The 115,343-nt window shown below is 47.4% G+C and carries 76 protein-coding genes, 3 tRNA genes and 2 pseudogenes (1 of these 81 running past the window's edge); 51 read left to right on the top strand and 30 right to left on the bottom strand.

The annotated features are described in order from the left end of the window. From DW947_RS14225 to DW947_RS14200, 6 genes are all read right to left on the bottom strand, one after another. A protein-coding gene (locus tag DW947_RS14225; protein ID WP_117963228.1) for a glycoside hydrolase family 2 TIM barrel-domain containing protein crosses the window boundary here: on the bottom strand, positions 1-488 show its start. The gene continues 2,164 nt to the left of window position 1, outside the view; the window shows 488 of its 2,652 coding nt (coding positions 1-488); its start codon is at positions 486-488; its stop codon lies beyond the left edge, outside the window. Between the two features lie 152 nt (positions 489-640). After that, on the bottom strand, positions 641-2,932 hold the full coding sequence (bglX, locus tag DW947_RS14220; protein WP_057258866.1) for a beta-glucosidase BglX: 2,292 nt from the start codon (positions 2,930-2,932) through the stop codon (positions 641-643). Positions 2,933-3,099: 167 nt separating this feature from the next. Beyond that, the gene (locus DW947_RS14215) at positions 3,100-5,937 is read right to left on the bottom strand and encodes a hypothetical protein (RefSeq protein ID WP_080545844.1); all 2,838 of its coding nucleotides are present in this window, start codon (positions 5,935-5,937) and stop codon (positions 3,100-3,102) included. Positions 5,938-6,058: 121 nt separating this feature from the next. Next, the gene (locus DW947_RS14210; protein ID WP_182012152.1) at positions 6,059-7,456 is read right to left on the bottom strand and encodes a DUF5723 family protein; all 1,398 of its coding nucleotides are present in this window, start codon (positions 7,454-7,456) and stop codon (positions 6,059-6,061) included. Between the two features lie 154 nt (positions 7,457-7,610). After that, positions 7,611-9,377: a S41 family peptidase gene (locus DW947_RS14205; RefSeq protein WP_117963224.1), complete on the bottom strand. Its 1,767-nt coding sequence runs from the start codon at positions 9,375-9,377 to the stop codon at positions 7,611-7,613. 22 nt (positions 9,378-9,399) lie between these two features. After that, positions 9,400-10,383, bottom strand: a complete 984-nt coding sequence (locus tag DW947_RS14200) for an adenosine kinase (RefSeq protein ID WP_117963222.1) — start codon at positions 10,381-10,383, stop codon at positions 9,400-9,402. Between the two features lie 81 nt (positions 10,384-10,464). Here DW947_RS14200 and DW947_RS14195 point away from each other — a divergent pair. From DW947_RS14195 to DW947_RS14185, 3 genes are all read left to right on the top strand, one after another. Next, positions 10,465-10,538 (top strand) — tRNA-Asn (locus tag DW947_RS14195). A gap of 21 nt (positions 10,539-10,559) precedes the next feature. Continuing rightward, positions 10,560-10,633, top strand: a tRNA-Asn gene (locus tag DW947_RS14190). 186 nt (positions 10,634-10,819) lie between these two features. Then, on the top strand, positions 10,820-11,425 hold the full coding sequence (locus DW947_RS14185) for an outer membrane beta-barrel protein (RefSeq protein WP_005830614.1): 606 nt from the start codon (positions 10,820-10,822) through the stop codon (positions 11,423-11,425). Position 11,426: 1 nt separating this feature from the next. Here the strand turns inward: DW947_RS14185 and DW947_RS14180 are convergent, their stop codons facing one another. The 4 genes from DW947_RS14180 to DW947_RS14165 form a co-directional block, all read right to left on the bottom strand. Continuing rightward, a complete protein-coding gene (locus tag DW947_RS14180; RefSeq protein ID WP_005830616.1) occupies positions 11,427-12,131 on the bottom strand; it encodes a ComF family protein in 705 nt (234 codons plus the stop codon). A gap of 31 nt (positions 12,132-12,162) precedes the next feature. Continuing rightward, positions 12,163-12,960 (bottom strand): inositol monophosphatase family protein, encoded by a 798-nt coding sequence (locus DW947_RS14175; protein ID WP_016272410.1) that lies wholly within the window; start codon positions 12,958-12,960, stop codon positions 12,163-12,165. A 9-nt stretch (positions 12,961-12,969) separates the two neighbouring features. Then, positions 12,970-13,437, bottom strand: coding sequence for a hypothetical protein (locus tag DW947_RS14170; protein ID WP_016272409.1), 468 nt, complete (start codon positions 13,435-13,437; stop codon positions 12,970-12,972). A gap of 241 nt (positions 13,438-13,678) precedes the next feature. After that, a complete protein-coding gene (locus DW947_RS14165) occupies positions 13,679-14,281 on the bottom strand; it encodes a DsbA family protein (protein ID WP_005830624.1) in 603 nt (200 codons plus the stop codon). Positions 14,282-14,585: 304 nt separating this feature from the next. Here DW947_RS14165 and DW947_RS14160 point away from each other — a divergent pair, with 304 nt between their 5' ends. The 3 genes from DW947_RS14160 (at position 14,586) to DW947_RS14150 (ending at position 18,477) form a co-directional block, all read left to right on the top strand. Then, entirely contained in the window at positions 14,586-15,698 is a 1,113-nt protein-coding gene (locus DW947_RS14160; RefSeq protein ID WP_005834454.1) for a CHAT domain-containing protein, read from the top strand. Positions 15,699-15,708: 10 nt separating this feature from the next. Further along, positions 15,709-17,778, top strand: a complete 2,070-nt coding sequence (locus tag DW947_RS14155; RefSeq protein WP_117703826.1) for an SEL1-like repeat protein — start codon at positions 15,709-15,711, stop codon at positions 17,776-17,778. A 219-nt stretch (positions 17,779-17,997) separates the two neighbouring features. Beyond that, entirely contained in the window at positions 17,998-18,477 is a 480-nt protein-coding gene (locus tag DW947_RS14150) for a DsbA family protein (protein WP_005830632.1), read from the top strand. 71 nt (positions 18,478-18,548) lie between these two features. Here the strand turns inward: DW947_RS14150 and DW947_RS14145 are convergent, their stop codons facing one another. Further along, complete coding sequence (locus tag DW947_RS14145; protein ID WP_005830635.1) at positions 18,549-19,040, bottom strand: 3'-5' exonuclease; 492 nt, start codon at positions 19,038-19,040, stop codon at positions 18,549-18,551. A 106-nt stretch (positions 19,041-19,146) separates the two neighbouring features. Between DW947_RS14145 and DW947_RS14140 the strand changes: the two genes are divergently transcribed. The 5 genes and pseudogenes from DW947_RS14140 (at position 19,147) to DW947_RS14120 (ending at position 29,192) form a co-directional block, all read left to right on the top strand. Further along, positions 19,147-19,686, top strand: coding sequence for an NUDIX domain-containing protein (locus DW947_RS14140; RefSeq protein ID WP_005834443.1), 540 nt, complete (start codon positions 19,147-19,149; stop codon positions 19,684-19,686). A gap of 104 nt (positions 19,687-19,790) precedes the next feature. Continuing rightward, on the top strand, positions 19,791-22,835 hold the full coding sequence (locus DW947_RS14135) for a tetratricopeptide repeat protein (protein ID WP_117963221.1): 3,045 nt from the start codon (positions 19,791-19,793) through the stop codon (positions 22,833-22,835). A 15-nt stretch (positions 22,836-22,850) separates the two neighbouring features. Continuing rightward, positions 22,851-24,482 carry a TonB-dependent receptor gene (locus DW947_RS14130; RefSeq protein ID WP_117963219.1) on the top strand — a complete coding sequence of 544 codons (1,632 nt, stop codon included), beginning with the start codon at positions 22,851-22,853 and terminating at the stop codon, positions 24,480-24,482. A gap of 145 nt (positions 24,483-24,627) precedes the next feature. Further along, positions 24,628-27,054, top strand: coding sequence for a type I DNA topoisomerase (topA, locus tag DW947_RS14125; protein WP_016272395.1), 2,427 nt, complete (start codon positions 24,628-24,630; stop codon positions 27,052-27,054). 232 nt (positions 27,055-27,286) lie between these two features. Continuing rightward, positions 27,287-29,192: pseudogene (locus tag DW947_RS14120) on the top strand (LruC domain-containing protein). Positions 29,193-29,299: 107 nt separating this feature from the next. Here the strand turns inward: DW947_RS14120 and argS are convergent. Continuing rightward, complete coding sequence (argS, locus tag DW947_RS14115; RefSeq protein WP_117963217.1) at positions 29,300-31,117, bottom strand: arginine--tRNA ligase; 1,818 nt, start codon at positions 31,115-31,117, stop codon at positions 29,300-29,302. 155 nt (positions 31,118-31,272) lie between these two features. After that, positions 31,273-31,539, bottom strand: coding sequence for an HU family DNA-binding protein (locus DW947_RS14110; protein ID WP_117878811.1), 267 nt, complete (start codon positions 31,537-31,539; stop codon positions 31,273-31,275). Positions 31,540-31,786: 247 nt separating this feature from the next. Between DW947_RS14110 and DW947_RS14105 the strand changes: the two genes are divergently transcribed. From DW947_RS14105 to DW947_RS14080, 6 genes and pseudogenes are all read left to right on the top strand, one after another. Then, positions 31,787-32,470, top strand: coding sequence for a rhomboid family intramembrane serine protease (locus DW947_RS14105; protein WP_165852461.1), 684 nt, complete (start codon positions 31,787-31,789; stop codon positions 32,468-32,470). Next, positions 32,451-33,341, top strand: coding sequence for a rhomboid family protein (locus DW947_RS14100; protein ID WP_025831509.1), 891 nt, complete (start codon positions 32,451-32,453; stop codon positions 33,339-33,341). Before DW947_RS14105 ends, DW947_RS14100 begins: the two co-directional genes overlap by 20 nt. Before the next feature lie 92 nt (positions 33,342-33,433). Next, the gene (locus tag DW947_RS14095) at positions 33,434-34,534 is read left to right on the top strand and encodes an endonuclease/exonuclease/phosphatase family protein (RefSeq protein ID WP_057256542.1); all 1,101 of its coding nucleotides are present in this window, start codon (positions 33,434-33,436) and stop codon (positions 34,532-34,534) included. Between the two features lie 35 nt (positions 34,535-34,569). Continuing rightward, the gene (locus DW947_RS14090) at positions 34,570-36,654 is read left to right on the top strand and encodes a M3 family metallopeptidase (RefSeq protein WP_057256543.1); all 2,085 of its coding nucleotides are present in this window, start codon (positions 34,570-34,572) and stop codon (positions 36,652-36,654) included. A gap of 83 nt (positions 36,655-36,737) precedes the next feature. Next, the gene (gene secDF, locus DW947_RS14085; RefSeq protein ID WP_057256544.1) at positions 36,738-39,737 is read left to right on the top strand and encodes a protein translocase subunit SecDF; all 3,000 of its coding nucleotides are present in this window, start codon (positions 36,738-36,740) and stop codon (positions 39,735-39,737) included. 112 nt (positions 39,738-39,849) lie between these two features. Beyond that, positions 39,850-40,030: pseudogene (locus DW947_RS14080) on the top strand (DDE transposase); the annotation flags it as partial. A gap of 166 nt (positions 40,031-40,196) precedes the next feature. Here the strand turns inward: DW947_RS14080 and DW947_RS14075 are convergent. Genes DW947_RS14075 through DW947_RS14060 form a run of 4 tightly spaced genes read right to left on the bottom strand, consistent with a single transcriptional unit; the run spans position 40,197 to position 47,131 of the window. Continuing rightward, positions 40,197-41,459, bottom strand: a complete 1,263-nt coding sequence (locus DW947_RS14075; protein ID WP_070101230.1) for a TolC family protein — start codon at positions 41,457-41,459, stop codon at positions 40,197-40,199. A 40-nt stretch (positions 41,460-41,499) separates the two neighbouring features. Next, positions 41,500-42,918 (bottom strand): DUF1593 domain-containing protein, encoded by a 1,419-nt coding sequence (locus tag DW947_RS14070; protein ID WP_057256547.1) that lies wholly within the window; start codon positions 42,916-42,918, stop codon positions 41,500-41,502. Beyond that, complete coding sequence (locus tag DW947_RS14065; RefSeq protein WP_057256548.1) at positions 42,915-46,070, bottom strand: efflux RND transporter permease subunit; 3,156 nt, start codon at positions 46,068-46,070, stop codon at positions 42,915-42,917. Before DW947_RS14065 ends, DW947_RS14070 begins: the two co-directional genes overlap by 4 nt. Next, entirely contained in the window at positions 46,070-47,131 is a 1,062-nt protein-coding gene (locus DW947_RS14060; protein WP_057256549.1) for an efflux RND transporter periplasmic adaptor subunit, read from the bottom strand. Before DW947_RS14060 ends, DW947_RS14065 begins: the two co-directional genes overlap by 1 nt. A 148-nt stretch (positions 47,132-47,279) precedes the next feature. Here DW947_RS14060 and DW947_RS14055 point away from each other — a divergent pair, with 148 nt between their 5' ends. Next, the gene (locus DW947_RS14055; RefSeq protein WP_005830672.1) at positions 47,280-48,161 is read left to right on the top strand and encodes a helix-turn-helix domain-containing protein; all 882 of its coding nucleotides are present in this window, start codon (positions 47,280-47,282) and stop codon (positions 48,159-48,161) included. 18 nt (positions 48,162-48,179) lie between these two features. Here the strand turns inward: DW947_RS14055 and DW947_RS14050 are convergent, their stop codons facing one another. Next, positions 48,180-49,892 carry a DUF6377 domain-containing protein gene (locus DW947_RS14050; protein ID WP_057256550.1) on the bottom strand — a complete coding sequence of 571 codons (1,713 nt, stop codon included), beginning with the start codon at positions 49,890-49,892 and terminating at the stop codon, positions 48,180-48,182. 777 nt (positions 49,893-50,669) lie between these two features. Between DW947_RS14050 and DW947_RS14045 the strand changes: the two genes are divergently transcribed. From DW947_RS14045 to DW947_RS14010, 8 genes are all read left to right on the top strand, one after another. Continuing rightward, positions 50,670-53,897, top strand: coding sequence for a SusC/RagA family TonB-linked outer membrane protein (locus DW947_RS14045; protein WP_005830680.1), 3,228 nt, complete (start codon positions 50,670-50,672; stop codon positions 53,895-53,897). Between the two features lie 31 nt (positions 53,898-53,928). Beyond that, entirely contained in the window at positions 53,929-55,701 is a 1,773-nt protein-coding gene (locus DW947_RS14040) for a RagB/SusD family nutrient uptake outer membrane protein (RefSeq protein ID WP_005830682.1), read from the top strand. A gap of 35 nt (positions 55,702-55,736) precedes the next feature. Further along, positions 55,737-56,891, top strand: coding sequence for a hypothetical protein (locus DW947_RS14035; RefSeq protein WP_057256551.1), 1,155 nt, complete (start codon positions 55,737-55,739; stop codon positions 56,889-56,891). 198 nt (positions 56,892-57,089) lie between these two features. Beyond that, positions 57,090-59,480, top strand: coding sequence for a glycoside hydrolase family 3 N-terminal domain-containing protein (locus DW947_RS14030; protein WP_057256552.1), 2,391 nt, complete (start codon positions 57,090-57,092; stop codon positions 59,478-59,480). A gap of 86 nt (positions 59,481-59,566) precedes the next feature. Then, positions 59,567-61,888 carry a beta-glucosidase BglX gene (gene bglX, locus DW947_RS14025; protein ID WP_057256553.1) on the top strand — a complete coding sequence of 774 codons (2,322 nt, stop codon included), beginning with the start codon at positions 59,567-59,569 and terminating at the stop codon, positions 61,886-61,888. A 25-nt stretch (positions 61,889-61,913) separates the two neighbouring features. After that, positions 61,914-63,326: a glycoside hydrolase family 5 protein gene (locus DW947_RS14020; RefSeq protein ID WP_057256554.1), complete on the top strand. Its 1,413-nt coding sequence runs from the start codon at positions 61,914-61,916 to the stop codon at positions 63,324-63,326. Between the two features lie 22 nt (positions 63,327-63,348). Next, positions 63,349-65,871 (top strand): beta-glucosidase, encoded by a 2,523-nt coding sequence (locus DW947_RS14015; protein WP_057256555.1) that lies wholly within the window; start codon positions 63,349-63,351, stop codon positions 65,869-65,871. 5 nt (positions 65,872-65,876) lie between these two features. Beyond that, positions 65,877-68,177, top strand: coding sequence for an alpha-L-rhamnosidase C-terminal domain-containing protein (locus DW947_RS14010; protein ID WP_070101232.1), 2,301 nt, complete (start codon positions 65,877-65,879; stop codon positions 68,175-68,177). A 246-nt stretch (positions 68,178-68,423) separates the two neighbouring features. On the opposite strand, the gene DW947_RS14005 is transcribed toward DW947_RS14010, so the two are convergent. Then, positions 68,424-68,495: transfer RNA gene (locus DW947_RS14005), tRNA-Arg, on the bottom strand. 165 nt (positions 68,496-68,660) lie between these two features. Between DW947_RS14005 and DW947_RS13995 the strand changes: the two genes are divergently transcribed. From DW947_RS13995 to DW947_RS13960, 8 genes are all read left to right on the top strand, one after another. Next, positions 68,661-70,508 carry a 2-oxoacid:acceptor oxidoreductase subunit alpha gene (locus tag DW947_RS13995; protein ID WP_057256557.1) on the top strand — a complete coding sequence of 616 codons (1,848 nt, stop codon included), beginning with the start codon at positions 68,661-68,663 and terminating at the stop codon, positions 70,506-70,508. Between the two features lie 99 nt (positions 70,509-70,607). Next, a complete protein-coding gene (locus DW947_RS13990; RefSeq protein ID WP_005830701.1) occupies positions 70,608-71,612 on the top strand; it encodes a 2-oxoacid:ferredoxin oxidoreductase subunit beta in 1,005 nt (334 codons plus the stop codon). A gap of 632 nt (positions 71,613-72,244) precedes the next feature. Then, positions 72,245-75,625: a SusC/RagA family TonB-linked outer membrane protein gene (locus tag DW947_RS13985; protein WP_374938690.1), complete on the top strand. Its 3,381-nt coding sequence runs from the start codon at positions 72,245-72,247 to the stop codon at positions 75,623-75,625. 31 nt (positions 75,626-75,656) lie between these two features. Then, a complete protein-coding gene (locus tag DW947_RS13980; protein ID WP_008662569.1) occupies positions 75,657-77,339 on the top strand; it encodes a SusD/RagB family nutrient-binding outer membrane lipoprotein in 1,683 nt (560 codons plus the stop codon). A 301-nt stretch (positions 77,340-77,640) separates the two neighbouring features. Next, positions 77,641-79,149 carry an amino acid adenylation domain-containing protein gene (locus tag DW947_RS13975; protein WP_008662567.1) on the top strand — a complete coding sequence of 503 codons (1,509 nt, stop codon included), beginning with the start codon at positions 77,641-77,643 and terminating at the stop codon, positions 79,147-79,149. Positions 79,150-79,157: 8 nt separating this feature from the next. Beyond that, positions 79,158-79,400: an acyl carrier protein gene (locus tag DW947_RS13970; protein WP_005830717.1), complete on the top strand. Its 243-nt coding sequence runs from the start codon at positions 79,158-79,160 to the stop codon at positions 79,398-79,400. Positions 79,401-79,403: 3 nt separating this feature from the next. Further along, positions 79,404-80,792 (top strand): MBOAT family O-acyltransferase, encoded by a 1,389-nt coding sequence (locus tag DW947_RS13965; protein ID WP_008662563.1) that lies wholly within the window; start codon positions 79,404-79,406, stop codon positions 80,790-80,792. Positions 80,793-80,804: 12 nt separating this feature from the next. After that, on the top strand, positions 80,805-81,893 hold the full coding sequence (locus tag DW947_RS13960) for a hypothetical protein (protein WP_005830721.1): 1,089 nt from the start codon (positions 80,805-80,807) through the stop codon (positions 81,891-81,893). On the opposite strand, the gene upp is transcribed toward DW947_RS13960, so the two are convergent. Further along, a complete protein-coding gene (upp, locus tag DW947_RS13955) occupies positions 81,836-82,495 on the bottom strand; it encodes a uracil phosphoribosyltransferase (RefSeq protein WP_005830723.1) in 660 nt (219 codons plus the stop codon). The two genes, DW947_RS13960 and upp, sit on opposite strands and share 58 nt — an antisense overlap. A gap of 293 nt (positions 82,496-82,788) precedes the next feature. Here upp and pckA point away from each other — a divergent pair, with 293 nt between their 5' ends. Both pckA and DW947_RS13945 read left to right on the top strand, forming a co-directional pair. Next, positions 82,789-84,396 carry a phosphoenolpyruvate carboxykinase (ATP) gene (gene pckA, locus DW947_RS13950; protein WP_008662559.1) on the top strand — a complete coding sequence of 536 codons (1,608 nt, stop codon included), beginning with the start codon at positions 82,789-82,791 and terminating at the stop codon, positions 84,394-84,396. A gap of 137 nt (positions 84,397-84,533) precedes the next feature. Continuing rightward, positions 84,534-85,181 carry a nitroreductase family protein gene (locus DW947_RS13945; protein ID WP_008662557.1) on the top strand — a complete coding sequence of 216 codons (648 nt, stop codon included), beginning with the start codon at positions 84,534-84,536 and terminating at the stop codon, positions 85,179-85,181. 91 nt (positions 85,182-85,272) lie between these two features. On the opposite strand, the gene typA is transcribed toward DW947_RS13945, so the two are convergent. Beyond that, entirely contained in the window at positions 85,273-87,072 is a 1,800-nt protein-coding gene (gene typA, locus DW947_RS13940) for a translational GTPase TypA (RefSeq protein ID WP_005830735.1), read from the bottom strand. Positions 87,073-87,230: 158 nt separating this feature from the next. Here typA and rpsO point away from each other — a divergent pair, with 158 nt between their 5' ends. The 6 genes from rpsO (at position 87,231) to DW947_RS13910 (ending at position 93,936) form a co-directional block, all read left to right on the top strand. Then, a complete protein-coding gene (rpsO, locus tag DW947_RS13935; RefSeq protein ID WP_016272369.1) occupies positions 87,231-87,500 on the top strand; it encodes a 30S ribosomal protein S15 in 270 nt (89 codons plus the stop codon). Between the two features lie 92 nt (positions 87,501-87,592). Beyond that, on the top strand, positions 87,593-88,480 hold the full coding sequence (locus tag DW947_RS13930; protein WP_119958546.1) for a helix-turn-helix domain-containing protein: 888 nt from the start codon (positions 87,593-87,595) through the stop codon (positions 88,478-88,480). A 13-nt stretch (positions 88,481-88,493) separates the two neighbouring features. Further along, on the top strand, positions 88,494-88,982 hold the full coding sequence (locus DW947_RS13925; protein ID WP_005834391.1) for a DUF4251 domain-containing protein: 489 nt from the start codon (positions 88,494-88,496) through the stop codon (positions 88,980-88,982). 143 nt (positions 88,983-89,125) lie between these two features. Then, positions 89,126-91,450 (top strand): outer membrane beta-barrel family protein, encoded by a 2,325-nt coding sequence (locus DW947_RS13920; RefSeq protein WP_119958545.1) that lies wholly within the window; start codon positions 89,126-89,128, stop codon positions 91,448-91,450. A 176-nt stretch (positions 91,451-91,626) separates the two neighbouring features. After that, the gene (locus DW947_RS13915) at positions 91,627-92,202 is read left to right on the top strand and encodes a helix-turn-helix domain-containing protein (RefSeq protein WP_005830747.1); all 576 of its coding nucleotides are present in this window, start codon (positions 91,627-91,629) and stop codon (positions 92,200-92,202) included. An 87-nt stretch (positions 92,203-92,289) separates the two neighbouring features. Further along, complete coding sequence (locus DW947_RS13910; RefSeq protein ID WP_009037622.1) at positions 92,290-93,936, top strand: AMP-binding protein; 1,647 nt, start codon at positions 92,290-92,292, stop codon at positions 93,934-93,936. Positions 93,937-94,041: 105 nt separating this feature from the next. Here DW947_RS13910 and DW947_RS13905 read toward each other — a convergent pair whose 3' ends face one another. Next, entirely contained in the window at positions 94,042-94,533 is a 492-nt protein-coding gene (locus tag DW947_RS13905) for an S-ribosylhomocysteine lyase (RefSeq protein WP_008662549.1), read from the bottom strand. A 24-nt stretch (positions 94,534-94,557) separates the two neighbouring features. Next, the gene (locus tag DW947_RS13900) at positions 94,558-95,262 is read right to left on the bottom strand and encodes a 5'-methylthioadenosine/adenosylhomocysteine nucleosidase (protein WP_005830756.1); all 705 of its coding nucleotides are present in this window, start codon (positions 95,260-95,262) and stop codon (positions 94,558-94,560) included. A 244-nt stretch (positions 95,263-95,506) separates the two neighbouring features. Here DW947_RS13900 and DW947_RS13895 point away from each other — a divergent pair, with 244 nt between their 5' ends. The 3 genes from DW947_RS13895 to DW947_RS13885 all read left to right on the top strand — a co-directional run bounded on the left by DW947_RS13895 (position 95,507) and on the right by DW947_RS13885 (position 100,277). Further along, on the top strand, positions 95,507-98,017 hold the full coding sequence (locus DW947_RS13895) for a YfhO family protein (RefSeq protein ID WP_117963208.1): 2,511 nt from the start codon (positions 95,507-95,509) through the stop codon (positions 98,015-98,017). 692 nt (positions 98,018-98,709) lie between these two features. Next, on the top strand, positions 98,710-99,042 hold the full coding sequence (gene rbfA / locus DW947_RS13890; protein ID WP_005834378.1) for a 30S ribosome-binding factor RbfA: 333 nt from the start codon (positions 98,710-98,712) through the stop codon (positions 99,040-99,042). Next, a complete protein-coding gene (locus tag DW947_RS13885) occupies positions 99,042-100,277 on the top strand; it encodes an FtsX-like permease family protein (RefSeq protein ID WP_005830763.1) in 1,236 nt (411 codons plus the stop codon). Before rbfA ends, DW947_RS13885 begins: the two co-directional genes overlap by 1 nt. 8 nt (positions 100,278-100,285) lie before the next feature. Here DW947_RS13885 and DW947_RS13880 read toward each other — a convergent pair whose 3' ends face one another. The 3 genes from DW947_RS13880 to aroQ all read right to left on the bottom strand — a co-directional run bounded on the left by DW947_RS13880 (position 100,286) and on the right by aroQ (position 102,931). Next, on the bottom strand, positions 100,286-100,915 hold the full coding sequence (locus DW947_RS13880) for an O-methyltransferase (RefSeq protein WP_005830764.1): 630 nt from the start codon (positions 100,913-100,915) through the stop codon (positions 100,286-100,288). Between the two features lie 118 nt (positions 100,916-101,033). Next, positions 101,034-102,491: a pyruvate kinase gene (pyk, locus tag DW947_RS13875; RefSeq protein ID WP_005830765.1), complete on the bottom strand. Its 1,458-nt coding sequence runs from the start codon at positions 102,489-102,491 to the stop codon at positions 101,034-101,036. Between the two features lie 20 nt (positions 102,492-102,511). Continuing rightward, the gene (aroQ, locus tag DW947_RS13870) at positions 102,512-102,931 is read right to left on the bottom strand and encodes a type II 3-dehydroquinate dehydratase (RefSeq protein ID WP_005834372.1); all 420 of its coding nucleotides are present in this window, start codon (positions 102,929-102,931) and stop codon (positions 102,512-102,514) included. Positions 102,932-103,049: 118 nt separating this feature from the next. Here aroQ and xerD point away from each other — a divergent pair, with 118 nt between their 5' ends. The 4 genes from xerD (at position 103,050) to DW947_RS13850 (ending at position 108,595) form a co-directional block, all read left to right on the top strand. Next, positions 103,050-104,003: a site-specific tyrosine recombinase XerD gene (gene xerD, locus DW947_RS13865; protein ID WP_005830767.1), complete on the top strand. Its 954-nt coding sequence runs from the start codon at positions 103,050-103,052 to the stop codon at positions 104,001-104,003. Between the two features lie 136 nt (positions 104,004-104,139). Continuing rightward, the gene (locus DW947_RS13860; RefSeq protein ID WP_005834370.1) at positions 104,140-105,834 is read left to right on the top strand and encodes a tetratricopeptide repeat protein; all 1,695 of its coding nucleotides are present in this window, start codon (positions 104,140-104,142) and stop codon (positions 105,832-105,834) included. Positions 105,835-105,945: 111 nt separating this feature from the next. Then, complete coding sequence (locus tag DW947_RS13855; protein WP_117878805.1) at positions 105,946-107,019, top strand: TlpA disulfide reductase family protein; 1,074 nt, start codon at positions 105,946-105,948, stop codon at positions 107,017-107,019. A 37-nt stretch (positions 107,020-107,056) separates the two neighbouring features. Next, positions 107,057-108,595: a YifB family Mg chelatase-like AAA ATPase gene (locus DW947_RS13850; RefSeq protein ID WP_005830774.1), complete on the top strand. Its 1,539-nt coding sequence runs from the start codon at positions 107,057-107,059 to the stop codon at positions 108,593-108,595. A 63-nt stretch (positions 108,596-108,658) separates the two neighbouring features. Here the strand turns inward: DW947_RS13850 and DW947_RS13845 are convergent, their stop codons facing one another. Then, on the bottom strand, positions 108,659-110,722 hold the full coding sequence (locus DW947_RS13845) for an acetate--CoA ligase family protein (RefSeq protein WP_117963206.1): 2,064 nt from the start codon (positions 110,720-110,722) through the stop codon (positions 108,659-108,661). 168 nt (positions 110,723-110,890) lie between these two features. Between DW947_RS13845 and DW947_RS13840 the strand changes: the two genes are divergently transcribed. Continuing rightward, on the top strand, positions 110,891-111,823 hold the full coding sequence (locus DW947_RS13840; RefSeq protein WP_117963204.1) for an acyltransferase family protein: 933 nt from the start codon (positions 110,891-110,893) through the stop codon (positions 111,821-111,823). On the opposite strand, the gene DW947_RS13835 is transcribed toward DW947_RS13840, so the two are convergent. The 3 genes from DW947_RS13835 to DW947_RS13825 form a co-directional block, all read right to left on the bottom strand. Continuing rightward, positions 111,810-112,829 (bottom strand): sensor histidine kinase, encoded by a 1,020-nt coding sequence (locus tag DW947_RS13835; RefSeq protein WP_117963202.1) that lies wholly within the window; start codon positions 112,827-112,829, stop codon positions 111,810-111,812. The two genes, DW947_RS13840 and DW947_RS13835, sit on opposite strands and share 14 nt — an antisense overlap. Before the next feature lie 10 nt (positions 112,830-112,839). Continuing rightward, positions 112,840-113,598 (bottom strand): LytR/AlgR family response regulator transcription factor, encoded by a 759-nt coding sequence (locus tag DW947_RS13830; protein WP_005834358.1) that lies wholly within the window; start codon positions 113,596-113,598, stop codon positions 112,840-112,842. A 65-nt stretch (positions 113,599-113,663) separates the two neighbouring features. Then, positions 113,664-114,572 (bottom strand): DUF6268 family outer membrane beta-barrel protein, encoded by a 909-nt coding sequence (locus tag DW947_RS13825; protein WP_005834356.1) that lies wholly within the window; start codon positions 114,570-114,572, stop codon positions 113,664-113,666. Positions 114,573-114,818: 246 nt separating this feature from the next. Here DW947_RS13825 and DW947_RS13815 point away from each other — a divergent pair, with 246 nt between their 5' ends. Beyond that, the gene (locus tag DW947_RS13815) at positions 114,819-115,259 is read left to right on the top strand and encodes a DUF6078 family protein (protein ID WP_005834355.1); all 441 of its coding nucleotides are present in this window, start codon (positions 114,819-114,821) and stop codon (positions 115,257-115,259) included. Positions 115,260-115,343 lie beyond the last annotated feature (84 nt).

Genomic DNA, 115,343 nt, shown 5'->3' with positions numbered 1-115,343 from the left:
ATGCCGCCAAAGATGGTGAAGTCGCCGGACAAAGGAGGTATCCGGTCGTTCTGATTATTGACGTGCACCATCAGCAGATTCGGGGCATCGGTCCTTACTTTATCCGTAATGTCTACGGTAAAGGCAGAGTAACCTCCTTTGTGGGTAGTGAGCAGCTCGCCGTTGAGGTACACATCTGCCAGAGAATTGACACCATCAAATTTCAGGTAAAGCTGTTTATCCCGCATCTGCGCGGCATCCGTACGGAACTCTTTCTTATACCAGGAAGAAGCCCTGCGGTAGTTACGGGTAGAATAGGCATCCGCATTCCAGGTATGCGGCAGATGTACCTGCTGCCAACCTTCTTCATGGCGTTGCACTTCCTGCAACCGATTGTCATCACATGCGGCATAATACCAGCCGTCATTAAAACTCTGAACCACCCGCCCAGCATTGACAACCGGGTACATGGTGGACAGACACAATATTAATAAAAATATTTTCTTCATGTTTTTCAATAGATCATATTATCTTACACAAGTCAAGCAAATACTGCAAGAATACTGCATATAGTTTGCAGTGAAAATGCAGACAATATGCAGCAACAATGCCATTTCAACGCAGTGGCTCGAATGCTGCATATTGCCGCCTTGGGAATCAGTTAGAGTAACTTGAACGCTGCTTTCTTTACATCCCGGCTACTTCTGCCAATCATCACCTCAAAGTCACCCGGCTCGCATACAAAATCAAGATTGTAGTTGTAGAACTTCAGCAATTCGGGAGTAATCTTGAAAGATACTTTTTTAGATTCGCCGGCTTTCAGGAAAATCTTTTCAAAGCCTTTCAACTCTTTCACCGGACGGGTTACACTTCCCACAAGGTCACGAATATAAAGCTGGACCACTTCGGCACCGTCTCTCTTGCCGGTATTGGTCACAGTCACGGTAGCAGTCAGTTCGCCCTTATCCGTCATGCTAGTCTTGTCCAAAGCCACGTCGCTATAAGAGAATGTTGTATAGCTCAAGCCGAAACCGAAGGGATAAAGCGGTTCATTGTCCATGTCTATATAGTTGCTGCGGAATTTCTGGAACCATGCACCGTCGGCAAGAGGGCGACCCGTGTTCTTGTGGTTGTAGAACAAAGGAATCTGTCCCACGCTCTTCGGGAAAGTCGTAGTCAGCTTTCCGCTCGGGTTCACATCACCAAACAGTACATCGCCGATGGCAAAACCTGCCTCACTGCCCGCAAACCATACATTCAGAATGGCCGGCACGTTTGCCTGCTCCCAGTTCAGTACCAGCGGACGACCGGTAAACAGCACCAGTACCACAGGTTTTCCCGTTTTCAATAATTCCTGTAACAGTATGCGTTGGGTGTCCGTCATTTCAAGATTCGTGCGGCAACTGCTCTCTCCACTCATTTCCGAAGACTCACCGAGCGCAGCCACAATAACATCCGATTTGGCAGCCACGGCAAGAGCCTCGTCCAGCAACTCCTTGTCCGAACGATTGTCACGGTGTAAAGAACGTCCGAACATAGTGGCACGTTTCTCATATTCGGCATCACTCATCAAATTACAGCCTTTCGCAGTCAGTATTTCGGCTTTACCGCCTGCTACCGCCTTCAAACCTTCAGCCAAAGAAGTAGCATTCTTCAATACGGCAGCCACACTCCAAGTACCCGGCATATTACTGCGGCTGTCTGCCAACGGACCTACCACAGCAATAGTGCCCTTCTTGGCCAGCGGAAGCACATTACCCTCGTTCTTCAGCAACACCAAGCTCTCCGAAGCAATCTTACGCGCAACGGCACGATGCTCTTTGGTAAAGATTTGCTTCTTGGCACGCTTCACATCACAGTATTTATAAGGATTATCGAACAAGCCTAACTTGTACTTAGCTTCCAAAATACGGCGACAAGCCGCATTAATAGCTTCTTCTGTCACTTTTCCTTCTGTCAATGACTTCTTGAGCGTACCTACAAATGCATCGCTCACCATATCCATATCGACACCAGCATTCAACGCCAACGCGGCAACAGTCTGCGTATCGCCCATGCCATGGTCGGTCATTTCTGTAATTCCGGTATAATCTGTCACTACAAAACCGTCAAACCCCCACTGCTTACGCAATACATCCGTCATCAACCACTTGTTTCCAGTAGCTGGAATACCATCGACCTCATTGAAAGAAGCCATCGCACTGCCCACACCGGCATCAACCGCCGCCTGATAGGGCAACATGTATTCATTGAACATGCGCTGATGACTCATATCTACTGTATTATAGTCACGTCCTGCCTCGCCGGCACCATACAAGGCAAAATGCTTTACACAAGCCATGATCTCATCATTACGGCTCATATCCTTTCCCTGATAACCACGTACCATGGCTTGCGCAATGGCTGCTCCCAGAAACGGGTCTTCACCGTTGCCCTCGGACACACGCCCCCAACGGGCATCACGGCAAATATCCACCATCGGACTGAATGTCCAGCAAATACCGTCGGCGCTGGACTCAATGGCTGCAATACGCGCCGATTCTTCAACCGCCTTCATATCCCATGTACACGATAATCCTAAAGGAATGGGAAACACCGTTTCATATCCATGAATAACATCCATACCAAATAAGAGAGGAATACCCAAACGACTTTCTTCAACCGCCTGCTTCTGTACATCGCGGATACGTTCCACGCCTTTCAGATTGAAAAGCCCGCCCACTTCACCGGCACGAATACGTTTGGCCACATTACTACTTTTAGCCTGACCGGTCGTAATCTCACCGGTAACCGGCAGATTCAACTGACCTATTTTCTCTTCCAGGGTCATCTTCTTCATTAAATCGTCGATGAAACGATCCATATCAACCGGAGATTTCTGTGCATACGTACTAACGGCAGTAAACACCAACAAGACTAAAAATAATTGTAACTTGAAAAGTAAATGCTTCATGTTTTTCATGCTTTTAATTGATAGAAATATTATTTTACTGCAAATAAAAGAAAAGCATGCGACAATCTCCACATCCCGTACTACAACAAAAGTACAACCATCACTAAAAAACAAAAGAGGAAGTACAATATTAGTACTTCCCCCATTAATATTTCACTGTAAAGCAGCTATTTAAAGTTTATAAGAAAATCAGTCAGACTTTCTTCCGGAAGCAGATTGAATTTCTTGCGCAACCGGTATCTTGCAGCATCAACCCCACGCGTGGAAATGTTGAGCAACTTCGCTATCTCCTTTGTCGGCATATTCAAGCGAAGCAATGCGCAAAAGCGCAAATCTCCTGAAGTTAAATCTGTATATTGAAGTTTCAGATTACGGAAGAAATTCTCGTGTATACGGTCAAAATTAGCCTGAAACATAGTCCAATTCTCTTCATCGGACACTATATTGCTATTAACTAAAGTGAGCAGCTTATCCAAGTTCTTACGGCTATACTGTCCTAACAACTTTTGCCGCTGTATCTCTTCTTTCAAGGAACTCAGAAATTCCTGATGGGCGATATTTGTCATTACCACACTGGACAACTCCTTGCTTTTAAAACGCAAATCGGCCTCAAGCTGTTCCTTTTCCAACTCAACAATCTTCTTCTCTTGCCGCTCGAGTTCTGCCTGATGGGCTACGCGCTGCCGTTCAATCACACGGTCTTTCTTTTTCTTCACGAAACGGTAGACCAGATATTGCAATAAAGCCAACAGACACAATCCTGCCAAGATATAACTTCCCACAGCCCAATAAGACAAATACCACGGACGCAAAATCTCAAAAGGAAGCTCTACCGATGCCAAAACTCTATCGGTATCATATATCTCTGCCTGAAAAACATAACTTCCATAGGAGAGCCGAGAATACTTCTTCTGCAAATAGCGTCCACCCGGCATCCATTGGTCAGAATATCCTTCCAACCGATACCTTACCTTATAAGTATAATTACTATAAACCGGATAACACAATGTAAAATTCACCGTATTAAACTCAGGCTCCACCTTGGCTCCCGGCTGCACGACCAATGTTTTCCGCTTACCACTGAATTCATCAATGACCCGCATTCCCGAAATCCATAAAGAGCGTCTGACCCGAGATTTATATAACGAGGAACTGTCCGTCTCAATACGGGCAATGGCATTGTTCAGGCAAAGATAGGAACAGCCATTCCTCACGTCATAAGCCACGCTTCCCCGTTCTTCCACCGTCAGACCGTCAAACAAAGAATATGGAATCCGGAGTTCGATATTGAAAGTATTTATCGCACACTTCACTAAATACACTATCCTATCACCCACAAACCAATAGTAATCTCCGTTCGCACGACTCACTGTCTTGATTCCCTTCAATTCCATCAATTGTTCATTCATTGTTTCATAGGGAACAATCGAATCAGTCATATCTTCGTAAGTATAGAAATATTCCCCATTAGAAAAAACTACCCGACCATTGATTTTGAACAAAGTAAAACTCCCACCTTTCACTTCTCCCAGGCCCTCATACTTCCGTACATCCTTTACCTGCTTCATATCCGGATCAATCCGAAAACGATACAAACCATTCCTTAAGTGTTTCGCCCAGATATTCCCTTGATGGTCCACCTCTATGTGACGGACCATATGACTGAATCCACGCAGAGACCGGATAAAACCATATGCTCCCGAAGTATCTTCCGTATATAGATTTAAAAGCGCATAAGTTCCTTCCAATAAAAAAGATTCTTCCTTCGATTCAATCTTTTCCATACACATCCCTCCCTTTACATCAGATACCAACTTTGACTTCAACCCCGATATAAGGAAAGTTCCTTTGTTATGCCCGCAAAAAATCTGTTTTCCCCATTCATCGACGAACCACGCTTGTTCTTCCAAACCCGGAACTAATTCAGTCTTTCCATCCTTAAGCCAATAAAGTCCCTGATTAGAAGCAATATAAGCTTCATTTTCCCTTACCAGAACATCATATACCATGCCTATTTTACGAAATGGAGGTTCATAATAATAGATTAAAGAATTGTTGTGTATATAGGCAATACCTTCATCCAAAGCTGTCCATATATTGTTGTCATCATCACAATATAATCTCAAAACAGTATTGTTCTGTAGTTTATTATCCGTATTGACCTTCCAAATCAGCTTTCCCTTTTTATCCAACGCATATATGCCATCGGATATTGTGCCAACAACGTAACAACTGTCCTTGGTTATCACCGCACGATTAATGGTATGCTTCCTGAATATATCATCACATTCGGTTTTCCATTTTTCTACCCTCCCATCTCGATAGAGGAGAAAACCTCCCTGATTACGAGTAAGCATTAAAACGGCATCATCATAAGGAAGCCCAGCCAAGACATCGCTATTCCCAAATACCTTTCTGGGAATAAGTTCTTCCATTTTCCTGCCGGAAAAGACACAAAGTCCACCATTTATTCTTTGAGAATAAAAAGTATTTCCAACCTGAAATAAGTTCAGCGGAAGGCTCTTCACCCGAATACCTTCCACAGAATTTCCATTATAAAAAAAGAGAGAACCAAACGATTGAAATACAATTTCCCCTTGAACGCAAACAATGTTCCAGATTTCGTCGTTATGAAAAGTAAAGTCCTTCACCTCATCTTTTAGCGAGTGATATTCAAGGGTATTATAAGGAGTATGAACAAAATAACCGAATTCTTCGTAAGAGCCTACATAAATTTTTCCATCTTCACTGATATATATAGCACGCACAATTCCTTTTGTCGGTAATTCATACAGCCGCCAAGCACTTCCATCAAATTCCAGCAGCCCACTGTTATTACCGAAATACATCACCCCTCTTTCGTCCTGAGCAATGGCCCAATTCTGAATACCGACATTATAATCCGACACCGAATAGCTCCTCACTATAGGAGAAAAAGGTATGGGTGAAGCTTGCAGCAAACTACTGAAAACCAAAGACAAGAAAAACGTTATTGCAATTCTCATGAGTACTGTTTATAGGTATTTACCAGCAAAGATAAAGCTTTTTGCGTTTTCGTAAAAACAAAATCGCAGATTATCCTCTTTTATAGAAAGATAATCCGCGATAATATCCAAATCCAATTTATTAATTTTCAGCAGTTTTCTGTTTTCCCAAAGGAATAGAAACACCCAAGTAAGCATTGACATTCTTCGTATTCTTACCAAAGAACATATAATCTGTTCCTGCAAAGAAGGAACCCAGTTTCAGTGCCAGACCGAAGGTTTTACCGGCTCCTTGAAGTACGGAATAGCTGGCAGCTACATTGAAAGCATTCGTCGGACGGATGCAGGCAGAGAAAGTCAGCTCATTCAAAGTTTTCGGTTTGGCAAAACGACCGGTATACAAGGCACCCACTACCAGCCAATCATTCAGTAAGGCATATTCAGCGCCAAGAACCATTGTAGAAGTCAATCCACGGGTACGGCTCTTCTCAGAAGCCTCCTCCGTCTTGAGCTGCAACATGTCATAGTTAAGAATCTCGCCGCTGTTCACAATATCCATGAACTCCTGCTGCGAGGCCGGGTCAAGAAGATCATAAGTCTGCTCTGTATTGGCTCGCGCTATACTGGTATTCGATTTAGACCATTTGATAAAGCCCAAATCAAGAACTGAAGCAGAAAGTGTCAATTTATCCAGTAACTTGTAAGATACTCCCAAATCAATAGCCCCACCATATCCGGCAAAACCAAAACTGCCAAAATCGATTTCATCGATATAATCACCATTCTCATTCTCGGGAAGTTCTAACAGCTTTGACGAGTTCTCCAAAGTTGCATCCACTTGAATGGAAGCTTTACTCGTCACTCCTGAAGAGCCGACAGAAGGAGTTTCCACATGAATCTGGTTGATGTTCAGCTTTAAGTTACCGATACCCAGCAGCATCTTCACCTTACCACCCACAGCCAGTCGGTCTGTGATATTCCTTGCAAAGCCAAGGCCGACTTCCGCATAGGAATTTATCTCAAGCTTCTGTCCATTAATGGTTTCGTTAATACCCAAATAGTCAGAAATATTGTCACCAAACTCCCGGCTGCTCATGTTATTCATAAACTGGAACATGGTTTTCGGTATGGCAGCACCGATATCATTACGTAACCCCACATTGACTGACCAGAAGTTCTTTCCTTTATACCACCCGGCAGACAGAATGTCGGTACTCAAATTCACATTCAAGTTATTGGTAGCATCCAGTCGGTTCATAAAGTCATTGCTCATGAAATAGTCGCTGTCATCACTGTTTTCAATAATGTCCATAATATCCCTATACCCCAGGGAACTGGAGTTGACGGTAGCATTCAGCGAACCTATCACGGGAATATTCAGATAACCGCGTCCCGGCATCAAGGCCGGATTGAGTTGCATACGCTGGTTACTTCCTTCCATAAAGTAGGAAGTGCGTAGGAACTGGGCTTGTCCGGAAAGAGAGAAACAAAGCAACAATACCACAGACAGCCATACTTTCAGAGAATTCAATTGTTTCATAACCTTGTCAATGTTTTCATTTTCACCTGCAAAAATATAAAACAAGTTAATACCTTACAAACAACTTAACCGGATAGTCGTGTATAAAAGGCTTATACAGAGACTATCCGGTATAAATTAAGGAGCAAATAAAAGAATCCTCTTAAGAGTGTCCTTATACTATTTCATCATAGACATGCTCATTTGCTCTCGTAGCGGTACTCAGAAAAACCGGGGCTGTCTCCTTTCTTTGTTGCAGAGACATTGACGTCACTGCCGGAGCACTCAACATTTCCTTGTATTTTTCCGGAGCAGTGAGTATCTTTACAGCCTCTTTCAAATCATCATCATCTTTCAACTGCTGGATAATGCTTCCACGCTGGAAATAATAACGCTTGATGATTTCTACCGCAATCATGCTCTTGATGTCCTTGGAGAAATGGTCAAGGTCACGGTCCAGATTATGCGACAATTTTTTCTCCAGCGCTTCAAACTCTTTCGAAGCATCAGTCAGATAGCCCTCAAATTCGGCCATCTCCTTCAGGTTCTTCAGCATCTTCTCTGTCTGCTGGTCGTATTTGAAGTCCGCCTTTTTCACCATCGCCTTGAAGTCCGCATAATCGGCATCTGTAATTTCAAACTTCTCTGCTGAAGGGATGGTAGGATGTTTCAGGCAATAGTCCGTGGCATAATTGAAAATAAGATTGTCATTGACAAGATAGAACAGAATGTTGGGCAGCTTCTCCTGCTTCACCGCAATGTCCGGAGTCACGCCTCCACCATCACGCACTTCACGTCCGGCAGCCGTATGGAACACGGTAGTAAGGCTGTCCGGAATACGTCCCACACTGCCGTCCTCATTCCGGTGCTTGTAGTCGATAGCCTGCACACAACGGCCGCTGGGAATATAATATTTGGAAGTCGTCAGCTTCATGGTACCACCGTATGGCAACGGACGGGTGGTCTGCACCAATCCCTTACCGAAAGTACGGTTACCGATAATGACCGCACGGTCAAGGTCCTGCAAAGAGCCCGCAAGGATTTCTGACGAAGAAGCCGTTCCGCCATTGACCAGAACAGCCAAAGGAATTTCCAAATCCAACGGCTCACGCAATGTCTTGTAGGTATTGCTGGCTTGCTTAATCTTACCCATTGTCGTCACAAGTGTTTTTCCGCGAGGCAGAAAGAAGTTGGCTATCTCTATAGATTCATCCAGCAAGCCACCTCCATTGTTCCGCAAGTCAATCACCAACGAAGTCATCCCCCGTTTCTTCAAGTCCAGAAAAGCCTGCTTGAACTCCTTGGAAGGATTCCCCGAGAAGGTGCTGAGATTGATATAACCTATATTATTATCCAGCACTGTATAATAAGGTATGAACGGCAATTGGATGGAACGGCGCACAATGTCGAAATCCAACGGTTTCTCTGTACCGGGACGTTGCACTTTCAGCTTGAAGCTGGTACCCACTTGTCCGCGAAGCATCTCGCTGACTTCTTGGTTGTTCTTTCCGGCAAGGTCTTTTCCGTCAATCTCCATCAAAATATCTCCGGCTTTCAGGCCTACATCGGCAGCAGGCATATTCTCATATGGCTCAGATATCATGGAACGTTTTAGTTTCGGATTCCAAGTAATCACAGAACCTATACCACCATAGGAATTCTTCAGCATCTGCTCCAATTCGCTTTGGTCATCTTCCGGATAATACTCCGTGTAGGGATCCAGCGAGTAGAGCATGGCATCAATGCCTTCACGGATAGTCTTGTTCGGATCAATCGTATCCACGTAGAACATATCCAACTCTTTCACAATGGAATTGAATATATCCAGATTCTTTGCTATTTGGAAACTACGGCTATCACCACTCTTAAACCCCCAAAAACAAACGGCTCCTGCTACAATCAGCAAGGTAATCATCCAGCGTATCTTTAAAATTCTTTTCATAATATGTCTATGTGATAATATGCTAATTAATTAATAAAATTTCTTCCTTGATTTTTTCCCATTGTGCTACCTGAAGCTCCGTACCCACCACTTGTATCACATCTTTGGAGAGAAGAGAACCTATCTTGCCACATTTCTCCAGCGAGTAACCACACGTCAGTCCATACAAGAAACCCGCCGCAAAATAGTCACCCGCTCCTGTAGTGTCCACCACTTTCTCTACCGGAGCCGCTTGTACCTGCACCATCTCTGTACCTTTACGAATCAGAGAACCACGGGCACCCACCTTTACAATGGCTATGCTACACATTTTGGCAATGATGTCCAATGCTTCCTCCGGTTCCTTACCCGTAAAAGCCTTTGCCTCTTCCTCATTGGCAAAAACAATATCCACATATTTGTTGACCAACAGAGAGAAAAATTCAAGGTCTCCTTCTACTATATTGTAGCTCGCCATGTCCAAACATACTTGTAAGCCGGCCTCTTTAGCCAGCTCAATGGCACGGAGAATCATATCATGGTCTTGCACCAGATACCCCTCTATAAATAGGTAAGCATATCCTTTGAACATATCCAGCGAAAGATCTTCCGCCTTCAATGTAGAAGCCGCCCCCAAATAAGTGCCGAAAGTGCGCTCTCCATCAGGAGAAATGAAAGTAGAGGCTACACCGGACGGAAGGGTAGTGGAAAGCAATAAATCCGCCTCTGTCCCATGCTCCAGCAGACTATCCCGGAAAAAGTTACCATAAAAGTCATTGCTTACTTTTCCGATGAATCCCGTACCCGCACCAAGGCATGCCATTGCCCGAATTGCGTTTCCGGCAGAACCTCCGTTAGCCAGATGCGTCTTCATCCGGCTGAAATACTCACTAATTTTCAAGAACTTATCTTCATCAATCAGAGTCATGCTTCCTTTCGGGAGCTGCATCTCCGTCAAAATATTATCATCCTCAATGATTGCCAGTGCATCGACCAAAGCATTGCCCAATCCAATTATTTTATCCATCTTCGATATTTTTTTTGCAAAGATATTGCATATTTCAAAATATCCTATTACTTTTGCAGCGCATTTGAGAAAAAACAACATTCTTCCTTAGCTCAGTCGGTTAGAGCATCTGACTGTTAATCAGAGGGTCCTTGGTTCAAGTCCAAGAGGAAGAGCGAAAAAAATTGAATGCATATTCTTCCTTAGCTCAGTCGGTTAGAGCATCTGACTGTTAATCAGAGGGTCCTTGGTTCAAGTCCAAGAGGAAGAGCAAAAAGGTTCGTCAATTAGGCGAACCTTTTTTGTTTTCCCACATTATCCCACACAAAAGACAAACATTTCTATTTCATATTCAAAGATTTAACATACATTTGCCAAATGTAAAGTAAGGAGTTTCATAAAAGCACCTGTCTTTATTTATTAGAAAAACATATTTTAATCCAAACACCAAACTACAATGAAAACTCTTTTATTCTTTTTAGTCATAGGATTCAGCCTATGTACCGCTGGTAAAGCACAAACCTCTCTTGTTTCTACGCGAGAAAAATTCCGCCACCATGAAATATCCGTCAGTTACGGCTTCCTCCCCATTACCGACGCCAATAGTATAGCCGAAGAGTTTATTGCTCCGACAGCAAGTTTTGGAATCTATACACGCGAGAAGACCAGCTATTACGGCGCTCTGAATATCAGTTATATTTATAGAATCAACCGTAAAATCAGCCTAGGCGTAACCGGAGGAATAACCGGTAATAGAGGGACGGCCAGTAGCCTTTATGAAGTTTTGGATGAGAATAAGAACGATGACCGGCGCTATCTGTATATCCTCCCCACCTTCCGGTGGCATTGGTTCACCCGCCCCCAATTCTCCCTATATTCCTCTGCAGGGCTCGGCGCCTATTTCCTCCGGAACAGCTTTGGAGGAGACACTTATCACAAAAAGGAATTTGCCTATCAGTTCAGTTTTCTGGGTATCGAATATGGAAATCAGTTTGCCTTCTTCACCGAATTCGGCGTAGGATATACGGGAACAATCGTGGCAGGCGGACGTTTCCGCTTCTGATTCACGACCCCGCCACTGCCAGCGTCAGGATACTAACATGTACGCCTCCCACATCTTTAAGCGCATCGGCACATGCAGTTGTAGTGGCTCCGGTGGTCAGTACATCATCCACAATAAGGATATGTTTCCCCACAAAGCGTTCCGGATAGCGGAGAAGGAAAATACCGTCTACATTTTCCCAACGCTCGTAAGCAGACTTTCGGGTCTGCGTTTCCGTATGTCTTCTGCGCAGCACGGAGGACACATCAATAGGAATACCCGTTACGGCAGAAACGCCGCGCGCTATACATTCACTCTGATTGTATCCGCGCAACTTTTGTTTGCGGGGATGTAGAGGAACGGGGATAATTACGTCTATACCACGGAAAAAACCGGTAGCCGCCAGCTCCGCTGCCATAAAACGCCCCATTATTTCTCCCAAATCTTTCCGGCCTCCATACTTCAGTTGATGCAGGATGTGGCGGAAATCACTTCCTTTGTGATAATAAAAGAAGGAAGTGCCGCGTTCCAGAGGTATCTTCCCCCAAAACATACGCTCCACGGAGTTGTCTTCGCGAAGATGATAGTTTGTCCGTGGCATATTCATATTACACCTGATGCAAATGCCCTCTTCTCCCTCTTGCAAAGAGCTCCCGCATACAGCACACTGACGCGGGAAGAAGAGATGGACAAAGGACAAGAACCAGGCTTTAAATGTGTTTTCCATAAAAAAGTGTAATAAGGCAATAAGAACCGTATCAGAATGGCAGCGCCTCCCGTACCAACCGCAAAAACAACGGATGCAGCGGCCCGTTGGTGGCTATGATATGATGCCCTTCTATAAAGTTCTCGTTTCCCAAAAAGTCTGTTACCTTACCGCCGGCTTCCAACACCATGAGTGCAGCCGCAGAGAAATCCCACTTACCGATAAAAGCTTCCAGCCAAGCGTCAAAACGTCCGGCAGCCACATAGCAGAGGGCAAGCGCCGCCGAACCATTCATGCGAATGCCTGCAACCTTACCGTAAAGTTCGTGTATCAAATGTTCGCCCGTACGGGCATACTGCTCGAAATTGTAGGGTAACTCTGTCACCACAAAAGCGTCTTTCGGTTCACTGACAAGCGAAACACGCAACCGTTCTCCGTTCACATAGGCTCCTCCTCCTTTCCAAGCATAAAAACACTCGTCTCGGCAGGGTTCATAAACCACACCCAGCAAAAGCGACTGCTTGTCACGCAAGGCAATACTTACACAATAGGGAGCATTGTCGTGAATATAGTTCGTTGTCCCATCCAAAGGATCCACTACCCAGCAATACGTTTCGTCACTATAGGCAGCAGACCCTTCTTCGGCAATGAATCCGGCTTCGGGAAGCAATTTCCTAAGGGCAGATACAACCTTTTTCTCGGAAGCCTTGTCCACATAAGATACATAATCGTGCGCATGTTTTTCCTGCACCACCTCCCGACGGAAACTTTTCCGCTCTTCCTTCAAAAAATGCCCGGCTTCACGGGCTACACAGCAGACAGCCTCTGTCAACGCCTTCAAATTTTCCATATTCTTATATTATTTACCATTCGCATCTTCCTGATAAATGAGCCTCCCCCGTTGGCTGACCGTCCACTCACCGTCTTCCAGACGTACGTTTTTCGTATCATCATCTTCCACATTCCAGGCATATCCACCGGCAGGCAGACCTCGACGGTCCAGAATTTCGTTCGAAACACCTTCCTCCGAGAAAAACAACTCCACTTGCGTAGAGTCCGGACTGAACACCAAGAACAAAGTCTTCCCGGCATCATCCACTGCATTCATGCGGACACCTTTCTCCCACAAACGGATGCAATCTTTCTGCACCTCGCTCCACGTATATCCGGCAGAAGCAATACAACCATGTTCGTCTTTATCACTACCAACCACGGCCTCTTTTTCCTTTCTCTCCGAAGTTTCCGCTTCCTTTTTACCGCCGTTTCCACAACCGGTCAACAAAGCTCCGGCACATATCAGGCACATAGATACAACCTTCATATTCATACGCTTGTTTTTATTAGTTTTCAATTGACAAAGTTAAAAACAAATCGGCAGTACTAAAAGTTTCTTCCCTTTTTATACGCACGGCTCTTTCGTTTAAAGGAGTTATCGGGAGTCAGAAGGAGTCATCAGCCGGCAAGTCGGCTTAGGAGTTAAAGCCGATAGTTCTGTGAATACATACACAAGAGTATCGGCTGTAACTCCTAGCGGAGCAAAGTGATAACTCCTCTAACTCTCTTGCTTGTCATGGCTTGAGATATACCACTGTTTTTCCACTACCATATTTGCGAATAATACCTTCTTCCAGAAATAGGTTCAAATCGGCCACCGCCTGATGTTTCGCCTTTCCGGTCAGCTGTTCATAATCAGTACGCGTAATGCAGCCATACTTATTCAAATGCTGCAACAGTTTTTTTCTCCGCTCCTCCAATGTCAATTTGGAATGAGAGATATAGGGAGATGCTTTCCGTTCCAGCTCCATCGTCTGAAAGCGGTTGCGGAATCTACTGCTGATACGTAAGTTCACATTCTGAAAATGCACGGACGGAGAGCGAATATCCTTTTTATTCGCCACGGCCTTGTCGCACTTCAATGATAACGAAAAGAATCCCAATTCGCCCACTTCAACTATCCATCCGTCTGCCAGCCAGCTGTGCAACTCATCCGTTATAGCCTGCAACGTGCCATCGAGAATGGCAGGGCTGAAACCGGTAGCCTTGTGAACCAGTTCGCGGAATTTATCGGCAGGAATGGTTCCTTTGGGAAGAATACGGGCGTGAAGCAGCTTTTCTTCACCGTCCTCCGGAGAAGGATTGGGGGTCTGGTATAAATCGTAATAAGCACTCATATAATTTAGAATATCAGTTGGGCAATATTATTCATTCAATGCTGCAAGAACAAGTCCTGATGCACCGAGTTTAATTCGTTAGACAATTGTTGCTGTTTCGTTAAACGTCCATCTTACGAAAGAACAACAATTGTCTAACGGAAAGAAGACATCTGTCTAACGAATTAAAAACAACGCCCAAAAGTATTAATAAAAAGGGAAGTAGGGATTAAAAAAGGGGAAAAATCGCTCTAATAATAGGTTCATTGGCGTAATAAAAGCTTTTATTCAGTTGGTTTTTAAACAGACTCTTAAATGAGCAAAGTTGAGAATAAAAAGTTGCCGTTCCAAACAAAGAAAGAATGTTTATTTTGCTCCTGCTGGGCAACTCCATAACATCGCCATAGAACACCTTCCAAGCAGCGACTCTACTTTTATAGCGGAACAAATAAATTTCTATCGGTTGTCGTCTACGCGACAATTGGTTATGATAAAAGACAAAAGCCATATTAAAGAAGCTGTTCTCTATGGAGGTCTTAAATATGATGCTGATACAACAGCTTTAGTAGTCGAAAACAAAAAATATACTGATATTCCTCGAGACTTGAATATTCAACATACCTTCTATCCGGATTCCCTAAACCTGCGTGACGGAGCCAAATACCTTCCCGCCACTAAGATAGAAGCTGAACAAATTAAACAAGCACTAGAGAATACGAGACTTCAGCCAGCCTTATATATGGATTTACGAGGTACAGAAGAATCTTTTAAAGCTTTATCAGGTAAGAATATCAGTATGCTACATATCGCCACTCATGGTTTCTATTGGACAGAAACAGAAGCCAGACAGACAAAGGATCTTGATTTCTTGATGATGGGAGACAATAACCAATCACGCTACGTAGAAGACAAAGCATTGACTCGATCAGGACTGCTATTGTCAGGAGCAAATATTGCACTGAAAGGAAATCCTTTGCCGGAAGGATTAGAAGACGGCATACTCACCGCCAAAGAGCTTGCCGGTTTAGATTTACGAGGGTTAGACCTGGTAGTACTTTCTGCCTGCCAAACCGGACTGGGAGAAATAACCGGTGACGGAGTATTCGGCTTGCAACGCGGTTTCAAAAAAGCGGGAGCCAACACATTATTAATGAGTCTCTGGAAAGTGGACGATAATGCTACTCAACTCTTGATGACACAGTTTTACAAGAATCTGCTCGCAGGAAAGAGCAAATTTGAATCTTTGCGCGAGGCCCAGAAGTATGTACGTGACTACGAAGTTGAAATTGAAACAACTCCCGACAAGCGCTGGCAGTCAGAAGCCAGGCAAAAAGAAAAACAGAGCAAAAAGCCTATGCCCAAAGAGTTCAAGAAAATAAAAAAATATAAGGATCCCTTTTACTGGGCTGCATTCATTTTATTGGATGCAATTGATTAACTCTTAATTTATGAAAAACATGAAAAATTACTTATTGTGCATATTCCTTGCAGTATTTACCATCAGTATTTATGGGCAAAACCACAAGAATGCTGCGGACTATAGGACAGATGCAATAAATGGAAACGCGATTGCACAATTCTATCTCGGACAGAGCTACTTTAGGGGATGGGGTATAAAACCTGATACCATACAAGCCGTTTATTGGTGGCGAAAGTCGGCTGAGCAAGGAAATCCTGCTGCACAAAACAATATGGGTGCAGCCTATAGTAATGGCTGGGGGAATTTAACTCAAAATAAAGAAACGGCCATCTATTGGTATAAAAAAGCAGCTGAAAAAAATGGGGCTTTTCCACAAAAGAACCTTGGACGCATATATGAAGACAAAGAAAACTATGAAGAGGCTTTTATCTGGTATAAAAAAGCCGCCGAACACAATAATAGCCCGGAATCTTATTATGCACAAAGCCGCTTAGCCTATTTACTGAAAAACGGGTTAGGAGTCACAAAGAATTACCCCGCCGGAATGGCATGGACAAAACGAGCAGCTAAAAACGGGAATGCAAGCGGACAGATTTCGCTTGCAATCTCTTATGAATACGGCATAGACAACATCTTGAGAAAAGATGGGAATTCAGCGTTATATTGGTACAAAAAGGCTGCTCTCAACAAAGACATTGGAGAACTCCAGAAGTCTATAGCAGAAGCTGCCATAGAAAGATTGGAAGAAGCGGGATTCAACGGACAGAATACTCTCCTCAAAATGATACCGGACTATAAACCATTCTACACTGCACCTTCGGAAAGTGAACAGAAAAGCATGCATGAATCTGTTCGCAATAGCACGGTAGAGTGGGGAAAAACAATAGAAGGAGAGGCTTCTCTAGGACAAACCCAAAATGATGAAATAAATGGATTCAGGGTAGAATTCAAAGAAGATAATATTAAAATTGGCTTTACTAAAAACTCAGAATTCACTTTATTCATCTATATTCAAGAAGATGACATAATAGTTAAAAATGGCTCTGAAAATGGTGTAGAATACAACCGAAACACCGGAAAACCGTATATGCTGCTCCGCCCCTACAGTTATGAAATAGAAGCCAAAGAATATCCCGGACAAATATTTGAACGGACAAACTACACAAACGGGAATAAATATTGGGGAGAAACCTATAATGGACAACGCCACGGATACGGCATTCATATCTGGGAAAATGGGAATATGTGGTTCGGCCCTTGGAAGGATGGTGAAAGAAATGGATACGGCGCTTACTTTGATATTACGGCACACACCATTCAGTCAGGAAAATGGATTGGAAATGAATTGATAGCCGGTACTTCTTATATCTGTAAAGAAAAAGCGGAACCGGTTCTTCCAGCCAGAACCAGAACCGTTTCAAAACCATTTTCCTATAGCGGTACTGTTCGCTATATAAATTTACCGACCAGCTCATACATGTCATACATCACAGAAGCCATCAACAAATGGGGGAAATGCCGTACCGGAGCAATCACTATGTATGGAGCAGGAGTAGGAGTGTATGGGAATAGTGGATATGCCTACACCGGCAGTACTCCCAGCAAGCTTAAGAAACGTATAGAAGAAGCCAACAGCAGCAATGCTGAAATAACAGACATCAACATCTCTGAAAATGGCAACTATGTAATTATCTTAGGCGGTTCAGGGTATTGGACTCTTGGTTATCCGGATGCATTCCTCAAAAAACTGGAACAATATCGTACAGGAGATTTAAGAGACGACAATATTCTTTCGGCCTGCTTCAATGATAGAGGAGAATGGGTAGTTATCACGGACAAGCATTACAGCTATTCAAATGAAACCATCAAAAATTTCATACTGAAAGCCGAAGAACTATACGAAGAGGTTTACTATGCCTATATTACCAATTACGGGATGATAGCTTGCTGCAAAAACGGAGTATATTACAAAAACATTCCATCCAATTTGGCAGAGGCATTGAAGAAACTCACATTCAAACCCAAAGTCATCAAGTTTACAGACAATGGATTGTACTTGATTACAGATGGAGAATCACAAAATTATTATTTTATGTAATCACTCATTTTTTTTAAATATAGGCAATAGGTTATAGCATAGGACTTTCCATGTCGTCAAATGGCTAAATACAACGTTAAAAAAAGTCGTTCAGTCCCGTTAAAGCACCATGCCGTTTTTAAGTGTTGTAACTTCGCACCGTGGTCACAAAGAAACAGGTCTCGCTAACTGACGAGTGAACGAAACCGCAAGTAACAACCATTAAAAACAAAAAACATTATGGCATTTCGTTATGTAGTAAAAAAGAGAATGGTAGGCATTGGTACCAAAACCGAGAAGTATGTAGCTGCTTCTTATTCCGTAGCAAATATTGATTTTGATAGATTATGCGACCAGGTGACCAGTCAAGGGATGGTGCCAAGAGGTATCGTAAAAGCCGTATTGGACGGTATGATTGACGCACTCTGCACCTATGCCAGCATCGGTGCAACCGTACGGCTGGGAGACTTCGGAAGCCTCCGACCGGGATTGAACGGCAAAAGCCAGGAGGATGCAAAGTCTGTAACGGCTGATGTCGTTTACCGCCAGAAACTGATTTTCGTGCCGGGACAACGTTTGAAGAACATGATGAAACAATCGGGCATCACACGATTGGTAACCGGCTCTGAAATCGTGCCGGACAATGAAGAAAATCCCGGAGGAAACGAAAGCGGAGGCGGCGGCAATGATGGTGACCAAGGTGAAAATCCATTAGGATAAACTGATAGAGTTTTATCAAGGAAACAAACAATTCCACAGAGGAGGCTTCATGACAAGTCTCCTCTGTTTATTTATATGACCTGTTTCGCTATCCATGCACAAGCCTCAGCATCAGCCAACGCATGATGATGATGTTCCAACTGATAGCCACAGCAAACAGCCACTGTATGCAACTGATAGTTAGGCAATCCCTTTATAGCACGACGTGATGCCTGCAAAGTACAATAAAACTCATAATCCGGATAATCCATGCAGTAAGTACGGAAAACAGCTTTCAGGCAGCTTTCATCAAAGGCCTTGTTGTGCGCTACCAATGGCAAGCCTTCAATGCGTGGAGCTATTTCCTGCCACACAACGGGAAAGATAGGAGCATCCTGGGTATCTGCCAACGTCAGACCATGCACGCGGGTATTCCAATAAGTGTAATACTCCGGTTCGGGACGGATGAGGCTATAATAATGGTCCACAATCTCTCCATCACGTACGATAACCACTCCTACACTACAAACGCTGGTACGCTGTTCGTTGGCCGTTTCAAAATCAATGGCAGCAAAATCTTTCATCCGATATGGTTTTATAGTCGCCAAAGATACGAAAAATTCACTCTGTTCCTTTCATTCTACACCTGGTTTCCATTATCTTTGTCCCCCGGACAAAGGCTAAAATATCATGGAACATCCACTTTCGCAATTCAAATATTGTCCGAAATGCGGTTCAGCCCATTTCGAAGTTCATAACGAGAAGTCGAAGCAGTGCGCCGACTGCGGTTTCGTCTACTACTTCAACCCCTCTTCCGCCACCGTCGCCTTGATACTGAACGAGCGCGACGAGCTGTTGGTGTGCCGCCGCGCCAAAGAGCCTGCCAAAGGGACGCTGGACCTCCCCGGAGGCTTCATCGACATGACCGAGACCGGTGAGGAAGGCGTTGCCCGCGAAGTAAGAGAAGAAACCGGCATGAAGGTGGCAAAGGCCGAATATCTCTTCTCCCTACCCAATATTTACATCTATTCCGGCTTCCCCGTACACACGCTGGATATGTTTTTCCGTTGTACGGTGGAGGACACCTTGCACTTCGAGGCGATGGACGACGCGGCAGACCTCTTCTTCCTCCCCTTAAAAGATATCCGTACGGAAGAGTTCGGACTCGGCTCCATCCGCAAAGGAGTGGGTATCTTCCTGGAAGACATACGGAAGAACAAAAGTGAATGATTATTCGTTCCTATTATGGTATATATCCTAAAAAAGCCAAACAAGTGTAACATTTCCGGGTTAAAACCCGTATTTTTGTAAAATACCTATTCTAACAAAAGAAGATGAAACATAAAATCTCCCGAATATTGTGCACAGCACTCTGTTGCGCACCTTTACTCGCCTCAGCACAAACAAGCGAGAAGAGTACTTCTCCCAAGCGACTCTACCAGGAAGGACAGACGTTGTTCCAACAAAAGGCATACGCCGCCGCCATCTCCCCGTTGCAAGCCTATGTACGCCAGATGAATGCAGACGGCAAGCCTCTGCCCGATACCGGCGAGCGGCAAGAAGCGGAATACATGCTGGTATGCGCCGCATACGAGCTCAGAGACCCCAAAAGCATAGACCTGCTCCGCGCCTTTCTGGACGAATATCCTGATACTCCCCATGCCAACCGCATCTATGCATTAATCGCCTCCTCCTATTTCTTCGAAGGCAATTATGACGATGCCCTCGCCATGTTCAACTCTGCCCGCCTCGACCTTCTGGGTACCGAGGAGCGTGACGACATGACCTACCGCCTTGCCACCTGCTACCTGAAAACGGGCAACGTAAAGGAAGCAGCCATCTGGTTCGAGACGCTGCGTAGCACCAGCCGCAAGTATACAGCGGACTGTGCTTACTACATCTCTTATATCCGATATACCCAAGGACGGTATGACGAAGCGCTCAGCGGTTTCCTGCCTCTGCAGGACAATGCCAAGTACAAGAACCTGGTCCCCTATTACATCGCCGAAATCTACTTGTTGAAGAAGCAGTACGACAAGGCGGAAATCGTGGCGCAGAATGCACTGTCAGCCCATCCCGACGGTCTGAGCTACACCCACACGGCGGAGCTGAACCGTATCCTCGGTACAGCCGAATACCATTTCGGGAAGTATCACGAAGCCGTAAAGTCCTTCGGACAATATATAGAACACAATGCCGAATCTGCCGCTCATAGAAGGGATGCCCTTTACATGCTGGGAATGTCCTATTATCAATGCGGCGTGTATTCGCAAGTCCCCTCCGTCCTCGGCAGAGTGACTGCCGAAAACGATGCCCTTTCGCAGAACGCATACCTGCACATGGGACTGGCTTACCTGCAACTGGCCGACAAGACCAAGGCACGTATGGCCTTCGAGCAGGCTGCCGCTTCCAATGCCGACCCGAAAATCAAGGAACAAGCCGCCTATAACTACGCCTTATGCATTCACGAGACCTCCTATTCCGCTTTCGGCGAATCGGTGACCGTCTTTGAGAAATTCCTGAACGAATTTCCAAACTCTCCTTATGCCGAGAAAGTCAGCAACTACCTGGTGGAAGTATACATGAATACACGCAGCTATGATGCCGCACTCAAGTCCATCGACCGTATCTCCCATCCCAGCAAAGCCATTCTGGAAGCCAAACAAAAGATTCTGTTCCAACTCGGGACCCAGTCTTTTGCCAACACGCAGTTCGAACAAGCCATCGGTTACTTCAACCAAAGCGTCACGTTGGGGCAATACAACCTCCAGACCAAGGCAGACGCCCTCTACTGGCTCGGCGAGTCTTATTACCGCCTGAACCGGATGAGAGAAGCCGCCCGCAATTTCAACGAATATCTGTCACTCACCCGGCAGAGGGATACGGAGATGTTCGCCCTTGCCTACTATAACCTGGGCTACATCGCTTTCCACCAGAAAGACTATTCGACGGCAGAGAACCGTTTCCGCAACTTTGTCCAACTGGAGAAAGGTGAAAATCCGACCGCATTGGCAGATGCCTACAACCGTATCGGTGACTGCAACCTGCACGTCCGCCGCTTCGACGAAGCCAAGCAATACTATACAAAAGCAGAAAGCCTGGGAACACCTGCCGGCGACTACTCCTACTATCAGCTGGCCCTTGTAGCCGGCCTGCAAAAAGACTATTCCGGAAAGGTTACTTTACTGGACCGCCTTGCCGTCAAATATCCCAATTCGCCTTATGCCATCAATGCCCTTTACGAAAAAGGGCGCTCCTACGTACAGAGCAACAACAGCCCCCAAGCTATCGCCGCCTTCCGCGAATTGCTCGGCAAGTATCCCGAGAGTCCCGTCAGCCGTAAAGCAGCTGCAGAAATCGGCCTGCTTTACTACCAGAACGACGACTATGACCGTGCCATAGAAGCCTACAAACATGTAGTCACCCAATATCCCGGAAGCGAGGAAGCCCGCCTTGCCATGCGCGACTTAAAGTCCATCTACGTAGATGCCAACCGCGTGGATGAGTTTGCCGCCCTTGCCGCCCAAATGCCGGGAGAAATCCGCTTCGAACCCAGTGAGCAAGACTCGCTGACTTACATCGCTGCCGAAAAAGTATATATGAAAGGCGAAGCCGCACCTGCCAAAGAGAGCTTCACCCGCTATCTGCAAAGTTATCCGGGAGGCGCTTTCAGCCTGAATGCACACTACTACCTCTGCGTCATAGGCAAAGAGCAGAAAGATGACGAGGCGGTATTGGAACATGCCGGAAAACTGCTGGAATACCCCGATAACCCATATTCTGAAGAGGCTTTGCTGATGCATGGAGAAATTCTGTTCAACCGCCAGCAATATGACCTGGCATTGGCCGACTACAAGAAATTGCAGGCCAAAGCCACCACGGCAGAGCGCCGCCAGCTTGGCGCTATCGGTGTACTGCGCTGTGGAGCACTGATGCATGATGATGCGGAAGTCATCAACGCCGCCACAGCCTTGCTTGCCGAAGCCAAGCTGTCTCCGGAGCTCCGGAACGAGGCATTGTACTACCGTGCCAAGGCATACCTCAACCAGAAAGCCGACAAGAAGGCAATGGATGACCTTCAGCTGCTGGCCAAAGACACCCGTACCCTTTATGGAGCCGAAGCCAAATATCTGGTGGCATTACAATGGTACAACGCCGGTAATTATGCCTCTGCAGAAAAGGAAATCCTTAATTTCATCGACCAGAGCACACCGCATGCCTACTGGCTGGCACGCAGTTTCATCCTTCTGTCTGATGTATATGTAGCCATGGACAAGAAGCTCGATGCACGCCAATACCTATTGAGCCTGCAGCAGAACTACCAGGCCGACGACGATATAGCAAGCATGATTAACGAAAGACTGGAGAAATTGAAGTAAGAAATATAGCACATTATGAAAAAGAAACAATATATCCTCGCAGGAACTATGCTTGTCTCCCTCTCTTTGGGAGCACAAGCCCAGACACAACCCCAAGACACCACCATGAACCGTACGGTAGTCGTGGAACAAGAATATAATCCGGACATCATGGACGCCTCCAAAGTGAACGTGCTTCCCAGGGTGGAACCTCCTACCGTCAGCAAAAAGGCGGTGGAATATGACGCCACCCTGATGCCGGCAACCCATATCCCGGCAGGTATCATGCAAGCCTATACCGGAAAAGAGACGCAGGCGAAAGCGCTGCCCGGATATGTACGCTTGGGATACGGTAACTACGGTAACCTCGATGTACGCGCCAACTACCTCTTCTCCTTATCCCCCAAAGACCGCCTCAACCTAACATTCACAATGGATGGCATGGATGGCAAACTGGACTTGCCGGATAATGGCGGGAAGTGGAATTCATTCTACTACCGTACCCATGCTGCCATGGATTATGTACATGCTTTCAGCAAAGTCGATTTGAATATTGCCGGAAAGTTCAACCAAAGCAATTTCAACTTCCTGCCCGACTTCGTCAGCAACAAGCAGAAATTCGTTTCGGGTGATGTACATTTCGGGGTAAGTTCCACGAGCGACGATATGCCTCTCCAATTCCGTGCCGAAACCAATTTGTTGGTCTACCAGCGCCAACACGACCTCATGGTGAGCAATATCAAAGAAAATATCGTGCGTACCAAAGCCGATGTCACCGGTTCCATCTCCGATGAGCAGACCATCGGCATGGCTTTTGCCATGGACAATACATTCTACAGCGACGGACGTTTCGAGAATCACACCGACGTAGACTTCAATCCATACTATCTCTTTCAGAATGACGACTGGAAAATACGTCTCGGCGCACACGTCGACCTGGCTTTCGGCTTCGGCAAGAAGTTCCGCGCCGCTCCCGACGTAGAAATACAATACATCTTCTCGGACAGCTACATCCTCTACGCACAAGGTAAGGGAGGACGGCTACAGAACGATTTCCGCCGTCTGGAAACCATTACGCCTTATGGCATTACAAACCAGCAGCTTGACAATACCTACGAACAGCTCAACGCAGCCATCGGCTTCAAGGCAAGCCCGGTCAGCGGATTGTGGTTCAACCTATACGGCGGGTATCAAGATTTGAAAAACGACCTGATTGACACTCCGACTGTCAAGTCCGACGGGATAAGCAATGTTTACCTCACAGAAGATACCAAGAACCTCTACGCAGGAGCTGACCTGAACTACAACTACAAGGATGTTTTCTATCTCGCCGCCAATGCCGTCTATCGCCATTGGACAACGGACTCAGACGGTTCTGATGTCGTAGTAAGCTTCAAACCGGCCGTAGAAGGCAATCTCAATCTCAAGGTACGCCCCATCTCCCCACTGCTTGTCGGCATCGGCTATCAGCACATCTCACGCCAGGGCGTGGAGGGCAACAAGGCAGACCCTGTCAGCAATCTCTATCTAAACGGCAGTTACGAACTCTTCAAAGGTATCTCCGTGTATGCGCGCGTGAACAACTTGCTGAACAAAGATTACCAATACTACTGGGGATACCCTTCAGAAGGTCTCAGTTTCTTAGGCGGAGTAAGCTTCCTCTTTTAATAGAGGCAGCACAAGCCGGAGCTCTAATTTGAACAAAAAAGGTCATTTTTGCTAAATTCTCCTTATATTATAAGGTGGGAAGAATCTTTTTTTCCTACTTTTGCGGGCGAATTCAGTGGCGGGAGTCACTAAAAAACAGAAATTTATGCAGAAAAACCTTGTCATAGTCGAGTCTCCGGCGAAAGCAAAAACCATCGAGAAATTCCTTGGAAAAGATTTCAAAGTCCTTTCCAGCTACGGCCATATACGTGATTTGAAGAAAAAAGAATTCAGTATTGACGTAGACAAAGACTTCAAACCGCATTACGAGATACCGGCGGATAAAAAGAAACTCGTAACCCAGCTGAAAGAAGAAGCCGAGCAGGCAGAAACCGTATGGCTGGCTTCCGATGAGGACCGCGAAGGGGAAGCCATCGCATGGCACTTGTACGAAGTGCTGAAACTGAAACCGGAACACACCAGACGTATCGTCTTCCATGAAATCACCAAAGGTGCCATCCTGAAAGCGATAGAAAATCCCCGTGACATTGACATCAACCTGGTCGATGCCCAGCAAGCCCGACGTATCCTGGACCGTATCGTAGGTTTTGAACTTTCACCGGTATTGTGGAAGAAAGTGAAACCTGCCCTTTCTGCAGGCCGTGTACAGTCCGTAGCCGTCCGTCTCATTGTAGAGCGCGAACGCGAGATACATGCATTCCAAACCGAAGCATCCTACCGTGTTACCGCCGTATTCCTCGTTCCGGACACTGACGGCAAAACAGTGGAAATGAAAGCCGAACTGGCGCATCGGCTCAAGACAAAGGCAGAAGCCCGGAAATTGCTGGAGAGCTGTAAAGCAGCTACGTTTACCATCAGCGACATCACTACCCGTCCGCTGAAGAAAACTCCCGCCGCCCCGTTCACCACCTCTACCTTGCAGCAGGAGGCTGCCCGCAAACTGGGATTCACCGTGGCACAGACCATGATGGTGGCGCAACGTCTGTACGAATCCGGATTGATAACCTACATGCGTACCGACTCCGTCAACCTTTCCGAACTTGCCGTCAACGCCAGCCGTGAAACCATCTCCAACCTGATGGGCGAACGTTACGTACACAACCGCCACTTCGCCACCAAGACCAAAGGAGCGCAAGAAGCCCACGAAGCTATCCGCCCCACCTATATGGAGAATGCCAAGATAGAAGGTACCCCGCAGGAAAGAAAGCTGTACGACCTCATCTGGAAACGTACCATCGCCTCGCAGATGGCAGACGCCGAAGTGGAAAAGACAACCGTAACCATTGCTATCAGCAACGAGACGGAGACTTTCACTGCAACCGGCGAAGTGGTGAAATTCGACGGTTTCCTCCGTGTCTACCGCGAATCATACGATGATGACGTAGAAACCCAGGAAGATGAGGCACGCCTACTGCCCCCTCTGAAAAAAGGACAGAAGCTCGAACATGAAGGTATCACCGCTACCGAACGTTTCACCCAACACCCTCCCCGCTACACGGAAGCAAGCCTTGTGCGCAAATTGGAGGAACTGGGTATCGGACGTCCGTCTACCTATGCTCCGACCATTTCCACCATCCAGCAACGCGAATACGTGATAAAAGGAGAAAAAGCAGGTGAAGAACGCACCTACAATGTGCTTAACCTGCAGGGTAATGAAATAACGGACAACAACCATACAGAAATCACCGGAGCTGAAAAGTCAAAACTGATGCCGACAGACACCGGTATTGTGGTCAATGACTTCCTGATAGAGTACTTCCCGGACATCCTTGACTACAACTTCACTGCGAGCGTCGAAAAGCAATTCGACGAAATAGCCGAAGGTGACAAGCAATGGACCGCCATTCTGAAAACATTCTATAAGAAATTCCATCCTTCGGTGGAGAACACGCTTGCCGCGAAAACCGCCCACAAGGCAGGCGAACGGATTCTAGGAACAGACCCCGTCAGCGGAAAACAAGTGTCTGTAAAAATCGGACGTTTCGGCCCAGTAGCACAGATAGGTACTGCCGAAGATGAGGAAAAGCCCCGTTTCGCCCAGGTAAAAAAAGAAATGTCCATCGAGACCATTACGCTGGAAGAAGCGCTGGAGCTGTTCAAACTTCCCCGTACTCTCGGAGAGTACGAAGGCAAGAATGTAGTCGTAGGTGCGGGACGTTTCGGACCTTATATCCAGAACAACGGCTTGTATGCCTCATTACCCAAGACAATGGACCCGATGACCGTTACGCTGGAAGAAGCTATTGAACTTTTGCAAAAGAAACAAGAAGCAGAAGCCCAGAAACATATCAAGAAGTTTGAGGAAGAACCGGAACTGGAAATCCTGAATGGACGCTATGGCCCTTACATCGCTTATAAAGGCAGCAACTACAAGATTCCTAAAGACATCATCCCTCAAGACCTAAGCCTTCAGGCTTGTCTGGAGATTGTGAAACTGCAAAGCGACAAGGAGACGGGCAAGTCGAAACGGACTGCAAAGGTAACCAAGCCCACAGCCAAGTCAACAACGAAAACCAGTAAGGCGACGAAGGCAGCGACAACCAAGGCCACTTCAACAGCCAAGAAAAAGTAAAATGAAAGTACATGATACAAAATCCTCCTTTGCCGGACAAAATATCCGGCAAAGGAGGATTTTCTTTTTTCTTTCATCTTTCCCTTCCAATTTAAGGTTGCTTTTACCGTTATTCTCATAAAAGAGCTCCAAGACGGTCGAAACAAGTGAAAGTTTTCTTTCTATATCAAATAAATATATATATTTGTGCTAAAGGCAATTACAGCAAGCAAACAAACAAAAAATGAAAGGTATGAATAAAATTTTCTTTACCAAAAGAACTTCCATTCTGTTACTGGCAATATCTCTGTTCAGCAGTTGTATGGAAAAAGACGTGTATCAAGGAGATAAGAATACACCGTTGAATCCCACAGAGGTATTCGATTTCAGTCTGACGAAAGAAGTAAAACTGAACGTCGACTATGGTTTCACCAACGACTATTACATTATTTTCGAGCTCTACAATCAGAATCCCATGAAGGAAGAGAACAACTCTTGGATAAAAGATGAGAAGCTCTCCCCCATCTATGCAGCCTCCACAGACAAAAAAGGGCAGTACTCAGGGAAAATCACCATCCCCTCCGACATTACGGAAATATGGATTTACAGTGACTATCCCGGTGCCGTTTCTCCGGTCAAGTTAGCAGTGTCCAATGAAGAAATCAATTTTGACCAGGCGGAATATATAGCATCCTTGCAAACCAACACAAGGGCAACGACAGCAGGCGGCTACAGCTATCCTGACGATTGGAAACTCATTCCGGGTACGGATTGGGATGTTTATGGTCTTCCAGTCAATATAGAAAGTATCTTGAGTATGCCACCGGCTGAAATTCTGTACAGCATCAAAAAAACATATACCAAGGTGGCCAAAGAAGGAATAAAAGTCATGCATCCGGAATGGCTCAACAATAACACAACATCCGAAATCAAAATCACTAAAGCGACGGAAGTGAGTCTTGTATTCATTAGCAGTGGTGCCGGATGGAACAATACCATCGGATATTTCACCTATCCGACCAACGAAGTCCCTACTGAAAGCACGGTCCAGAAAATCCTTGCATTCCCTAATGCGTCCCCCATCAGCAAGTCAAGCGGAACGGGCAGACTACTCTGCGGCCATGAAATGAAACTGAAATATTGGAATAAAAGTACACAGCAGTTCGAAGATAAATTCCCTGCCGGCGTTACTCTAGGCTGGTGTCTGGAAGGAATGGGCTTTAACAACGGAAACATCAAGAAGACCGGTCACACCCGCTTTTCTTACAGTTCTATGAACAGTGACAATGCACAACGCGTGGTAGCCCTTGCGCGATGGAGGAACAAACCAGATTGTAGCCATCGGATTCGAAGACAATACAGACTACGACTACTGTGACGCCACATTCTATGTCAAGATAGCAGAAGCCAATGCCATTGACCCTGAAGGACCAGAACTGCCTCCGGTAGATCCGCCCAGCAGCCTGGAATATACTGTTTATGGTACACTGACCTATGAGGACCAATGGCCCTCTGAAGGAGATTATGACATGAACGATGTAGTGGTCGAATACCAATCCACCATCTACAAAAGTGCTCTGGACGATAAGATATATAAGATTATGGATGAGTTTACCCCTATCCACAATGGAGGGAGCTACGTTTGCGGATTCGGTTACCAACTTTCCAATATCGACCCGTCCAAAGTAAGGAGCATCAATGTCACCGGTTCAGACAGCTGGGAAATGGAAACGGGACAGTCACACCCCACCATCACTCTTTTTAACGATATCAAGAAAGTGCTGGGACAAAAAATCACTGTCACCACTGAAGTGATAGACATCTCTTCCAAAGACAACTCTGTGAATCCTCCCTACAACCCGTTCATTTTTGTCAACGACAGAAACAGAGAGGTACACTTAGTGAATTATCCGCCCACCAACAAAGCCGATATGGAGCTCTTCAATACCCAGGACGATGTGTCGAACACCTCAGCAGGAATCTATTATATTGCACGCTATAAAGAGGAAATACAACTGATGCCCTTCGGAATCAACCTCCCCAACATCGTAGATTTCAATATACCTGCAGAGGGCGTAAAGATATACAACACATATCCCGACTTCATCGAATGGGTCAAATCGGACGGAAGCACCCACAAAAATTGGTATAAGAAATAAAGGACATGTTGCAAAGCCAACAATAGAACATAAAACAGAAAAACGGAGCATAGCCGAGAATCAATCCGGCTACGCTCCGCTTTCATTTATAAGAAACTTGCGTAAAGTTACATTCTGTCAGGTACCTCAATTCCCAGTAAGCCCATACCTAAGCGTACCACCTTGGCTACATTTTCGGACAATGCAAGGCGGAATATCTTCACTGCTTCGTTCTCCTCACGCAAAATGCTGAAGTCATGGTAGAACTGGTTATATTCCTTCACAAGGTCATACGTATAGTTTGCAATGATGGACGGACTGTAATCCTCACCTGCCTGCTTCACAATAGCGGCAAAGTCGGCAACCATCTGTATCAGTCCCTCTTCCTTCTCACTCAGTTCAATGCCGGCAGGTAACTGGGCAGGGATTTCGATACCGGCCTCTTTTGCCTTGCGGAGAACAGACTGGATACGTGCATAAGTATATTGGATGAACGGTCCCGTATTACCATTAAAGTCGATGGACTCTTTTGGATTGAATGTCATGTTCTTGCGGGCATCCACTTTCAGGATGAAGTACTTTAAGGCACCCAGACCAACGATACGGGCGATATTGTCTGCCTCTTCCTTTGTCAGACCATCCAGCTTACCCAGTTCATTGCTGGTTTCCTTGGCTGTATCAATCATCTCCGCCATCAAGTCGTCAGCATCAACTACTGTACCTTCGCGGCTCTTCATCTTGCCCTCGGGAAGTTCCACCATACCGTAAGAGAAGTGCACCAACCCTTTACCCCATTCGAAGCCCAGTTTGTCGAGCAGGATGGACAATACCTGGAAATGGTAATTCTGTTCGTTGCCTACCACATAAATCATCTTGTCGATGGGATAATCTGCAAAGCGGAGTTTGGCAGTACCTATATCCTGCGTCATGTAGACGGATGTACCGTCCGCACGCAACAGCAGCTTGTGGTCCAACCCCTCACCCGTGAGGTCTGCCCATACAGAGCCATCTTCTTTCCGGTAGAAGAAGCCTTTCTCCAGGCCCTCCATTACCTTCTCCTTACCTTCGAGGTACGTGTTTGATTCGTAATATATCTTATCAAAAGTTACACCCATCATACGGTAAGTCTCGTCAAAACCTGCATACACCCAGTCGTTCATCTTCTTCCAGAGCGCACGTACTTCCGGGTCATTGGCCTCCCACTTTACCAGCATTTCACGAGCCTCCTTCATCAAAGGAGATTCAGCTTCCGCCTTGGCTTTGGCTTCTTCCTCATTCATGCCTTCGCTTTGGAACTTGGCCATCAGCTCCTTCACTTCCGCTTTATAATGCTTGTCGAAGGAAACATAGTAATCGCCAATCAAGTGATCTCCCTTCTTGCCGGATGATTCGGGAGTTTCACCATTTCCGTACTTCAGCCATGCCAACATGGACTTACAGATATGAATTCCACGGTCATTGACAATATTTGTCTTTACTACCTTATTACCGTTGGCAGCCACTATATTAGCCAGCGCATTTCCCAAAAGATTATTGCGTACATGTCCCAAATGAAGCGGTTTGTTGGTGTTGGGAGAAGAATACTCAATCATCACCAATGGAGAGTTGTCAGTAGCAGCCACGATACCGTACTGCTTGTCCGCATGAATGCCATTCAACAATTCTATCCACGCAGAGGAGGCAATGGTCAGGTTCAGGAAGCCCTTGATGACATTAAATGCTGCAACCGAAGGCTCGTTTGCCTGCAAGTATTCACCGATTTCCTGGGCCGTCTGCTCCGGTCCTTTCTTGGACATACGGAGGAAAGGGAATACAACCAGCGTGAGGTGTCCCTCAAATTCTTTCTTGGTTTTCTGCAACTGCACTTGTGTGGCAGGAACATCCTGTCCGTAAAGCGCTTTCAGTCCGCCGATGACGGACGATACCAGTTTCTGTTCTATATTCATGATTCAAATGTATTTTCCTGCGTGCAAAGATAGCGTAAACCGAAATCAGTACAAAACAAGCAGGCTTGTTTTTATTGACTCACAAGATATTCAACATACAAAGAGGGGACGCTCCTTGTAAAACGTCCCCTCTTTGTATGTTGAGTATACTGTTCTTATTCAGCTGTCAATTCCGCACCTGGTTTGAATTTAACAACTTTCTTTGCAGCAATCTCGATAGGCTTTTTAGTAGAGGGGTTGATACCCATACGCGCTCCTCTTTCCACCACACTGAAAGTTCCAAAACCAACCAATGATACTTTATCACCGGCCTTCATTGCCTTAGTGACTGACGCGATAAATGCATCCAATGCTTTCTTTGAATCAGTCTTTGACAAACCAGACTCCGCTGCCATAGCGCTAATAAGTTCCGCCTTATTCATAATGCTTAAAAATTAATTAATATGTTACACAAAAGATATTTTTACTTTTCATCACAAACCTCCACAAAAATAGAGCAATATTTCTGAATATCAAATAAAAACATTAAAAAAATATTGGAAAACAGCGAAAAAGAAGGAATAGAATCTGCTTTTTCTGTTATAGAACAGAATTTATTCGTATTTTTGCCGGAGAATGCAAAAACAGACAACTGTTTTTGAACTGTAAAATGAATTGAAACAACAGATTATGAATACTATACCTACTGTAACCAAGAACCTTTTAATCATTAATGTGCTGATGTTTTTGGGCACCATTGTCGCCCAAAGCTACGGCATCGACCTCGCCCAATATCTGGGATTGCATTTTTTCCTTGCCGAAGATTTCAATGCAGCACAATTGATAACATATATGTTCATGCACGCCGGATTCGCGCACCTGTTTTTCAACATGTTTGCCGTATGGATGTTCGGACGTATTTTAGAGCAGGTATGGGGGCCAAAACGATTTCTGTTCTACTATCTGGTGTGCGGCATAGGAGCCGGAATTATCCAGGAGGTGGTACAGTATATTCATTATGAGACAGTACTTTCCGCCTACGACAGCGTGAATACCGGCATGGCCATCATCCCGATGAAGGAATATCTCAATATGATGACTACCGTGGGAGCTTCGGGCGCAGTATACGCCATTCTGCTGGCATTCGGCATGTTGTTCCCCAACCAGCAAATGTTCATCTTCCCGCTGCCGGTTCCCATCAAGGCCAAATATTTTGTCATCGGATATGCCCTGATTGAGCTTTATGCCGGATTTGCAAACAGTGCAGGAGACAATGTGGCTCACTTCGCACATTTGGGTGGTATGGTATTCGGCTTTATCCTGATTATGTACTGGAGAAAAAAGAACAGAGGAAATGGCTACTATTATAACTGATTTGAAAGAGACCTTCCGTAGGGGGAACATTTATATCCAACTGATTTACATCAATGTTGCGGTATTCATACTTACTACGCTAACCGAAGTCATGTTCCAGTTGTTCAACCGGAGCATAGCAGGCGTATTCGAATGGTTGGAACTGCCGGCATCAGTCCTACGCTTCATCCTGCAACCATGGTCACTACTGACATATATGTTCATGCATGCAGGATTCATGCACATTCTTTTCAATATGCTGTGGCTTTACTGGTTCGGTGCACTGTTCCTGAGTTTCTTCTCTGCAAAGCATCTGCGGGGTGTATACATTCTGGGAGGAATTTGCGGCGGTCTGCTCTATATGGCCGCCTATAACATTTTTCCGTATTTCCGTCCCATGACAGACTATTCTTTCATGCTGGGCGCCTCTGCCTCTGTACTTGCCATTGTAGCCGCCACCGCCTATCGCGAGCCCAACTATCCGATAAGGCTGCTGCTGTTCGGAACCATCCGGCTGAAATACCTGGCACTCATCGTTATAGGCACCGATTTGCTGTTCATCACCTCCAGCAATGCCGGCGGACACATCGCACATTTAGGAGGTGCGCTGGCAGGGTTATGGTTTGCCGCCAGCCTCAGCAAAGGTAGCGACCTGACCTCATGGATAAACAAATGTCTGGATGCCTTAGTTTCCATCGTCAGCTTCAAACCCCGAAAACCGAAAATGAAAGTACATTACGGTACTGGCAAACAAAAAGATTATGATTACAACGCACGGAAAAAAGCCCAATCCGACGAGATAGACCGCATTCTCGACAAATTAAAGAAATCGGGATACGAAAGCCTTACTACAGAGGAAAAGAAAAGCTTGTTCGACGCGAGTAAACGTTAAACCAATGGAAAACGGAAAATGAAAAATGAGAAATGAGAATATAACCGCCACTCTTATTTTCAGTTTTCACCTTTCAATTTTCAACTATTATAATGAAGCATCTCGGTAATTTTGTCGCTCTTCTGATTTTAGCGGTCAATGCCTTGTTTACGGGCCTATTACTGTTCACCGCCTATAGTCCGCACATCCAGCCGGTCACACATCCGGTGCAATCGTGCCTGGGGCTGACATTTCCCGTGTTCCTGATGATAAATGCCGGCTTCCTCATTTTCTGGCTGGTCATCCAGCGCTATAGGTCGGCTTTGCTGCCCCTGATAGGGATGTTGCTCTGCTATTCGCAGATACGCACCTATCTGCCCATCAACTTCCATACAGACCACTTACCGGAAACAAGTATCAAACTGCTCTCCTACAACATTATGGGATTTGACGGTGCCGCCAAGCAAGATGGCAAAAACCCGATATTGACCTATTTGAAGGAAAGTGGCGCCGATATCCTCTGTCTGCAGGAATATTCCACAGTACAATCCTCAAAGCATCTTTCGCAAAAAGACGTAGAGCGGGAACTCAAGGCATATCCATACCACCGCATCAACACAGTGGGTAGCGGAAAGGGACATACCAACAAGATAGCATGTTACTCTAAATTTCCGATTCTCTCGTCACGCATATTGGATTATCCCAGCGAATACAACGGTTCGGTACTCTATGAAATCAAGATTGGGGAAGACACGGTTACCCTCATCAACAATCATCTGGAGTCCAACAAACTGACCAAAGCCGATAAAGTCGTGTACGAAGACATGCTGAAATCTCCCGAAAAGGAAAAAGTGAAAAGCGGCGCACGCCTGCTCATACGCAAGCTGGCAGAAGCATCGGCCATCCGTGCCCCGCAGGCTGACACTATTGCACATGAAATAGCCGCTTCACCGCATCCTTACATTATTGTGTGCGGCGATTTCAACGATACCCCCATCTCCTATGCCCACCGCACCATCGCCCAGGATTTGGACGACGCATTCACCCAATCAGGACGGGGGCTGGGCATCTCCTACAACCAGAACAGATTCTATTTCCGGATAGACAACATACTGACAAGCAAGAACCTGAGAGCCTACAATTGTACAGTAGACCGCTCCATCAAAGAGTCAGACCACTATCCGATATGGTGCTATATCACTAAGAGATATTGAAAATTAATACTTAAACATTTAATACTTAGAAAACAATGTTCAAAAAATGTATTCTAATTTTAGCAGCAAGTTGTATGATGTACTCCTGTGCCACCCAGACGGAAAGCAATCCGTTCCTTACTGAGTTTCAAACACCCAATGGCGTGCCTCCATTCGATAAAATCAAGTTGGAGCACTATGAACCCGCATTCCAGAAAGGTATAGAAGAGCAGAACGCCAATATCCAAGCCATCATTGACAATACGGAAGCCCCTACTTTCGAAAATGTCATTGTTGCCCTCGACAACAGCTCTCCCACCCTGGACCGTGTAGGCGGTGTATTTTTCAACCTGACGGAGGCCGAAACTACCGATGAACTGACAGCCCTTTCCATGAAACTGGCTCCGACATTGGCCGAACACGAAGACAACATCTCCCTCAACCAGGAGCTTTTCAAGAAAGTGGATGCTGTCTACAGCCAGCAAGATGCTCTCGGCCTGACCCGCGAACAACAAAGGCTGCTGGAAAAGACCCATAAGAAATTTATCCGTTCCGGCGCCAATCTTCCGGCCGACAAGCAAGCCCGTCTGCGTGAAATCAACAAGCAGCTTTCCACACTCGGAATCACGTTCAGCAACAACATCCTGAACGAAAACAACGACTTCAAGCTTTATGTAGGAAAAGAGGAAGACCTCGCCGGACTTCCCCAATGGTTCCGCGAAAGCGCCATGGCTGAAGCCCGTGCCACCGGACAGGAAGGCAAATGGCTGTTTACCCTCCATAATGCAAGCCGCTTGCCTTTCCTTCAATACTCCGCCAACCGGCCGCTACGCGAACAGATGTACAAGGCCTACATCAACCGCGGCAATAACAATGACAAGAACGACAACAAGAAAATCATTGCCGACATCGTAAGCCTGAGACTTGAAAAGGCGCAACTGCTGGGTTTCGACTGTTACTCCAACTTTGTATTGGACAATACAATGGCAAAGAATTCCACCGCCGTGATGGACTTCCTCAACAACTTGTGGAGTTATGCACTCCCCAAAGCAAAAGCCGAAGCAGCCGAACTGCAAAAGCTGATGGACAAGGAAGGCAAAGGAGAGAAACTGGAAGCATGGGATTGGTGGTACTACACCGAAAAACTCCGTAAGGAGAAATATAACCTCGAAGAAGAAGAGATTAAGCCCTACTTCAAGCTGGAAAACGTACGTGAAGGCGCCTTTGCCGTTGCCAATAAGCTCTATGGCATCACGCTGACAAAGCTCGAAGGTATCCCCGTCTATCATCCCGATGTAGAAGTGTTTGAAGTGAAAGCCGCAGACGGCTCACAAGTAGGTATCTTCTATGTAGATTACTTCCCCCGTCCCGGCAAAAGCGGTGGTGCCTGGATGAGCAATTACCGCGAACAACAAGGCAGCATACGTCCATTGGTATGCAACGTATGCAGCTTCACCAAGCCCGTAGGCGACACTCCTTCCCTGCTGACCATCGACGAAGTGGAAACTTTGTTCCATGAATTCGGCCATGCCCTGCACGGATTATTGACCCAATGCCAGTATAAAGGTACTTCAGGCACCAATGTCGTACGCGACTTCGTGGAACTCCCCTCTCAAATCAACGAGCATTGGGCCACCGAACCCGAAGTGTTGAAAATGTATGCCAAGCATTACAAGACCGGCGAGGTCATTCCCGACAGCCTGATTGAAAAGATACTGAACCAGAAAACGTTCAACCAGGGTTTCATGACTACCGAGTTGCTGGCCGCCGCCATCCTCGACATGAACCTGCATAACCTGACTGATACCGAAGGCCTTGATGTCGTTGCATACGAAAAAGAAGCGATGGACCAACTGGGGTTGATTCCGGAAATAGCTCCCCGCTACCGTACCACATACTTCAACCACATCATCGGCGGTTATGCTGCAGGCTACTACAGCTATCTCTGGGCCAATGTTTTGGACAACGATGCCTTCGAAGCTTTCAAGGAACACGGTATCTTCGACAAGCAGACAGCCGACCTCTTCCGCCAGAATGTTCTGGAAAAAGGAGACAGCGAAGACCCGATGACTCTCTATAAAAACTTCAGAGGAACTGAGCCTCAATTAGACCCGATGTTAAAAAATCGCGGTATGAAGTAAGATTTGTGAAAAAAAAGCTATATTTGCAGCCTTGTATGCAACAGAATTTAATTAAAAAGTAATCATAATAAACTAAAAGTAACATGCAAAACAAAGGATTTGTAAGGGTTTTTGCGATATTGCTCACACTGGTGTGTGTGTTCTATCTCTCCTTCTCTTTTGTAACTCGCCATTACACAAGTAAGGCCAAAGAGTTTGCGAAAGGCGATGTGAAAGTAGAGCAGGACTACCTCGATTCTCTGGCTAATGAGAAAGTGTATTTCGGCAATTGGACGCTGAAACAATGTCGTGAGATGGAAATCAGTTTAGGTTTGGACTTGAAGGGCGGTATGAACGTCATCCTTGAAGTTTCCGTACCCGATGTCATCAAAGTATTGGCTGACAACAAGACTGACGAAGCATTCAACCAAGCATTGGCCACTGCCGCCAAACAAGCTACCACAAGCCAGGATGACGTAATCACCCTATTCGTCAGAGAGTATCACAAGCTTGCTCCGGGTGCTCCTCTTTCACAACTGTTCGCAACCCAACAATTAAAAGACAAGGTAACTCAGAAATCTACCGACGCGGAAGTTGAGAAAGTATTGCGCGAAGAAGTAAAGGCAGCAGTCGAGAACTCCTACAACGTACTTCGTACCCGTATCGACCGTTTCGGTGTAGTTCAGCCCAACATCCAGAGTCTGGAAGACAAAATGGGCCGTATCATGGTAGAGCTTCCGGGTATCAAAGAGCCAGAACGTGTAAGAAAATTATTACAAGGTTCCGCCAATCTGGAATTTTGGGAAACATACACAGCAAAAGACGTTACTCCTTATCTGCAAGCTGCCGACACCAAGTTGCGTGCCATCGTTGCAAGCGAAACTCCGGCAGAAGAAGCAGACAGCACAGCCGCCGAAGCTCCTGCCGTAGCACAGGCTACCAGCACAGCCGACAGCCTTGCCGCTGCTTTAAAGGGTGAAAACAAGACACAAACCGCTGACCTTGCACAAATAAAGAAAGAACATCCGCTGTTCGCCATCCTGCAGGTCAACCCCAGCGGACAAGGTCCTGTTGTAGCCTATGCCAACTACAAGGATACAGCTGAAATCAACAGATACCTTTCCATGCCGGAAGTTCAGGCCGAAATGCCGAAAGACTTGCGTCTGAAGTGGGGTGTATCTCCATACGAGTATGACCCGAAAGCCCAGACTTTCGAGCTCTATGCTATCCGTTCTACAGAACGTAACGGTAAAGCGCCTTTGGAAGGTGATGTAGTAGTTAGCGCCAAGGACGAATACGACCATTATGGCAAGCCCGCTGTAAGCATGTCCATGAATACCGACGGTGCACGCCGTTGGGCTCAGCTCACCAAGCAGAACATCGGTAAGAGCATCGCTATCGTGCTGGACGGCTATGTTTACTCCGCACCAAATGTAAACAATGAAATCACCGGTGGTAACTCACAGATTACCGGCCACTTCACTCCCGAACAGGCAAAAGACTTGGCAAACGTATTGCGTTCAGGTAAGATGCCGGCTCCCGCACACATTGTGCAAGAAGACATCGTAGGTCCTTCACTGGGACAAGCTTCTATCAACGCCGGTATCATGTCATTCATCGTTGCATTGATTCTGCTGATGATTTACATGTGCTCCATGTACGGATTCATTCCGGGTATGGTGGCCAACGGTGCTCTGGTGCTGAACTTGTTCTTCACGCTGGGTATCCTCTCTTCTTTCCAGGCTGCACTGACCATGTCCGGTATTGCCGGTATGGTATTGGCACTGGGTATGGCCGTGGATGCCAACGTATTGATTTACGAACGTACCAAAGAAGAGCTGCGTGCAGGCAAGGGTGTGAAGAAGGCATTGGCTGACGGTTATGCCAACGCATTCTCCGCTATCTTCGACTCCAACTTGACATCTATCATCACCGGTATTATCCTGTTCAACTTCGGTACAGGTCCTATCCGTGGTTTTGCCACTACATTGATTATCGGTATCTTGATTTCATTCTTTACTGCCGTATTCATGACACGTCTGTTCTATGATTATTTCATGAGCAAAGACAAATTGCTGAACTTGACATTCTCTTCCAAGATTTCAAAGAACCTGATGGCGAATGTACATTTCGACTTCATGGGCAGAAACAAGCTGTGGTTGACCATCACCGGAGCCGCTGTAATTGTATGTATCGCTTTCCTCGCTACCCGCGGATTGAGCCAGAGCATCGACTTCACCGGTGGACGTAACTTCAAGGTGCAGTTTGAGAACAAGGTAGAGCCGGAACAGATTCGTGAGCTTATCTCCAGCAAGTTCGGTGACGCCAATGTCAGCGTTATCGCTATCGGTACAGACGGTAAGACTGTACGTATCAGCACGAACTACCGCATTGAAGAAGAAGGTAACAACATCGACTCTGAAATCGAAGCATATCTGTATGAGACTCTGAAACCTGTATTGACCCAGAACATTACGCTGGAAACCTTCATCGACCGCGAAAACCATACGGGCGGAAGTATCATCAGTTCCCAGAAGGTAGGTCCGAGTATCGCAGACGACATCAAGGTTTCAGCCATCTGGTCCGTTGTACTTGCATTGATTGCCATCGGTATTTATATTCTGATTCGTTTCCGCAATATTGCATACAGTATCGGTTCAGTAGCCGCATTGGCCTGTGATACCATCATCATCCTGGGTGCCTACTCCATCTGTTGGGGCTGGATGCCGTTCTCTCTGGAAATCGACCAGACCTTTATCGGTGCCATCCTGACAGCTATCGGTTACTCTATCAATGACAAGGTGGTAATCTTCGACCGTGTACGCGAATTCTTCGGCCTCTATCCGAAGCGTGACAGATTCCAATTGTTCAATGACTCATTGAACACAACTCTGGCACGTACCATCAATACTTCACTGAGTACCTTGATTGTGTTGCTGTGTATCTTCATCCTCGGTGGTGATTCCATCCGCAGCTTCGCATTCGCCATGATTCTGGGTGTTGTATTCGGTACAATGTCTTCTCTGTTCGTTGCATCTCCTATCGCATATCTGCTGATGAAGAACAAGAAAGGTACCGAGCCAGTTGTAGAAGTAGCCAAATAAGAATTTAGACAAAAAACTATAAACTAAAAAAGGAGGAAATCCGAAATGGATTTCCTCCTTTTTTGTAGTCTCGCCGGAGAACAGAACGGAAAGGAGAATGATGATTCTTACCACATGCTATGAAAGTCATATGCGTTTTCCTACGGACATGAAGCTCCTTTGGGAGAGCATCGAATAGGCTCTACCGGCACATCTGCATGCATTGCAGGAAGCTCGGCATAAGGCTTCCCCGTAACAAATATACGGATGTTGCGGCATTTTATCTGTCCTATTACAAGAAAAGAAAGAGGAAGCGGACTGTAAAACTATCCGCTGCCACGGTTTTATACTTTCAATTCGAAAGAAGAGCGGGAACAGATTCTCTACAGGAACTTTGTGGAGGTTGGGCTGGAGGCGAAAGCGATGATTGGGGATGTACTTAATAAGAAGGGGGCATCTAAGGTTTTCTGTCATTAAAAATCACTCCAACTGTCCAATCGCCCTAAGGTATTCTATTTCTCGTATTTTGTAATTTGTACGGGCTTCAATATTGTTGCTGTAAGCCTCCTGCCATTGTGTCTGCGCTTCCATAACATCAAGGATCGTGGCCATTCCCATTTCATAATTGTTTTGGGTCTGAGAAAGATTATGTTCTGATTCTTCAAGGCCATGCTCTGCTGTACGAATAAGTAGCAATGCACTTTCATAAGCGGATTTGGATTGCTGTGCTTCTATATCCATCAATGAACGATTTTTGTTGAGTTCCACTGTGCTGATTTCGTGTGCCAGTCGTGCGCTCCTTATTTTTTTACGTCCTTCCCCGAAATTGAATATAGGAATGCTTATACTGGCCATTACCATCGGTATTTTCATATCGAGAGATGAACCGGCTAATTTCATGCCCCCCATATATTGATAACCAGCACTAATCCCCACTGTAGGGAAAAAATCGGCACGGGTATTTTTTATCTCCAAATCCTTCAATTCCACTTGCATTTCCTGTATACGGTATTCCGGGCGATTGACAATATCGTGTGATAATTGATTGTTGTAGTTTTGAGTTAAAATAAGTGTGTCGGTGGCAATTATTTGAGCATCCAACTCCAGTCCGATCAGATGGCACAGGGACATACGAGTCAGTTCCCGTCCGCTTTCCGCCCGTTGGAGTTCGTATGTCACATTGCTTCGTCGGGTGCGTACTTTATGCAAATCCTGAGCAGTAGCCATTTTGAGTTCAAAAAAACTGCTGACCTGCTGATGCAACGAATCCAACAATTGAGTATATTGTGTAAGCAGTTTTACCTTTTCCGCTACCGAAACATACATCCAATACGTCTGCTCCACCTCTACCAGGGTATTGATTCGGGTAAGCCTTTTGTTTTCTTCCGAGATTGCTACGCCGGTTTTTGCCATTTTGTTTGCGTTGACAATTTTCCCTCCTGCATATACAGGCTGTTGCAGGGTAATACCTGCCATATACATACCTTTCATACTCATTTCCATACCCACCATACCCATATCGATGTTTTCGAAAATATAGGCATAGGTTGCCGATCCTGATATTTTCGGGAAATAGGCTGTTTTTGCTGCTTGTCGATCTGATACCGCCTTGCCTACCTTGCGGGATGATATTTTTATATCGTCGCTGTTCTCAAGTGCCATTCTCCGGCAATCTTCGATTGATAAACGGGTTTGGGCTTGTACAGCATTGATGCCCAACCATAAAAAGATGGCAGGAATCATAAGTATCGTTTTTCTTAACATGACATTTTCTTATTGGTTCTTATTTATCTGTGGGGAAGATAGTAACAATAACGCGGGCGAAGGTGGTCAACGCCGGAATCCCCGTATCGGTCACTTCAAGGATGAGGTGCAGGGTTTCGGGTTTGTCGACTTTGGGAGCAACAAAGGTAGATTTGCCTGAGTCAACGGCGACAATGTCGATATAGCCATTGTATGTTCCTGCTTCTTTATATTGCCACCAGTAAGCGTTATATTTGGGATAACGTTGCGGAGCTATTTCGACAAAACTTTCTTTATTAAAGCCGAGCTGCTCATAAAGGGCAGAGTATTTCGCCCAGATTCCGTCAATATCGAGGGAATCTGGTTCTGTGATATCGGCATTTAGGGTTACGGTTTCACCGGATTTCACTGTTTTTTCCAGCCCGCCGGGTATGGCGATTACCGGTTTGTGGTTAGCATCTTCATATTTGCCAGCTACACACCACCGGAGTCTGGATTCAAAATCACGGTTGGCTACTTCTACCCACCGCAGGTAACTACCACGGTCTACATCACGATATACGTTTTTTAGTCCTTCTATTTTATAGAACTGTCCGCCCCAACCACCGTAAGTAGGGTCTTCATAACCACGTAATCCGCTACCAAGCGTATAAAGGAACGCAGGTGAATCGCCTTCGCTGATGTAATCCTGTGGATAAAGGGCTGCCAATGGACCGTGACCGTTGTGCAGATAGTTTTTGGCAAAACCGTCGGTATAACGTTGGCTACCGTAATCCCAAGTTCCACTAAAGTAGTAAGACACCAGCAGAGTGACGTCGGGGTGGTAAGTTTCAATGTAGTTTCCAGCGCCATCCTGATACCAGATGTTATACATAACTGCTTTCTTCACAGCACGCTCATACTCGGAAGGGTATTGGGTTTTTAACTTTTGGAAAGCTTTGGCTGCGGTGTTACCACCTCCCCAAGCCTGTATATAGACTTTGCGAGGATCGTTTTCCAAAAGAGTTTCAACAATCTTATCGGAACCGGGTGTATCAGCCCAATGCGTGGGGTCTATCATGGATTCAGTTCCGGGTACACGACGGATGACATCTGTATCGACCACAATATGTGTTGAATCTTGGTCACCAAGGAAGAGTTTGCTTCTTAGTTCGTTGGCAGTAGGATAAGCAGGATCGTGTACGATGAGGTTGGGATATACCTGTTCGTAAGCATCAAGTTGCTTTTCTATCCATCCGGCATTACTCCATCCACCCCGTTGAAAAATGGAATTGGTTTGGATAATAGCTACAACTTCCATATCGTTAGCATGGAGCAGGAAGCGGATCATAGAACATTGGTCATCTATCTCTCCGTCAGTCATTGCAATGACACGAGGCTTTTCTGACATTTGAGCATTGGTGTTCACTCCCAAAAGCATAAGTGCCAGAGTTACAAGGATGATTGTTTTCTTTTTCATTCGTAAATATTTATTAGCGAAGTTTTTTTAATTTTGAAAAATAATGAATAAAAAATAGGCAGCAGAATCAGCGTAATTATGGTGCCTGCTGTCAAACCGGCAACTACCACAACTGCCAGACTGGAATACATAGGGTCGAACAGAAGCGGGAGCATGCCAAGTATGGTCGTGGCCGAAGCCATTATTACCGGACGGGTACGATTTACTGTCGAATTAATGACCGCATCATAGGGAACCATTCCTTCTTTTGTAAGGCGCGTAATCTCGTCTACCAATACGATAGAGTTCTTAATCAGCATTCCCATCAATCCCATCGCTCCGATTATACCCATAAATGTGAATGGTGTACCTGTTACAAGCAAAAGGGGGGTGATTCCTATGAATGCGAAAGGCAGACACAGAATAACCAGCAGAACCTTGCGCATATCATTGAACAACCATACAAGAATCAGCACAATCAACACAAGGGCTATCGGCACGAATCCGAAAATATTTTCAAATGCGCTGTTCTGTAATTTCTGTTCTCCTAACCATTTGAGTGAATACCCGGCAGGGAGTTCTATTTGTTCAAACCGATCCTGGATTTCCGACAGTATCTCGCCGGGAGCTTCGCCGGCAAGAGGGTCACACTGTACTTTTATCGCCCGTTTACCGTCGTAACGCGCCACGCTTGTTTCTTCCCACTTAACGCGTTCGTTATTCGTTATCTGACTTAAAGGGATTGTGCGGAACATATTGTCAGTTATATCGTCGGGTGTCGCCGTACCCTGCAATACTCTACCTATATTTACTTCTTCAAGGCTGGTATTTGGAATCATCCCCCATACCGGTATGTCATTCTGGTCTGTAATGCGACTGTCATCCGAATTTTGGACTTTCAGATTAATAATAACCGATTTGTCATTTTCGTAAATAAGACCTACGGGCAAGCCTTCTGCTGAAGCCAATAAAGCGTTCGCAATATCGCTGCGGTTCATTCCGCTACGTTTGGCAGATTGCTCGGAATAATCCCTATATATGGATTTTCCCTGAGGTTGCCAGTTGTCGGTAACCGAATAAGCATCCACTATTGCACAATCGCGCATAATTTCTTTGCCTTGCCCGGCCAGCTCTCTTAATATCTGCGGATCGGGACCGGAGAATATGGCCTCAACCGTGTGGCTCGTACTGACTGCGAAGTTGTATTTCCGTACCCGAACATACGCATCGGGATATTCTTCCCGCAGTCGTGTCTGAATTTCCGGAAGAAGTCTGTATGCATCGCGGTAATCCTCGAAGTCGATAATCAATTCTCCGTAATTGTCGCCCACCGCATTGATGGAACGCACAAGGCAATATCGGGTGGGGGTTTGTGCCTGACTTGCCGTTATCTTGTTTATCTCGTCATAGTCCGAGAGTTTTTCCGATATTTCCAGCAAATCATGTTTTACCCTGTCAGGGTGCGTTTGCGGTGGCAGGGTATATTCTACATATAACTGGTTATAATCGAAGTCGGGGAAGAATATCGACTTAACCGAAAAGAATCCAACGAAAGCCAGAACCAAACATCCGAAACTTACCAAAAAAGTTGATATTTTATGGTTCATAAAAAAATGAAGCGCCTTTCGGATAACCTTATGAAGGGGTGTGTTGAGTTGATCTTTTATCTTCTCTGGGTTTTTACCGCCGTTTGCACGTGCCGATAAGAATAGTTTTGCAAAGACAGGTATCTGTGTCATGGCAAGCACCCAACTTACCAACAATGATATGGCCAGCACAAAAAACAGATCACGTGCATATTCTCCAGCGGTATCGTTGGATAATCCGACAGGAAGGAAAGTCATTATGGCGATTAAAGTTGCACCCATTAAAGGCCACGCTGTGTTTTCCGCTGTCCGGAACAATGCTTTCTTTGGCGGCAGACCATTTCCCCTGTCTACAAGTATACCGTCGAGAACCACAACCGCGTTATCAACCAGCATACCCATTGCCACAATGAATGCCCCCAATGATATGCGTTGTAATGTTCCTCCTGTCATCAGTAATACGGGAAAAGTCATCAATACGGTCAAAATCAGTCCTGCACCGATAATTAGCCCACCTCTGATGCCCATTGTAAGAATCAGTACAAGCACTACGATGACTACCGATATTACGAGGTTCCAGTTGAAAGAGCCTATTGCGTTCGATACCCTATCCGGTTGGAAATATATCTTTTCATACTCAAATCCGGCAGGCAACCGCTCTTGGAGCTCCGTCATTCGCGCCTCGACCAGCTTACCTACATCCGTAACCACAACGCCCGGCTCCATCGAAACGCAAAGAGCGATTGCCGGATGGCCGTTCACCCAAAAGCCCCTGGTCTGCGGATCGGCATACTCCTTTGCGACTTCGGCAATATCGCCTAACTTTACCTGCCCGCCGGAAGGCGTTTGCATAATAAGGTCTTTCACATCTTCAGCGCTCCTTAGTTTGCCACCGACCTCATTACGCAGCAATTGACCATCCGAATAGTAATGCCCGGCATTGACTGGCTGATTGCGGGCATCGATAGTAGTCATAATTTGCACAGGGTAGATGCTGTTGCGTGCAATCATTTCTTTGGGGAGCTTTATATTTACATTTTCATTCCTTGTGCCAAAGAATGAAATCCGCCTTACTCCTTTCAATTCAAGGAGTTCACGTTTAATAAGCCCGGCATATTCTTCCATTTCCGCAAGCGTATAGCCTTCGGCGGAAAGGGCATAGAACATTCCGTAGATATCACTTACATCGTCTACCACCACTGGAGGATAAGCCCCTGACGGCAACCGTTGCGCGGCTGACTCCACCTTTCTACGAAGAATATCCCAACGTTGTTCGAGACCCTCGACCGGAACAGCCATGTCGATATTGATAGTGATAGTTGACATATTTTCCGAAGAGACCGATTCCATATCGGAAATATTACTGAGTGTCCGTAGTTCATCTTCGAGTACCGATGTAACTTCGAGTTCGACTTCGTGTGCAGAAGCCCCCGGATAGTAAGTTACCACCATTGCTTGCTTGACAGACAATTCAGGGTCTTCCAGTTTCGGCATAATAATGTAGGCGTATATACCGCTGAATACGATCATTACCACGCACGTCCAGAAGAACGTAGCGTTTCTGAAGAAAAAATCAGTCAGTTTCATTATAGTATCCCTCCTACATTTGTTTTGGCGGGTTGTGCGATTACCCGTACTACATCACCTTCATCGAGGGCGCTCAACCCCGATTCGACAATATTGTCTGTTTCGTTCAGACCAGACAGGATGATGATTCGCCCTTTGCTGTCGAGACCGGATATCTCCACGGGTTTTAACTTCACTTCGGAACGGTCATTCACGACCCATACATAACTTTTACCGTTCTGCATAAATACAGATCTGGGCCAAAGGGTATAACCACCTGAATGTTCTCCATTGCGAATTTCCACCGTTACCTCTACATTCATTCCTATCGAAAGAGCGTTCTTCGCATCTGTTTCGGGAAACAGGCGCATCCTGTATAACTGATTGCTGTTAGATTTGGGATTTATCGAGGCTAATTTCAAAGAGAAGTTATTATCTGCCAATAACCGGGAATGACATGAATAACTTATAAAGTTATCTTTTTGCAGGTAAACAGATGCAGGGAGTTCGCTCTCTATTTCTATGTTATTTACATCGACCAATGTAACAACGGCTGTTCCCGTATTGACCATTTCTGCTTTTTCAAAATGAACAGCCTGGATATAGCCCGATATAGGAGAATGAAGTTGGGTGTAGTTGACGGTGTTCCGGTTCGATTCCAGTTGTGCTTTCAACTGCTCCAATCCGGCTACGGCTTTTTCATAATCATTGTCGGTTATATTATTTCGACGGTGTAGTTCTTCCAGTCTTGTCATTTCCGTACTCAACTGTCGGTACTGGCTTTCGGTAGCTGCCAGTTGCAGTTGATAATCCGTATCGTCCAACCTGGCAATGAGCTGTCCTTCACGGATATAGTCACCCTCATCAACGCACAATTGCTTGATTTGTCCGGCTGTTTTAAAACCGAGTTCAATCTGCTGCGCTGCTTTGACCACTCCGGGGAACGACCGGAATGTATTTCCTGCGATAGGCTCGGCATGTACGATATGCACGTTTTTTACAATCGGTTTTTCTTTGACGCCATGGTTCCCACAAGAACAGAGTAGCGCAAAACAAAGGAGAGACAAGCTGAATAGTTTCATTGTTATTACTGTTATTATTATTTTTGTGTAAAGGTGAAGAATTCTCACATGCCATTTAGGCATTATAGTCGTCATTATTGACCAAAAAGTCGGAATCGAGTCATACAAAAGAAAAAATGATTATTTTTGTTGACCAAATTAGACGTTCATGAAAGACAAAGCACAGAATATTGGTTTACGAATGGTGCAGGAGTTCGCCTCTACAGAAGCGTTATCAGACAAGTTCCTTATTTTTGATAACTATACGTCTCCGATGGAACATCTGGGAACTTTTGCCATTACCGGACACCCTGTCAAATTAGATAGCCTCTTAATTGTAATATGCTCGGAGGGGTATGCCCGGTTAATAGTCGGTTTTGAAGAGATTACAGTGCTGGAAAACCACTTTTTGATAGTGATGGAAGGCAAACCTTTCGAGGTGTTGGAATTAAGCAAGAACTTCAAGGCAGAATTGATGTGCTTAAAAGAAAGCCTCTTCGAGTTGCAGGGAAGTCATATACTAAGATTCCTCCACTTAATCAGAGAAAATCCCTGTCAACCGGTATTGGCTTCCAAAAAGCAGGAGTTTGAAGTCCTATTGAAATGTTTGAAACAAACGATGACAGATACCGGAAATATATTTCGTCAACAGATCATTCAATACTATTTATATATCTTGGCTTGTAATATCTTTAATTTGCTTTTAACCAACTACGCTCCGGCAGTTTTATCCCGAAGCGAATCCATTTTTCAGGAGTTCATAAAGAATGTAGAAAAATACTTTCGCAAGGAAAGGAGTGTCGGTTTTTATGCAGACAAGCTGAATCTGACCCCGAAATATCTTTCTACTGTGATTCAACAACAAACGGGAAAACATGCAACGGATTGGATTGACAAATATACTATTTTAGAAGCCAAGACCTTGCTTAAATCGTCCACTCTCTCCATCCAACAAATAGCCTATGACTTGAATTTCTCGACTCAATCCCATTTTGGTCGATATTTCAGAAATCATACAGGAATGTCGCCAAAGCTATACAGAAATTCGTAAGTAGACGCTGCTTCCTTTCTATTTTCCCAGCTTGCGCACTTGGTCATTGAAGGTTTCACGGTCAATAGCCTTCTGACGGATGTACACCCGTTTGTTATAGACCGTCTGGGTTGACCAGTGGAAGAAATCTGCAATTTTGCTGGAATCCGTAACGCCGAGATGCATTAGTGCGAATATGCGCAATTCCGTGTTTAGCCGCCCCTCTTCCTTGGGGATGATACGGTATTCGGGTTGAAGTAAAGAGTTGAAGTCGCTCACGAAAGAAGGATAGACATGTAAGAAAATAGCATCGAAAGTCCGATAAAACTCCTTTAATTCAGATTCTATCATGATGGGAGAATCCGTAAATTTCAGTAGGTCTTTATACTGCTGGGTTTTCACCTTGTTGTTGATGTTTTTTCGGTATTGGTCAAGCTTACTGATGTAGTCAGAACAGAGGGTGAGCACAAATCCTATATATTCTTCTTTGATGATATTCTGGTCATAGAGTTTTTCATTGGCTTCTTTCAGCAGGTTGTTGGTTTCTGTAATCTGCTGGTGAAGTACGGTAATTTCATGCAGGCTGTTCTTCAACCGTTCATTGGCCGACTCCAACTCTGTATTCGAAGCAGAAAGCAGTCCATTCAGATTCTTCAGTTCTATCCGTTGCCGGCTACGGTGTTTCAAAATTCTGTACGTATATATCAGAGTAAGGGTGAGCAGGCAAGAAACGAATCCGATAACCCATAGCGACCAGCTTAACTGTCTGTTTTTAGCTTTCTTAATTTGCAGACTTGTCTTCTGTATGGCATCAAATGTAGAGAGACAAGAAACCATACGGACCCGATTGTTCATGATATGGGCCATTTCCAGACATAGGGAGATATATTTGTAAGCGCGCTCATTATCCCCTTTTTCATTGAGTAGCGTAGCCAAGTCATGCAATGTAACGTTATCGTTGTTGGCCAGTGTCATATCCATGATGGCGGCTTCTGCCAAACACTCCAGCCTCAGATCCGGTTGATTGTTGTCCCGATATAGTGTGGATAGTATATATAGCAATTTGCTGTTAGCGATGCTGATTGTCTTTGATGTTTCCAAATATACTTTTATTGCAACGATGGAACCGGAATAGTTCCCGGCTCGTAAGTCTTTTAATCCTTTATAAAGAATGTAATAGGGATTTTCATGAGGTAGTACATTCAAGGTAGAATCTATATAAAAGTGTTCTCTCTCGTAATAATAATCTCGCTTATCGCTACCACCGTCTGTATATTCGGCAAATCGGGAGTAGAGCAGAGACATCTGTCCCAAATATTCTATAAGCATACCTCCTGTTAGTTTGTCGTGGTCTATTTGTCGCATCTCTTCAACAGATTCATGCAGTTGTCCAATAATGGCATAAATATATGACCTCTGTATACGACATAGGTTCATCATGTTGTCATCACCCGTCTGTTGGGCAATGACAATATTGGCATTGACATATACGAGTGCCGAATCTATATTGAAATATTGATATTCCTGAAACAAACGTTTGTTGTGTTCATAGCGCGCCTGTAGCGTATTGGGCATAGGTTTACTAGCTATCCGGTTGATAGCCGATTGGCGCTGTTCGATGACTTGAGGGTAGTTCTCTATCAGTGAATCCAGTGTGTTCAACAGGTTTGCAGCCTTGTCGCTATAGAATGCTGCTTTACCTTGTAGGCTACATAGGAAAAGTAACAAAAAGGTTCTGGCAACTGTTTTCATACTTATATTCTTATTTTGCCCTAAAGATACTAAGATATTTGGAAACACTACAATTTTCATTATCCTATGACGTAAAAAGCAGAATTTTTCACTACACTTTTTCATCCGGATAAGGAAATTAGCCTCATCAAATCGTCTATAAAATCTACTTTTTTATCGTCCAATGCAAAGCATAAATCATTGATTATAAAATAAATATACTGAATTAGAATCTACCGTCACCAGCTACCCGCAGTTAGGTCATCTATATTAATATCGTAATTTAGCAGCAGAAACGGAAATTCATTAGAGGAAATTACAATGAATAAGGCAAGAGTTTCGGATTTAGAATCAGAAGTTAGGATTGAAACCTCTTTGCATGGTGAAAAGGGAAAATCACCCATCTTCCGTGCCTATGCAGAGTGTATCTCGTGTCTGCGCAAAGTGTCTTTTGTGCCTATGAAATCTTAGAATAAAGGATTTGTTCGCAAAAATAAAGCCTTTGTTTCTATAACTAAAGCCTTTATTCATAGAAATAAATCCTTTATTCTAAGATTGCGTCGCATCGAAACGGACTTTGCACCCCATATCGTTTATGTTTGCGTAGGGAGCAGGTTGCAAAGTGTCATCCGAAGCTTTGTGGGCACAGTTGCAGAAGTGTGGTAAGAATGAACATACGGTGTCGCAGAAGATAATGGGTATCATAATTCACATATCTATTACAAACTAATAAACCTAAATCCGAAACTTGAGATAAGGTAACTTTATACTAATTACTAATACTTAAAAAACAGAACAATGAATCGTAAATTTAGTTTTAACAAGTCTATGCTATTTGCAGGATTATTGTCTGCCATGACACTGGGAGCAACCTCTCAGGTCTATGCAGTTCAGAGTCCTGATGTGCAGAAGATGCAGCAACAGACGGTAAAGTTGACAGGCAATGTATCCGATGCAATGGGTGCCATTATCGGCGCCAGTGTGATAGAACAAGGTACAACCAACGGTGTGATTACCGATATTGAAGGTAATTTCACGCTAACGGTCAACCGGGGAGCCAAACTCGAAATCTCCTATGTAGGCTATAAGACCCGCGTTATAGAAGTAACAGATGTCACTCATCTCCAGATTACGTTGGAAGAAGACTATCGGGAACTGGAAGAAGTGGTAGTAGTGGGCTACGGTGTACAGAAGAAGAAACTCGTTACCGGCGCCACCGTACAAGTGAAGGGTGATGATGTGACAAAACTCAATACCACCAGTGCACTGGGTGCATTACAGAACCAGACGCCCGGCATCAACATTACAGCCAACAACGGTCTGCCCGGCGAAGGTTTCAAGGTGAATATTCGCGGTATCGGTACCGTGGGCGACTCTGCACCGCTGTATGTGATTGACGGTGTGGCCGGTAGCGACATCAATACGCTCAACCCGGCAGATATTGAGTCTATCGATGTGCTCAAAGATGCTGCTTCGGCTGCTATTTATGGTTCGCGTGCCGCTAATGGTGTTATCCTGGTTACGACCAAACAAGGTAAGACGGGCAAGATACAGCTCAGTTACGACATGTATTACGGTTGGCAGAACGTATATAAGATGCCCAACACGCTCAATGCGCAGCAATTCATGGCAATTACTGATGAAACCAACTTCAATAACGGTGTTCCGGCGCTGAACTGGCAGACACAATTGGGCGAATACACTTGGAATATGCTTCAGAACGGTTGGCAAGGTACTAACTGGCTCGACGAGATGCGCAACGAGAATGCAGCGATGCAGAACCATGCCATCAATCTGACAGGTGGTAACGAGATGAGCAAGTTCTCAGCCGGTTTCAGTTTTACCTCGCAAGACGGTATTATAGGCAAGGGTACTGTGCCCAACTATACGCGTTATACCGCCCGTATTAACTCCGATCATGTGCTCCTCAAGGGAAGCGATCGGGACATCATCAAGATTGGCGAGAATTTACTGTTCTACTACTCAAACCAGAGCACGATAGCACAGACATCTACTCTCTATAACGATGTCTATAATTCCATAAAGACTACTCCGCTATTGCCTATGCACAATGCCGAAGGAGAACTGTTCGACTACCACGACATGCAGCAAACGGGCTGGGTGTATGACGATAAACAGGGCAATCCTATTCTGATGATGCAGAAGGCGCATGGGCTGAACAAGAACCGCACATACGGCCTCAACGCGACTGCCTATCTGGAGGTAGAACCCATTAAGAATCTTAAGTGGCGCAGTTCGTTCAGTTACCGTATGACCAACAGCTCCTACCGTTCACTTACCGCTCCCTATCAGGCTGCTACAAACGAGGGAAGTGCCTCATATATTGTGGCCCAGAGCTCAGCATTGGGACATAACATTTCGCAGGAGAATACAATCTCTTACATCCTTCCCAATTGGAACGGTCACCTCTTTGATGTACTGGTAGGCCAGTCGTTTGAGAAGACCATACCGGGCGAAAACCTTTCTATAATCAACAGCGTGACGGAAGGGCAACAATTGCCCACGATGAAACCCGATATGGATCATGCGTGGATATCCAACACCATCGGAAACGCCGCCACCGACATCGAGGGCTATCCGTTTGACGAATGGGCGCTGGCCTCGTTCTTCGGTCGTATCAACTACAATTACAAAGACAAGTACATGGCTACGCTGATTATTCGTGCCGATGGCTCTAGTAACTTTGCCCGTGGAAATCGCTGGGGCATCTTCCCCTCTGTATCGGCCGGATGGCTTATCAGCGAGGAAAAGTTTATGGAAAGCACCCGTGGCTGGCTCGACTTCCTGAAACTGCGTGCCAGTTGGGGACAGAATGGTAATCAGTCGATACCTAACTTTCAGTATGTGTCGCCCATTGCTTTCGACCTCTCGCATGGCTACCAGTTTGGACAGACACACATCGCAACGGGGAAGCTTCCTACCACCGGTGCCTATGCCACCACATTGGCCAATGAAAATGTGACGTGGGAGAAGTCCGAACAAATCAACTTGGGTATTGATGCCGTATTCTTGGGCAACCGCTTGCGGGTAAGCGCCGACTGGTACAACAAGAAGACCAAGGACTGGCTCGTACAGGCTCCGGTACTCTCCACAGCAGGTACCCAGGCCCCCTACATCAATGGTGGCGACGTGAGCAACAAGGGTGTGGAACTCTCACTCGCCTGGAACGACCGTGTGGGTAAGGACTTCACATACGGATTGAGCCTAAATGCCTCGTATAACAAGAATGAAGTCACCCGTATTGCCAACTCAGAGGGCATCATCCACGGCAATGAAGGAGCTATTGCTTCCGTCAACGCCGCCGAGTTCTACCGGGCACAGGTTGGTTATCCCATCGGTTACTTCTGGGGCTATCAGACAGCCGGTGTTTTCCAAAACCAAAAGCAGATTGATGATTGGAAGGCAGCAGGCAACGGTGTGGCACAGGCCAACCCTCAACCCGGCGACCTGATTTATGTGGATCGCCACCACGATGGAGTTATCGACGAAAAAGACAAGACCATGATTGGCAATCCACACCCCGACTGGCGTCTGGGCTTCTCGGTCAATCTCGGATGGAAGGGCTTCGACTTCTCGGTCACCACTTCCGGAGCCTTTGGGCAACAACTCTACTATGGCACGCGCCAGCACACCATCGAGGCATTTGACCGCTGGCATGGCGAAGGTACATCCAACCGCTACCCGCGTCTGGGCAACAGTGCCATGATTGCAGAACATGTGACTGATATTGACATAGAGAACGGCGACTATCTCCGCATTCAGAACATGACATTGGGATATGACTTCAAGCGCCTCTGGAAGAATTGCCCACTGTCGCAACTGCGCCTCTATGTAAGTGTACAGAATCTCTACACCTTCACCGGCTATAAAGGAATGGATCCGGAGGTAGGTTTCGGCGGTACCGACCGTTATGGCGAAAACGCCACTTCGTGGGTGAGCGGCATAGATATGGGATCTTATCCGATCGCCCGTACCTGGCTGATTGGCGCCAATCTGAAGTTCTAAGACACTGTTAACTCTAAATTAAAATAAAACAATGAAAACAAAAAAAGTAACGAAATATATGGGGATAGTCGCGCTGGCCGCGATGACGCTCTGCTCGTGCGAGGATCTGCTCGATACCAAGAACTATACACAGTCCAACACGCAAAATTTCCCCACATCGATGGATGATGTGGAAATGCTTGTGACATCTATGTACGCCAACCTGAATCATCAGGCGGCAAAGCCCGAATCCTCCTATTTGCTCACCAACCTCTATGCCAGCGACGATATGTTTGCCGGAAGTCAAGATGCGGAACTCGACCATCTGATGTATAAGAGTGATTCACAGTTTGACTTCTGCTGGGATATTCACTATAAGGGCATCTATGCCGCCAATACCTGCCTGGAGGGTCTTGACCTGATGGAGGCTGCCGACAACGTGCCCGATGCCGGACTCTTCAGCCAACGTAAGGGCGAAGCCTGTTTCATGCGTGCCTTCCAGTACTACGAACTGGCCGAACTGTTTGGCGGCGTACCCCTGATACTCAGCACTACGCAAGAGACTAACACGCCCCGTGCTACTGCCGACGAGGTGTGGGCGCAGATAGCTACCGATTTGCAGCAAGCTATCAGCCTTATGAGCGATAAGAAGTATCACGAAATAGAGTCCGGACACGCCACCAAATGGGCAGCCCAGGCGCTGATGGCCCGCTGCTTCCTCTTCTATACCGGCTACTACCAGAAAGAGGCTATGCCCACGGCCGACGGTGGCAGCATAACCAAGCAACAAGTGGTAACCTGGCTGGAAGACTGCATCGCTAACTCCGGACACCAGTTGGTGGGCGATTTCCGCAACCTATGGGCATACACCAACGAATATACGGTAGACGACTACGCATATACGGCCGGTGTAACAGGAGTAGATGGCCAGCCCCTCCGCTGGGCAGGCAACGGCAATGCCGAGGCTGTGTTTGCCGTGAAGTTCGGCAACTTTGCCGGTTATTCCTACGAAAATCAGGGCGGCTACTGCAATCTCTATCTGAGTTTCTTCGGCATCATGAGCAAAAGCGACAATGGGGCTGCTTTCCCCTTTGGCAACACCAACTCCTTTGGAACGGTTCCTACCAGTCTCTGGGACTCCTGGGAAGCAGCCGAGCCTGATGATATCCGTCGCAGAGCATCTGTTATCGTAGACGAAGATGAATTCGATATGGCCAATTATGAAAGTGGCGAGGTGCGCCAACAGTGGGAAGAGACCGGTCTGTGGAACAAGAAATTACAGCCCATTCTCTCCAAGCAAGCATACGACAAGATGGGTTCCTGGGGCAACTCGCTCTTTTGGATAGCCCATCCTGAATTTGCGGGTATGAACGATCCCTACATTCAGCCCCGTTGGGCAGCCATGTTCGAGGACCTTTACATCATCCGCTTTGCCGACGTGCTGCTTATGCACAGTGAATTAACCGGCAATGCCGACAACATGAACCGGGTGCGCGCCCGCGCTGGCCTGCCCGCCATCGGCTATTCGCTGGAGGCATTGCAGCAGGAGCGCCGCCACGAACTTGCCTTCGAGGGACAGCGCTTTCAGGACATTCGTCGCTGGCACATTGCAGAGACTGAACTCAACAAACAGAACAATACCACGCTAAAGAATCTGGGCGTAAGTACCGTGATGCGCGATGGCAAGTATGCCGCACGTTATCAAGCCACCGGCGGATTCTGGCCTATTCCGCCCGCGCAAATTCAGTTGTCCGACGGTGTACTCACGCAAAATCCCGGCTGGGACACTCCGGACGCGCGCTACACCACTTGGAATTTCGATTAAGTAATTTGTAGCTCTAAATTATTAAAAATATCATCATGAAAAACTTTTGCAAATACATCAGTATAATCGCTGTGATGGGAACATTCGCATCTTGCGACCCTATCACCGACACATATACCATAGACGATAGCACCATCCCCGCTGATGAGCTCCAACTCAGTGTGGCTCCGAAGGTGGTCGATGGCAAAAATGGTAACATCATTGTTGTAGAAAACAATTCTCCGATACTCTCTGAATGGAGTGTAGGCGAGTCTGTCGCACGCAAGGCGTATGCCGAACTTTCGGTATCTTTCACCGGGCAGCATACCGTCAACTTCCGTGGATTGAATTCGGGTGGAAAGGCATTCACCGAGACCTCGTTTACCGTAAAGGTAGATACCATCTCGACGATTCCGGCCAATATAGCCACCCGGCTGTGCATCGGTCAGGAGGGGGCCCCCACCTACTTTGGCACAACTATCGACCTGGGAAAGATTGAGTTCTCCAACGAAGAAGATCTCCTCACCGTGAAGAACGGCAACCCCGTATTGACCGTGTGGAGCTGCGGCGGTGTCACTTCAGACAAGAATGTGGCTCAGATGCGACTGACGGGTGCGGGTGAGTTTCCCCTTTCGGCAACCTTTACCCTTGCCAACGGCGAGCAGGTGACAGAAGAACTGGGTACAGTCATTGTCAAGGACTTCAATCTACCGCAAATAGTGCTCGACCTGATAGGCGAGGATGGCGAGAAGACATGGACCTGGGCCGACCAAAGTTTCTTTGGCTTAGGCGGTTACGAGGCCGACCCCGGCCCCGCGTGGTTTGCCGCCAGTGTAGAGATTATGGACATGTTTACTCTGTATATGCCCACCATCAATCACCTGACGGGTGAGTCCACCGGCAGCATGACGCTCGATATAGACGGCAATTTCTCTGTCGCTCCCACAGGTCGCACCGGCACCTTCACGTACGACTTCGACGACATCGTGCCCAACTGGTCGGTAGGCAAGCTTAAGGTAACGGCCCCCATCCTTTATGGTACGGCCATAGCCCTGGTTGGCGAGGGTGCCGCGCCTACGTACCTGCCCACTGAGTTCTTCATTGTGAAGTGTGATGCCAATAATCTTGTATTGGCTGCGCCTGCCGAAGAAGGGCAAGCACTTTATCCATGGGCAGCTTGCACCTTCTGGTGCTTCAAACCAAAACCATGAAGCCAAGTCGGAAGTACCCGATAGTACATAATTTACAGTATATAAAATAGATGGGAGTTATCGCTCGCTCAAGCAGAAATGGATTCATTAATCTGAAATAAAGCATTTAGGTATTAGGAATTAGGCATAAACAGTAAGTGAGCCATTCTAAAGCCTGATGCGGAGCGATAACCCCTCCAAAACATTTTTGACAATAGAATGAAATACAATAAATTGATTGCTTTAGCATGTGGAGCGTTGATTCTGGCTGGTTGTGCCTCTGATAATAAATCGACATCCGTTTTCTTTCGACACAAAGCACAGGAAATACCGTTGTCAAATGAGTTTACCGAGAAGATAATCGATAACATATATCAACGCATGAGTATGGATGAACGTGCAGCTCAACTTCAGAGCATGTATCTATCGGAACTTTTCGACAAAAACAATCAGCTTGATACAGTCCGATGCTATGAACTTATTCCTAACGGAATAGGACATTTTGCTCAGTATGCCAGCAATTCGTTAGATGGACCCGAAGAGCTTCGCGATATGGTAAAACAAGTGCAGGAGTGGCTGGTGAAGAATACACCAACTGGAATACCGGCCTTATTTCATGAAGAAGTCATAACAGGTATTGCTGCAAAAGAAGCAACGGTTTACCCACAGCAAATTGGTTTGGCATGTTCGTTCAATACTGACCTGGCTGCAGAAAAAACTCGTCAAACTGCTATCAGCATGCGAAAAATCGGAGGCATGCTTTCGTTGTCACCTATGGTGGATGTGATTCGGAATCCATATTTCAACCGTTTGGAGGAATCGTATGGCGAAGATGCTTATCTAAGTGCTGCTATGGGTTCTGCTTTTGTTGAAGGTTTGCAGGACGGAGGGATGAAAAGTGGAGTCGCGGCATGTTCAAAACATTTTTTGGGCTATGGTGGCGGATGCAATACCGATAGGAGAAAAGAACTTTTTGAAGAAATACTCTTGCCTCACGAAACAATGATTCGAACTAAGGGTAGTAAAGTGATAATGACCGGTTATCACTACTTCCATGGTGTGAAAGCCGTTGCCAATAAATATCTTATGCAGGATATTTTGCGTAATTATCTCGGATTTGACGGCATAACAGTAAGTGACTATGGCTCGATTAACCAGATTGACACAGAAGAAGATGCGTTGCATCGTGGAGTGGCTGCCATAAATGCTGGGAACGATGTGGAATTTCAAAACCGTGACAATTATCAATACCTTCCCGAAGCAATAAAGCAAGGACTTGTTAGTGAGGCGACATTCGAGGGCGCTGTCAAACGAGTTCTGAGGCTAAAAGCTGCAGTGGGTCTGTTTGATAAAAATCCGGCATTCTGTGCAGAAGGCGATATAGAATTCGACACCGCCGAGGAGCGTCAAACCGCTTATGAACTTGCTACACAATCAGTAGTACTTCTTAAGAATGATAACATCCTCCCTATCGAACATCCTAGGAAGATAGCTCTTGTGGGACCTAATGCCAACACAATGTGGGCTATGCTTGGCGATTACACATATCAAGGCTTGCACTATTTTTGGCGAGGCATTAATACCGGAAACACAAATAATCAGATTATAACTTTGAAAGAAGGTCTGGAAAAAAAACTACCAGATGGATGCACTTTGAACTATTCCTGTGGTGTGGATTGGGTTGACAAAACTGAGACATCCATTTCAAAAGGCGGGGATGATCGTGCAATATGGCTCGATAAGAATCGCCATATAGCCCGCGATGAGAAAATAGATGCTAAAGAAGCGCTTTCGTTAGCTGCCAATAGCGACATAATCATTGCTGCAATGGGGGAGAATACTTTACTGTGTGGAGAAAATCGAGACCGCGGAAGTTTACGGTTACCAGGAAAACAAGAGGAATTTGTCAGACAATTAATAGTTACAGGTAAGCCTGTTGTATTGGTTATGTTCGGTGGGCGTGCACAGGTTATTGGCGACCTTGCGGATAAATGTGCAGCCGTGATTCAGGCGTGGTACCCCGGTGAAGAAGGGGGTAATGCTCTAGCCGATATTATTTACGGTAATGTTGCGCCATCAGGAAAGTTGAGTGTGAGTTATCCAAAAGTAGAACTTAACGAAAACATCTGCTATAATTATTCCAGTACTCCTGATGAGCGTATTCAATATCACTTCGGGTACGGACTGAATTACACTACTTTTGATTATTCAGACCTAGTAGTTGACAAATCAGTTTTCACGACTGATGAGTTATTCAATATTTCCTTCAATGTGACTAATACCGGGTCGCGCGAAGGTGACGAAATCGTACAGATATATATATCACCTACTTCAGCAAGTCAACCATTGAAACCCATTAAACTCGCCGGGTTTGGTCGAGTATCACTTAAGCCGGGCGAAACTAAAAAAATAGACTTTATCATGTCACCGCAACAATTGGGTTATTATAATGATGGAATATGGGCTATAGAAAAGGGTGATTTCATTATAAAAGTTGGTGCAGCATCCAACGATATTCGCCTTACTGATAGTATCTGTCTCATCGGTGATGCTCACACTATGCCATTGCGCACAGTTTACTTTTCGGAGATGAAAACTATTGATAATTAACAATCTTAAGAGTCGTTAACAAAGTCTAATGTGGAGTGGTGAATCCTCTACAATTTTAGAACTCTAAATAATAAATTTAAGTGAATATGATGAAATATAGCAAATTGATTGCTTTAGCATGTGGAGTATTGACTCTGACCAGTTATACTCCCCCTCCCTCTGCTAATGGAGAGATGGATGCGTTTATCGATGACCTGATGGCAAAGATGACGCTCACAGAAAAGGTAGGACAGTTGAATCTTCTGGCGGTGCCTTCGTTTGTATCGGGCAACGCATCTGACGATAACGACAGCCGCGAACAACTCATAGTCGATGGCAAACTTGGCGCCATGTATGGCAGCTATGTGGCAGAAGATCTGCTGGCAGCACAGAAACTGGCAGTAGAGAAGAGTCGCCTGGGCATTCCACTGATGTTCGGCTACGATGTTATTCATGGTTTGCAAACGGTGCAGCCTATACCGCTAGCTATGTCCACCTCATGGAATCCGGAACTGATAGAGCGGGGAGCCCGCGCTGCTTCCCTTGAGGCTACGGCTTCCGGCATCAACTGGGTCTATTCGCCGATGCTGGATATCTGCCGGGATGCCCGTTGGGGACGCATTGCTGAAACATTTGGAGAAGACCCTTTTCTGTGCGGTGAACTTGGCAAGGCAATGGTACGCGGTTATCAGGGTACTGACCTTGCCGACAATACCACGGTAATGGCCTGCGTGAAACACTATGCGCTCTATGGAGCGGTAGAGGGTGGCCGCGACTACAACATTGTGAACATGGGACGCCAGGAGGCTCTTAACGGATTCCTTCCACCTTATCGTGAATCTGCCTACGAGGGTGCCGGCAGTTTTATGGCTTCTTTCAACGATTTCGAGGGTATCCCTGCACACATCAACCGCTATCTGCTCAACGACCTGTTGCGCGAAGAATGGGGATTCAAGGGATTCATCACCTCCGATTATGAAGGCATCAACGAATGTGTGAACCACGGCATAGGCGATATTGAGGAGGTTACTGCACTGGCCATAGAGGCTTCGGTAGATATGGACCTCAACGGAAGTGCCTATATGGACAATCTAGAGAACCTCGTCAAGCAGGGACGTTTATCGGAAAAAGATATTGAGGTGGCTTGTCGCCGGGTGTTGGAAGCCAAATACAAGCTGGGACTCTTTGAAGACCCCTATCGCTACCTGAATCTACAGCGTTACCAGCGCGAGATTCACACCGATGAGGCGCGTCAGCTCAGCCGTGAGATAGCCAGAGAATGCCAGGTGTTGCTCAAGAATGAAGCCAATGTGCTGCCTCTCTCCAAATCGGCCAAGATTGCCCTGGTGGGTCCGTTTGCGGTGGCAGCCAAAGAGATGCAGGGCAGTTGGTCCTTCTCCAGGTTTGCCGATGGCTGTGTAACTTTTTTGGAAGGTATGCAAGAAGCTGTAACAGGTCATGGCGGTTCGGTTACATACGCCGAAGGCTGTTGGGTGCTTGAAGACAAGCAACTGGAACAAGATATGGTCAACCAATATCTGGGCGCCTACAAGCCGGGACAGGTCATCAAACCTGTACATACTCGTCCAAACGAGCAACTCGTGGCAGAGGCTGTGGCCCTGGCCCGCCGGAGCGATGTGGTGGTGGCTGCCTTGGGTGAGCTGAACAACATGAACGGCGAAGGCGTGTCACGTTCCGACATTACCCTGGGGCTCCCGCAGGTAGAACTTCTCAAAGCGCTGAAGGCTACCGGCAAGCCGGTAATTCTCATCTTGACCGCCGGCCGACCGCTGGCGCTCACCGAGACCGAACCGCTGGCCGATGCCATACTTTATACATGGTCGTTGGGCGACCAGGCAGGTCGTGCCATGGCCGATGTGGTCTTTGGCGATGTCAATCCGAGTGCCCGTCTGTCCACCTCTTTCCCGCGCAACGTGGGTCAGTGCCCTATCTACTACAACCACAAGAACACGGGACGTCCGCATCAGGATGGTGCAGCCTATTCTCGCTTCAACAGCAACTATCTCGACTGCATCCACGGGCCACTCTATGCTTTTGGGCACGGATTGAGCTACACGACCTTCGAATACAGCGACGTCACACTATCAAACAATGAGATGACTGCCGACGGTCAGGTGAAGGCATCGGTGACGGTGACCAACACCGGCAAACGGGATGGCAAGGAGGTGGTACAACTCTATGTAAGGGACATCTATGCCACCAGTTCACGCCCGGTGAAGGAGCTGAAAGGTTTCGAGAAAATCAGTCTCAAAGCCGGCGAGAGCAAGACCGTATCGTTTGAGATTGGCCGCAAGCAACTGGAGTACTACAACCATGCGTTGCAACTGACCGTTGAGCCAGGCGACTTCGAGATAATGATTGGACATGATAGTCAGCATGTAAACAAAGCAAAACTGACTGTAAATTGAAAATTAACACTGAAAAAATATAATCATGAAAAAAATACTTTTCTTACTCCTCTCGGTAGCGTTGCTGGTTGGCTGCACCACCGGCAAAACCCAAAAACCATCGTTTACCGGCACTTGGTATGCCTCGCAGTACGGTTGTCGCAGCGTAGTCCACTTCAACGAAGACAGCACCATCACCATCAGCAGCGAGGCCAACTCCGCTGCCAACATGACCGTGGGCTATGTAGTTTCCCCCCAGGCCGATGGCTATCATTTCGACCTTAAGATGGGTATGGAGAATCGCGGTATCGCCCTCTTCGATGGCGCAGACCATCTGCAGATTGGTATCGTGTTCGGTCCGGAACAGTATGCTCCCCGTCCGCAGAAGTATGAAGATGCCAATTCGACACATGGAAATCTGATGCTGGATCTTTATCGGGATCCCACCAAGGTAATCTCCGTGCTCGACACCAAGGTAGAGGCTCCGGCAGAGGCGGCTATTCCCTTCGAACGGAACAAGCGTCTGGGTAGAGGGCTCAACATGAATGGATATGTGGATGCCAACCCCGTAGATGGTAACGATGCCCCCATGACCGAAGCTGATTTCCAGGGCATTGCCGAAGCCGGATTCCAAAGCGTACGTATCCCGACGACTTGGGTGAAGCACTGCGCCAAAGAGGCTCCCTATACCATCGATGCGGACTTCTTCCAAAAGATGGACTGGACCATTGAGCAGTGTTTGAAAAACAACCTCGCTGTCTCCATCGACCAACACTACTACCCGGCCATCAATATGGGCGAAGACGACCCTGACCTCACATGGGAACAGAACCTCGACCGAATTAAGTCGCTCTGGACACAGATTGCCGAGCATTACAAGGATTACCCCAACGACATGCTCTTCTTCGACTTGCTAAACGAACCCAACATGCGCCTTGGAGCCGATGGTTTGAACAAGCTGCATGCCGAACTCATTGCCATCATCCGCCGGACCAACCCGGGCCGTACACTGATTATAGGCACTCCCAATCTGGGACAGACCTGGACACTGGGCGAACTAAAATTCCCGGAAAACGAATGGAATATCATCGTTCAGGGTCACTACTACCTGCCTCATACCTTCACCCATCAGAATCTGGAGTATGTGCCGAGTGCGATGGTAGGACATCAGGTAGAGTGGCACGGAACCGAAAATGAGAAGGCGCCCATTATTCGCGACCTCGACTTCTGCCAACGCTGGAGCGAACAGAGCAGTCGTCCGCTCAACATCGGCGAATACGGTGTCTGCCTCAAAGCCGACCAGCAATCGATGAACCGCTACTTCTCCTTCATGCAAGAGCAGTTCCAATTGCGCGGATTCAGCAGCCACATCTGGGCATACCGCGGGCTGTTCGGCCTCTATGATCTCCAAACAAAGAAATGGAATCAGGAAAGTATTCAGGCGCTGACCAATTTCTAATTATAAAAGATTATTTATTCCTATGAGATATTTATTTAGCCTACTTTTCTTGCTGGCTTACGGGAGCACTGTGGCGCAACAACCGCCCATGTTGCCACGTGATGCCGCCATAGAAGCCAAGATAGAGAAACTGTTGGAGCAGATGAGCCTCGATGAGAAAATCGGGCAGATGGTGGAACTGGAGATAGGCATGATTACCTATCGAGACCCGCGTTACGTCGTGGAGAAGCTTGCCCGGATGTCGGAGCAGGAACTTGCCGACACCTTACGCCGCTTTGGGCTCGACAAGCAGCACAATGCAGCCCAGTTGGCACTGACAACGCCCGAAGATAAGCAAAACAGGGAAAAGCTAATGAGGCTCTACTGGGTGTCCAACGATATCCAGTCGAAGCTTCCCTTCCGGTTGGATGAGGCGGCGCTCGATTCCGTAGTGGGCAAATATAAAGTCGGCTCCATTCTCAATGCGCCACAAACTACCGCCCAGACCCCTGCTATGTGGAATCAGGTGGTAAAGACCATTCAGAATGTGTCAATAAAACATCTCGGTATCCCCACCGTGTATGGTCTCGACCAGATGCATGGCACCACCTACTCCGCCGGTGGTACGCTTTTCCCGGGTGCCATCAACATGGCGGCCACTTTCAACCGCGACCTTGTATATAAGATGGGCGAAATAGTGGCCTACGAGACTCGTGCCTGTAATGTACCCTGGATTTACGGCCCGTGTATCGACCTCGGCAGAATGCAAGCCTGGAGTCGGCAGTATGAATCATTTGGCGAAGATGTATTCCTCTCCAGCGAGATGGGGGCAGCCGCTCTTCGCGGCATGCAAGGTGATAATCCTAACCATATCGATGCATACCACGTGGCAGGCTGCCTAAAGCATTACTTTGCCTACGGAGCACCATACAACGGACTGGATCGTTCACCGGCCAGATTGAGCTACGAGGAACTGCGCGAGAAGCAGTTTGCGCCCTTTCTGCGGGGAATCCGGGAAGGAGCCTTAAGCATCATGACCAACAGTTCCAACGTAAATGGAGTGAAGGGCACGGTCAACCGGGAATTTATCACCGACTGGCTCAAGGAAGGGCTTGGCTGGGACGGAATGGTGGTAACCGACTGGGGAGACATCGATGGAGCCGTTACCAGCGACCGCGTGGTCCCTACTGCCAAGGAGGCAATCCGGCTAGCCATCAATGCCGGTGTAGATATGATGATGGTTCCCTCGCAATTCACTTACAACGGCTTACTCAAAGAACTGGTAGAAGAGGGTGGCGTCAGCATGGAACGCATTGACGATGCCGTGCGACGCATCCTGCGCCTGAAACACCGGGTGGGACTTTTCGAACAGCCTAACACCTTTGCTAAAGATTATCCCAAATTCGGTAGTGAGGAGTTTGCAGCATACAGCCGGCAGGCCGCATTGGAATCCATCGTTTTATTGAAGAACGACTCTGTAGACAGCCAAAGTCGCTTATTGCCCATAAAGCAAGGCACCCGACTGCTGGTATGTGGACCTAATGCCAACAGCATGCGTACACTCAACGGCGGCTGGAGCTATACCTGGCAGGGCGACGGTGCCGACCGCGAGGAATTTACCGGGCATTTCAATACCATCTATGAAGCCCTGCGAAACAAGTTCGGAAGCAATCATGTGACATTGGTAGAGGGCGTGAGTTACGACTCGAAACGCTGGGCAATGGATCATGCCGATAATATCGGCGATGCCGTGGCTGCTGCTGCCGACAACGACTATGTGATAGTGTGCATCGGAGAGAATACCTACGCCGAGACCCGGGGCAACATTGCCGATATCAATCTCAGTACCAATCAGAAAAATCTGGTGAAGGCACTGGCTGCTACGGGCAAGCCCATCATCCTGGTGCTGAACGAGTCGCGCGGACGCGCCATCAGCGACATCGAACCTTTGGCAAAGGCCGTAGTACACACCATGCTGCCTGGCAATTATGGAGGAGATGCGCTGGCCGAACTCTTAGCGGGCAATGAAAACTTCTCCGGCCGTCTGCCATATACCTACAGCGCTCAGCCGAATGCAATGGTCAACTACGACTATAAGGCGAGCGAAGTGCGCGAGACCATCAGCGGTGTATACGACTATAATGCCAAGACCTACGAACAGTGGTGGTTTGGAGCCGGTATGAGCTATACCACCTATACCTACAGCAACCTCCGTGCCGATAAGAATAGTTTCACGAAAGACGATGTGCTCACTTTCACAGTCGATGTAAAAAACACAGGCGCCATGGCGGGCAAGGAAACAGTAATGCTCTATGCTTCCGATCTCTATGCTTCGCTCATGCCCGACAATCGCCGCCTGCGCGGGTTCGAGAAGATTGTACTCGCCCCGGATGAAAGCAAAACAGTAACTTTCCGCATCAAGGCAAGCGACCTCGCCTTTATGGGAACCGGCAAGAAGTGGACACTCGAGGCTGGCGAATTCAATATCGCCTGCGGAGACCAGTCGGTGAACATCCACTGCACGGAAGACTATACCTGGGAAGAAGAAAATATACCTGATAACTGATGAATATGAAGAAGAGTGTTTTCGTTTTATTTTCTCTTTGCCTGGCACTATCCTGCGACGCGTCTGTATGGCCGGCTGTATGGATTGGTTGCCACGCAGAAAAATCGGGCGCGGATCTGCGTGTCGCCTATTTCCGTAAAAGCGCGCAGTTAAACACGGTGCCCGACGCGCACCTGATACGCGTATCGGCAGACAATAGGTATAAACTCTTTGTCAATGGAGTACTTGTTTCTCTGGGACCGGCGCGCAGCGATCTCAGCAACTGGAATTACGAAACGGTGGATATCGCACCCTACCTTCGCCAAGGGAAAAACACCCTGGCAGCCGTAGTATGGAACTATGGAGAGAAGCGTCCGATGGCACAAATGGGAACCAACGAGATTGCCCTATTGGTATGTGCCGACGGAGCAGACCCGGTGTTCAACACCGATTGGAATTGGCAGGTGCTGACGGGCGAATCCTATTCATCGCTCGACGACTTTGTAGTGCCCGGCTACTATGCGGCCGACCGCGGTGAGCGGTTTGACGCCAACAACTACCCCTGGGGATGGCAAACAGAGCAAGAAGCCCCCGGATTCGATTGGAAGCAAGCCCGGAACCTGGATGCGGCAGCCGACAAGGGTACACGCGACCGTGGAGGCCGCCTCCTTGTGCCTCGCTCCATACCACAAATGGAGATGCGCGAGGTGTCGGCAGGCGATATCAACTTGCCACTGACCGTTGCTCCACATACAAGAACGTCGGTATTGATTGATCGCGACTCGCTCACCAATGCCTATCTCCACCTGACCACTTCAGGCGGCAAGGGGGCTAGTGTGGAAGTATGTTACGCCGAGGCACTGTTCAATCCCGATATGCCCGACATCTGGCATGCCACCAAACCACATCGCGATGAGACAACAGGCAAAGTTATGATGGGAGTGAAAGACCAGTTCCTGATGGATGGGGGTACGCATCGGCAGACGACTACACTTTGGTGGCGTACCTGGCGTTATCTGGAACTGACGGTGGAAACAGCCGACGAAGCATTAACTATCGAATGCCTGGGAGCCACCTTCACGGCCTATCCGCTAAAGAAGGAGAGTCACCTGCGCGCAGGTCGGGAACTGGAGCAAATGGAGAAGATAGGCTGGCGCACCGCCCGCCTCTGTGCCAACGAAACCTATATGGACTGCCCCTATTACGAACAGCTTCAATATTTTGGCGACGCCCGGATTCAGGCCATGCTCACCCTGTACAACACCCGCGACACACTCCTGCCCCGGCACGCCATCGAGCAGGGACGCATGTCGATGACCGCCGACGGGCTGACACAAAGCCGTTACCCTTCGGCCTCGCCACAGATGATATCCTCCTATTCGCTCAGTTGGATAGGTATGCTCTACGACTACTGGATGATGCGCGACGGACATCAGTGGCTCCGTCAATACCTGCCCGCCGCTCGTCACATCATAGGCTGCTACGAGGAATACTTGCGGACCGACAAGAGTCTGGCGCGTATGCCCCATTGGTTCTTTGCCGATTGGGCCATGGGTTTCGACTATGGAGAACCCAACTACGGTCAAGACGGCAGCTCGGCCTATCAAAATCTGGTGTTTGTTATGGCACTGCGCGAACAGGCCGCTATGGAAAAGGCTTTCGGCTTAGAAGTTTTGGGAAATTATTACCATGATTTAGCTCGTCAGATAACCGCCGCCATCAAAGTCAAATACTGGAACAGCGCGCGCGGATTGTTGGCCGATACTCCTGAACACGATGTTTATTCACAACACGTCAATGCCCTGGCCATACTGGCTGAGGTGCTTGAAGAACACGAAGCGCAAGAGGTGTGCCGCAAGATGCTTGATGATACTACACTCATCCAAGCCACTTTCTATTTCCGCTATTTCGTACAGCAAGCCATGGATAAGGTCGGCATGGCCAACCGCTTGCTCGATACCCTGCAGCCCTGGCGAGACCAGCTTGCCATCGGGCTCACCACCTGGGCAGAAAATCCCGAACCGTCGCGCTCCGACTGTCATGCCTGGAGTGCCCATCTCAATATCGAGTTCTATCGTATGTTGTTGGGCATTCACTCTGCCGCTCCGGGGTTTGCCAAAGTTCGTCTGACTCCTGCTCTTGGTCACCTGTCGGAGGCATCAGGCTCCATACCCCATCCGTTGGGTAGCATCTCTGTAGCATACCTAAAGACGGGCCAAACCTTGCATGCCCGGATTGTGCTTCCGGAAGGAGTCCACGCTACCCTTGAATGGAAAGGTCAATGCGTGGAAGTAGAACATTCGCAGGAGTTAGTTATAGCAGAATAAAAACTTATTTATGTTTTATCAAAATCTCAATACGTTCGAATGAAAAAAATACCAAGATAACTTCTGAGCGGATAGCTATAGGCTATTCGCTCATTTTTTACCGGACAGTAATGGATGATGAATTGGACCGAAAAAACCTCCGCTTTAAATGTAGCCATATCTTTATTTGTAGAACATCTTACTGCAAAAGTAGCCTTATTTTGCGGATTCTGCGGAAACTCCACACTATCTAAATCTGTTATTTTGTACCCCTGAGCAGAATCGAACTGCTATTTAACGTTTAGGAAACGCTTGTTCTATCCGTTGAACTACAAGGGCTTTTGCATAGATTCTGCATATTGCAGTAGATTGCGGATGCAAAGATAATGTATTCTGTCGATTTTCCGAAAAAAGTTTTGTTAATCCGATTAACTTTACGAAATTTGTCGGTCAGTGATAGAATACAGTAACCCCCAAAAATTAATCTATAGTAATTCGTAAGTTATGGCAAACGACATGATGGTCAAAGAACTGGAGCAAGTGGTAGTCCGCTTCTCCGGAGACTCCGGCGATGGTATGCAGCTCGCCGGCAACATCTTTTCAACAGTTTCGGCTACCGTGGGCAATGATATCAGTACATTCCCCGACTATCCGGCAGATATCCGCGCCCCGCAAGGCTCACTTACCGGTGTTTCCGGTTTTCAGGTACATATCGGTGCAGAGAAAGTCTATACCCCGGGTGACAAATGCGACGTATTGGTAGCGATGAACGCCGCCGCACTGAAAACCCAATATAAGTTTGCTAAATCCACTGCTTGCATCATCATCGATACAGATGCTTTCCAGAAGTCAGATTTGGAAAAGGCCGCTTTCAAGACCGATAATCCGATAGAGGAAATGGGTATTAAGCAGGATGTCATCGCCGCCCCCATCTCAAAGATGGTGAAAGACTGCCTTGCCGACACCGGAATGGACAACAAATCCATGCTGAAATGCCGCAATATGTTTGCAGTAGGCCTGGTATGCTGGCTGTTCAACCGCGACTTGAAGATAGCCGAAGATTTCATCCGCGAGAAATTCGCCAAAAAGCCCGAAATTGCCGAAGCAAACATCAAGGTCATCCATGCAGGATATGACTATGGACACAACACCCATGCTTCCGTAGCCCACACATATAAGATTGAAAGCAAAACCACCGTTCCCGGCAGATACATGGATATCACGGGGAACAAAGCGACTGCTTACGGTTTCATCGCCGCAGCTGAAAAGGCTGGCTTGAAGCTATTCCTCGGCTCCTATCCCATTACTCCGGCAACCGATGTACTGCACGAACTCTCCAAGCACAAGTCTCTGGGCGTGATGACCGTGCAGTGCGAAGACGAGATTTCCGGTTGCGCCACTTCTATCGGCGCCGCTTTTGCAGGTGCGCTGGCTGTGACCTCCACTTCCGGTCCCGGTGTCTGCCTGAAATCGGAAGCCATGAACCTGGCAGTCATTACAGAACTTCCGCTGGTTGTGCTCGACGTGCAACGTGGCGGTCCTTCTACCGGTCTGCCCACCAAGTCAGAGCAGACAGACTTGTTGCAGGCATTGTTCGGCCGCAACGGTGAAAGCCCAATGCCCGTCATTGCCGCCTCTTCACCCACAAGCTGTTTCGACGCAGCCTACATGGCAAGCAAAATTGCACTGGAGCATATGACCCCGGTCGTATTGCTGACCGACGGCTTTGTAGCCAATGGCTCCGGCGCCTGGAAGCTGCCCAAACTGGCAGACTATCCCGCCATCACCCCTCCCTACGTGACTTCCGAAATGAAGGACAACTATACTCCGTACAAACGCAATCCCGAAACAGGTGTCCGCTATTGGGCCATCCCCGGACAAGAAGGTTATATGCACATCCTCGGCGGTCTGGAGAAAGACAGCAATACCGGTGCCATCTCCACCGATCCCGAAAACCATGACTTGATGTGCCACCTGCGTGCCGAGAAGGTTGCCAAAATCCCCGTACCTGATGTAGAAGTGCAAGGCTGTGCAGACGATGCCGATTTGCTGATTGTCGGTTTCGGCGGCACATACGGCCACTTGTATTCGGCCATGGAAGAGATGAACAAGGCAGGCAAGAAGGTTGCCCTCGCCCACTTCACTTATCTGAATCCGCTCCCCAAGAACACGGAAACCGTTCTGAAGAAGTACAAGAAGGTGGTAGTTGCCGAACAGAATCTCGGACAATTTGCAGGTTATCTACGTATGAAGATAGACAACTTCACCCCGTACCAGTTCAACGAAGTCAAAGGACAACCGTTCGTCGTTGCCGAGCTGGTCGCAGCGTTCAATAAATTAATTGATAATTGACAGTTGACAATTGATAATAACCATGCGTAATATGCGGATTATCAATGACCAGCCACCAATTATCAACTATCAATTATCAACTATCAATTAAAAAAGATTATGTGCGAATATACAGCAAAAGACTATAAAAAAGGACAACCCCGTTGGTGTCCGGGTTGTGGTGACCACTTCTTTCTGGCTTCACTGCACAAAGCAATGGCAGAAATTGGCAAAGCTCCTTGGGAGAATGCCGTCATCTCAGGTATCGGCTGCTCCAGCCGTCTGCCCTATTACATGAATACGTATGCGATGCAGACCATCCACGGACGTGCTGCTGCCATCTCTACAGGTGCCAAGGTTGCCAATCCCAACCTGACGGTATGGCAAATCTCCGGCGACGGTGACGGTCTGGCCATCGGCGGTAATCACTTCATCCACGCCGTACGCCGTAACATCGACCTAAACATGATTCTGCTGAACAACCGCATCTACGGTCTGACCAAAGGTCAATATTCTCCGACCTCTCCACGTGGTTTCGTCAGCAAGTCGTCTCCCTACGGTACGGTAGAAGATCCATTCCATCCGGCAGAGCTTTGCTTCGGTGCCCGCGGCCGTTTCTTTGCCCGCGCGGTAGCTACCGATGCTCCGGGGACCGTAGAAGTATTGAAGGCAGCTATGGCCCACAAGGGCGCATCCGTTTGCGAGATTCTGCAGAACTGCGTTATCTTTAATAACGGTACGCATGACTCCGTGGCCAAAAAGGAAGACCGCGCCAAGAATGCCATCTACTTAAAACACGGCGAACCGATGCTCTTCGGCGAGAACAACGAATACGGACTGATGCAGGAAGGCTTTGGTCTGAAAGTCGTGAAACTCGGTGAGAACGGCATTACAGAGAAGGATATCCTCATCCACGATGCCCACTGCATGGACAACACCCTGCAACTGAAGCTTGCCCTGATGGAAGGTCCCGACTTCCCGATTGCACTCGGTGTTATCCGCGATGTGGAAGCTCCTACTTACGACGATGCCGTTCATGAACAAATCGAAGAGGTGTCTGCCAAGAAGAAGTATCACAACTTCGAGGAATTATTGATGACGAATGATACGTGGGAAGTAAAATAAACCACTAAGATTTATTAATATCATGTTTGCACGAAACAAATAAGGTGCAAACATGATATTAATTTCCTAAAAGTAAGAGTACCCCCTCCCTATCCTTTCTCTCACAAACATAGATACTTATTACGCCAAACATCAGTTCTTCCATCAAGAATAACTATATTTGCCACAGTAACCATAGTAGTCACATTTTGAAAGTAATTCTCAGACTTATACTGGCTTAATATCAGTCTCACAAACTGCAGGCTGATAGCTCTTTCGTTCGAGTAATCCTTCCCGGATAAAGGTCAAAAACACTCCCACCCTGAAAAGAAAATGCAACCACTGCAACTGTACCAGATTTTATTGCAGTGATAGAGCATACCTCCGATGAACAAGGCTACCAATAAGGGTCGACAACAAGACTTCAAGGAAAGAGAGGGAAATTGTGGAATACCTACTGTGGATTTTTTCCACATCTCCACACCACAAACACCCGAACTTCCCTTTTTCCCGATAGAAAATAAGCAATTGATTATCAACATTATTCATCCTTAAAAGGATAGTCTGCCTTTCGTTTGGCATACCTCTTGCTAAAATATCCACCGAAAGGACGTAACATTTATAATAAGATAAATCAATTATTTTTCAGTAGTATGAAAATCAGGATGAGAAAACGGTGTGACATTCCACATTCAGCGTCGCACTTCCAAAAAAGTTTGATTATTGCAAGTTGGTTATTAGCATTTCTTTTCACCGGAACAGCCTTCGCACAAGAAAACCGAACCATTAAAGGCATTGTGAGAGATGTAACAGGAGAACCGCTTATCGGTGCCAGCGTCATACAGAAAGGTACCAACAACGGCGTCATTACCGATGTGGACGGCAACTTCACACTGACCGTTCCTGCAGATGCAACACTCTCTATCGCTTACATGGGCTATGCCACCCGGGAGATAAACCTGGCAAAACGAAAAAAGCAAGGCGACCTGAAGATTACACTCAGCGAAGATACCCAGCAACTGAAAGAAGTCGTAGTAACGGCAATGGGCATCAAAAAAGACACGAAACGTGTCGGTTATGCCATCAGTACCATCAGTGCAGACGAATTGGTAAAGGCAGGAGCACCCAATTTTGCCTCTGCCATGTACGGTAAAGCACCGGGAGTCCGCATCACACAGACACAAGGCGGTTCTGCCGGAGCTGTCTCCATCAACGTACGCGGCCTGACCTCCATCACTGGAAATAACCAGCCACTCATCATTCTGGACGGTGTACCCATCCGCAACGGCGGCACGGGCAAAAGCACGGACTTCGCCGAATTCGGCAACGACGGACAAATCCGTTCCAATGGTCTGGTAGACATCAACCCAGAGGACATCGAGAGCCTCAGTATTCTGAAAGGAGCTTCCGCCACAGCTCTCTACGGCTCGGAGGCTGCAAACGGTGCGGTAGTCATCACCAGCAAGCGCGCCAAAAGCGGCAAGCTGACGGTGGACTTCAATGCCCAAGTCATGGCAAACTTACCGGCTTATCTGCCAAAAGTACAGACCGTATACGGGCCGGGAACCTACAACACCGCATACAGCGATTATGAGAAACAGACGGGAGGCTTCTATCAGAGAACCCTAAACGGACAAAGCTACAAAAGCCTCCGTTCCACCACCTTGTCCTTCGGCCCGAAATACGACGGCAGCGAGGTACTTTACTGGGACGGGAAGATGCGCCCCTACCAGGCATTGACCGACAACCCGTGGAAAGAGTTGTTTCGCACCGGCTGGACCCAGACTTACAATCTCGCCATCTCACAAGGGACGGAAACCACCAGCAACCGCTTTTCCTACACATTCATGGACGAGATCCCCAATGCCCTGACCGGAAGCTTCACTAAACACAACTTCAAGCTGACCGGTTCGTATCAACTGGCGAAACCGCTGAAACTGGAATACTCCCTTAACTACATCGTACAGAATGTAGAAGACCGTCCGCAAACCTCGCTCAACCTATACAGCGGTTTCGGCAACATGTTCTCCACCTTCCTGGACATTCCCTATCTGAAACAAAGCTACGTCACCAGTCTGGGATACCGTAATACCTTTGTCGGAGGAAACGCCACGCTGACTCCTGAGGAATCATGGGCCTACGACCCCAGTTACGCCACCGGAGTGAACAACATGCTGTGGAATATGTACCATCACCATAGCGACGAGACAGAGAACCGGCTCATCGGTATGATTCGCCCCACCTGGCAGATAACCAACTGGCTGAGTCTACGTGCCCAGGTTTCAACTGATATCACAGATGTGAAGCAAACACTGAAATATGAAAGCGAACAACCCAATTCCCTATACGACCCCAACGGTAGCTTCCAGTCCATCAACCGCCGTTACGACATCGTTTATGGAGATGTTATGTTGAATTTCAACTATAATATCAACCGCTTCGACATTGCCGCCACCGTAGGCTGGACCGGACGCTACGAAAATATGAACAATATCAGGGTTTCCACCAATGGCGGGCTTGTCACGGAAAACTGGTTCGACCTCAATGCCAGCCGCTACACGCCAAGCAGTACCCTGCAACGTATGGAACTACTGAAAACCGGCTATATGGGTACACTGAGCCTGGGATGGGACAACTATCTATTCCTTGAACTGACCGGACGCCAGGAACGCTCGTCTACCCTAAAAGACCAGAGTTTTTTCTATCCTTCCACCAATCTGAGTTTCCTCTTCACCCAAGCCTTTCACATGCCGTCATGGTGGAACTATGGAAAACTGCGCCTCTCATACGGTATCGTAGGAAATGCTCCTGAAACCTATACCGCCAATATCGTCTACGAGCAAGGTTCGGACAACGGATTCACTTGGAACACCATTCCCTCTTCATGGGGAAATGCAGATATCCGTCCGGAAAAGAAGTACGAATACGAGATAGGTCTGGAAAGCAAGTTCTTAAACAACCGGTTGGGTATAGATGTATCCTACTACAACAACCGTGTAAAGGACCAGATACTCTCCACGCCGCAACCTTCCACATCAGGCGTAAAGAATGTGTTGATGAATGTGGGCGAGGTAGCCAACCACGGCTGGGATATATCAATCAGTGCCACTCCCATACTGACCAGAGATTTCCGCTGGGACCTGACAGCCAACTATGGTGTATATAAGAACAAAGTGGTGAAACTGGCCGATGGAGTGCCCTATCTGGAAATACTCAACTCCGGAGGCAGTGGAATAAAAATACAAGCTGTGGAAGGCCAGCCAATGGGTGACATCTATGCGCAAGTTCCCCAGGTGAACGAAAACGGTGAGTACCTCGTTTCCGATAAAGGTCTTTACCTCAACCAAACCGAATTGCAGAAAGTCGGCAACATCAATCCGGCAGGCGTAGGAGGTCTATTCAACTCTTTCTCCTACAAGAATGTATTCCTCGATTTCAGTATCGACTTCCGTATCGGAGGAGATGTCATCAACGAAATGAACCAATATGCCACCGCAGTGGGTCTGACACCCGAATCCCTGAAGTACCGTGATACGGAACACGGCGGACTATCCTATTACTATCCGGGCGACAACAATTCCAGCGGAATTCCGGTACAAGTAGACCCTTCCACGGGTGCCGGCCCCAACGGAGAGATAATCTACCACGACGGCATCATCCTTCCGGGTGTAGTGGCCTCCACTGGCGAAAGAAACACACGTATCATTCCGGCAGGCTATTACTACAACACCACCTATAATTGGGGAACGGAGGCCGAACAGCTGACATACCGCCATTCGGTATTCGACAATTCTTATGTCAAACTGCGTGAATTGACCATCGGCTACCAATTTCCCGAAAAGATGATCTCCAAACTGGGACTGGGCCGGCTGAGTGTGTCGGTCTTCGGACGTAATCTCTTCTACTTCTACAAAGCACTGAAAAACTACGATGCGGAGTCGTCCGTCGGAACATCCTGGGCCAACCAGGCTACCGTGGGAAGTTCTACCACAGCTACCCGCAGTTTCGGTGTTTCACTTCGTGCAAGTTTCTGACAAAACAACCATCCAAAAAACAAAAAAGAGTATGAAAAAGACAAAGATATTATCTCTTGTTTCATTGGGAGCATTCCTCCTGACAACATCAGGCTGTACGGATTATGACTTCGACAGCAAATACGAAGACCCCTCCAAAGTAACCCAAGTCACCATCAGTAATCTGATGGTAGGAGTCTTCCAAAAAGTAAAGGACTATGATGTTTACGAATACAACCGGTTCTTCGGATTCGATTCACAGTTTACGGGCAAGTATGCACAAACCTTCGGCTACTCCAACACTACGGATATGTATACCCCCGGCTATATACCCGCTATTGACGGACAGTGGGACAATGTGTATTCGGCACTGGCCCAGTTCCGTAAGCTGGAATCTCTCTACGAGGAAGAAAGCGCGGCAGAACAAGCCCAGGACGAGGCATTCTATCTTGCCGCCAAAGTACAGTTGTACGATTTCTTTGCCGCCACAGTGGACGTTTTCGGGGATATGCCTTTCTCGGAAGCTTGTACGCTGCCGCTTACCAACGATGTAGGTAAATCGTATGCTCATTATGACAAGGCCGAGGATATTTATAAAACCATTCTTGATGAGCTCAAAGAAATTGCTCCACGGTTCCGTTCCATCCCCACACCGAGGAACTTCAATACACAAGACTTTATCAACAACGGGGACATGGACAAATGGGAACGCTATGCAAACTCCTTGCGACTGCGCCTTGCCATGCGCGTAGCCGCGCAAGGAGACTTGCAGGCGGAAGGCCGTACCGCCATCAAGGAAATCCTGGAAAATCCGTCAGCCTATCCGTTGATAGAGGAACAAGAAAACAACATTCTCATTGTCAACCAGAAGTCTGGGCAACTGAACTTCACCGCAGGCCACGGACTGGGTGACTGGGTAACTAACCGACTTGCTTCGGGCGCCATCATCGACCGCATGCTGGGCCATGGCAACTATGATATGACCAGCAATGACCCACTGAGCGGCGTTTATGTGAAAGGAGAAGACGACCCGCGCATCCTGCTCAACTTCAATCCCGTGAAGATTACCAACCAAAACACCGGTCAATTGGACGAACACCGTTATCTGGGCACAGACCTTACCGTGGCAGATGAGCTGACGGAATATTACAACTCGCAGGCACAAGACGAAGTCAATACCAGCAACACCGGTTTCTCACAAATCACGCAGAAAGGTTTCTTTTGGGAAAACGATAAATTCGACATGCTGATAATGGCCTCACCCGAAATCCATTTCCTGAAAGCGGAATCCTATGAAATGGGGTATGGAGTGGCAAAGAATGAAGCAAAAGCGGAAGAAGAGTTCAAAAAGGCTGTCAGCCAGTCCATCACGCTTTACTACTATTACGACTCGGTAAGTACGGGTGAAAACGCACGCCGGTATAATGCCCCCACTGCCGAAGAAACAGCCTCTTTCGCTGCTGCCAAATGGAACAGCACGGAATATGCAGACAAGCTGGATGCTATCATTACCCAAAAGTGGCTGCATTTCGGTTTCCTAGCCAGTCGTGAGGCATGGAGTGATATCCGACGTACCGGCTATCCGTCCGGCCTGGCCTTCCCCGAAGTGGCCGGTACCATCACAAATGTGCCGAACCGCTGGAGATACCCGAATACGGAAGTCAACTACAATCCCTACTATAAAGAGGTGTCAGCCGAAGACACTTACTACCACAAACTGTTCTGGGCAAAATAAGGACTTTGTTCGCAAACCCATTTTGCCCGAAGAGTATATCATACTCACCACAGAATAACACGGATTAACACAGATTGCCTTAGGAGTTCTGATAATAAAGAGCTTTTAGCAGTGTTAATCCGTGTTATCCTGTGGTGAGTATGTATTTGCCCCCTCTGTTTCTTTTATTCCGAACAGTATCCCTCCTTTTTTAGAAATCTTAAGGATTTCCCGGTAGGGAGATTGCGGGAAACCACTGTCTTTAATGAACGACGGACAAACATCGCTTCCGCAAAAACTGAACTATAACATAACGGACTAAATGAAAAAGTATCCAAATGACTTGATTGGCGACATCATGAAAGCCTTCGGCAAATATGCCGACCGACCGGCATTCGTCATCGAAGACACGGCCTGCACTTATGGAGAGCTGGCAACTTGCGTACAGAAAATATCCTCCCTATTCAAGGACAGAGAAGACAAAATTATCGGCATCGTCGCAGAAAACAGACTGGAAACATACGCATCCATACTATCTGCACTGATTTGCGGAAAGACATACGTCATCCTGCATCCTTCCTACCCCAAACATAGGAACGACAGAATTGCCGACTCGGCAGGCATTCGCCTCGTGCTGCATACCGAGAATATCCATGTCTTGAACCTCGACACCCGGAATCTGGAACTGATATGTACCTCCGAAATAGAGCAGGCAGAGAACTCCGCCACGTTCCATGCCGCAGAAGACATCCTCCATACGGCAGAAGAGGAAAATGCCTACATCATCTTTACCTCCGGAAGCACGGGCGAACCCAAAGGAGTACCCATCTCCCGCCGTAACCTGAATGCTTTCTATACCGCCTACCACCGCCTCGGCTGGCAACTGGACGAGAACGACCGGATGCTGCAGATGTTCGAACTCACTTTTGACGTTTCCATCGTATCCTTTCTATATCCGCTGACGCTGGGTGCTTGCATATACACCGTTTCTCCGGAAGGCGTGAAATACATCAACGTAATTGAAACTCTGGAAAAATACGACCTGACCTTCGCTGCCGTGGCCCCTTCACTGCTCCAGCTGCTACGTCCCTATTTTCCGGAGATACACCTCCCCGCACTTAGATATCTAGTGGTTACTGCCGAGGCTTCTGACGCGGAGCTGTTGGATGCTTTCAGAAAATGTGTCCCCAATGCCTCTTTCATAAACCTATACGGACCGACAGAGGGAACCATCTACTGCACTGCCTACCGGATACCCGTCACCTCCTGCAAGCATCACAACGGCATGACCGCTATCGGAAGGCCTTTCGAAGGCATCGATGCCCTAATTATGGATAACGACGGTCGCCCGCTGCCTACCGGAGAAACCGGCGAACTATGGATTAGCGGCAATCAAGTGATGGGTGGATACTGGAATGCTCCCGAAAAAAACGGGGAATGCCTCGTAGAGACCGCCAATGGAAAAGTATACTACAAGACGGGAGACCTCTGCCGGATGGATGCCGACGGTGACATCATCTATTGCGGACGAAAAGACTCACAGATAAAGATACAAGGATTTCGCATCGAGCTGAGCGAGATTGAACATGTGGCAAAAAACTTTTTCAACGGTGAATGCCGTGTAGTCGTCATTCCCAAATACGACAACGGCAATCAGTGCGAACTACATCTCGTCGTAGAGAAGAAACAGCTCGACAAACAGCAGATGGAGGAATATCTGTATAGCAGGCTTCCCTACTACATGATTCCCAAGCATATGCATTGCCTGGAACAGTTTCCGCTGAACACCAGTAGCAAAACAGACAGAAAGAAAATACAAGAACTAATTTAAACTTGACAATGGATACACAGACTATTTTGAATGAAATGAGCCTCATCTTTCGGGAGGTACTGAAAAGAGAGAACATTGTACTTGACAATGAGACCACCGCCCAGGATGTGGAAGGATGGGATTCACTGACCAACATGCAACTGATAAACAAGATAGAGAAGAAATTCAATGTACGCTTCACCTTCAGAGATATTGTAAAACTCAAAAACGTGGGAGACATCTGCCATGCCATTTTAACCAAAACCAACTAGGAAATGTCATTCATATCCCTGAACTTCGTCGTACTGTTTGCGTGTACTTTCATTCTATACCATACGCTTCCTTCACGATTCAGAAAAGCGACCTTACTGACAGCCAGCTGCCTCTTCATAGGCTTCTACCACCTCGCTTTTCTGATAACGGCCCTCATCCTCACGCTTACCACCTTCTACCTTGGCAAATGGATAGGACAGGCCAAGCGGGAAAGCGGCATGAAGGGAATTTATTTTTCAGGTGTGTGTTTTCTGGTTGTAAGCTGGTTGGCATTCCGGTATGCTGACCGGCTTACAAACTGCCACATTCTCTTTCCACTGGGAATCTCTTTCTATACTTTCCAGGCCATTTCGTACCTGACAGAAATCTACTGGCAAGAAGAAGAACCGGAAAAGAGCCTGCCCGACTTCATGATATACATGCTCTTCTTCATGAAGTTCCTTTCCGGTCCCATAGAAAGAGCAAGTGACATGCTCCCCCAACTGAAGTCCTGCAAAGCCACGGACTATACATCCATGGTCTACGGAATGAGACTGATTGTCGTGGGACTAATAAAGAAACTGATACTGGCCGACTCCATCGCCCCATACATAGACGGTGTCTTCGGGTCGGTATACACAGCCTCGGGCGTGCAATTGCTGATGGCATGCCTCCTATATCCGATAGAGCTGTATGCCGACTTCTCCGGATATACCGACATCGCATTGGGAGGAGCGCGCATGCTGGGATTCAAGCTCAGCCCAAACTTCAACCGGCCGTTCATTGCACAGACCACTGCCGACTTCTGGCGCCGATGGCACATGTCGCTTTCATTCTGGGTACGCGACTATCTGTACCTCCCGTTGTCCTCGAACCTGCGTGGATGGGGACAATGGGGCGTATTTCTAAGTCTGGCGCTGACCTTCACGGGACTGGGTATCTGGCATGGTGCCGGATGGAACTTCGCTGTCTACGGACTAATTCAAGGTGTCATCATCTTCTACGAGATGAAGACCACAGCATTTCACCGCAGACTGAAAGCCCAATTGGGAAGCCGCTTATATGCCACATTATCCGTCGTAAGGACCTACCTACTTTTTGCCGTATCTCTGATATTCTTCCGGGCAAGTTCTATGGCCGAAGCGTTCCACTACATCAGCCACCTCTCCTTCGGCGTACATTACAGTTGGAAGGAAATGAACATCGGAATGCCGGACCACAACAGCATTGTGGCAGGAAGCGCACTCGTACTGATATTGGTTTACGAATATTTCATGTCCAAGCATGATTTGCTAGAAGCCCTCGGACGACAGCCGGCAGCCGTAAGATGGAGTATCTATTATCTGCTCGCCATAATACTTTTCACACTGGGACAGTTCAACTCGGACAGCTTCATATATTTACAATTTTGACAATAAAGACACATGATGAAGAAAAACAGCGAACGGAACGCAGCCATACGTTTCATGAAAAAGCTCTTTATCCTTTTTATCCCTTTTATAGCCCTACTGGCAGTCTATTTCCTGGACGACCCTTTCATGGTCCTGAAGAACTATGAACGATACGACCAAACCCCGGTTGTACTAAACGAAGGGCACGTGGGGTGGCAGATGTATCTGAACAACCGGGATACCATCCCCATCGACTCCTATATCATGGGAAACTCCTGCACTATGGCTTATCAATGCCATGAATGGGAGAAATACCTCCACGGCGGAAGAGCCGTACGGCTATTCGGAAATGCCGAAAGCCTTGCCGCCGTCTGCCTGAAGCTGAAGGCACTGGACAAGGCAGGTGCAACAATCAAGAACCTGCTGCTGATTATCGACAAGGAATCATTGCACAACGACCGTTGCCTGACCGGACATTCCAACATTCTGCCACCCGCCATATCGGGAATAAGCAGCTTCAAGTTTCAGAAGGAATTCTGCCAAGCCTTCTTCTACCCGAACTTTCTCTTCCCCTATCTGGACTACAAGCTGTTCCATACCTATCGCCCTTACATGAAAGGGGTTATAAACCCCTATGGCTCCACCCGAAACCCGGTAACCAATGACGTGTTAAATCCCAGAGAGAAAATGATAAAGGAAGAGGGAGATAAGTACTGGGAAAACCGGAAAGGAGAATTCACCAAAGAGAAAATGAAGAATTATAGAGACGGGAAATACCGGGAAGCCCCCCAAGTGCTCAGGGAAAAGCAAATCAATCTGTTGCAGGAAATAAAGTGGATTTGCCGGAAACATGATACCGATGTAAAAATCATTATCAGTCCCGACTACCTGCAAGTCAACATAAACCCTGCCGACGTAAAGACACTGAAGCGCTTCTTCGGAAAACGGAATGTATTTGATTTCACCGGTATCAACGAATACACGGAAGACATCCACAATTATTATGAACCGGGTCATTATAGGCCCGCACTTGGGAAAAGGCTGATGGAAAAGATATATGAACCTTATATCTTGTCACCGAACGCCAAATCTCCGGCATCTCCCAGCCCGGGAACGATATAGGAATGCTCGTTCATCTCCGGGTCGATTGCTGCACACCACAAGGTCACTTCATCTCCAGGGAACAGCTTTTCCAGATGCTCTACGCCCTGCTGGCTGGCTATGACACAAGCTATCTGCAACTTGGCCGGCATCCCCTTGGTGACGAAGGCCTTCCAGGCCAATTCCATACTTTCTCCCGTGGCAAGCATCGGGTCTACAATCAATAATGTCTTCTTGGACAAATCCGGAGTAGCGATGTATTCGATGTGTACATCCACCGTACGGCATTCCTTATCCTTATAATAACGGTAAGCGGAAACAAAAGCGTTCCCGGCATGGTCGAACATATTCAAGAATCCAGTATGCAAAGGCAATCCGGCACGGAAAACAGTGGCAATCACCACCTCGTCATCGGGTGTGCTGACCGACGCCACCCCCAAGGGAGTCTGTACCTGCTTGACAGAATACGTCAGTTCCTTACTCATTTCATACGCCATTATCTCTCCAATGCGTTCAATATTACGGCGGAAGCGCATACGGTCGCCCTGGACTGCTACATCACGAATTTCCGCCACGTATTGGTTCAAGACAGAATTTGTCTCGGCAAAGTTGATAACCTTCATAATTATAGAATGTTTTGATGTGCAAAGTAAACGAATTTCACCCAATTTGCAACATTCAGTTAGCAGATATTGTTATGGTTTTATAAAAGATTTCCTATTAGAGAAAAATTTCTCTAATAGAGCTTTTCTTTAAAAAGAAAGTATTACTTTTGTAGGCGAAAAACAAGGGACCTGCTGAAAAGCAGGAAAAAAAGAGCTTTTCTACACCCGTTTTCCCTTGTAAATCAAAGGTAAAAAGAGATTAAGGAAAGAGATTATAAACCAAATACCAACATTTTAAATCATTAAAAGAAATGGCAAATTTAGATTTAAGCAAGTACGGTATCCAAGACGTGAAGGAAATTATCCACAACCCGTCTTACGATGTACTGTTCGCAGAAGAAACCAAACCAGGTTTGGAAGGTTTTGAAAAAGGTCAGGTAACTGAACTGGGTGCTGTAAATGTAATGACAGGTATCTATACCGGTCGTTCTCCTAAAGATAAATTCTTCGTAATGAATGAAGCCAGCAAGGATTCTGTATGGTGGACTTCTGAAGAATACAAAAACGACAACAAACCTTGCTCTGAAGAAGCTTGGGCTGACTTGAAAGCTAAAGCTGTTAAGCAGCTGAGCGGCAAGCGTCTGTTTGTTGTTGATACCTTCTGTGGTGCCAACCCCGCTACTCGTATGAAAGTACGTTTCATCATGGAAGTGGCATGGCAGGCTCACTTCGTAACTAACATGTTCATCCGCCCGACTGCTGAAGAACTGGCTAACTACGGAGAACCCGATTTCGTATCATTCAACGCTTCTAAGGCAAAAGTTGACAACTACAAGGAACTGGGTCTGAACTCTGAAACAGCTACTGTATTCAACTTGAAGACCAACGAACAGGTTATCTTGAACACTTGGTACGGCGGTGAAATGAAGAAGGGTATGTTCTCTATCATGAACTACAAGAACCCGTTGCGTGGTATCGCTTCTATGCACTGCTCTGCCAACACTAACATGGAAGGCACTGACTCTGCTATCTTCTTCGGTCTGTCTGGTACAGGTAAGACTACTTTGTCAACTGACCCGAAACGTCTGTTGATCGGTGACGATGAACACGGATGGGATGACGAAGGTGTATTCAACTACGAAGGTGGTTGCTACGCTAAGGTTATCAACTTGGATAAAGAAAGCGAACCCGATATCTACGCTGCCATCAAGCGTGACGCTCTGTTGGAGAATGTTACAGTAGCTGCTGACGGTAAGATTGACTTCGCTGACAAGAGCGTAACAGAAAACACTCGTGTTTCTTATCCTATCTACCACATCAATAACATTGTTAAACCGGTTTCTAAGGGTCCTCACGCTCACCAGGTAATCTTCTTGTCTGCTGACGCATTCGGTGTATTACCTCCGGTATCTATCCTGAACCCTGAACAAGCTCAGTACTACTTCTTGTCTGGCTTTACTGCTAAGTTGGCTGGTACAGAACGTGGCATCACTGAACCGACTCCGACATTCTCTGCTTGCTTCGGTGCTGCTTTCTTGAGCTTGCATCCTACTAAATATGCAGAAGAATTGGTTAAGAAGATGAACAAGGTTGGTGCTAAGGCATACTTGGTTAACACTGGTTGGAACGGTAGCGGCAAACGTATCTCTATCAAAGATACTCGTGGTATCATCGACGCTATCCTCGACGGTTCTATCGACAAGGCTCCGACGAAGGTTATTCCTTTCTTCGACTTCGTGGTTCCTACTGAATTGCCTAATGTAGATCCGAAGATTCTTGATCCTCGCGATACTTACGAATGCGCTTGCCAATGGGAAGAAAAAGCAAAAGACCTGGCTGGCCGCTTCATCAAGAACTTCGCTAAGTTCACTGGCAACGAAGCTGGTAAGGCTTTGGTTGCTGCTGGTCCGAAGCTCTAATCTGACAATAAAGTTAGAAACATATGGAAAAGGTATCTCCTCCGGGAGATGCCTTTTTTCTTTTTTAATATCTCTATCTCATTGATAATCCGAAAGTTTTAGTAGTTTTGCAGAAACCATTATTCAAATAAAGCAATATGAAAAGTATCAGATTGATGTTGGCAGGCGCAAGTTTGTTACTGCTCTGCAGTTGCGGTGCCCAGGTCCAGAAAGAGACCCAAGTTGCCAATGCAAATGAAAGCAAAGAGAATGCGGTGATTGAAACCATCATGTCACGCCGCAGCATCCGCCAGTACAAACCGCAAGCCGTGAATCGCGACACCATGCAGATTATCCTGGATTGCGGTATCAATGCACCCAACGGACAGAACAAGCAATCGTGGGAAGTGCGTGTAGTGGATAACCCGGATTTCATCAACGGCATTACGGAAATCTACAAGAAGGAAAATCCCAAAGCCGCCGAAGACCCGAAATTCAAGAACATGTTTCGCAACGCTTCTACAGTAGTATTTATTGCCAATGACCCGTCTTATGACCTTTCGCAGATTGACTGCGGACTGCTGGGTGAGAATATGATTCTATCAGCCTGGTCCATGGGAATCGGTTCTTGCTGCTTGGGCGGTCCCACGCGCTTCATGACCTCTACTCCGGCTGCTGCCGAATACCTGAAGAAACTGGATATTCCGGAAGGCTATCAGCTACTTTACTGTATCGCTTTCGGCTATCCGGACGAAACGCCCGCTGCCAAACCCCGTAATGCGGCAAAGGTAAAATTCATCGATTGACTTTCGTTTGAATGACGACAATAAACAAGGAGTGCCTCACCTTTCGGCGGGGCACTCCTTTCATATATAACAACTAAAACTCTTCTGTTTATCAGTTCTTGTTTGCACGTTTACGCTCAAGCTCATCGAGGATAACCTTACGCATACGCATTGATTTAGGAGTAACTTCCACGTATTCGTCTTCCTTGATGTACTCCAGTGCCTCCTCAAGAGAGAACTGTACGGGAGGAATCAGACGTGCCTTATCATCCGAACCACTGGCACGCATATTGGTAAGCTTCTTGGACTTCGTTACATTAATCACCAAGTCGTTGTCATGGGAATGCTCGCCCACTACCTGGCCTGCATAAACCTCTTCCTGCGGGAAAATGAAGAATTTGCCGCGGTCCTGCAACTTGTCAATGGCATAGGCAAAAGCCGTACCGGACTCCATGGCAATCATAGAACCGTTGGTACGCCGTTCAATCTCACCCTTATACGGTTGATATTCCTTAAAACGGTGTGCCATGATAGCCTCGCCGGCAGAAGCGGTCAACACATTGGTACGCAGACCGATGATACCGCGCGACGGCATGTCGAACTCAAGATTTACACGTTCGCCGGCACTTTCCATCTTCACCATTTCACCTTTACGACGGGTCACCATATCAATCATCTTGCTGGCATATTCTTCGGGAACATTGATGGTAAGCTCTTCAATAGGTTCGCATTTCACGCCGTCAATCTCCTTGAAGATTACCTGCGGTTGCCCTACCTGCAACTCATACCCTTCACGACGCATGGTCTCAATCAGTACGGAAAGATGAAGCACGCCACGGCCGGAAACAATCCACTTGCCGTCTTCCTCGCTCTTGCGCACGCGAAGTGCAAGATTCTTATCCAACTCCTTCATCAAACGGTCGTGGATGTGGCGGGAAGTAACAAACTTACCTTCCTTACCGAAGAACGGAGAGTCATTAATGGTGAAGAGCATACTCATCGTAGGTTCATCAATGGCAATAGGCGGCAACGCTTCCGGATTTTCGTAATCGCAGACCGTATCTCCGATTTCGAATCCTTCGATACCTACCAACGCACAGATGTCACCGGAAGACACTTCCTGCACCTTTACACGGCCCATACCTTCGAATGTATGCAATTCCTTGATTTTTGATTTCACGATACTCCCGTCACGCTTTGCCAAAGACACATTCATGCCTTCTTTCAATATGCCACGGTGTACGCGGCCCACAGCAATACGCCCGGTATACGAAGAATAATCCAGCGAAGTAACCAGCATTTGCGGTGTACCCTCCAACTGTTCGGGGGCAGGAATATTCTCCAAGATACAGTCCAGAAGCGGATAAATGTTATCAGTCGGCTGCTGCCAGTCGGTACTCATCCAATTATTCTTGGCAGAACCGTAGATAACGGGGAAATCCAGCTGGTCCTCGGTTGCATTCAGGCTGAACATCAAGTCGAACACCATCTCGTACACTTCTTCGGGACGGCAATTTGGCTTATCCACCTTATTCACAACAACGATAGGTTTCAGACCAATCTGCAGAGCTTTCTGCAATACAAACCGTGTCTGCGGCATAGGACCTTCGAAAGCATCCACAAGCAGAATGCATCCATCCGCCATATTCAATACACGCTCCACTTCACCTCCGAAGTCACTGTGTCCCGGAGTATCAATAATGTTAATCTTGGTGTCTTTGTAGTTGATAGAAACGTTCTTTGAGAGAATCGTTATACCTCGTTCACGCTCCAGGTCATTGTTATCCAACATTAATTCACCTGTGCTCTGGTTGCTGCGGAAAAGGTTTCCGGCCAAAAGCATCTTGTCAACGAGCGTCGTTTTCCCATGGTCCACATGGGCAATAATTGCAATGTTTCTAATCTTTTGCATATAATACCTATTATTTTCAGGCGACAAAGTTAGTGATTTTGGATTAGATATGCAGTATAGATATGATTTTTTTGCTGAATATCATTGTGATATAAAAGTTTATCCCTATCTTTGCAGCCCCGAAAGGGAATATTTATAATAACTTTTAATTAAACATTATGTATTTAGACGCTGCTAAAAAGCAAGAAATCTTCGGCAAATACGGAAAGTCTAACACTGATACTGGCTCAGCTGAGGCTCAGATAGCTTTGTTTTCCTACCGTATTGCTCATCTGACTGAGCACCTTAAGCTCAACAGAAAGGATTATAGTACAGAAAGAGCTTTGACTATGTTGGTAGGTAAACGCCGTGCATTGCTGACTTACCTGAAGGATCGCGACATCACCAGATATCGTGCTATTGTCAAAGAACTCGGCTTGCGTAAGTAATCTACTTGCGGCAAAACCATTAAAAAAGGAAGTTTTCCAAAAGGAAACTTCCTTTTTTGTTTATAATCCGATTTATACGTAATTTTGTATCCATGAAAAGGAAAGTATCAGCAGCAAATCTTTCGATAGCAATCACTTTTCTATTGGTACTGCTATCATTCGGCTTCGGTTATCGCAGCTATTCGCAGGCAGAACAACGTGTGGTCTCTGACCTGAATCAAGCGCTGCAACGCACAGTATTGCAGCACAAGGGATTATGGTTGAATGCAGATACCATCCAAACCTATGCCAAGTTGCAAGAAGTGATGGGCACTCCCGTTTCCGTAAGCGGTTTCCACAGAGCCTTTACCGAAGCATTGTCCATCACCGGATTGAAAGATGTTTCTACCCTTTCGCTGCATATACTGAAAAAGAACTCTCCCGCCACCGTATTCAATGAGATTCCTGCCGGATGTCTTGCCAGCGACACATTAGTATGGCTCTCCACCACAGCCGATGCATCTGGGCTGACACTTTCTTTCCGGGGATATGCCCGCTGCTCAGCTGCCATGCTGTTCAGCTTATCCAAGCAGACAATTCCGGCAACATTGCTATTGGCCGCCCTGCTCTGGGGAGGATTCACTTTCTTCTATTTCCACCGGCACACAAAGACTAATGCCAGTAACGGGCAGCAACAAGAAAACTTCATTACCTTCGGCAACCTTTCGCTTTCCCTCCAGGAAGCCTGCTTCTATAACGAACAGCAGGAAAAGCTAAAACTCACCCCCATGCAGTACACACTGATGGAGATGTTCTACCTTTCTTCCTCACACCTACTTTTCAAATCCGACATCTGCCAATCGCTATGGCCGGGAAAAGACAATGCAGACGAAACGCTTTACACATTGATACGGCGTCTGAAGCCCATTGTCGAGGACAACAGTAACCTCAGAATAACAACAGATCGTGGCCGCGCCTACGGACTGGAAATAAAAACCTAAACATTATAGAATCATGAAGACTAACAAACTTATCCTATTAGGGCTAATCTGCCTAACTGTCGCAATGCCGACAACCGCCCAAAACCGTAACGAAAAGAAAGCGCGCACTGAACGTGCTGTAAAAGAAGCTATTGCTGCTAAACAATACAAAATCAACGTAGATCGGATGCAACCGATGAGAGGCGGTAGCCGTAACCTGACCACCAACTATACACTGGAAATTAGAAACGACTCCGTTTTCTCTTACCTGCCTTACTTTGGAGTGGCCTACAATGCTCCGTATGGAGGAGGCAAGAGCCTGAATTTCAATGCATCCATCACCGGATACACAACCAGAGCACTCAAAAAAGGCAAAATCCAAATAGACTTCAAGACCCGTAGTGATGAAGACAATTATGAGTACCGCCTCACCATCTTTCCCGATGGTTCTACCAGTATCCATGTGCAACCCATGAACAAACAGTCCATCTCGTTCACCGGAGAGATGGATACAGAAAAGTAATCATCTTCCCCCTTTAAAAGGACAAAAGAAAGTATTGTCAGTCTATTGTCAGGCAAATGTCAGACAACTATCCGCTTTTTATTTCTTCCATCCCGGCAGAAAGCGGATACCTTCGTGTCCCGAAATCAAACAACAACCGGAACATGAAACAGATAATATGTATTCTTGCCCTGCTCCTAATGAGCGTCACGACAACAAAAGCACAAACCAGCCCGGCAACACCCTCCATCCGAGGTAAAATTCTCACAGAGGAAAAGCAACCGATAGAGTTTGCCAACATCGCCCTCCTTTCCGAAGATTCCACCTTCATACAAGGAACGTGTAGCCGAAGCGACGGTAGTTTTGAACTTCTCCCTCCCGCTCCCGGAAACTATCTACTACAAGTTTCTTCCATCGGTTACAAACCCCTTTGCCAGCCTTGCCCCACCGGGAGTACCCACAACTGGATATTGCAAACCGATGCCGTGCTACTTGCGGAAACCGTCATCACCGCCGCCCGCCCCGTTTTCCGACTAAAGGGCGGAAAGTTGGAGACAAGCGTACGGCAAACCCTGCTCGCATCCTTGAATGATGCCAACGACGTATTGAAACATATCCCCGGACTACGCTCCTCTGATGAGGGGTATACCGTTTTTGGCAAAGGGACACCGGTCATCTATATAGACAACCGCCTTCTGCAAGACAACTCCGAGCTGCAACGCCTCTCTGCCGCCGATATTGAAAAAGTGGAGCTCATCACCAACCCGGGTGCAGAGTACGATGCTACCGTTAAAGCCGTTGTACGCATACGCACCGTACGTAACAAAAGAGACAGTTTTGGCGGTAATTTCCGTGCAGGAATCACCCAACGGAGACGCAACAGCCATTACGGACAAGTCAATCTGAATTATCAGAAGAAAGGACTGTCCCTGCTGGGCATGCTGTACACCAATTATGAAAACAGAAAACGCCACCAGGAGGTTCGCTACCAGATACCGTCCGAAATACAATGGGATGTAAATAACCGGGTTCACTTATATAATAAGGGACTACTTGCCGGAGGAAAAGCAAGCGCCAGTTACGACTTCACCCCCCAACACAGCCTCGGTGCCTCCTATGAGTTTCATCGTACCCCCGATTATCACAGCAGTGACCATTCGGCATATACCGTCCGGGCAAATGAAGAATTGGCCGATCACACCATACATTCCTCCCAAAACTTGCAGCAAACCAACCGGCACCAGCTGAATGCCTACTATCAGGGCAGCATAAAGCAACTCCACATAAACTTCAACACCGACCTGGTATACGGAAAAAGTTATAATCACCAGGAGGCTAAAGAAGAAAGCCAGACCGAAGGCAATCGCGACATCAGCTCTTTCAACCACGCCGACAACCGCCTTTATGCCGCCAAGTTGATTCTGACCCATCCCCTTTGGAAAGGTGAACTGAAGACCGGTGCCGATTACACCTTCATCCGGCGAAATGACAATTTCCTGAACCGGCAGCACATACTTCCCGATACAGACAGTCGAATCGACGAAAGCAAGTCCGCCGTCTTTGCCGAATACTCACTGACATTAGGAAAAATCAGCCTTCTTGCAGGACTGCGCTTCGAGCATGCCGTCTCCGACTATTGGGAGCAGGAAAAGTACGTGTCCGGTCAAAGTCGTACTTACAATGACTGGTGCCCCAACCTATCGGTAGACTTTCCTCTCGGCAAAGCCCAAGCCAATCTCAGCTATACAGCCAAAAGCAACCGCCCCAGCTTCTTCCAGCTACGTAGCACACTGAGTTATAACAACCGTTTCATCTACGAAGGCGGAAACCCACTGCTCACCCCCGAAACCAACCACGACCTGCTGTTCACGGCCCTTTACAAGTGGGTACAATTCGGACTTAACTACCAATACCGCCGCAATGCCATTGCCTTCATGACCAAAGAATACGAGGACAATCCGGATGTTGTCATCTTCACTACCGGAAATTTCAAACGGATGCAGTATCTCACCGCCTCTGCCCATCTGTCACCCACCGTCGGCATCTGGAAACCGGAGCTCGGCATCTACTTCGCCCAACCGTTCTTCAAAGTCACCAATCAAGGCAGTAGCAAGAATATGAACCGCGGCAGCATTTACCTCTTTCTGCAAAACAGTCTCCAGCTTCCGGACGAGTGGATTCTCTCCCTTGATGCCGACTACCAGAGCGAAGGCAACTTCGGCGCCATGCTGCAACGTTCCTATTGGGGCATAAACGCCGGCATCCGCAAAACATTCTTCAACAAAAGGCTGACGCTCGGACTGCAAGCCAATGACCTGTGGAATTCCCGGTATGGCTCCTTCATGCTGTTCGGTCCCCGGCTGACCTATACGAAAAAGGCAAACCCGGACTCGCGCAGCTTCTCCCTGAACCTAAGCTATCGTTTCAATGCAGCAGGCAAAGCGTACAAAGGAAAGCACGTATCGGAACAAGACTTGAAGCGGCTATAAACAGAACTTTGGGGAAGAAAGAGAAACAGAACAGAAGAATATTATACAAATAAGCCGACCACCGGAGATATTTCAGCAATATTTTCCCTCAGAATGTTGCATCAAGTAAAAGTTTCTCTTATTTTTGCGGTTTAACAGCTATAAATTATAACCTTTAGACAGAAAATACTATCATTATGGATACCAGCAAAATCGTAGGAGAAAAAATAAAATCACTCCGTGAAAGCCAATCCATCAGTATGGAAGAACTGGCACAGCGTTCGGGACTTGCTATCGAACAGATTGAACGTATAGAAAACAACATCGACCTCCCGTCACTGGCTCCCCTCATCAAGATAGCTCGTGTGCTGGGTGTACGTTTGGGAACTTTTCTTGACGACCAGGATGAGAACGGTCCCGTGGTCTGCCGTAAGGACGAGTCGCAGAACAGCATCAGTTTCTCCAACAATGCCATCCACAGCCGCAAGCATATGGAGTATCATTCACTCTCCAAATCCAAAGCCGACCGCCATATGGAGCCGTTTATCATTGATGTGGCCGCTACGGACGACAGTGACTTTGTACTCTCCTCACACGAAGGCGAAGAATTCATCATGGTGATGGAAGGGACCATGGAAATCAGTTACGGCAAAAATACCTACCTGCTCGAAGAAGGTGACAGCATCTATTACGATTCCATCGTTCCGCACCACGTACACGCCTATGAAGGGCAGGCAGCCAAGATACTTGCAGTAGTTTATACACCAATTTAAATTAATGGAAAATTAAAAGGTGAAAATGGAAAATGATAAATACTTTCTATTTTCACCTTTCAACTTTCCACTTTCAACTTCCACATCATGTTATACGAACGTACCCTCGGCCAATGGTTGGAACATTGGGCCGAAACAACACCAGACAAAGAATATATCGTTTACTCTGACCGCAACCTGCGCTTCACCTGGAGCCAGTTCAACCGCCGGGTGGACGACATGGCCAAAGGACTTATCGCCATCGGCGTGGAACGGGGAACACACGTAGGTATCTGGGCAGCCAACGTACCCGACTGGCTGACTCTATTATACGCTTGCGCCAAGATAGGTGCCGTCTACGTAACGGTAAACACCAACTACAAACAGTCCGAGCTGGAATATCTCTGCCAGAACTCCGACATGCATACCCTCTGCATCGTCAATGGCGAAAAGGACAGTGACTTTGTGCAGATGACCTATACCATGCTTCCGGAACTGAAGACTTGCCAACGCGGACACTTGAAAAGCGAACGTTTCCCTTATATGAAAAACGTCATCTACGTGGGGCAGGAGAAGCACCGGGGCATGTACAACACGGCCGAAATACTTCTCTTGGGCGACAATATAGAAGACAGCCGCCTGAATGAACTCAAAAGTCAGGTCACTTGCCACGATGTAGTGAACATGCAATACACCTCCGGCACTACGGGATTCCCGAAAGGCGTCATGCTTACCCACTACAACATTGCCAACAACGGTTTCCTTACCGGTGAGCACATGAAGTTTACCGCCGATGACAAGCTCTGCGTCTGCGTACCATTGTTCCACTGCTTTGGCGTGGTACTTGCCACCATGAACTGCCTGACACACGGCTGTACGGAAGTAATGGTGGAACGCTTCAACCCACTGGTAGTGCTCGCCTCTATCCACAAGGAGCGCTGCACGGCACTTTACGGCGTACCCACCATGTTCATTGCCGAACTGAACCATCCGATGTTCGACATGTTCGACATGTCCAGCCTCCGTACGGGTATCATGGCAGGTTCCCTCTGCCCGGTAGAGCTGATGAAGCAGGTGGAAGAGAAAATGTACATGAAGGTAACCAGCGTTTACGGGCTGACCGAAGCTGCTCCCGGAATGACCGCCACCCGGATAGACGACCCGTTCGACGTACGTTGCAATACCGTAGGACACGACTTTGAACATACGGAAGTAAAGGTTATCGACCCCGAAACCGGAGAAGAGTGTCCCGTAGGCGTACAAGGTGAAATGTGCAACCGCGGATACAACACCATGAAGGGTTACTACAAAAACCCGGAAGCCACGGCCGAAGTCATTGACGAGAACGGTTTCCTGCACTCGGGAGACCTTGGAGTGAAGGACGAGGACGGCAATTACCGCATCACAGGACGCATCAAGGACATGATTATCCGCGGTGGTGAGAATATCTATCCCCGCGAGATAGAAGAGTTCCTCTATCAACTGGAAGGCGTAAAAGACGTGCAGGTAGCCGGTATTCCCTCTAAGAAGTACGGTGAAGCCGTAGGCGCTTTCATCATCCTGCACGAAGGAGTGGATATGCACGAATCGGATGTACGAGACTTCTGCATCGGCAAAATATCCCGCTACAAGATACCCAAGTATATCTTCTTCATCAAAGAATTCCCCATGACGGGAAGTGGCAAGATACAGAAATTCAAGCTGAAAGATCTGGGATTGCAACTTTGCAAGGAGCAGGGGATTGAGATTGTGTAATAATAAAGGATAAGAGATAAGGGGTTAGCGATTAGGGATTATTTGGGGCCGCATAGACTTTAATATAGGCATAAACCCATCCTTAATCCCTAATCGCTAACCCCCTTATTTTTCTTCTTTTTCCGGATACTTCATATTCTCCTCTTTCATCTGTTCCAATACCTCATGCAGGTATTTGGCAGACTCCCACTTAGCCATTGGCAGGTCGTGGAGCAGGTAGTTGCCGCAATCTTGCGGAGCGGCACCGGGAACTTCACCTTCATACTCGGCAACAAAACGGAAGGTATCCTGCATCAGTGCCAGTATGTCCTGTGGTTTCAAGTCGCCTTTCATCAGCAGATAATTGCCGGTGAGGCAGCCCATGGGGCCCCAATAGATAATCTTGTCCTGCCACTGCGGGTCATTACGCAGGTAGGTGGCGGCAAGATGTTCGATAGTATGCAGAGCACCTTGTCCCAAGGCAGGCTCACGGTTGGGCTCTTTCATACGGATGTCGAAAGTAGTGACTGTTTCTCCGTTCACTTCATCCTGGCGGGATACGTAAATACCGCGCAACAAGCGGATGTGGTCAATTGTAAAACTGGGAATCTTCTTCATGAGTTATGAGTTATAAGTTATGAGTTATAAATTGCTGGGAAGGGTGGAGAGGAAGGTCCATATCGTGAGGAACGAACGCTCTGCCATGGTTCCCCAGAAATCGGCATACTGCGAAGCATGGTCCTCTACTCCGGGTGTGTCGCTGATGATGCGGAAGCTGAGAAAAGGAACATTGTACAGATAGCAAGTCTGCGCAATGGCGGCAGACTCCATATCAACGGCAAGACCGTCGGGGAAACGTTGCTTGATGGTATCCAGCTCCGTACGGTTGGTGATGAACTGGTCGCCGGTACAGACAAGTCCGCTGTGGATGCGGCTTTCCATTCCGGCTTCGTTCAGCGACAAGGCATGTTTCAACAGAGAGGAACATCCCTCGTAAGAGGCGGGAAAACCTTGCACTTGTCCGTACTCGTTACCGTCGCCGCACCAGACGTCGTGATACACCAGACGTTGGCTTGCCACTACATCCGTCACCTTCAGGCAAGCATCAATGCCGCCCGCCACACCGGTGCTGACGATGCAGTCCGGAGAAAAGCGCCGTATCAGTTCCGAAGCTCCTACCGCTGCACTCACCTTACCGATGCCGCATTGCGTCAAGATTACATGGTTACCGCCCAATGTACCTTCCACATAGCGGAAACTACCATCGCCCGACGTATTCTTATCCTGCAAGCGCTCCACCAACCGGCGGTGTTCGCTGTCCATTGCACTGATTATCCCTATTGTCATATCTATAATAATTTAAGCTTGCATATTACCATTAAAGCACTTTAATCTTTTTTTGGAAAGGCAAAGGTACAACATTCTGCCGATAACGTGACAATAACAATCTGCATTTATGTATCTTTGCCACAAAAGCGAAGATAGGCTGCACCTCAACAAAACTTTTTCACGCAAGCATGAAAGTTCTGTATTCGGTTTGCACTATCTTTGCCCCACAATTGATTAATTGATAACTCATAACTTATAACTCATGAAGAAGCTTCTTCCCGACCTTATTGCCATCTTGGCATTCGTCCTCCTTTCCTTCGCCTACTTCTTCCCGGCGGATATAGAAAACCGTATTCTCTTTCAGCACGACACGGCTGCAGGAGCAGGGGCAGGACAAGAAGTCAAGGAGTATTACGAACAGACGGGCGAACGCAGCCGTTGGACAAACTCGCTGTTCGGCGGTATGCCCATGTATCAGATAGCCCCTTCGTATGACTCCACCAAGTCACTGCAGTGGGTACAGAAAGCCTACCAACTCTTCCTGCCCGACTATGTGTGCCTCACATTCATGCTGATGCTCGGCTTCTACATCCTGCTGCGCGTCTTCGGCATACCGGTCTGGCTGGCCGGACTGGGCGGTATCATGTGGGCATTCTCGTCCTATTTCTTCATCCTGATATCTGCCGGACACATCTGGAAGTTCATCACCCTTGCCTACGTGCCGCCCACCATAGCAGGCATTGTGCTCGCCTATCGTGGGAAACTGCTGTGGGGAGGCATCCTCACCGCCTTGTTCGTGGCCCTGCAAATCACCTCGAACCACGTGCAGATGTCCTATTACTTCTTCTTCGTCATCCTTTTCTTTGTGGGAGCCTACTTCGAGAAAGCATGGCGTACCAAGACATTGCCCCAGTTCTTCAAGGCAAGTGCCGTACTGATTGTAGCAGCCCTCGTCGGCATAGCCGCCAACGTATCCAACCTCTATCACACCTATGCTTACAGCAAAGAAACCATGCGCGGCAAGAGCGAACTGGTGCAGACCGGCGACGCTGCCAAGCAGACCAGTAGCGGGCTGGACCGCGACTACATCACCCAGTGGAGCTACGGCATCGACGAAACACTGACTCTGCTGGTGCCCAACTTCAAAGGCGGAGCATCTGCCGCCCTCAGCCAGAGTGAAACTGCCATGAGCAAGGCAAACCCGATGTACAGCAGTCTGTACGGCTCACTGACACAATATTTCGGTACCCAGCCCATGACGTCGGGTCCCGTCTACGTCGGAGCATTCGTCTTGTTTCTGTTCGTACTGGGATGCTTCATCGTAAAAGGACCGTTGAAGTGGGCATTGATAGGAGCCACCTTCTTCTCCATCGTCTTGTCCTGGGGCAAGAACTTCATGCCGCTGACGGATTTCTTCATCGATTACGTCCCGTTGTACAACAAGTTCCGCGCCGTGTCCTCCATCCTTGTCATAGCAGAGTTCACGATACCTTTGCTAGCTATCTTTGCCCTGAAACGCCTGCTCGAAGAGCCGGAAATCTTAAAACAGGAAAAGAAGCCCCTCGGCATCAGCCTGCTGCTCACTGCAGGCATCGCCCTGCTGCTTGCCGTTGCCCCGGGCAGCATCGGCTCCGGCTACGTGCCCGCCCAAGAAGCACAGATGCTGCAGAATGCCGTCAACCAGCAGATGATACCCGCCAACGAACTCTCCGGCATCCTTGCCAACTTGGAAGAGATGCGTGCCGAACTCGTCAGCAGCGACGCCCTGCGTAGCTTCATCATCATAGGCATCGGCTGCAGCCTGCTCTGGCTCTATGCAAGCGGCAAGCTGCGCAGCTCGCTGACCATTGCAGGTATCACCATACTCTGCCTGGCAGATATGTGGGGGGTCAACAAGCGCTATCTGAATGATGCCCAGTTCGTGCCCCACTCCATCCGTACGGAAACCTTCACCAAGACGAATACAGACGAGCTGATACTGCAAGATACCAGCTTGGACTATCGTGTATTGAACTTTGCCACCAGCACCTTCGATGACAACAACACCTCCTACTGGCACAAAAGCGTCGGCGGTTATCACCCGGCCAAGCTGCGCCGCTACCAGGAAATGATAGAGCATCACATCTCTCCCGAAATGCAGGCGGCCTACAAGGCCATTGCCACCGCCGGAGGTGAGATGGACAGCGTGGATGCCAATAAGTTCCGCGTACTGAACATGCTGAACACCAAATACTTCATCTTCCCTGCAGGACAGCAAAGACAAACCGTTCCCATCCTCAACCCGCACGCCTACGGCAATGCATGGTTTGTAAACAAGGTGCAGTATGTGAACAACGCCAACGAAGAGATTGACGCCCTGGACAGCATCATACCCACAGAGACAGCCGTAGTGGATGCCCGCTTCAAGGATGTACTGAAAGGTACCACGGAAAGTTATAAAGACAGCCTCTCCAGCATCCGCCTGACAAGTTACGCACCTAACCGCCTGACGTACGAAACGAACAATGCCCAAGACGGTATTGCCGTATTCTCCGAAATCTATTATCCGGACGGCTGGCACGTAACCATCGACGGACAGCCTGCCGAACTGGCACGCGCCGACTATATCCTGCGCACAATGCATGTTCCTGCCGGACAGCACACCATCGAAATGCGCTTTGACCCCACCAGCCTGCACGTGACGGAAGGCATCGCCTACGGAGCACTGGCACTGCTGGTGATAGGTATCATCGTGGCAGTGCTGATAGCCAAAAGGAAGTATGTAAAGGCATAAAAAAATATCATATCATTCCCCCATAAGCACCCGACGCATTCCGCTATTCATACCCTGATACGGAATGCGTCGAGTGCTTATGTCCATTCCGTTATCCCCTCATGTTTGTTCTGTCATTCCCTTATGTCTGTTCTGTCAACCCCTATATATTGATGAAAAACCACGGCTGTGAAGCATATTCTTCACAGCTGTGGCACGTCTTCTTCACGACTGTGGAAAAGGCGTACCACAGCCGTGCGCACATGATAAACCCAAAGGCTTCTCAAGACAAACCACCGTGCAAAACACAACAGAAGCCTATGTAACACACAACGGAAGCCTATGCAAGAGACAAGAAAGCCCGGTCAGATGCGCAAAAAACCGTTTCTACCCTCCCGGGTAAAAACGGTTCAAGTCAATAATACATGAAAAAACGCTATTTAGAGAGAGTCTCTTCTATAACGGAATGGTTCTCTTCCTTCTTCACTCATCATCAGCAGTTCTCCGAACTGACATCAAAGTTAGGGAAGCATAACAAGAACAACAAATAGAATCTACGAAAAGGCATATCTCATCGACAGAACGGAAAAGAATGAACCCTACAATAGGGAAAAGAATGAAAAAAAAGCTATAAACAGTCGGCAGAACGATATATTTCAGTAACTTTGCTAACGTGAAAACAGGCTGCACCCCAGCATAAAAAAATAAACAGTATGGAAACTACCAGACAAAATAAAATAGCCCGTCTCCTGCAGAAGGAACTGAGTGATATCTTCTTGTTGCAAACCAAGTCCATGCCCGGCATACTGATTTCCGTCAGTGCCGTACGCATCAGCCCCGACATGAGCGTGGCACGCGCTTATCTCAGTATATTCCCCTCGGAGAAAAGCGAAGAAATAGTCAAGAACATCAACGGAAACATGAAGTCCATACGCTTTGAACTGGGTACCCGCGTACGCCACCAACTACGCATTATCCCCGAACTGAAGTTCTTCGTAGACGACTCACTGGACTATCTGGAACGAATTGATGAACTGCTGAAATAATGTCCCTTCCCTTCTTTATAGCCCGCCGCTACCTCTTCTCCAAGAAGAAACACAATGCCATTAATATCATCTCCGGTATTTCGGTGTGTGGGGTGGCATTGGCTACGTTGGCGTTGGTATGCACCTTGTCCGTGTTCAACGGTTTTCAGGACATGGTGGCAGGCTTTTTCACAGCCTTCGACCCGGAACTGAAAATCACCGTCCGCGAAGGTAAGGTTTTCGACCCGCACGAAGCGTGCATCCGGCAAGTACACGCCCTGTCCGAGATTGACGTGTGGACGGAAACACTGGAAGAGAATGCCATGGTGCAGTACAAGGACCGCCAGGCAATGGCCGTCATCAAGGGAGTGGAGGACAATTTCGAACAGCTTACATCCATCGACAGCTTGCTCTATGGGACGGGAAAGTTCCTACTGAGCGACTCGGTGGTGGACTATGGTTTTCTGGGTGTGGAACTTATATCCGAGTTGGGCACCGGCATTCAGTTCGTGGACCCGTTGCAGGTCTATGCCCCCAAACGGAACGTACGGGTAAACATAGCCAACCCCACTGCGGCTTTCAACCGGGAGTATCTCTTCTCGCCCGGCGCCATCTTTGCCGTCAACCAGCAAAAATACGATTCACGCTACATACTGACGTCACTCGACTTTGCCCGCCGTCTGTTCAATTATGACACGGAAGTTTCTGCCATTGAGATGAAACTGAAACCCGGTTCCAACATCGGCTCCGTACAAAAGAAAATAGCAGGCATTCTCGGCGACCGGTTCATTGTACAGAACCGCTACGAGCAGCAGGCCGATGTTTTCCGCATCATGGAAATAGAGAAACTCATCTCTTATCTCTTCCTCACCTTCATTCTGGGTATCGCATGCTTCAATGTCATCGGTTCGCTGTCCATGCTGATACTGGACAAACGGGAGGACGTGGAGACACTGCGCAACCTGGGTGCCGATGACCGGCTCATAGCGCGCATCTTCTTGTTCGAAGGCAGGATGATTTCTGTGTTCGGCGCCCTCTCCGGCATCGTTTTAGGATTGTTGCTGTGCTTTCTGCAGCAACGTTTCGGGTTGATTTCATTGGGGGGAGGCAATGGAAGTTTTGTAGTGGACGCTTATCCGGTAAGTGTACATGCCACGGATATTATTCTGGTATTCTTAACGGTCATCACTGTAGGCTTCTTGTCCGTATGGTATCCGGTGAGATACCTCAGCAAGCGGCTGCTGAGAAAAAGATAAAAAAACAGTTACTTCTTACGGATAATCGTCAATCCGTCACGCAGGGGAAGAATGACTTTCTCCACACGCGCATCCCGCGCCACCAAATCATTGAAGGCTTTGATACTGATTGTTTGCAGGTCTGTGCGATGGGGTTGTTCTTCCAGCACATGGCCATCCCACAAGGTATTGTCGGCAATGATATATCCACCGCCGGAAAGGCGGGCGAGCACCATTTCATAATACTCTATGTATTTACGCTTATCTCCGTCAATAAAGGCAAGGTCGAAAGTGAGGTCCAGTTGCGGTACCCGCTCCAAGGCATCGCCAATGTAGAACCTGATTTTATCCGCGTAATCGGAATTCTCCAGCCACGGACGGGTGAAGTCCTCCTGCTCGTCGTTGATTTCAAACGTATGCAGCATCCCGCCCTCCGGCAGTCCTTCTGCTATGCAAAGTGCGGAATACCCGCTATAAGTCCCTATCTCCAGCACCTGCCGGGGACGAATCATCCGGACAAACATCTTGAGCATACGCCCCTGCAAATGTCCGGAAGCCATGCGGGGATATAGCAACTTGACATGCGTGTCGCGATAGAGCGCTTTCAGATAATCGCCCTCATCATCAATGTGCTGCAAAATGTATTCGTCAATCGTCACTTTGTTAATGGATTATAGGTTAGGGATAAGGGATTAGGGGTTAGGGGTTAGTTCTGCGCACAATTATTAATTAATCATTAACCGCTAATCCCTAACCCCTTATCCTTAATCCCTTATCCTACAAGTATCTGTTACTGTTAGGCAGCACACTATCTTCAGCATGCTTCAAGGCATCTTCTACGACATTGATTTCAAGGAAAGAGGTCTGTGTGCCTTCCTTACCGCTACTCAGGTAGCCCACCATGTCCGTAGGACATAAACGGCCTTCCTTCAACAAGCGACGCAAGGCTGCAAAGTAATATTCCTGCCCGTTGGCAAGTTCGGGCATATAGATAGCTTCCACACCGTAGGAAAGGGCAAGGTGCCGCATGGTCTTTTCCTTGTAGCAGATGGCCAACACCGGATATTTGCCACGGAAAGCGGCAAGGTTACGGGCAGTACGGCCGCTGTAACTGTCGGTGATGATTGCACGGATTTTCAGTTTGGTGGTAGCCTTTACCGCTTGTTTGGCCAGGAACGCAGTCACGTCGTTGCTGTTCTCGTCCAGCGGAATACGGATATCGTTGTCAGACAGCTTGTCTTTCTCCGCTTGGGCGGCAATCTTGGTCATCGTCTTCACCGCTTCTACCGGATACTTTCCATAGGCGGTTTCACCGCTCAACATCAAGGCATCCGTACGATAATAGATGGCATTGGCAATGTCCGTTACCTCCGCACGGGTGGGACGCGGATTGGAAATCATGGTATGAAGCATCTGTGTGGCAACAATCACCGGCTTCTTGGCAAGAATACACTTGCGGATGAGCACACGCTGGATGCCCGGAATACGTTCCTGCGGAACTTCAATACCGAGGTCACCGCGAGCTATCATCACACCGTCGGCTACTTCCAGGATTTCATCGATATTATCAACGCCTTCCTGGTTCTCAATCTTAGCAACAATACGGATATCGCTGTTATGAGCGTCAAGAATCGCCTTGATGTCGAGTATATCCTGCTTATTGCGCACAAAGGAGTGGGCAATGAAGTCTATGTTCTTCTCAATGGCATAAAGGATATTGGTGCGGTCCTTCTCCGTCAGAGAAGGCAGATTGATGCGGACGCCGGGAACGTTGACGCTCTTGCGGCTGCCCAGAGTAGCCTCATTCTGTACTTCGCAGAGCAGGTAGTCGGGGGTCTTCTCTACAACAACCAACTCCAAGTCACCGTCATCAATAAGGATATGGCCGTCCACATTCAAGTCTTTGACGAAATGGGGATAGGATACCGAGATACATTCACGGGTAGTCTCCTGCTCCGGGTTGCCTACCACCTTCACGCGGTCGCCCGCCTTGAAAGGAATGGGCTCAGCCAGAACCGTCGTGCGGACCTCCGGTCCTTTCGTATCCATCAGGATAGCGATGCGGTTGGAAACCGTACGCACATTGTTTATCAACTTCTCGGCACCTTCACGGCCAAGATGTGCAGTATTCATACGTACAACATTCATACCTGCATCGAACAACTGCTTTATAAAATCAACATCACAGCGCTGGTCAGAAATCGTTGCGACAATCTTCGTTTGCTTCAATAACATAATCTATATACCTATTTTATTTAATAATCTTTTAATGCCTCCATGGCCAGACGGTAGGAGTTCAGCCCGAAACCGAGAATGACACCCTTGCAAGCGCAGGAAATCATGGACACATGACGAAAAGCCTCGCGGGCATGTACATTAGAGATATGCACCTCAATCACCGGAGAAGTGACCGAACGGATAGCATCTTGCAGAGCGATGGACGTATGGGTGTAAGCACCCGCATTCAAAATGATGCCGTCCACATCAAAACCTACCTGCTGAATCTTGTCTATCAGCTCTCCCTCAATGTTGGACTGGAAATAGTCAATCTGTACATCCGCATATTTCTTACGGAGTTCGGCAAGGTAGTCTTCAAAAGTAACGCTACCGTAAATGGAAGGTTCACGTTTGCCCAAGAGATTTATATTGGGGCCGTTAATAATCTGTATCCTCATAACACAATTTTTTATACCTTTGCGGTGCAAAGATAGTGCAAACCGAAAGCAGATGCAAATTTATTTGCAATTTGCTGAAATGCAGCCTATTTTCGCGAAGCAAAGGTAGAAAAAAGAAATGAAATCAGAAGAAAAATCCACGAATAAGGAGAAACAAACGCTGATAATCAGAAAGTACCACCAGTATCTGAAACTGGAAAAAGCACTCTCACCCAATACAGTGGATGCTTACCAAACAGACTTACAGAAGCTGCTGCACTTTCTGGAAGGAGAGGGTATCGCTATCCTTGACACTACCCTGGATGACTTGCAGCATTTTGCCTCCGGACTGCACGACATCGGCATCCATCCCCGCTCGCAGGCACGCATCTTGTCGGGCATCAAGTCATTCTTCCATTTCCTCGTCATGGCCGACTACCTGGAGGGAGACCCCAGCGAACTGTTGGAGGGACCCAAAATCGGATTCAAGCTTCCAGAAGTACTGACAGTGGAAGAGATAGACCGCATCATCTCCGCCATTGACCTAGGCACAAACGAGGGGCAACGCAACCGGGCCATCCTCGAGACTCTATACAGTTGCGGCCTACGGGTATCGGAACTGTGCAACCTGAAAATCTCCGACTTGTATTTCGACGAAGGCTTCATCAAGGTAGAAGGTAAGGGCAGCAAACAGCGCCTTGTACCCATATCGTCCCGTGCCATCAAGGAGATAAGGAACTGGTTCGTGGACCGCAATGGAGGCTGGAAAATCAAGAAGGACTTCGAGGACTATGTATTCCTGGCACGCTGGGGCAAAAATATCTCGCGCATCATGGTATTCCATCTCATCAAGGAACTGGCGAAGAAGGCCGGCATCACCAAAAACATCAGTCCGCACACCTTCCGCCATTCCTTTGCCACCCACCTGCTTGAAGGAGGCGCCAACCTGCGCGCCATACAAAGTATGCTGGGTCACGAATCTATCGCTACAACAGAAATTTACACACATATTGACCGGCACAGATTGCGCAGTGAAATCATAGAACATCATCCCCGCAATATAAAGTACCGCAAAGAGCGGGAAATTCATTAAATTATGATAAAATTGCTGCGCGAGTTAACAAACTGTAATAGGATTTAATATCTTTGCGTTGTTGTGTCCATGCCCAAACAGCACACTAAAATGGAATAGACAAATTTCAATTACAAACAATTAATTTATACCTAAAATGACTAAGAAATTGTATCTGCCGTTTTTAATGGCAATGGTTGTTGCATTAATGACATCGTGCAGCAAAAAGATGGGTGAATTGTCATCAGATTATTTCACCGTAACTCCTCAAGTTCTGGAAGCTGTGGGTGGTAAAGTTCCCGCTACAATCAACGGAAAATTCCCCGAAAAGTACTTCAACAAGAAGGCTGTGGTAGAAGTGACCCCTGTGCTGAAATGGAATGGCGGCGAAGCTAAAGGCCAGTCGGCTGTGTTCCAGGGCGAAAAAGTAGAAGGTAACGACCAGACTATCTCTTACAAGATGGGCGGCAGCTACACTATGAAGACATCTTTCGACTATGTACCGGAAATGGCCAAATCCGAACTGTATCTGGAATTCAAGGCTACAGTAGGCAAAAAGACTGTCACTATCCCTGCTGTAAAAGTAGCTGATGGTGTAATCTCCACTTCTGAGATGCTGGAACAAACATTGGGCAGCGCTAACCCCGCCAATGGTGACGACGCTTTCCAACGTATCATCAAAGAAAAGCATGACGCCAACATCATGTTCTTGATTCAACAAGCCAACGTACGCGCCAGCGAATTGAAGACTGCCAAAGAATTCGGCAAAGAAGTGAAAAACATAGACGAAGCTGAAAACAAGAAAATCAGCAACATCGAAATCTCCGCATACGCTTCTCCCGATGGTGGTGTAGGCTTGAATACTACACTGGCTGAGAACCGCCAGGACAACACGGCTAAAATCATCAACAGAGATTTGAAGAAAGCAAAAATCGATGCAGCAGTAGACACCAAGTATACAGCTCAGGACTGGGAAGGCTTCCAGGAACTGGTATCCAAATCAAACATCCAAGATAAAGAATTGATTCTTCGCGTTCTTTCCATGTATCAGGATCCTGAACAAAGAGAACAAGAAATCAAGAACATCTCTTCTGTTTATAAAACTTTGGCTGACGAAATCCTGCCGCAACTGCGTCGTTCACGCCTGACTTTGAATTACGAAATCATCGGTAAGTCTGACGAAGAAATCGCAAACCTCGCCGACAGCGATGCCAAGCAGCTGAACATCGAAGAATTACTGTATGCCACCACCTTGACTAAAGATGCTGCCAAGCAAGAAGCCATCTTCACAAAAGCTACTCAAATCTACCCGAACGATTTCCGTGCTTACAACAACTTAGGTAAACTGGCTTATCAGGCTGGTGATCTTGACAAGGCTGAAAGCTACTTCAAGAAAGCTCTCTCCATCAAGGATGCTCCTGAAGCAAACATGAATCTCGGTCTGATTGCCTTGACCAAGGGCGACAGAACAGCAGCAGAAAGCTATCTGAGCAAGGCTTCCGGTTCTAAGGAACTGAACGAGGCATTGGGTAATCTGTATGTTGCTCAAGGACAGTACGACAAGGCTGTCAGCTCATTTGGCGACACTAAGACTAACAGCGCTGCTTTGGCACAAATCCTGGCTAAGGACTACAACAAGGCTAAGAACACACTGGCTGCTATCGAAAGACCAGACGCTTATACTGACTACCTGATGGCTGTACTTGGCGCAAGAACCAACAATACATCTATGGTAACCAGCAGTCTGAAGAATGCCATTGCAAAAGAACCGGCTTTGGCAAAGAAGGCTGCTTCTGACCTGGAATTCGCCAAATACTTCACTAACACTGACTTTATGAATATCATCAAATAATAAAGGTTAGATTGAAAAGAACGTGCCCGGCATAGAAATATGTCGGGCATTTCTTTTTATTCACACCAAAAAGAAGTATTTTCGCGACGAAGTATCAGAAAAAGAACCGGAATGAAGAAAATCTATCTTGCATACCTTCTGCTTATTATATTGTCTGCCTGCGGCAGCAAAAATACAAATTCAGTCTACCTAAATGGTGAAATCAAAGGGCTGGGGAATGATACCCTTTATATATATGGTACGGACAAGTTCTATAACCGTATGGACACTCTGCTTGTCAAGGATGACAAGTTCTCTGCAACCCTCACCACCGACACACTTGCCTCTACATGGTTGCAATTCAGTGACGGTACGGAATATCCGCTTTACCTGGACAAAGGAGACAACATAAAGATAAAAGGTTCTGCCGCCGAACTTACTTCACTGGAAATCACGGGGAATGTTCCCAATGAAGAACTGACCGCCTTTCAGAAAGAGTTGAAAGGTTTGAGTACTCCCTCGGAGAAAGCATTGGAAGAAAAAGCAGAAGCCTTCATCAACAGCCATCCTTCTTCACTGGTAAGTATCTATCTGCTGGAGAAATATTTCGTGCAAAAACCGCAACCGGACTTCTCCTTAATCAAAGAAATGACAGAACACATGACCGGAGGCCTGAAAGACCGCCCATATGTGGACGAACTGCTTGACCTTATCCAAGAAGAAGAGAAGGTATCCGTCGGGAAAACCATCCCTTACGTCAACCTGCCCAATGCCAAAGGTACATCAATCAGCCGTACTAGCTTTAAAGATAAATATCTGTTGATACATTTTTGGGCATCCTGGGACCCACAAAGCATGGAGGCCAACGCTGCCCTGCGTCGGATTTACAAGAAAGAAGAAAAGAACAAGCTATTCGCACTCTGGGGCATTTCCTTGGATATCGACAGAAAGGAATGGGAAGAAGCAATCAAAAGAGATACCCTGAAGTGGGAACAGAGTTGTGATTTCTCCGGATGGAACACAGCGCCCATCAAACAGCTCGCCATACAAGCATTGCCTGCCAATCTGTTCCTTAGCCCTTCCGGAAAAATTGAAGGGAAGAATATGAGTGAGGAAGACATCAAAAAGAAACTGGAGGAGATAGAGCAAAAGGAAAAAGAGAAGAAAAAGAGTGAAAAGAAACTCAAAAAACAAAACCGACGGTAGCCTATCCTGCCATCACTAACCCCTAATCACTAAAAACGTGCTCATAAAAGTTTTTGGAGCGGCTGTTCAAGGTATTGACGCAACCCTCATCACCATTGAAGTCAACAGTTCCAGAGGCTGTATGTTCTATTTAGTCGGTTTGCCGGACTCTGCGGTCAAAGAAAGCCATCAACGTATCATATCTGCTTTGCAGGTCAACGGCTACCGGATGCCGACCAGCAATATTGTCATCAACATGGCTCCGGCTGACATCCGCAAGGAAGGTGCAGCTTACGATTTACCTTTAGCCATCGGCATACTTGCCGCCAGCGAAGTTATCCAGTCCGATAAGCTGGAACGCTATCTGCTGATGGGTGAACTAAGCCTTGACGGCAGCCTGCAACCTATCAAAGGAGCACTCCCCATTGCCATCAAGGCCAGAGAACTGGGGTTTGAGGGTATGATTGTACCGCAACAGAATGCCCACGAAGCGGCAGTAGTAAACAATCTGAAAGTGTACGGAGCGGGAAACATCAAGGAAGTTATAGAATTCTTTAATGGCACGCAGGAATTAACCCCTACGTTAGTCAACACCCGCGAGGAATTCTATTCCCAGCAGAGCAACTTTGATTTCGACTTTGCAGAAGTAAAAGGACAGGAAAATGTGAAACGAGCCTTGGAGGTAGCTGCTTCGGGCAGCCACAACATACTTCTCATCGGTTCGCCGGGCAGCGGTAAGTCCATGCTTGCCAAGCGTCTGCCGTCTATACTTCCTCCCCTCTCTTTGGGAGAGAGTCTGGAAACGACCAAGATTCATTCTGTTGCCGGAAAGTTGGGCAAAGACGGTGGACTCATCTCGAAACGCCCGTTCCGCGCCCCTCACCACACCATTTCTACGGTAGCGATGACCGGTGGAGGAAGTTTCCCCCAGCCCGGTGAAATCAGTCTGGCACATAACGGAATTTTATATCTTGATGAACTGCCAGAGTACAGCCGTAACGTATTGGAGGTTCTTCGCCAACCGCTGGAAGATAGGAAGATTACCGTGTCACGCATCCGATGCAATGTAGAGTACCCGGCAAGTTTTATGCTGGTAGCCTCTATGAATCCGTGTCCATGCGGGTATTACACGCATCCCACCAAGGCTTGTGTATGCAGTCCTGGACAAGTACAAAAGTACCTGAACCGCATATCCGGACCTTTGCTCGACCGTATCGACCTGCAAATTGAAGTCACCCCACTCCCCTTTGAAGAGATGGCAGATTCTCGCCCCGGCGAATCGAGCGCCACCATACGCGAGCGTGTGATACGTGCCCGACAAATTCAAGAAGCAAGGTATGCAGACATTCCCGGCATATATTGTAATGCCCAGATGAACAGTAAACTGCTTGCTCGCCACGCCCGTCCGGATGACAAAGGACTTGCCATGCTCAAAACTGCCATGAACCGCCTAAACCTTTCGGCCCGCGCCTACGACCGTATATTGAAAGTATCACGCACCATCGCCGACCTGGAAGGCTGCGAATTGATACAGCCGGCACACTTGGCGGAAGCTATCGGATATAGAAATCTGGATAGGGAGGATTGGGCAGGATGACGGTTAATGATTAATGATTAGTGATTAATGGGCTGCTCATTGAGAGCAATCATTAAACATTAATCATCGTTTCTCTATCCGAATACGTGCATCCACCGCTATCACCTGCTTTTCAGTCGCCAACAATGGATTGATATCCATCTCCTTGATTTCCGTTGCAAAGCGCAGCAAGGTGGAAAGCCGTACAATAATTTCGGCAAATTTATCTTCATTCACTCCCTTCTGCCCACGCGTACCTTTGATAATCTTATAGGCACGCAACGAGTGAATCATGGAGTAAGCCTCCTCGTAGGACAACGGTGCAAGACCGGAAGATATATCCTTCAGCACCTCCACAAAAATACCGCCCAGGCCGCAGAGTACCACATGTCCGAACTTCTCTTCATATTTGGCACCGATAAACAATTCCGTCCCTTTCAACATCGGCTGCACCATGATAGCACTAGCTTCGGGAATCTGCATCATACGGTCGAATTCCAATGCCAAATGCTGTTCACTCTTGATATTGAGCACAACACCGCCCACATCCGACTTATGCACCGGCCCCACCACCTTTGCCACCACCGGGAACCCCGTGCGACGCGCAAAGGCAAGCACTTCTTCCTTGTTGTCCGAAACAAACTCCTCCACAATAGGAATACCTGCAGAGCGGAGCAATGCCTGCACATAGTGCGGGGCGATATAACCGTCCGCAGGAATGGAATCTATAATCCGGCGGATACGGGGAACATCCACTCCAAAGAGCTCGATTTCATTATTGGCAGGCCGCGGGGCATTCATTATCCGCGAAAGTGCCGTACCCAAAGTCACTTCATCGGCAAAGTTCACATGGCCCTTTGCCAGAAAAGCAGCAACCTCGGCTCCTGCCGTATTGATGGAAGGAAGAATCGGAAAAATCGGCTTCTTGCAATGCAGCATCTTCTCGTGCAGCACATCATACATTTCAAACATGGTCACCAGCCCCGGAGTGCCGAAAATAGCCATTACAGCATCAATATTGTCAAACTTCTCCTCACAATACTCCAGACAGAGGCGCAGATGTTCCGGCGTACCCGTAGCCAGAATATCAATGGGATTCCCCACAGCCGCACCGGGGAAAAGCTTACCCTTAAGTTCCTCCGCCACCGGTCCTTCCAGTTTCGGAACATTCAGTCCGCCCTTACTCAACGCATCGGTCAGCATCACTCCCGGACCGCCGGCATGGGTAATGATGGCGAAGTTTTTCCCTTTCAGTTCCGGCAGTGTGAAGATACAACCTACGGTCGTCAGCTCCTCGCGCGAATAGCAACGCACAATACCCGCCTTACGGAACAAGGCCTCTACCGCCGAATCGCTACTGGCAATGGCCCCCGTATGCGAACTCGCCGCCCGGCTGCCGCTTTCGCTACTGCCCGCCTTGATGGCCGCAATCTTGCAGCCCTTCTTGATGAGCGAGGATGCATGAAACAGCAGACGGTCGGGGTCACCGATACTCTCTATATAAAGAAGTTTTATTCTGGAATCCGCTTCCGGATTGAAGTGTTCGTCCATGTATTGCAACACATCCTCCACGCCGATTTGCTTGGCATTGCCCACAGACCATACAGAGTTGAATTGCAATCCCTTGGTCACGGCGCTCTCCAATATGAACACCGCTGTGGCACCGGAGCTGGAAATCAGGTCTACCCCTTGCGGATGCAGTTGCGGGATGGGCTGGCTGAATACACTGTGATGCCACGAGTTCATAAAACCGATACAGTTGGGGCCTATCAGAGAGGCTCCATACCGGTTCACCGTTTCCAGTATGCGATCTTCCAGCACAGCACCCTCATGGGTCTCCTCACCAAAACCGGCAGAAAGGATAATGAACGCCTTCACCTGCTTCTCCGCAGCAAGCATCTCCACCGCATCGGGACAAAGCGCGGCAGGTATGGCAAGGATGGCTAGGTCCGTATCGGGAATGTCCTTCACATCCGCAAAGGCAGCAACACCCTGCACTTCAGTCTCTTTCGGATTCACGGCACGAAGCTCACCGGTATATCCGCCGCTAAGCAGATTTTTCAGGATAGCCCCTCCGGGTTTGTGTACATTGTTGGATGCCCCCACTACCACAATACTGGCCGGGTGAAGTAATTGGCTTGTTATCATAGTCTGTTTTACATTAAGTTAATGATTCATGCACAAATATACATTTTCCATACATAAAAGCAATCGGTAAAAGAGAAAATAAGCTTAATCCCTTTGCAAAATATAAATAAGTTTACGGAAGTATATATATTTGTGCCGTCAATAACAATACGCAGAAAACTACCCTATATGGAAAGCCGTGTCAAAGAGATAGATTATCTGAAATGCATCTTCATCACCCTGATGATTATCTTCCACCTTGTATATATAGGCGACAAGTATCCGTATGCGAAACAAATCGTCTATACGTTCCACATGTCCGCTTTCCTGATTATTTCGGGCTATCTGGCCAATAACCGGAAGGATGCCCGAAGCTTTTTCCGCAAGTTTCTATGGATTTTCATTCCGTATGCCTGCATGGAAGCGGCCTATACGGTGATGTCGCATTTCCTGCCCGTACGCGAAAGTGTAGATGCCATTACTCCTGCCGTATTGCTCGACAAGATATTCCTCCATCCGATGGGGCCTTACTGGTATCTGCATACACTGATTCTGTGCAGCCTCATCTATTACATCACGTTCCGTTATGTACGGCTGTCGGTTGTCTCCCGGCTGGTTGTGGCCGGTGTCTGCCTGTTTGCCCTTTCCCATTGGGGAGGATTGATGAATTTCTCCAATGCCCTCTATTTCCTTATCGGCATGACAGTGAGCCAAAGTGGGCTTCGTTTTACACAAGTTTTTCGCGCCACAACCTTCGCCATTGTCCCATTCGTAATACTATGCTGCTTTCCCGACAATCTAGATAGGGGGACTCTGGCAGGAGTCACCATCACCTGGCTTTCCATCAGCCTGCTGTCGGCAGCCTACGGCTATCTGCCGGCGCAAGCCAAACGGCTTTCCTTCTTTATAGGGCGCAATACGCTGGTCATACTTCTTTTCTCGCCCATCTTCACCATTCTCTCCAAGACGTTTCTGCCCGTATTCGCCTTCGACCCTACGGGGATGCTGTTCCTTGTCACTGCCACCGTCTTCACTCTTAGCGGCTGCATGGGCATGGCGTGGGCTATGGACAAGATGCACGTTTCCAGATTCTTCTTCGGGAAGAGTACTATATTGTGTTGAGGCGGTTCACGTCTCTGCCCACAAAGGGAAGTTTCACCACAAACTCCTTTTCGTCCTTAAGAATCTCCACCAGCATGCCGTATAAGGCATACTGCCGTTGCATGTTCTTCAATCCCGCTCCATTACTGGCCACATAGTTGCGCAACTGAAGATTGTTGCGTACCGTAATCCCTTCGTTTCCTATGGATATATGGACTATCAGCGGCGACTTCTTTGTACTGATATTATGCTTCAAGGCATTCTCCACAAGCATCTGTATGCTGGCAGGAATGACGAGACAATGATGATTCCGCAAATCATCTTCTATCTCCACATGCAGCGCATCGCCAAAGCGGATATGCTCCAGGTATAAGTACGACTCTACGAACGCCAGCTCTTCCTGCACGGTCACCGTAGCCCTGCCGTGCGTAGTAAGCAGATAGCGGTACACCGTAGACAGCTTCTTGGCAAACCGGTTCGTCTTTTCGGCATCCTGATAAGCAAGGGAGGCAAGGACATTCAGACTATTGAATAAGAAATGAGGATTAATCTGGTTTTTCAGCACCTCGAACTGATACAGCGCCTTCTCCTTCTCGATGACAGCCATCTGCTTCTCCATCTCCGAACGTTGCAGGCTATAGAAGAATATCTCTATCTGCAGAACGATAATCCAGTTCCACGGCACTACCGGCAGGGAGTTTCTCAGGATATGCCAGAAATTTCCATGCCCGCCCATCAGCAGGAAGTTCAAGATGTACGTCAACAGAACAGCCAGTGCAGTGGTCAACACGATATCCACCAGAATCCTCACCGCATTGTTGCGCTGTTTCAGTCTTTTATATATCAAGTTGATAACCCCAAAGTCGATGAACCCCAGCCCTATGCACAAAGGAAGATTCAGAAAGAACTGCACCATGATATTCGCATACCACGGCTTACCGCTGATGACGTTATAAACGCACCCTATGACAAGCAACGAGACGGAAACCGTCAGTATAAAAAGGAATATGTATCTCTTATGCCTCATAACTTATAGCTCATACCACTCCGTCCACCCATTTCAAGAAATCGGCCACGCGACTGCGGCTCACCAATACCTCGTGCGGGCACTCCGGCTCGAAGTAAAGCTTCAAGCGACTGCCGAAGTACCTGGAACTCTTCCGGATGGACCTAATGTTGGATATGCAGCTCCTTGAAACCCTAAAGAAAACATCCCTATCCAGCATTCCCTCCAACTGGTCCAGCGAGTAGCTGATGATATACCGTTTCCCGGAGAAGAGGTGCAGATAAGTCAACTTGTCCTCACTATAAAAGAAAGCGACATCCGGAGTTTCTACGTAGCGGAAGGTATCGCCTACCTGCACCAGAAAACGGTTCTTCTTGTTGGCTGCCAAGTAGCCGAGTTCCAGTTGCCGATATTCGGGAGCCGCAGAACGGAGGGCACTGTTGCGCTCGAACTTGCACAAGGCTGCTTCTAGGTCGCTTTCTTCAATGGGTTTCAGCAGATAGTCGATGCTGTTTACCTTGAAAGCCTTGATGGCATATTCGTCGTAGGCGGTGGTGAAGATAACGGGCAAATCGACGGGACACTGCTCGAATATCTCAAAGCTCAACCCGTCGGACAAGCGGATATCTACAATCATCAAGTCCAGGCTGCCCTGACGCAAGAGCAGTACAGCCTGCTCCACGCTCTCTGCCCAGCCCGCCAACTGCCAGGAAGGGCGCAGCCGTTGCATCATACGCTTCAGCTCTTCGTAGGCGAAGCGCTCATCTTCTACTAATAAATACTTTACCATAAAACGTGTCTGTTATTGCGACAAAGATACTATTTTACCTCTTGTCTTTACTAAAATGGCATTTGTCATTTCAGCGTATACCTGAATCCCACCGTCAGGCGCAGAGTCGGTCTGAAGCAAGGCTCGTCCTCATCGTTCTTGAAGTTATTGAGAAAACCTTTCAAACTACGGTCCGACATACTTATTCCGCGTATCCAGTTACCGCCTACTCCCAGATAAACAGCCGTCTTCCTACTCAACTGGTACGAAGGACTGATGTATGACCTCAGCATGACGGTAGAATAGATTTTCGATTTCCCGTCGACTTCCATCACGGCAGACATGCCGTCCATATCGAGGGCGGTCAGTTCCAGCTTCAGCTTCTTGTTCAGCCAGGTGGCGACGGACACTTTCATGCCGCTGGACATATCCACTTTCAGTTCATACCTGCCGGCATTCCTCCAACTGAAGTACATCATGGGCAGTATCATCGGGATACCATAAGAGTTCGTCAACCCCGCACCGATGCCCAAGTCGAGGTTCTTCCGCAGTTTATAGACAAAGATGATTGCTCCATTAGCCAGTAGGGTCTTCATGGAAACCCCGTCCAACGGGGCATAGACACCGCCGCCCACAGAGGCTATGATACTCCACTTGTCGGACAGGGGACGGATGTGGGAGATATTCAGACTGGCATTCAGCAGATTGTCCGGATTCAACTCCCGCGCCTGCCCCTTATTATGGAATACGCCATAGGCAGCATTGACGGTTGCCGACCACGCCACCAGCCTGCCCTTGTCGTCATGCCTGACGGAAAGCGGCAGGTTATACCTTCCCGATACCATCATCAGGCTGCCCGAACCATACTCGTTGCCGAGGTCATCCTTCAACGAACTTTCGGGCAGATAGTCGTAACTGATATAGCCTTGCCCCCGGCAGCAGAACGGCCACGCCGCAAGCCACAACACCAATAGAATCACAGAGTTTGTCTTCATGGGAATATGCAAATGTTTTCTGCAAATATAGTCCTGCGGCAAGTAAGCGGGAAGCATTTACGGACGGGGTGCGGAATGGGGAGGACGAAATGCGGAAACCGGAAGGCGGAATGATTCCATGTTTTACGTTACGCATTTCACGTTACGTAAAATACATAATATTTTCGGGATAAAACAAATATCAGGTGAAGCACCCATCAATCTCCAAACTAATTGTACCTTTGCGGAACTTTAAACAAAAAAATGATGAAAGAAGAAACTTTCGATTATTCCAAAGTTCCCCATAACTTCGGCTTATGCGCTACTGACACATGCCCTTATACTGACACCTGCCTGCGCCGGATTGCATATACGTATGCACCCTCAAACAACATCTTCCTATATGTACTGAATCCGAAAGCAATAGAGTCCACAGCGGGAAAATGCAAATATTATTGCTCGAATAAGAAAGTGCGCTATGCCAAAGGCTTTATCCATACGGCAGAAGCCATCTCTGTCGGCCAGTCCGGCACGTTCCGCTACCGGCTCATCGGCTTATGGGGTATCCGAAGATATTATCAGAAGCGGAAAGGGGAAACTTTGCTCTCACCAACCGAGCAGCAACAAGTCATTGCAATTGCCCGTAACTTAGGACTCCAACGGGCGGAGTACTTCGACGCTTATGTAGAAGAGTACGACTTCACATGACGACTCCGGTCACCTCACATGATAACTCCGGTTACTGTCTTATCCTGATATAGGTAGACACATTTACAAACTAATAAATGTGTT

This window comes from Bacteroides sp. AM44-19, assembly GCF_003603395.1.
In the GTDB taxonomy this organism is placed as follows: domain Bacteria; phylum Bacteroidota; class Bacteroidia; order Bacteroidales; family Bacteroidaceae; genus Bacteroides; species Bacteroides uniformis.
This window is presented reverse-complemented; position numbering and strand designations above follow the sequence as displayed.

Coding starts and splice junctions, on each gene's coding strand:
- bglX (WP_057258866.1), bottom strand. CDS start 2,932: ATGAAGCATTTACTTTTCAAGTTACAATTATTTTTAGTCTTGTTGGTG.
- DW947_RS14215 (WP_080545844.1), bottom strand. CDS start 5,937: ATGAGAATTGCAATAACGTTTTTCTTGTCTTTGGTTTTCAGTAGTTTG.
- DW947_RS14210 (WP_182012152.1), bottom strand. CDS start 7,456: ATGAAACAATTGAATTCTCTGAAAGTATGGCTGTCTGTGGTATTGTTG.
- DW947_RS14205 (WP_117963224.1), bottom strand. CDS start 9,377: ATGAAAAGAATTTTAAAGATACGCTGGATGATTACCTTGCTGATTGTA.
- DW947_RS14200 (WP_117963222.1), bottom strand. CDS start 10,383: ATGGATAAAATAATTGGATTGGGCAATGCTTTGGTCGATGCACTGGCA.
- DW947_RS14185 (WP_005830614.1), top strand. CDS start 10,820: ATGAAAACTCTTTTATTCTTTTTAGTCATAGGATTCAGCCTATGTACC.
- DW947_RS14180 (WP_005830616.1), bottom strand. CDS start 12,131: ATGGAAAACACATTTAAAGCCTGGTTCTTGTCCTTTGTCCATCTCTTC.
- DW947_RS14175 (WP_016272410.1), bottom strand. CDS start 12,960: ATGGAAAATTTGAAGGCGTTGACAGAGGCTGTCTGCTGTGTAGCCCGT.
- DW947_RS14170 (WP_016272409.1), bottom strand. CDS start 13,437: ATGAATATGAAGGTTGTATCTATGTGCCTGATATGTGCCGGAGCTTTG.
- DW947_RS14165 (WP_005830624.1), bottom strand. CDS start 14,281: ATGAGTGCTTATTACGATTTATACCAGACCCCCAATCCTTCTCCGGAG.
- DW947_RS14155 (WP_117703826.1), top strand. CDS start 15,709: ATGAAAAACATGAAAAATTACTTATTGTGCATATTCCTTGCAGTATTT.
- DW947_RS14150 (WP_005830632.1), top strand. CDS start 17,998: ATGGCATTTCGTTATGTAGTAAAAAAGAGAATGGTAGGCATTGGTACC.
- DW947_RS14145 (WP_005830635.1), bottom strand. CDS start 19,040: ATGAAAGATTTTGCTGCCATTGATTTTGAAACGGCCAACGAACAGCGT.
- DW947_RS14140 (WP_005834443.1), top strand. CDS start 19,147: ATGGAACATCCACTTTCGCAATTCAAATATTGTCCGAAATGCGGTTCA.
- DW947_RS14135 (WP_117963221.1), top strand. CDS start 19,791: ATGAAACATAAAATCTCCCGAATATTGTGCACAGCACTCTGTTGCGCA.
- DW947_RS14130 (WP_117963219.1), top strand. CDS start 22,851: ATGAAAAAGAAACAATATATCCTCGCAGGAACTATGCTTGTCTCCCTC.
- topA (WP_016272395.1), top strand. CDS start 24,628: ATGCAGAAAAACCTTGTCATAGTCGAGTCTCCGGCGAAAGCAAAAACC.
- argS (WP_117963217.1), bottom strand. CDS start 31,117: ATGAATATAGAACAGAAACTGGTATCGTCCGTCATCGGCGGACTGAAA.
- DW947_RS14110 (WP_117878811.1), bottom strand. CDS start 31,539: ATGAATAAGGCGGAACTTATTAGCGCTATGGCAGCGGAGTCTGGTTTG.
- DW947_RS14105 (WP_165852461.1), top strand. CDS start 31,787: ATGAATACTATACCTACTGTAACCAAGAACCTTTTAATCATTAATGTG.
- DW947_RS14100 (WP_025831509.1), top strand. CDS start 32,451: ATGGCTACTATTATAACTGATTTGAAAGAGACCTTCCGTAGGGGGAAC.
- DW947_RS14095 (WP_057256542.1), top strand. CDS start 33,434: ATGAAGCATCTCGGTAATTTTGTCGCTCTTCTGATTTTAGCGGTCAAT.
- DW947_RS14090 (WP_057256543.1), top strand. CDS start 34,570: ATGTTCAAAAAATGTATTCTAATTTTAGCAGCAAGTTGTATGATGTAC.
- secDF (WP_057256544.1), top strand. CDS start 36,738: ATGCAAAACAAAGGATTTGTAAGGGTTTTTGCGATATTGCTCACACTG.
- DW947_RS14075 (WP_070101230.1), bottom strand. CDS start 41,459: ATGATTCCTGCCATCTTTTTATGGTTGGGCATCAATGCTGTACAAGCC.
- DW947_RS14070 (WP_057256547.1), bottom strand. CDS start 42,918: ATGAAAAAGAAAACAATCATCCTTGTAACTCTGGCACTTATGCTTTTG.
- DW947_RS14065 (WP_057256548.1), bottom strand. CDS start 46,070: ATGAAACTGACTGATTTTTTCTTCAGAAACGCTACGTTCTTCTGGACG.
- DW947_RS14060 (WP_057256549.1), bottom strand. CDS start 47,131: ATGAAACTATTCAGCTTGTCTCTCCTTTGTTTTGCGCTACTCTGTTCT.
- DW947_RS14055 (WP_005830672.1), top strand. CDS start 47,280: ATGAAAGACAAAGCACAGAATATTGGTTTACGAATGGTGCAGGAGTTC.
- DW947_RS14050 (WP_057256550.1), bottom strand. CDS start 49,892: ATGAAAACAGTTGCCAGAACCTTTTTGTTACTTTTCCTATGTAGCCTA.
- DW947_RS14045 (WP_005830680.1), top strand. CDS start 50,670: ATGAATCGTAAATTTAGTTTTAACAAGTCTATGCTATTTGCAGGATTA.
- DW947_RS14040 (WP_005830682.1), top strand. CDS start 53,929: ATGAAAACAAAAAAAGTAACGAAATATATGGGGATAGTCGCGCTGGCC.
- DW947_RS14035 (WP_057256551.1), top strand. CDS start 55,737: ATGAAAAACTTTTGCAAATACATCAGTATAATCGCTGTGATGGGAACA.
- DW947_RS14030 (WP_057256552.1), top strand. CDS start 57,090: ATGAAATACAATAAATTGATTGCTTTAGCATGTGGAGCGTTGATTCTG.
- bglX (WP_057256553.1), top strand. CDS start 59,567: ATGATGAAATATAGCAAATTGATTGCTTTAGCATGTGGAGTATTGACT.
- DW947_RS14020 (WP_057256554.1), top strand. CDS start 61,914: ATGAAAAAAATACTTTTCTTACTCCTCTCGGTAGCGTTGCTGGTTGGC.
- DW947_RS14015 (WP_057256555.1), top strand. CDS start 63,349: ATGAGATATTTATTTAGCCTACTTTTCTTGCTGGCTTACGGGAGCACT.
- DW947_RS14010 (WP_070101232.1), top strand. CDS start 65,877: ATGAAGAAGAGTGTTTTCGTTTTATTTTCTCTTTGCCTGGCACTATCC.
- DW947_RS13995 (WP_057256557.1), top strand. CDS start 68,661: ATGGCAAACGACATGATGGTCAAAGAACTGGAGCAAGTGGTAGTCCGC.
- DW947_RS13990 (WP_005830701.1), top strand. CDS start 70,608: ATGTGCGAATATACAGCAAAAGACTATAAAAAAGGACAACCCCGTTGG.
- DW947_RS13985 (WP_374938690.1), top strand. CDS start 72,245: ATGAAAATCAGGATGAGAAAACGGTGTGACATTCCACATTCAGCGTCG.
- DW947_RS13980 (WP_008662569.1), top strand. CDS start 75,657: ATGAAAAAGACAAAGATATTATCTCTTGTTTCATTGGGAGCATTCCTC.
- DW947_RS13975 (WP_008662567.1), top strand. CDS start 77,641: ATGAAAAAGTATCCAAATGACTTGATTGGCGACATCATGAAAGCCTTC.
- DW947_RS13970 (WP_005830717.1), top strand. CDS start 79,158: ATGGATACACAGACTATTTTGAATGAAATGAGCCTCATCTTTCGGGAG.
- DW947_RS13965 (WP_008662563.1), top strand. CDS start 79,404: ATGTCATTCATATCCCTGAACTTCGTCGTACTGTTTGCGTGTACTTTC.
- DW947_RS13960 (WP_005830721.1), top strand. CDS start 80,805: ATGATGAAGAAAAACAGCGAACGGAACGCAGCCATACGTTTCATGAAA.
- upp (WP_005830723.1), bottom strand. CDS start 82,495: ATGAAGGTTATCAACTTTGCCGAGACAAATTCTGTCTTGAACCAATAC.
- pckA (WP_008662559.1), top strand. CDS start 82,789: ATGGCAAATTTAGATTTAAGCAAGTACGGTATCCAAGACGTGAAGGAA.
- DW947_RS13945 (WP_008662557.1), top strand. CDS start 84,534: ATGAAAAGTATCAGATTGATGTTGGCAGGCGCAAGTTTGTTACTGCTC.
- typA (WP_005830735.1), bottom strand. CDS start 87,072: ATGCAAAAGATTAGAAACATTGCAATTATTGCCCATGTGGACCATGGG.
- rpsO (WP_016272369.1), top strand. CDS start 87,231: ATGTATTTAGACGCTGCTAAAAAGCAAGAAATCTTCGGCAAATACGGA.
- DW947_RS13930 (WP_119958546.1), top strand. CDS start 87,593: ATGAAAAGGAAAGTATCAGCAGCAAATCTTTCGATAGCAATCACTTTT.
- DW947_RS13925 (WP_005834391.1), top strand. CDS start 88,494: ATGAAGACTAACAAACTTATCCTATTAGGGCTAATCTGCCTAACTGTC.
- DW947_RS13920 (WP_119958545.1), top strand. CDS start 89,126: ATGAAACAGATAATATGTATTCTTGCCCTGCTCCTAATGAGCGTCACG.
- DW947_RS13915 (WP_005830747.1), top strand. CDS start 91,627: ATGGATACCAGCAAAATCGTAGGAGAAAAAATAAAATCACTCCGTGAA.
- DW947_RS13910 (WP_009037622.1), top strand. CDS start 92,290: ATGTTATACGAACGTACCCTCGGCCAATGGTTGGAACATTGGGCCGAA.
- DW947_RS13905 (WP_008662549.1), bottom strand. CDS start 94,533: ATGAAGAAGATTCCCAGTTTTACAATTGACCACATCCGCTTGTTGCGC.
- DW947_RS13900 (WP_005830756.1), bottom strand. CDS start 95,262: ATGACAATAGGGATAATCAGTGCAATGGACAGCGAACACCGCCGGTTG.
- DW947_RS13895 (WP_117963208.1), top strand. CDS start 95,507: ATGAAGAAGCTTCTTCCCGACCTTATTGCCATCTTGGCATTCGTCCTC.
- rbfA (WP_005834378.1), top strand. CDS start 98,710: ATGGAAACTACCAGACAAAATAAAATAGCCCGTCTCCTGCAGAAGGAA.
- DW947_RS13885 (WP_005830763.1), top strand. CDS start 99,042: ATGTCCCTTCCCTTCTTTATAGCCCGCCGCTACCTCTTCTCCAAGAAG.
- pyk (WP_005830765.1), bottom strand. CDS start 102,491: ATGTTATTGAAGCAAACGAAGATTGTCGCAACGATTTCTGACCAGCGC.
- aroQ (WP_005834372.1), bottom strand. CDS start 102,931: ATGAGGATACAGATTATTAACGGCCCCAATATAAATCTCTTGGGCAAA.
- xerD (WP_005830767.1), top strand. CDS start 103,050: ATGAAATCAGAAGAAAAATCCACGAATAAGGAGAAACAAACGCTGATA.
- DW947_RS13860 (WP_005834370.1), top strand. CDS start 104,140: ATGACTAAGAAATTGTATCTGCCGTTTTTAATGGCAATGGTTGTTGCA.
- DW947_RS13855 (WP_117878805.1), top strand. CDS start 105,946: ATGAAGAAAATCTATCTTGCATACCTTCTGCTTATTATATTGTCTGCC.
- DW947_RS13845 (WP_117963206.1), bottom strand. CDS start 110,722: ATGATAACAAGCCAATTACTTCACCCGGCCAGTATTGTGGTAGTGGGG.
- DW947_RS13840 (WP_117963204.1), top strand. CDS start 110,891: ATGGAAAGCCGTGTCAAAGAGATAGATTATCTGAAATGCATCTTCATC.
- DW947_RS13835 (WP_117963202.1), bottom strand. CDS start 112,829: ATGAGGCATAAGAGATACATATTCCTTTTTATACTGACGGTTTCCGTC.
- DW947_RS13830 (WP_005834358.1), bottom strand. CDS start 113,598: ATGGTAAAGTATTTATTAGTAGAAGATGAGCGCTTCGCCTACGAAGAG.
- DW947_RS13825 (WP_005834356.1), bottom strand. CDS start 114,572: ATGAAGACAAACTCTGTGATTCTATTGGTGTTGTGGCTTGCGGCGTGG.
- DW947_RS13815 (WP_005834355.1), top strand. CDS start 114,819: ATGAAAGAAGAAACTTTCGATTATTCCAAAGTTCCCCATAACTTCGGC.